69 protein-coding genes are annotated in these 88059 nt (G+C 54.5%); 43 read left to right on the forward strand and 26 right to left on the reverse strand.

Annotated elements, in window-relative coordinates; all coding sequences use genetic code 11:
- Window positions 1-21: 21 nt before the first annotated feature.
- The 7 genes from RBR60_RS06110 to RBR60_RS06140 form a co-directional block, all read right to left on the reverse strand.
- Window positions 22-279, reverse strand: a complete 258-nt coding sequence (locus tag RBR60_RS06110; protein ID WP_320355000.1) for a hypothetical protein — start codon at window positions 277-279, stop codon at window positions 22-24.
- A 279-nt stretch (window positions 280-558) separates the two neighbouring features.
- Window positions 559-1536 carry a PDDEXK nuclease domain-containing protein gene (locus RBR60_RS06115; protein ID WP_320355001.1) on the reverse strand — a complete coding sequence of 326 codons (978 nt, stop codon included), beginning with the start codon at window positions 1534-1536 and terminating at the stop codon, window positions 559-561.
- Window positions 1537-1953: 417 nt separating this feature from the next.
- Entirely contained in the window at window positions 1954-3543 is a 1590-nt protein-coding gene (locus tag RBR60_RS06120; protein WP_320355002.1) for a dipeptide ABC transporter ATP-binding protein, read from the reverse strand.
- A gap of 4 nt (window positions 3544-3547) precedes the next feature.
- Window positions 3548-4567 (reverse strand): ABC transporter permease, encoded by a 1020-nt coding sequence (locus RBR60_RS06125; protein ID WP_320355003.1) that lies wholly within the window; start codon window positions 4565-4567, stop codon window positions 3548-3550.
- On the reverse strand, window positions 4564-5670 hold the full coding sequence (locus RBR60_RS06130; RefSeq protein ID WP_320355004.1) for a microcin C ABC transporter permease YejB: 1107 nt from the start codon (window positions 5668-5670) through the stop codon (window positions 4564-4566). Before RBR60_RS06130 ends, RBR60_RS06125 begins: the two co-directional genes overlap by 4 nt.
- Window positions 5667-7502 carry an extracellular solute-binding protein gene (locus RBR60_RS06135; RefSeq protein ID WP_320355005.1) on the reverse strand — a complete coding sequence of 612 codons (1836 nt, stop codon included), beginning with the start codon at window positions 7500-7502 and terminating at the stop codon, window positions 5667-5669. Before RBR60_RS06135 ends, RBR60_RS06130 begins: the two co-directional genes overlap by 4 nt.
- Window positions 7502-10363 carry a M16 family metallopeptidase gene (locus tag RBR60_RS06140; protein ID WP_320355006.1) on the reverse strand — a complete coding sequence of 954 codons (2862 nt, stop codon included), beginning with the start codon at window positions 10361-10363 and terminating at the stop codon, window positions 7502-7504. Before RBR60_RS06140 ends, RBR60_RS06135 begins: the two co-directional genes overlap by 1 nt.
- A gap of 293 nt (window positions 10364-10656) precedes the next feature.
- On the opposite strand from RBR60_RS06140, the gene RBR60_RS06145 reads away from it, so the two are divergent.
- From RBR60_RS06145 to RBR60_RS06175, 7 genes are all read left to right on the forward strand, one after another.
- On the forward strand, window positions 10657-14013 hold the full coding sequence (locus RBR60_RS06145; RefSeq protein ID WP_320355007.1) for a hypothetical protein: 3357 nt from the start codon (window positions 10657-10659) through the stop codon (window positions 14011-14013).
- 114 nt (window positions 14014-14127) lie between these two features.
- Complete coding sequence (locus tag RBR60_RS06150; protein WP_320355008.1) at window positions 14128-16596, forward strand: hypothetical protein; 2469 nt, start codon at window positions 14128-14130, stop codon at window positions 16594-16596.
- 48 nt (window positions 16597-16644) lie between these two features.
- On the forward strand, window positions 16645-17532 hold the full coding sequence (locus RBR60_RS06155) for an ABC transporter ATP-binding protein (RefSeq protein WP_320355009.1): 888 nt from the start codon (window positions 16645-16647) through the stop codon (window positions 17530-17532).
- Window positions 17533-17562: 30 nt separating this feature from the next.
- Window positions 17563-18234 (forward strand): hypothetical protein, encoded by a 672-nt coding sequence (locus tag RBR60_RS06160; protein ID WP_320355010.1) that lies wholly within the window; start codon window positions 17563-17565, stop codon window positions 18232-18234.
- Window positions 18231-19505, forward strand: coding sequence for a DUF4857 domain-containing protein (locus RBR60_RS06165; protein WP_320355011.1), 1275 nt, complete (start codon window positions 18231-18233; stop codon window positions 19503-19505). Before RBR60_RS06160 ends, RBR60_RS06165 begins: the two co-directional genes overlap by 4 nt.
- The gene (locus RBR60_RS06170; protein ID WP_320355012.1) at window positions 19502-20170 is read left to right on the forward strand and encodes a hypothetical protein; all 669 of its coding nucleotides are present in this window, start codon (window positions 19502-19504) and stop codon (window positions 20168-20170) included. The genes RBR60_RS06165 and RBR60_RS06170 overlap by 4 nt, the downstream gene beginning before the upstream one ends.
- On the forward strand, window positions 20170-21444 hold the full coding sequence (locus RBR60_RS06175) for a DUF4857 domain-containing protein (protein ID WP_320355013.1): 1275 nt from the start codon (window positions 20170-20172) through the stop codon (window positions 21442-21444). The genes RBR60_RS06170 and RBR60_RS06175 overlap by 1 nt, the downstream gene beginning before the upstream one ends.
- Window positions 21445-21709: 265 nt before the next feature.
- On the opposite strand, the gene RBR60_RS06180 is transcribed toward RBR60_RS06175, so the two are convergent.
- The 6 genes from RBR60_RS06180 to RBR60_RS06205 form a co-directional block, all read right to left on the reverse strand.
- Window positions 21710-23560 (reverse strand): YgiQ family radical SAM protein, encoded by a 1851-nt coding sequence (locus RBR60_RS06180; RefSeq protein WP_320355014.1) that lies wholly within the window; start codon window positions 23558-23560, stop codon window positions 21710-21712.
- Window positions 23561-23659: 99 nt separating this feature from the next.
- Window positions 23660-24757 carry a hybrid sensor histidine kinase/response regulator gene (locus RBR60_RS06185; RefSeq protein ID WP_320355015.1) on the reverse strand — a complete coding sequence of 366 codons (1098 nt, stop codon included), beginning with the start codon at window positions 24755-24757 and terminating at the stop codon, window positions 23660-23662.
- Between the two features lie 97 nt (window positions 24758-24854).
- On the reverse strand, window positions 24855-27254 hold the full coding sequence (locus RBR60_RS06190) for an ATP-binding protein (protein ID WP_320355016.1): 2400 nt from the start codon (window positions 27252-27254) through the stop codon (window positions 24855-24857).
- A gap of 55 nt (window positions 27255-27309) precedes the next feature.
- Window positions 27310-28632, reverse strand: a complete 1323-nt coding sequence (gene mtaB / locus RBR60_RS06195; RefSeq protein WP_320355017.1) for a tRNA (N(6)-L-threonylcarbamoyladenosine(37)-C(2))-methylthiotransferase MtaB — start codon at window positions 28630-28632, stop codon at window positions 27310-27312.
- A 69-nt stretch (window positions 28633-28701) separates the two neighbouring features.
- On the reverse strand, window positions 28702-29751 hold the full coding sequence (gene mnmA / locus RBR60_RS06200; protein ID WP_320355018.1) for a tRNA 2-thiouridine(34) synthase MnmA: 1050 nt from the start codon (window positions 29749-29751) through the stop codon (window positions 28702-28704).
- On the reverse strand, window positions 29748-30179 hold the full coding sequence (locus tag RBR60_RS06205) for an NIL domain-containing protein (protein ID WP_320355019.1): 432 nt from the start codon (window positions 30177-30179) through the stop codon (window positions 29748-29750). The genes mnmA and RBR60_RS06205 overlap by 4 nt, the downstream gene beginning before the upstream one ends.
- Window positions 30180-30411: 232 nt before the next feature.
- Between RBR60_RS06205 and RBR60_RS06210 the strand changes: the two genes are divergently transcribed.
- From RBR60_RS06210 to RBR60_RS06220, 3 genes are read left to right on the forward strand one after another with little or no spacing between them, the layout of a single operon-like run.
- Window positions 30412-33027: a diguanylate cyclase domain-containing protein gene (locus RBR60_RS06210; RefSeq protein WP_320355020.1), complete on the forward strand. Its 2616-nt coding sequence runs from the start codon at window positions 30412-30414 to the stop codon at window positions 33025-33027.
- Window positions 33028-33084: 57 nt separating this feature from the next.
- On the forward strand, window positions 33085-33996 hold the full coding sequence (locus tag RBR60_RS06215) for an SDR family oxidoreductase (RefSeq protein ID WP_320355021.1): 912 nt from the start codon (window positions 33085-33087) through the stop codon (window positions 33994-33996).
- A 29-nt stretch (window positions 33997-34025) separates the two neighbouring features.
- Window positions 34026-36251 carry an alpha/beta fold hydrolase gene (locus RBR60_RS06220; protein ID WP_320355022.1) on the forward strand — a complete coding sequence of 742 codons (2226 nt, stop codon included), beginning with the start codon at window positions 34026-34028 and terminating at the stop codon, window positions 36249-36251.
- Here the strand turns inward: RBR60_RS06220 and RBR60_RS06225 are convergent.
- Complete coding sequence (locus tag RBR60_RS06225; protein ID WP_320355023.1) at window positions 36208-37281, reverse strand: EAL domain-containing protein; 1074 nt, start codon at window positions 37279-37281, stop codon at window positions 36208-36210. The genes RBR60_RS06220 and RBR60_RS06225 overlap by 44 nt on opposite strands.
- A gap of 111 nt (window positions 37282-37392) precedes the next feature.
- Here RBR60_RS06225 and RBR60_RS06230 point away from each other — a divergent pair, with 111 nt between their 5' ends.
- Together RBR60_RS06230 and RBR60_RS06235 are read left to right on the forward strand one after the other, a co-directional pair.
- Window positions 37393-38025, forward strand: a complete 633-nt coding sequence (locus RBR60_RS06230) for an IS607 family transposase (protein ID WP_320355024.1) — start codon at window positions 37393-37395, stop codon at window positions 38023-38025.
- Window positions 37937-39010, forward strand: coding sequence for a transposase (locus RBR60_RS06235; RefSeq protein WP_320355025.1), 1074 nt, complete (start codon window positions 37937-37939; stop codon window positions 39008-39010). Before RBR60_RS06230 ends, RBR60_RS06235 begins: the two co-directional genes overlap by 89 nt.
- Before the next feature lie 2 nt (window positions 39011-39012).
- On the opposite strand, the gene RBR60_RS06240 is transcribed toward RBR60_RS06235, so the two are convergent.
- On the reverse strand, window positions 39013-40098 hold the full coding sequence (locus RBR60_RS06240; protein ID WP_320355026.1) for a PTS transporter subunit EIIC: 1086 nt from the start codon (window positions 40096-40098) through the stop codon (window positions 39013-39015).
- A 190-nt stretch (window positions 40099-40288) separates the two neighbouring features.
- Entirely contained in the window at window positions 40289-41266 is a 978-nt protein-coding gene (locus RBR60_RS06245; RefSeq protein WP_320355027.1) for an AraC family transcriptional regulator, read from the reverse strand.
- Between the two features lie 272 nt (window positions 41267-41538).
- Between RBR60_RS06245 and RBR60_RS06250 the strand changes: the two genes are divergently transcribed.
- The 12 genes from RBR60_RS06250 to RBR60_RS06305 all read left to right on the forward strand — a co-directional run bounded on the left by RBR60_RS06250 (window position 41539) and on the right by RBR60_RS06305 (window position 61591).
- Window positions 41539-42048 carry a MarR family winged helix-turn-helix transcriptional regulator gene (locus RBR60_RS06250; RefSeq protein ID WP_320355028.1) on the forward strand — a complete coding sequence of 170 codons (510 nt, stop codon included), beginning with the start codon at window positions 41539-41541 and terminating at the stop codon, window positions 42046-42048.
- A gap of 171 nt (window positions 42049-42219) precedes the next feature.
- On the forward strand, window positions 42220-44889 hold the full coding sequence (locus RBR60_RS06255; RefSeq protein ID WP_320355029.1) for an efflux RND transporter permease subunit: 2670 nt from the start codon (window positions 42220-42222) through the stop codon (window positions 44887-44889).
- 64 nt (window positions 44890-44953) lie between these two features.
- On the forward strand, window positions 44954-45637 hold the full coding sequence (locus tag RBR60_RS06260) for a DUF4405 domain-containing protein (protein ID WP_320355030.1): 684 nt from the start codon (window positions 44954-44956) through the stop codon (window positions 45635-45637).
- Between the two features lie 50 nt (window positions 45638-45687).
- Window positions 45688-47790 carry a TonB-dependent receptor gene (locus RBR60_RS06265; RefSeq protein WP_320355031.1) on the forward strand — a complete coding sequence of 701 codons (2103 nt, stop codon included), beginning with the start codon at window positions 45688-45690 and terminating at the stop codon, window positions 47788-47790.
- A 22-nt stretch (window positions 47791-47812) separates the two neighbouring features.
- Window positions 47813-48646 carry an outer membrane lipoprotein-sorting protein gene (locus tag RBR60_RS06270; RefSeq protein WP_320355032.1) on the forward strand — a complete coding sequence of 278 codons (834 nt, stop codon included), beginning with the start codon at window positions 47813-47815 and terminating at the stop codon, window positions 48644-48646.
- Window positions 48633-49925, forward strand: a complete 1293-nt coding sequence (locus RBR60_RS06275; protein ID WP_320355033.1) for a hypothetical protein — start codon at window positions 48633-48635, stop codon at window positions 49923-49925. The genes RBR60_RS06270 and RBR60_RS06275 overlap by 14 nt, the downstream gene beginning before the upstream one ends.
- Window positions 49926-50308: 383 nt before the next feature.
- Window positions 50309-51193: an ABC transporter ATP-binding protein gene (locus tag RBR60_RS06280; RefSeq protein ID WP_320355034.1), complete on the forward strand. Its 885-nt coding sequence runs from the start codon at window positions 50309-50311 to the stop codon at window positions 51191-51193.
- Window positions 51190-54555: a hypothetical protein gene (locus RBR60_RS06285; protein WP_320355035.1), complete on the forward strand. Its 3366-nt coding sequence runs from the start codon at window positions 51190-51192 to the stop codon at window positions 54553-54555. The genes RBR60_RS06280 and RBR60_RS06285 overlap by 4 nt, the downstream gene beginning before the upstream one ends.
- 113 nt (window positions 54556-54668) lie before the next feature.
- Window positions 54669-56858: a TonB-dependent siderophore receptor gene (locus tag RBR60_RS06290; protein WP_320355036.1), complete on the forward strand. Its 2190-nt coding sequence runs from the start codon at window positions 54669-54671 to the stop codon at window positions 56856-56858.
- Between the two features lie 94 nt (window positions 56859-56952).
- Window positions 56953-58716 (forward strand): ABC transporter ATP-binding protein, encoded by a 1764-nt coding sequence (locus RBR60_RS06295; RefSeq protein WP_320355037.1) that lies wholly within the window; start codon window positions 56953-56955, stop codon window positions 58714-58716.
- A 12-nt stretch (window positions 58717-58728) separates the two neighbouring features.
- A complete protein-coding gene (locus RBR60_RS06300; RefSeq protein ID WP_320355038.1) occupies window positions 58729-60480 on the forward strand; it encodes an ABC transporter ATP-binding protein in 1752 nt (583 codons plus the stop codon).
- Window positions 60481-60556: 76 nt separating this feature from the next.
- Window positions 60557-61591 (forward strand): methyltransferase, encoded by a 1035-nt coding sequence (locus tag RBR60_RS06305; protein WP_320355039.1) that lies wholly within the window; start codon window positions 60557-60559, stop codon window positions 61589-61591.
- 102 nt (window positions 61592-61693) lie between these two features.
- Here the strand turns inward: RBR60_RS06305 and RBR60_RS06310 are convergent, their stop codons facing one another.
- Window positions 61694-62239, reverse strand: a complete 546-nt coding sequence (locus tag RBR60_RS06310; RefSeq protein ID WP_320355040.1) for a class I SAM-dependent methyltransferase — start codon at window positions 62237-62239, stop codon at window positions 61694-61696.
- A gap of 77 nt (window positions 62240-62316) precedes the next feature.
- Window positions 62317-62775 (reverse strand): MarR family winged helix-turn-helix transcriptional regulator, encoded by a 459-nt coding sequence (locus tag RBR60_RS06315; RefSeq protein WP_320355041.1) that lies wholly within the window; start codon window positions 62773-62775, stop codon window positions 62317-62319.
- Between the two features lie 214 nt (window positions 62776-62989).
- Between RBR60_RS06315 and RBR60_RS06320 the strand changes: the two genes are divergently transcribed.
- The 3 genes from RBR60_RS06320 to RBR60_RS06330 all read left to right on the forward strand — a co-directional run bounded on the left by RBR60_RS06320 (window position 62990) and on the right by RBR60_RS06330 (window position 65448).
- Entirely contained in the window at window positions 62990-63721 is a 732-nt protein-coding gene (locus RBR60_RS06320; RefSeq protein ID WP_320355042.1) for a class I SAM-dependent methyltransferase, read from the forward strand.
- Between the two features lie 39 nt (window positions 63722-63760).
- Complete coding sequence (locus tag RBR60_RS06325) at window positions 63761-64264, forward strand: DUF523 domain-containing protein (protein ID WP_320355043.1); 504 nt, start codon at window positions 63761-63763, stop codon at window positions 64262-64264.
- 110 nt (window positions 64265-64374) lie between these two features.
- A complete protein-coding gene (locus RBR60_RS06330; RefSeq protein ID WP_320355044.1) occupies window positions 64375-65448 on the forward strand; it encodes an alkene reductase in 1074 nt (357 codons plus the stop codon).
- 155 nt (window positions 65449-65603) lie between these two features.
- Here RBR60_RS06330 and RBR60_RS06335 read toward each other — a convergent pair whose 3' ends face one another.
- Window positions 65604-66413, reverse strand: a complete 810-nt coding sequence (locus tag RBR60_RS06335; RefSeq protein ID WP_320355045.1) for an EFR1 family ferrodoxin — start codon at window positions 66411-66413, stop codon at window positions 65604-65606.
- 614 nt (window positions 66414-67027) lie between these two features.
- Here RBR60_RS06335 and RBR60_RS06340 point away from each other — a divergent pair.
- Entirely contained in the window at window positions 67028-67789 is a 762-nt protein-coding gene (locus tag RBR60_RS06340; protein ID WP_320355046.1) for a PilZ domain-containing protein, read from the forward strand.
- Here RBR60_RS06340 and RBR60_RS06345 read toward each other — a convergent pair.
- From RBR60_RS06345 to RBR60_RS06370, 6 genes are all read right to left on the reverse strand, one after another.
- Window positions 67786-67920 (reverse strand): hypothetical protein, encoded by a 135-nt coding sequence (locus tag RBR60_RS06345; RefSeq protein ID WP_320355047.1) that lies wholly within the window; start codon window positions 67918-67920, stop codon window positions 67786-67788. The genes RBR60_RS06340 and RBR60_RS06345 overlap by 4 nt on opposite strands.
- A gap of 139 nt (window positions 67921-68059) precedes the next feature.
- Entirely contained in the window at window positions 68060-68674 is a 615-nt protein-coding gene (locus RBR60_RS06350; protein ID WP_320355048.1) for a LysE family translocator, read from the reverse strand.
- A 240-nt stretch (window positions 68675-68914) separates the two neighbouring features.
- Window positions 68915-70648 carry a flotillin family protein gene (locus RBR60_RS06355; RefSeq protein ID WP_320355049.1) on the reverse strand — a complete coding sequence of 578 codons (1734 nt, stop codon included), beginning with the start codon at window positions 70646-70648 and terminating at the stop codon, window positions 68915-68917.
- A 25-nt stretch (window positions 70649-70673) separates the two neighbouring features.
- Entirely contained in the window at window positions 70674-71321 is a 648-nt protein-coding gene (locus tag RBR60_RS06360; RefSeq protein ID WP_320355050.1) for a YqiJ family protein, read from the reverse strand.
- Window positions 71321-71983 carry a PspA/IM30 family protein gene (locus RBR60_RS06365; RefSeq protein ID WP_320355051.1) on the reverse strand — a complete coding sequence of 221 codons (663 nt, stop codon included), beginning with the start codon at window positions 71981-71983 and terminating at the stop codon, window positions 71321-71323. The genes RBR60_RS06360 and RBR60_RS06365 overlap by 1 nt, the downstream gene beginning before the upstream one ends.
- Before the next feature lie 193 nt (window positions 71984-72176).
- On the reverse strand, window positions 72177-72587 hold the full coding sequence (locus tag RBR60_RS06370; protein WP_320355052.1) for a hemerythrin family protein: 411 nt from the start codon (window positions 72585-72587) through the stop codon (window positions 72177-72179).
- A 281-nt stretch (window positions 72588-72868) separates the two neighbouring features.
- On the opposite strand from RBR60_RS06370, the gene RBR60_RS06375 reads away from it, so the two are divergent.
- The 15 genes from RBR60_RS06375 (at window position 72869) to RBR60_RS06445 (ending at window position 86780) form a co-directional block, all read left to right on the forward strand.
- Window positions 72869-73126, forward strand: coding sequence for a DUF4911 domain-containing protein (locus RBR60_RS06375; RefSeq protein WP_320355053.1), 258 nt, complete (start codon window positions 72869-72871; stop codon window positions 73124-73126).
- Between the two features lie 63 nt (window positions 73127-73189).
- Window positions 73190-74539 carry a tRNA (N6-isopentenyl adenosine(37)-C2)-methylthiotransferase MiaB gene (gene miaB / locus RBR60_RS06380; protein ID WP_320355054.1) on the forward strand — a complete coding sequence of 450 codons (1350 nt, stop codon included), beginning with the start codon at window positions 73190-73192 and terminating at the stop codon, window positions 74537-74539.
- A 35-nt stretch (window positions 74540-74574) separates the two neighbouring features.
- A complete protein-coding gene (locus RBR60_RS06385) occupies window positions 74575-75078 on the forward strand; it encodes a bifunctional nuclease family protein (protein WP_320355055.1) in 504 nt (167 codons plus the stop codon).
- A 721-nt stretch (window positions 75079-75799) separates the two neighbouring features.
- Window positions 75800-76330: a type VI secretion system contractile sheath small subunit gene (gene tssB, locus RBR60_RS06390; RefSeq protein WP_320355056.1), complete on the forward strand. Its 531-nt coding sequence runs from the start codon at window positions 75800-75802 to the stop codon at window positions 76328-76330.
- Window positions 76331-76439: 109 nt separating this feature from the next.
- The gene (tssC, locus tag RBR60_RS06395; RefSeq protein ID WP_320355057.1) at window positions 76440-77948 is read left to right on the forward strand and encodes a type VI secretion system contractile sheath large subunit; all 1509 of its coding nucleotides are present in this window, start codon (window positions 76440-76442) and stop codon (window positions 77946-77948) included.
- Between the two features lie 79 nt (window positions 77949-78027).
- Window positions 78028-78603, forward strand: coding sequence for a hypothetical protein (locus RBR60_RS06400; protein WP_320355058.1), 576 nt, complete (start codon window positions 78028-78030; stop codon window positions 78601-78603).
- Between the two features lie 182 nt (window positions 78604-78785).
- The gene (tssK, locus tag RBR60_RS06405) at window positions 78786-80021 is read left to right on the forward strand and encodes a type VI secretion system baseplate subunit TssK (protein WP_320355059.1); all 1236 of its coding nucleotides are present in this window, start codon (window positions 78786-78788) and stop codon (window positions 80019-80021) included.
- Window positions 80022-80033: 12 nt separating this feature from the next.
- Window positions 80034-80420: a type VI secretion system baseplate subunit TssE gene (gene tssE / locus RBR60_RS06410; protein WP_320355060.1), complete on the forward strand. Its 387-nt coding sequence runs from the start codon at window positions 80034-80036 to the stop codon at window positions 80418-80420.
- Window positions 80421-80475: 55 nt separating this feature from the next.
- Window positions 80476-82101 (forward strand): hypothetical protein, encoded by a 1626-nt coding sequence (locus tag RBR60_RS06415; RefSeq protein ID WP_320355061.1) that lies wholly within the window; start codon window positions 80476-80478, stop codon window positions 82099-82101.
- Between the two features lie 72 nt (window positions 82102-82173).
- On the forward strand, window positions 82174-82764 hold the full coding sequence (locus RBR60_RS06420) for a hypothetical protein (protein ID WP_320355062.1): 591 nt from the start codon (window positions 82174-82176) through the stop codon (window positions 82762-82764).
- An 18-nt stretch (window positions 82765-82782) separates the two neighbouring features.
- Window positions 82783-84432: a type VI secretion system baseplate subunit TssF gene (locus tag RBR60_RS06425; RefSeq protein WP_320355063.1), complete on the forward strand. Its 1650-nt coding sequence runs from the start codon at window positions 82783-82785 to the stop codon at window positions 84430-84432.
- Window positions 84429-85112 (forward strand): DotU family type IV/VI secretion system protein, encoded by a 684-nt coding sequence (locus RBR60_RS06430; RefSeq protein ID WP_320355064.1) that lies wholly within the window; start codon window positions 84429-84431, stop codon window positions 85110-85112. The genes RBR60_RS06425 and RBR60_RS06430 overlap by 4 nt, the downstream gene beginning before the upstream one ends.
- Before the next feature lie 55 nt (window positions 85113-85167).
- Window positions 85168-85536: a hypothetical protein gene (locus RBR60_RS06435; protein ID WP_320355065.1), complete on the forward strand. Its 369-nt coding sequence runs from the start codon at window positions 85168-85170 to the stop codon at window positions 85534-85536.
- Window positions 85537-85635: 99 nt separating this feature from the next.
- Complete coding sequence (locus RBR60_RS06440) at window positions 85636-86493, forward strand: hypothetical protein (RefSeq protein WP_320355066.1); 858 nt, start codon at window positions 85636-85638, stop codon at window positions 86491-86493.
- A 59-nt stretch (window positions 86494-86552) separates the two neighbouring features.
- A complete protein-coding gene (locus RBR60_RS06445) occupies window positions 86553-86780 on the forward strand; it encodes a hypothetical protein (RefSeq protein WP_320355067.1) in 228 nt (75 codons plus the stop codon).
- Here the strand turns inward: RBR60_RS06445 and RBR60_RS06450 are convergent.
- Entirely contained in the window at window positions 86760-87923 is a 1164-nt protein-coding gene (locus RBR60_RS06450) for an IS4 family transposase (protein ID WP_320355068.1), read from the reverse strand. The two genes, RBR60_RS06445 and RBR60_RS06450, sit on opposite strands and share 21 nt — an antisense overlap.
- Window positions 87924-88059: the final 136 nt, after the last annotated feature.

The following is an 88059-nucleotide window of genomic DNA, read 5'->3' on the forward strand; positions in this document are numbered from 1 at the left end:
CTCTTCTCCAAAAAGCTATTTTCATATTATAAAGAGCCCTGTCAGGCTTGGGGTTGTGCCGCTACGGGCTGGTTCAACACCGGATGAGATCGTGGTTCGTTCCTCACACGATCTATCCTTATTTGTTGGGGATATTATCATATAATCTATGTTATCAGGGTCATTTATGTATTCTTTCCAATCGTACCCTAGATAAGCAACTGCAATGATTTTTGGATTACATCTTTTTACAGCATCTTTAATATCTGTTGATTTTAATACTACCACTTGGTTTTCCATTTGTTCTTTCTCATGTATAAGCTAAAGTTATTGTGCCGATCTGTACAACCTCATTTTTTTAAAAAATCCGATAAAAACAGAAGCACCTAAAAACAGTTTTTCCAGCCAGAGACTCCGCCATGGATCAGGATAAGCCGAAAACCCCATACCTTCGTTTTCAGCTCCCGTGAGAAAACCTTTTCCAAAAATTTATGGCTCCTGCACACCCGAAAAATGATTCCGTTTTCATAGGACACCCCGTCTTTCATGGCAAATGCTTTTGCCCTATTACTTTTCCTGTCACACCTCACGCCCTCTTTCATGCAGCAGATCCAGTCTTGCCCTGGCTTCGGCCATGGCCTTGTGGAGTTTGGCCTGGAGTAGCTTTTTCGGTGGCAGTTTCAGCCAGTATTCACCGATATGAATGTTGTCCGGCTCCAGATCCATCAGTTCAACGACTTCGGTATCTTTTCCGCTGCACAGGATGATGGCGATGGGGGAGTGTTCGTCTGCTTGCTGCTCGTATTTGGCCAGCCATTTGAGGTACAGCTCGACCTGACCTTTATACTCAGGCTTAAAGTCGCCGAGTTTCAGCTCAATGAGCACCAGCCGCTTGAGTTTGCGGTGGTAGAAGAGGAGGTCGAGGTAATAGTCGTTGCCGCCGATCTGAATGCGTTTCTGGCGGCCCATGAAGGCAAAGTCGCTGCCCAGTTCGAGAAGAAAGCGTTCCAGCTCCATCAGGATGGCATTTTCTGGTTTCTGTTGCAGCTGCGCCAGTTCCTGCTGAATAAGGGCTTCGGGCTGCCTGGAGATAGCCGTGCGTTCAAACAGCATGCCGTCCATGCGCTCTCTCAGGGTACGCACAGACCAGCGGCCATCGGTGGCCATCCGGATGTAAAAGGCCCGCTTGATGGCATCTTCAATCCTGATGATTTCGACAAAATGTGACCAGCTCAATTGTTGCGACAGTGTCGCAACTGTTTCCTGTTCCGGAAAAGCGGAAAAGAATTTTGCCATCCGGGTCAGGCTGGAGTAGCTGAATCCAGTTCCATATTCCTGTGTCAGGCGTGCAGCCAGGTGCTTAAGAACGGCGGTGCCATATTGTGCCCGGCCATCATTGATTACCTCTGTTGTAATCGTCTTGCCTATCTGCCAGTAGGTGAACACCAGCGCCTGATTCACCTGGGTAACGATCTGGGATCTGGCGGATTCAATGAGATGCCGGATATCCTGATAGAGCCTGTCAACCGGAACTGCTGGCGGATCTGCATGTGTCATGCTTTCACCCTTTTTGAATTCTTTGTCATCAGGGCATTCTCTGCGCAGTGTACAGGGTTTTTCAGACTTGGGGAATGTCAGTCAGGTAACACGTGCGAACTCCCGCCAAATATCTCCCTGAAAAATGACTTCATCCTCATAAGTCAGCCTCTCTCTTATGGCAAGATCTTTTGCAGGTCATTGCCCATACTCCGCCCGACCATTTTTTGGCCATGGAAGGCTCGTGTCACCCGGTTTCAGGACCTCAGTTTTATGAGGTTTTGGCAGGGAGGGAAGGGCTGCTTTGTATGGGGGAGAGGGAATTGGCAGGGGCTGGAGAAGGGGGCGGGGCATGGTATTTTTTGCGAATTCAGCCCTCACCCCAACCCTCTCCCCTTGGGAGAGGGTTGGGGTGAGGGCGTCATCAAGGTTTTATTTTCACGCAGCCAGAGCAGCGGCGAGCAGTTCTTTTGTGTAGGGATGCCCAGGCCGGGTAAAGAGCTGCTCCGCAGGCCCGGTTTCCACAATATCCCCGTCCTTCATCACGGCGATGCGATGGCTGATGGCCCGTACCACAGCAAGGTCATGGCTGATGAAAAGATAGCTCAGCCCTCTCTCTTCCTGAAGACGCCGCAGAAGGGCCAGCACCTGAAACTGCACGGAGCGATCCAGCGATGAGGTGGGTTCATCCAGGACGAGGAGATCGGGATTGAGGATCAGGGCCCTTGCAATGGCAATGCGCTGGCGCTGTCCGCCGGAAAACTCGTGGGGGTAGCGGTCCGCCATGGAAGGCTCCATGCCCACGGCTTCAAGGCTCTGGGCAATCTGCCTTTCCCTCTCTTTTCTTTCCATGTTGCCATGCACTTCAAGGCCTTCTCCCACAATTTCGCCCACGGTCATTCTGGGGCTTAAGCTGTCAAAGGGGTCCTGAAAGACCATCTGCATTCTGGGCCGCAGTTTGCGAAATTCCCCGGAAGAAAGCCCGTCAATGCGTTTATCTTCGAGAAAAATCTGCCCTTCTGTGTGAATGAGACGCAAAAGGGCATGGGCAAGGCTGGTTTTGCCGGAGCCGGATTCTCCCACCACCCCCAGGGTTTCTCCCTTACGGATCACAAGATCCGCCCCCCGTACCGCATGGACATGGCCTCTGACCCTCTGAAGGATGCCCTCTTTGATGGGAAAACGCACGGCAAGCTCTTGTGTCTGCAAGAGGGGCGGGGTGTCCGGAAGGGGGCGAAGGGGCGGGGGTTGGGTGGCCCGGATAAGCTCTTTGGTCCAGGGATGGACGGGCTTTGTGAAGAGGGTTTCCGTGGTTGCGGTTTCGAGGATGCGGCCATCTTTCATGACGGCAATGCGGTCTGCCATGCGCCGCACCACGCCGAGATCATGGGTGATAAAAAGCATGGCCATGTTCCGTTCCCTGCGAAGATCTTCCAGCAGGCGCAGTATTTTGTCCTGCACGGTCACATCCAGGGCTGTGGTGGGTTCGTCTGCAATGAGAAGATCCGGATTGTTGGCAATGGCCATGGCAATCATCACCCGCTGGCGCTGCCCTCCGGAAAGCTCATGGGGGTAGGATTTTCTGCGGCGGCTGGCATCGGGAATGCCCACCCGGTCGAGGAGGGCGATCACTTCCTTTTCCGAGCGGTGCAGGGGAAGGCCCTGATGCAGGTACAGGGTTTCCGCAATCTGTTTGCCCACGGGATGCAGGGGGTTCAGGGCGGAAAGGGGTTCCTGAAAAATCATGGCAATGCGACCACCGCGCAGTTTTCTCAGTCTGTTTTCCTCCAGAGTGGCGATGTCCATGCCGTCAAAGAGAAGGCTGCCCTTAATGCGGCACCCCGAAGGAAGGAGCCGCAGGAGGCTTTTGGCGGTAACGGATTTACCGGAGCCGGATTCGCCCACAAGGGCAAGGCATTCTCCGGGATGAATCTGAAAATCAATGCCATGGACCACGGGAGAAAGCTCGCCTCCGGTTTTGGAAAAGGCAATGGAAAGGCGGGATACGGTAACAAGGGGAGTCTGCATGGTGTTACATACCTTCCAGTCTGGGGTCAAAGGCATCCCGCACCGCCTCACCCACAAAGATGAGAAGGGTGAGCATGAGCGAAAGAACACAGAAAGCCGTGATGCCCAGCCATGGGGCATGGAGGTTGGTTTTTCCCTGGGAGAGCAGCTCGCCAAGGGAGGGAGATCCCGGCGGCAGGCCGAATCCCAGAAAATCCAGGGCCGTCAGGGTGGTGATGGCCCCGTTGAGGATAAAGGGAAAAAAGGTGAGGGCCGCCACCATGGCGTTGGGCAGAATATGGCGGAACATGATGCGCGAATCCGGCATCCCCATGACCCGTGCGGCTCTGACATAGCCAAGGTTGCGGCCTTTCAGAAATTCCGCCCGCACCACGCCCACAAGGGACATCCATCCGAAAAGAAGCATGAGCCCGAGAAGCCAGAAAAAGCTGGGTGTCACCACACTGGACAGGATCATGATGAGATAAAGCATGGGAAGCCCGGACCAGATTTCCATGAAACGCTGACCGAGAAGATCCACCTTGCCGCCGTAGTAGCCCTGGGCAGCGCCCACAAGGATGCCGATGATGCTTCCGCCAAAGGCCAGACAGAGACCGAAAAGAACGGAGATTCTGTAGCCGTACAGCACCCGGGCCAGCACATCCCGGCCCTGGTCGTCGGTGCCGAGAAGGTTGTGGCGGTCGGGCCGGGAAGGGGCGGGTTCGGGAAGATCCAGCCGGATGGTGTTGTAGGAAAAGCGGATGGGAGGCCAGATCATGAAACCATGGGCCTGAATGGTTTCCTGAATGAAGGGGTCTCTGTAATCACAGAGGGTGGCGAAATCACCGCCAAAAACCGTTTCATCATAGTCGATGAGCACGGGAAAATAGCTTTTCCCCTGATAGCGGACCATGAGGGGTCTGTCATTGGCGATGAATTCTGCAAAAAGGCTCAGGAAAAAAAGCAGCAGAAAGAGAATGAGGGAAAAAAGCCCCCTGCGGTTGGCAAGGAAGCGTTCCCAACGACGGCGTGTTGCGGCTTTCATGATCCCTCCCTTGTACCGAAGTGAATGCGGGGGTCCACAAATGTGTAGGTGAGATCACTGACAATACTGAGGACAAGTCCCATGAGGGTGAAAATGTAAAGGGTGGCGAACATCACGGGGTAATCCCGGCCCATGGTGGCTTCAAAGCCGAGAAGCCCCAGACCGTCGAGGGAGAAGATCACCTCAATGAGCAGGGAGCCTGTGAAGAACATGGACACAAAGGCCGAAGGAAAGCCAGCAATGACAATGAGCATGGCATTGCGGAACACATGGCCGAAAAGAACCCGTTTTTCATCCGCCCCCTTGGCTCTGGCGGTTTCCACATACTGTTTGTGGATTTCATCGAGAAAACTGTTGCGGGTGAGCATGGTAAGGGAGGCAAAGCCGCCGATGACCATGGCGGTGATGGGAAGGGCAAGGTGGTGAAAGTAATCAAGGATCTTTCCAGCCGTGGAAAGCTGGTCAAAGCCGGGAGATGTGAGGCCCCGCAGGGGAAACCACTGAAAATAGGAGCCCCCCGCAAAAAAAATGACAAGGGCAATGGCAAAGAGAAAAACGGGAATGGCGTGGGCCACACTGATGACGGTGGTGGTCCATCCGTCAAAGCGGGTTCCGTGGTGTACCGCCTTCCGGATACCTAAGGGAATGCACACCACATAAATGATGAGGGTGGACCAGAGACCTAAGGAAATGGACACGGGCATTTTCTGGGCAATGAGGGAAAGAACGGTTTCGTTTTTATAGAAGCTTTCTCCGAAATCCCAGAACAGATAATCCCTGAGGAGCTTTAGGTAGCGTTCATGGATGGGCCGGTCAAAGCCGAACATTTTTTCAAGCTCTTCGATGAAGGCAGGATCCAGACCTTCGGCACCTCTGTAGCGGAGACCGGCCTCGGATTCTATCACATTGTGCTTTTCATGGAGATCGTCTGCGCCGGAACCGGAGATCCTTTCCGTCAGCTCCTCTCCATTGCCGGAAATCCGGGCGATCATCTGTTCCACGGGGCCGCCGGGGGCTGCCTGGATCACAAAAAAATTCACGGTGATAATCCCCAGCAGGGTGGGGAGGATGAGGAGAAGGCGGCGTATCAGATAGGCGGTCATGGTGCACGTTCTCCGGGGGGTTTTCCCATGGAAGCTTGGGGCGTGAGCCTGGCTTCGGCTTCTGTGTCAATCCACCAGGTGTAAATGCCAAGGCCGTGCTCAGGGGAGGTTTCCGGGTGGCGGAGTTTGTCCCAGTAGGCGACGCGGTAGCTCGCGTTGTACCACTGGGGAATGACATAGTGCTGGGCGCGCAGCACCCGGTCCAGGGCCCGGCAGGCGGTGACGAGGGCATCTTCGTCCTCTGCGTTGAGGATGTGCTCCACCAGGGCATCCACCGCAGGATGGGCAATGCCGATGGTGTTGCGGCTTCCCGGTACCGAGGCGGAGGCCGATCCCCAGTAATCCCGCTGTTCCGAGCCTGGCGAGTGACTCTGGCGGAAGTTGCCCACGATCATGTCGTAATTGAAATCCTGGAGCTGACGTACATAGCGGGTGCGGTCCACCACCCGGACAGAGGCCTCAATGCCGATGCGGGCAAGGTTCTGGCGGAAGGGCATGGCAATGCGCTGAAAGGAGGGGGAGGCCAGGAGAATCTCAAAGGCAAGGGGACGGCCCGTTTCTTTGTGGATGCGTTTTCCGTCCTTTAATATCCAGCCCGCCTCCGTGAGAATCCGATCCGCTTCCCGGAGCAGGGGCCGGATATTGCCCGAGCCGTCGGTGACGGGGGGCAGAAGGGCAGGCCCGAAAACCGTTTCCGGCAGCAGGGCGCGGAAGGGCTCCAGAAGGAGGCGTTCTGCTTTCGAAGGCAGGCCCTCTGCCGCCATGGGGGAATTCTGGAAAAAACTGTGGCTGCGCTTGTACTGGCCATAGAAAAGATGGGCGTTGGCCCATTCAAAATCAAAAACGAGGGAAAGGGCATGTCTCACGGAAAGATCCTGAAACACGGGTTTGCGGATATTGAAAACAAAGCCCTGCATCCCCTGGGGACGTTCGTGGGGGAGGCTTTCCTTACGGATGCGGCCATCCCGGAAGGCCGGGCCCTCGTAGAGGGTGGCCCAGGTTTTGGCTGTGTTTTCAAGCCTGTAATCAAAGACCCCAGCCTTGAAGGCCTCAAGGCTCACCGTATCGTCCCGGAAATATTCCCAGGAGAGAAAATCAAAGTTGTAATGGCCCTGATTCACCGGCAGATGCCAGCCCCAGTAGTCCGGGTCCCGCACAAGGGTGAGGCTGCGGCCCGCATCAAAACGGTGGATGCGGTAGGGGCCGGAGCCCACGGGAATGTCGAGGGAAGAACGGGTAAAATCTCTTTCTTCCCACACATGGGCGGGAAGCACGGGAAGCTGCCCCAGGATAAAGGGAATTTCCATGGCAGCTCCGGGCTTGATGGTGAAAACGACCCTGTCTTCGGAAAGGGCCTGGGCCTGGGTGACATCCTCATAGTATTTGCGGTAGTGGGGCGGACCTTCGCGGGTGAGGATGGTGAAGGAAAAGACCACATCCTCCGCCCGCACGGGATGACCGTCATGGAAACGGGCCTCGGGGCGGAGCTGAAAGGTCACTTGCGTTCTGTCTTCTGAAATTGCAATGGACTGGGCAATGAGGCCATAGGCGGAAGAGGGCTCATCCAGAGACGAGGTCATGAGGGTCTCATAGAGAAGCCCGAGACCTGCGGCAGCCGTTCCCCGGATGGTGAAGGGATGAAAACTGTCATAGCTGCCTGTGGCGGCCATGCGCAGATGCCCGCCCTTGGGCGCGTCCGGTCTCGCATAGTCAAAGTGGGTGAAGTCCGGGCCGTACTTGGGTTCTCCCCAGAGGGCAAGGCCGTGCAGGGGGCCTGCCATGGCTGGGGAGAAGAGAAGCAGCAGCAGGAAGAGAATCGGGAAAAAACGCATTACAGTCCCTCTTCTCCTTCGGGCAGCACGGTGATGGCGGATGCCCTGTCCGAATCCAGCCATCTGCGGGCAAGCCGGGTCAGATCCTCTGCACGGATGGCCTGGAGGCCCGTTTCCAGAGTGCGGACCCGCTCCAGCTGGCCTGGGTCCGAAATGGAGCCGTCCAGGACGCCGGTAAGCCAGAAATTGTTGTTCCGGAATCTTTCTCTGAGACTTGTCATCATGGGGTCTCTGGCCCTCTTCAGCTCTTCTTCGGAAACCCCTTCCTTCTTCAGGTTTTCTGCCACAGCCATCAGGGCTTCCCGCACCATAACCGCTTGATCTGGCCTGGCGCCGGTCTGCATGTATAGGGCTCCGAAATTCTCATACACGGTGCTGGCCTGGTGAAAACTTCCCGGAGAATAGGAAAGACCCTGGTTTTCCCGGATTTCCCTGCGGAGCCGGTCGGCCAGCACACGGGAAAGCAGGGTGAGGCCTCGGGAGTCCTCCAGGGGTTCCATACCGCTTGTGGGAAAGCCGATGCGGATCTGGGCCGAGGGAATGCGGGTGGCCACCCAGTAGGTGGCTCTGGCTCCGGTATTGAACGCAAGGGGACGGACATCTTCCCGGATGCGGGCGCTGCGGGGAAGGGCAGCGAAGTAGCGGCCCACTTCCCTGAACACAAATTCCGGATCCACATTGCCCACCACGGAGATTTCAAGGGCGGCTTCTTCAAAGGCGGGTGTAAGCCAGTTTTCTGCGGCAAGGCGCATGTCTTCTGTCATTGCGCTGGCCTTTGGCTTTGAAAAACGGGAATCAAAGGCTGCAAAAAAAGCAGGGCCTTCCTCTTTCATGGTGGCGTCGATGTCGCTGCCCATACGCCTTTCTTCCTGCTCCGCCCATCTGCGGGAAAGGGCAAAGGCTTCGGGTCTGAAGGCCGGGTCCAGAAGACGGTGGCGGAGGAGATTGAGGAGCTGGGAAAACTCTTCGGGGCTGGACGAACCTGTGAAGCGGAAGCTTTCCTGGCCCACGGAAAAATCCGCCTTGAGGGTGGTTCCCGCCAGAACCCGCAAGAGGGCAGGCCGATCCAGGGTTTTTGTGCCGGAAAGATTGAGAAGCCCCGGTGCGATGGCTGAAAGCCCGGGCCAGTTTTCGGGCTCATGGGCCCTTCCCGGTCCAAAGGAAAGGAGTACACGCACGGTGTCTGCCTCAAAATCCGTCCGTTTTACATGAACGGTGGTGTGGTTGGCAAAGCGGGCGGTGTGAAAATCCAGATCTTCGATGTGGCGGATTTCAAGGGGAGCGATGGTCTCAAGGGCTGCGGGAAGGTAGGGAAAGAGGACGGAAGTCTCTTCACCCGGAGCGGATACGGGAATTTTTACGCTTTTTTCCCATGCGGTTTTCATTCTCAAAATGGCTTCTGCGTCTTCAAGGCCGGTGCTGCCTGTAACGGCGATGAGGCGATGATCTTCTCCCCAGGCCTCTCTCAGGGCCTCCAGTACCTCTTTGGGCGTGAGCTTTTCAATGAAATCTCCGAAAAGGGCCCTGTCATCCTCAGCAGAGGTGAAGACCCTCGGCGTGTTCAGAGCTTCAATGATTTCATCGGCAATTTTACGTGCGGGAGTGGTGGGAAAGCCCGCAGCGCGGCGATCCAGATAGGAAAGGATTTCCGCCTTCACCCTCGCCATCTCTTTTTCGGTGAAGCCGTAGGTCAGCGCCTGACGCAGCTCCCTTTCCATCTCAATGAGGCTTTCTTCCCAGTTTTCCGGAGAGGAGACGGCCACGATCCGGGCGTTGAGAATCTGGTTGTGCTGAATGTCCGCCATGGCCACCGCGCGGGTGTAGGGAGTTCCCGGGTCGCTCAGCCTGTCGGAAAGCCGGTGGCGGAGCAGCATGCCCCCGACCTGGAGGGTGATACTTTCCCTGCGACTTGCAAGACTGTCCGCTCTTGGGGGAATCATGCGGGCTGCGGCGATGATGGCGGAAACCTGGCCGGATTCCGGCTCCCCATAGTGGAAGAATTTTTCGCCTTTGTGCTGGAATCGGCCGAGAGCCGGAACCGCCCTTTCCGGGGCGCGGGCTCTGATGGCAGCAAAGCTGCGGGTGATGGCCTCTTCTGCGGTTTCTGCATCCACATCCCCCACCAGCACCACCACCATGCGCTCGGGCCTGTACCAGGTGTTGTAATAGTCGAGCAGTTCTTTCCGGTCTCCTTTTCGGATCACGGATTCCTCGCCGATGGGCGGGCGGGCGTTGGTGCGGAGGCCTGGGAGAAGAAACTCCCTTAAGGCCTTGCCTGTGCGGTACTGCACCGAATCCCTTGCCCTTTTTTCAGCAAGAATAACCCCCTTTTCCTTCTCGATTTCCTCTTCTTCAAAAAGGAGTCCGCCTGCGTAATCGCTGAGAACGCGCAATCCCTTTTCCAGGCTGGAGCCGTCGGACTGGGGCAGGAGGATGTGATAGACGGTCTCCCCGAGGCCTGTGTGGGCGTTGGTATCTCCGCCAAAGCTCATGCCGATTTCCTGAAAATACCGGATCAGGGTTCCCGGAGGGAAATGGGTGGAGCCATTGAAGGCCATGTGCTCCACAAAATGGGCGAGTCCCTGCTGGCTGTCCGTTTCATGGAAGGAGCCGGCCTGCACGTTAAGATGAAGGCTGATCCGGTTTTTGGGAGTGCTGTGGGGGAGGATGGCATAGCGAATCCCGTTTTCAAGCGTACCTGTGACCAGGGCGGGATGGAGGGGGAGGTCGCTTTTTTCGTGAATCCAGCCCCTTGTGTCCGGCATGGCAAGTAGGGTGGATGCAAAGAAGAGAGAGGAAAACAGGGAGGCGAGGACAATACGGAGTCCCCGCTTCATGGGATCAGAAGTGAAAGAAAACATGGAAATTCCTTTCGTGGCTTTCCGTGCCAGATAAAAAAATTAAGATCGCCCACTCGGCAAGAAGCATGGCTCAGCATTCGAGCCCCTTGGGTTGTGGTCATCGGTGACCCTTTGAAAAGGGGCTTGTAGTCGCTTGTTATGGTCGTGTCAATATTTTTTAGCTTCTTCAAATTTTTAAGGATTTAGCCTTATGTTTGTTCTTCATAAAAACTATTGACAAGTGATATGTCAGGGTTGTAGGAAGCAAAATATTTTTTAGGCTGATCTAAAAAAATCCATTGAGTGGAGGTTTTATGAAAGAAAAGCGAGCCGTGCGGCTGCTTGTCGCAGGCATTGGTTCTGTTCTGATCGTTTCCGGTTGCTGGAGTTCATCGTCCAGCCCTTCGGGCGGAGGTTCGGATACGCCTGGGGAAACACCGGGAGTCAGCACCGTGCAGGTGGCAGGGTATGTGGAAGATCCCGGTATCCGGGGAGCCAGGGTGGAACTCTGGAACACTGCCGGAGCCGTAAAGATCTGCGGAAGTGCTGCGGATCAGCTCTGCCGTACCGTATCCGAGGATGACGGATATTTCCGTTTCAATGCCAAAAGCGACGCCCTTTCCGGTTTGCGGGTGGTTTCCGTGGGGGGCAGTGATGGGGAAACGGGATTGCGCCTTGGGGATCTCACCCTGAAAGCTTTGCTGGATGCGGCTTCTTCCCGGAGCAGTGTGGCCGTAACGCCCGTCACCACCCTGGTGGCCCTTGTGGTTGAAGGGGGCAAAAGTCTTGAAGTGGCCCAGGCGGAGGTTCGTCGTTTTCTCGATCTTGCAGAGGATGTGGATCTCACCCTGAGGCCCATGGGACCGGGCGGAGGCGTCATTCTCAAGAAAAGCATGGTGATTACAAAAATTCTCACGGATCTTGTGACCGAGGGAAAAGAAAACGCCATGGAACGCCTGATGGCCTCGCTGGAAGAGGGCCGCAAGCTCATGGAAAACGGATCGCTGGTGGAATCCACCCTGGAAAAGGCCGGACTTTCCGAAGATCGGAGAAAGGAAGCGCTTCTTTTTCATGAGGCTTTGGAAAAAGGAGATGTACTGAATCCCGAGGCCCTTGTACTGGAAGCCAAAAAAGCCCTTCTTACCGATACGCTCATGAAAAGCATGGAGCGCCTTCTGGGGACTGCGGATGCGGATTTTGAGGCCCATCGGGATCTTTACCGGGAAAACGCCGGGGTGCTTGCGGAAAGTCTTCTGACCCATGGGGGAATGCCCGTGCAGGGGCTCTCCGTGGAAAGGGTTTTCCGTTATCTCCTTGCGGCCTATGACCTGGTGCAGATGGAACTGAACACAGAAGGTACGGCCTATGAGGTAAGTGGCAGGCTTGTGAGTGGTCGGCTTGAGCCCGGAGATCTGAAAAAGGGAGATATTCCCCTTTCCCAGGATCCCCGGATCGACGAGTTGGCAAAGGCCGCCTATCTCTATGATGTGGCCGAAGCCCTGCTTCCCACGGAACTGCCTGGCAATGACAATGCCAAGCGTGTGGCCTATTACTACAACTCCAACGTATCCCGTCTGTATATGGCGGAGACCATGCTGGACACGGTTCTGGATGACAACGTGAACGACGCCATCCGGGCAGAGATTGCAAGGGGCAAGGCCAAGGTCGGATTGTTTGAGGATGCAAAGGCCATCATCCGGGAGCAGATGTACCTTGACAATCATAAAGTGACAGCCTGGATGGGGATTGCCAGCGGGTATATTCCCTTTGACATGCATACGGAGGCCACCGAAGCCCTGGATCAGGCCTTTCAGATGCAGAAAAATCTGATCACGAGCAAGGGAGTGGCCAATCTCGCCCATGAGGATACCACGCGTCTTCAGACAATGGTGACGATGTACAGGAATGCGGGCAGGTCGGACAAGGCAGAAGCTGTCATGGACTACATGGCAAAGGACGTGCTGCCGGGCATTGATAACACTTCCCACTATGGTCGTCTTCTTGTGGCCATGCGAAACCAGGCGGACGCTTATCTGGCGTATAAAATGGAGGATACCTCAGGGCAGGATCTCGCCATGGGCAGGGCCATGCTGGAAGGACTCCATCAGTTTGCCAGTGTGTATCCTGAGAATAATTCCAATGGCAGGAAGCACTACAAAGCGCGCGTCTACTACCTGGCGGAAACGGCTCTTCGTTTTGCAGCCCTGGGAGACAGGGGCCGGGTGGAAGCCCTGGTGGAGGAGATTGAAGCCATCCGTGAAAATGACGGCCTGACCTCCTACCCGGATACCAATCCCCAGGAGCTGAATGCAACCAAGGCGGAAACCTGGGTGTATGTTCCCAACATGGTGGAAGCCCTTGCAGAAGCCGGTTCCGAAGAAAAGGCCTGGGCCCTGGTAGCGACCATTCCTGAAGCCCAAGCCACATACCTGGGGTCTTCCTATGCAGCCCTGGCCAGTATCCTTGCCCGCCAGAACAAGCCCGATGAGCTTCTGGAGCTGGTGGACACCCGCGTCGTGGGGGTTACGCCGGAACGCCTTCCGGACAGCACCATGGCCATGCGCATGGCGGCCCTGACCTATGTGAACAACGTGAATCCCAAGGCGGGTGTGATTCTTGCGGAAGCAGGCCATTTTGCGGCTGCGGAGCGCGTGGGGGACCATGCCCTGCGTTATGCGAACGCCCTTTATAACCGGGGGGCAACGGATGCCAATGTGGCCATTCAGAAGGTTCATTATGGGTATGTGCGCACAGCCCGTGTTTTCTACCTTGCAGGGGCTGGAGCCAAGGCCGTGGATGCTCTGGAGAGGGCGGAAACCGTGATCTTTGGAGGAGACCTTGAGGTGGAAAGGGGAGATGGTCGGGGGGGGCTGCTGAAGAATGTCCATGGCGACTATGAAACCGAAGTTGTTTCCTTTGCGGGAATCTCGACGGATGAGCGCAGGCTTTATGCCATCTACTGGGTAAGCCGCATGTGGAGCGAGATCGGAAACCCCTCCCGCGCCCTGAAGCTTCTGGAAAAGGGCAGGGATCATCTGGAGTCCATTGCTGAAACCCAGACCAAGGGCTTTTTGGCTGCGGAATACAACAAGCTCATCCTTTCGGCCCTGGAAAGTCAGGCAAAGGCTTTTGCCGCCTCCCTGCTGGATCAGGCCGAGGCCATTGCTGAAGCGATTCACACAGATGCAACACCGGAAGCTCAGCGGGAAAGCGCCCTGGAAACAGAGGCCGCTCAGCTGCGCGGTCTGGGGGAAAAGGCGTATGAGGCCGGTGAAACGGGCCGGGCCCAGACACTTTTCCGTAAGGCCCTTGAAGCGGCAAAACTTCTGTCCAGCAAAGCCAAACAGGGGGATCAGATGAAAGCGATTGCTCTTTCCGCCGGAAGTGCGGGACTTCTGGAGCTTGCCATGGAAACTGCATTCACCATTCCCGTAATTTCAGACCGCTATGAAACCCTCGGGGAGATTGCCCAGGACGTGGTGCGCCAAGATGACTTTTCAGGTGTCTCCATCGCCTGGGTGGATACGGACAAAGACGGAAAGCCGGACTTCTTCCATCCTTTGGCCACAGCGGAGATGATTGCGGCATCGGGCCTGGTTCTGGATGAGGATTCCAATGGCAATGGCATTCCCGATACAGAGGACCTGCGTCCCCTGTACCGCGGACTGTAGACAGGAAAGCCGCCTCATCCAGAGGTGGCTTTTACCGGAAACCCTGGCGTCGCCCTTCGGGGCGTCGCCTTTTTTTCCGGAAAACGAGGTGGTTTTCCGGTGTATGGACGCAAGATGCATAAATATTTTCAGATACCTGTACTGGTGTCAGGCTTCTTATGGTTCGGGTTGGCTCCGGTGAGCGGGGCGGAGGAAAAGACCCCTCCCGGCGCCTATGTGATGGAGGAAATCCTGGTAAAGGAGACAGCGGAGATCCGGGCGACGGGAAAATCCGTGATTTCCGCCACCGTGCTGGAACATCTTCCCGCAGGTAACGCCACCTTAACGGACATGCTCAAGGTGCTTCCGGGTGTGCAGTTTGATGAGGCCTACGGTTCCGCAGCCACAGGCGGGGAAATCCTTCCCCCTGAGGTTTCCATTTCCGGGGGGCGTTTTTACGAGAACTATTTTTCCGTGGATGGCACGGGTAACAACAGCTATCTGGACCCCACCCAGAAATCCACAAACAGCCTTTTTGAAGTGCCGGGACACTCCATGGAACTGAGTCCTTCCCCGGATGTGCTGGAATCCCTGACCGTTTATGACAGCAATGTGCCTGCCAGTTACGGCGGTTTTACAGGTGGGGTGGTGGATGCAAAAACAAGGAGGCCGACAGATCGTTTCACAGGTTCGGTCTTTTATCGCACCACACGGGATTCCTGGACCCGATTCCATCTCAATGACGAAGAAAAACATCAGATGTACCACTCAAGCTCAGCCTCATGGCAGCCCAGGTTTGAGAAGGAGGTTTACGGGGTACGCCTCAATGTTCCGGTGACCGATGCTTCGGGCCTTCTGATTTCCTTCCGTGAGGATAAATCCACCATTCCCCTGAAAAATCTCGGCGGAACCCAGGATCAGACCCGCACAGCCCAGCACCTTTTTATCAAGGGAAGTGCTTTGGTTTCGGATTCTGATTCCATCGATGTCTCTGTGACCCATGCGCCCTATGAAGGTAAGTATTTCCGGAGTGACGCCATTCGAAGCGGCTATCGCATTGAAGGCGGAGGTACGGCCCTGCGGGCGCGGCATCTCAGGGAAAAGGGCTGGGGCAGTCTTGATACCAGTTTGTCCTGGCGCTACAGTGAAAATAAAAGAATTTCAGACAGATCCGCATGGTATCGCTGGGCGATCACGGATTCCAGGGATTGGGGCAAGGCCAGTGAGGCGGGCGGAAGCAGCATGGAAGGAGGCTATGGGAACCTTGAAAGGGAGCAGGACTCGCTGGAAGCCAACTCCGCCCTCACCCTTTCGCCCTTTTTCTTTGCAGGTATGATGCACAACCTTGAAACCGGGGTATCCCTTTCGAGAATCAAGGGCAGAGAAGAGCGGCCCACGGATGTGATGATTTACACGGCCCCTGTAACGGACAACCCCAATTTCATAGCAGATCCGGACGATCCTTCCCTGGTGCTGGGAGAGCAGTATTTTGCAAGGCGTCAGGTGCTTTCCGCCTACCGCACAGAGGCGGAGATTCAATCCCTTGCCGTTTATCTTTCCGACACCATGACCTGGAAGCGACTCACTCTGAGACCCGGCCTGCGTATCACGCGGGATGATTACCTGGAGAACACGGACCTTGCCCCGCGCTTTTCCGCAGACCTGGATGTTCTGGGCACGGGGGCTACGGTGCTGACAGGCGGGGTGAATCGTTATTATGGTCAGGCCTTTCTCGGCCATAAGCTGAGAGAAGGTCGGGGAACCGGGTCTTTCAATGAATGGCGCACCACCTACAGAAATCAGGTGACGAACTGGCAGGCGGCGGGAGGCAGTGAGACCGCATGGCGGTTTTCTGATCTGGCCACCCCGTACAGTGACGAATGGACTTTGGGTGTGGATCAGCGCCTTTTCGGAGGTCGGCTGACCCTGCGTTATGTGGAGCGGGACAACAAGGATGAATTTGCCCGGCAGAGGGGCAGTTATGAAAGGGACGGTATCCGATACGACACCTTCACCAACAAGGGCAGCAGTGACTACCGATCCATCCGGTTGAGTTTTGGGAGAAAATGGGAGGAAACGGAAATGCTGGCCAATGTGTCCTGGCAGGAAAGCCACACCCATGCCTTGGATTTCAATGCCCTTTTTGAAGATGAGAACAGTACGCGGCGGGTCTGGTACGAAGGCAGGCTCTATTATCTGGATGAGCTGCCCAAGGGCAATTATGCAAGACCCTGGGTGGGCAACCTCACCTTGATCCGCAAACTGCCCTGGAACCTGTCCGCCACGGCCTTTTTGTCCTGGAAGGCGGATTTTGATGAAATTGTGGACTCGGAAAAGACGGCTCCGCTTCCGACCACGGAACTTGAAAGGGATCCGGTCACAGGGACCCTGATCCGGGAAGAGGCTCCCATCTATGAAAAGGTGGTGCGTAAGGCCTTCTGGCAGCTGGATCTCCGTCTGAAAGGGAAAATTCCCATGGGTTCCCGTTTTGCCGCCACCTGGGATCTGGAGGTGAATAACGTCCTGGATGCCGAGATCCGCACCTCCGATGACACGCCCCTCATGGGTCGCCAGTTCTGGGCCGGGGTTTCCCTGGAATTCTGACACCGCAGGCCCTGAAAAAGGCTTTGCACATAGATTGAAGGATGAACCATGTCTTCTGTGATTGAATGCCGGAACCTTTGCCACAGCTACGGCAGAAAAGAGGTACTTCGCAACCTGAACTTTACCGTGGAGCCGGGCCGGATTTTCGGGCTTCTCGGCAAGAACGGGGTGGGCAAGAGCACCACCATCAATATTCTTATGGGCTTTCTCCAGCCAAGCTCCGGAGACTGCCGTATTTTCGGGGAGCCTTCCCACGCCATTCTTCCGGAAACCCGGCGCAGGATCGGTCTCCTCCATGAGGGTCACCTCCAGTACGGGTACATGAGCATTGAAGAGGTGGAAAAATTCTATTCCGCCTTTTACCCCAGATGGAAACGGGAGCTTTACTATAACCTCATGGACAAACTGGGGCTCCCCTATACGCACAGGATCTTCCGTATGAGCTGTGGGCAGCGCTCCCAGGTGACCCTGGGCCTGATTCTGGCCCAGGATGCGGATCTTCTGATCTTAGATGATTATTCCCTGGGGCTGGATGCCAATTACCGCAGGCTCTTCATTGATTTTCTGAAAGACTATGCGGCGGCAAGGGAAAAGACCATCCTTGTGACCTCCCACATTGTCCAGGATCTGGAGCGTTTTGTGGATGACATCATCATCCTCGACCGCTGTGGGGTGATTTGTCAGTCCACCCTGAAGGATTTCATGCAGAGTGTGAAATGCTTCAGATTCCGGGGAGATCAGGCCTTGGGCCGTCTTCGCAGGGAAGGGGCCATCGTGAATTTTGATGTGGTGGGTGAGCGGGTGGATCTTTTCACCTTTGAGGACAGGGAGGCTCTTCTTTCCACGCTGAAGGGTTTGGGGATTCATGCTCCGGATCTGGAGGAAATTCCCATGGGCCTTGAGGACGCCTTCATCGGGGTCACTGGAAAATACTGATCCCACAGGATAGCTGAAACAGGAGATAACATGCTGCGCGCCTTGTTTTATAAGGAATGGATTAAACTCCGCTGGCCCTTTCTCATTCTCGGGATTCTGGGGCTGGCTTCCCTCGTGCAGGCGGGGCTGACCCTCCGCTATCTGGTGGCCATGAAGGAGGTGGGGGAACTCTGGGAGGGGCTCATCATCAAGCAACAGATGCCCTATGCCTCCCATCTTGTTTTTCCCCAGTTCTGCGGTCTGGTTCTGGGGATTTTCCAGTGGTTTCCGGAAACCCACAAACGCAGGCTGAGGCTCATGCTGCACCTGCCCCTGCGGGAAGGTCTGGTGGTGCTGGTGGTGGTGGCTACGGGTCTTTTTCTGACCCTCAGCCTTGCCCTGGCGCATGGCTTTGGCCTCGCCCTTCTTTATGGTCTGCGTTTTCCCGGAGAAATCGTCACCGCGCTGGCCTGGGCCTGGGCGCCTTCCATGCTGGCGGGTCTGGCCCTGTACTGCGGAACCGCCATGGTGCTCATGGAAACGGCCTGGTGGCGGCGCATTGCGGGCGCTCTTCTGGTGGTGGGATTTTACAGAATGCTCACCGCAGGAGGGCCGCCTGCGGCCTATGCGGAAGCCCTTGGATCCTATGGACTGCTGACCCTTTGTCTGGTGATCATGCTCTTTCTTCCCGTCATGCGGGCCAAGCGGGGAGGCAGCCTATGACAACCCTTTCACGGTATGCGGCCATGGCCTTTGCCATTGTGGTTCTTGCGACCTTTCTGCCTCGTTTTTTCTGGCAGGCCATGGATGGTCAGCAAGAGAGGGTGCAGATGGTGTACAGCTCTGTGGCCCAGAGCTTTCTTTTCTGGACCCAGGACCGCTATGGTCGGGATTCCTATCATTTTGAAACAGGAGAAGAGATGGATCGCAGGGCGTATGCCCTGCTTCTACCCTTTCGTTTTGCGCGGGATCTTGTGCGCTGGGGTGAAATGCCCGAGCAGGTGGGGGGAGTGGATGTGAATCCCGAGACCCTGTACAGGGAAGTGCAGGAAATCCGCATGCGGCCAAGGAGCCTTGGTGGTCCGGAAATTCCCCTTTATCATCTTCTGGAAGCCGCATCGGGCTTTGCGGATCTTGAAATGCCAAAGGAAGTGCTGAGGCTTTCCGGAAAGGAAGCGGTTTTTATCCGCTTAAGGGATGGCAGGCCGGATATGGAAAAATCCCAGAGTTTCACCGAAGCTCTGGAAAGGGCGGATTTTCATTTTCCCGCAAAAAAAGCCTGGGGCAATCCCACAACCCGCAAACCCTTTGACTGGGGATTGTTTGTACTGGACGCCAGGGGAGATCTTTTTCATCTCATGCAGGTGCAGGGACGGGCGGTGGTCCGAGCTGCTTTAAAGGACTTTTCTCCGGGCGTTCGCCATGTGCATGTGGAAGAGCATCGGGGCAGGCATGTCTTTGGTATGCTTGTGGATGAAAGGGGCGGGGTTTACCGCATGAATTTTCCGGATTATGCGCTGAAACCGCTGCCCCTGAAAGGCTATGATCCTTCGACCATGCGACTTGTCTGGCGCAGGGATCCTCTGGTCCATCAGTACACCGTGATGGAGGATAACGCCCTGACGCTGACCGTTACGGATCACGGGGATAACATGCTGAAGGAAAAACGGATGGAGCTGGACCCCGTACGAAGTGAAAGCGCCCGGAAAATGGCGAGCTTTCTTTTCCCTTTCCGGATTTTTCAGAGCTTCCCGGACTCGGGTTTTCTGACCCTGAGGGCGGATGTGAGCCGGGATTTTCCCCTGGTTACGGGGCTGGGTCTGTTTTCGGCCCTTTTCGGCCTTTTCCTGTGGCGGCGTTTTCTGGGGATTTCCTGGAAGGCAAGCCCCCTGGACTGGCTGGTTGCGGGGGGCTGCGGATTTTTCGGATTGCTGGCCATTATCTGGGCAGGCCATGTGCCTGCCAGGAGACTCCCGGAAAGGGGGAAAGCATGATACAGGCCCTGATTTTCAAGGAATGGCTGAAACTCCGCTGGGCTCTCTGCGGCCTTCTGCTGGTGGGGCTTGGTATTCTTGGCTTTATGGCCCAGAGCCTTATGGCAGACTTTGCCTCAGGCCCGGCCGTACCCATCTGGCAGAATCTTGTGGAAAGGCAGGTGATGTTTTTTTCAGGGTTTAAGTCTTTTGGTATCCTGACCGGCCTTGTGACGGCTCTGGTGCAGTGGCTGCCGGATACGCCGAACCGGGGCCTGAGACTTCAGTTTCACCTGCCCTTTCCCCAGATGCAGGGCATGGCTGTGATGGTGGGGTGTGGCGCGGGGCTTATTTTTGTGGTGAGTCTTTCCATGCTGGGACTGCTTCTCCTTCTGACCCGATACTATTTTCCCCCCCCCGTGGTGGAGGCTGTGGGGATCACCATGCTGCCCTGGCTCATGGCGGGGCTTCCCGTTTATGCCATGAGCAGTGCCGCCCTGGTGGAACCCCATCCCCTTCGAAAGATCTGTTACGCTGTGATCGGGTGGCAGGTGGCAGCCCTTTATCTTGAAGGCTGCGGGTATGCGGGTTTTAAAGAGGTGCTCTTTTCGTATCTCTTGCTGGGGCTTGGACTTCTCTTCGCCCCTTTTCTGCCCGGAAAACGTTTTAAAGGGGAGGGCCTGTGATGGGAGAGAGAATCTGGATCAGCATATCCCGCTGGGTGCTGTGTCTTGTGGGGGTTCTGGTGCTGGCCGTGGTGCTGCCCCGTATGTTTGACATGGCTTTCAAGAAAAGCTCCCCATCCTCCTTTGTCCTGTACAGCCCTGTGACAGAAGGTTTTCTCTTTTCGGGAAATAGCCCGGAAGGGGAGTTTCGCTACAGGGATGAGGCCGGGAATCTGTATGACCGGAAAACCTATATGAGCCTTACGCCTCTTTTCTGGTACAGGGATCTTTTTGCCTGGAAGATCATGCCCGAAACCCTGGGAGGGGTTCCCATCACCCGCGAGGCGGTGGAGGCGGGCGCACAGTTTTTCCGGTATCGTCCCGGTGATATGCAGAGGGAGGGGATTGCCCTGTGGCCTCTTCTGGAGTCCGCATCGGAATTTTCCGATCTGCGGCTTCCGGAGACCCTGTTCTGGAACAAGGGCCGTCTCATCTTTGAAAACGGTCTGACCCGCAGGCGGGATGCGACCTTCACGGAAGCGGTGGAAACAAGCCTTTCGGATGCAGGTTTTGTCTTTCCCGTGGCTGCCGTTTGGGGAAACCCCACCACGAAAAAGCCCCATGACGATGGCTGGTTTCTTCTGGATGCCGAAGGAAGGCTTTTTCATCTGAAGCAGGAAAAGGGCCTTCCCATTTGTCGTAACACAGGACTTGCCCCTCCCTCCGGCATCCGTCATGTGGCCGTGACCGAGGATGCGCGAAAGGAGTTTTTTGGTTACCTCATCACAGGCGACGGGGGTTTTCATGTGCTCATGCAGGAAAATTATGCCCTGGTCCGCCTGGATCTTGAGGATTTTGATCCAGACACCATGGGACTTCTTTTCATGGCGGATCTGCTGGGCCGCACCCTGGTGTATGGGGATGGGGAAGGTTTTTATGCCCTGCGCCTGGATCGGGAGTATCGTCCTCTGCACAGGTACACGGAAGCCCGTTTCCCGGCTTTTTCCCAAGGGACCGCAGTGGCAAGGGCCATACTCTTTCCCTTTACCCTGAAAACCCGGGCCAGCTACACAAAGGCCGCAGATTTTGCGTTGGTACCTTCGGGCCTGCTGAGTCTTGTGGGGATTCTTTTTGCCTTTTTATCTTTTGTTCTGATCCGGAAAAAAATGGAAAAACCCCTTTGCCCTGGGATTCGGGAAGGGGTTGTACTGCTTTTGGGCGGGCTTTATGGCCTGCTTGTCCTCTGTGTGGAAGATGGCTGGTTCCGTGGGGAGAAAGGGCAGAGCAGGTCTTAGTTTTTTGTAACTTCTGAGTAACTTCACAAGTTATTTTATGACAAAACGCCGTAACACGGCGTGGGTTGCTATTCAGTAAATTTTCCCCTCTCCCTCTGGGCCAGGGGTGAGGGGAGAAAATGGTAAAAAGCACCTTGTTCATTGATTTTTTTCTAAAGATTCTAATGATTTGCCAAAATCAGGAAGCCCATGCTGAATAGTTACAGCTTTTTTTGAATGCAAGGAAGGGGGGCCGGGAAAAATATGGAGGCCCTCCTTTCCCTTGTCAGGCCTGCTTTTGCCCTGAAGAATCTCTGTTTTGCGCCTTCAGCTCAGAAGAGCGTTTGGAAAATCTGGATTTGTGGTTGCGGATTTTCGCCCCTTCTGGCTGAGGAGATTTGCCAGGCTTTTTGCCTTGTCTTTTTTCGCTGGAAGAACCAGGGCTGACGAGGAGGTTTTTCTGCCTCATCTTGCCCTGGATCTCCTTTTCCACAAACAGGGGGGCTCCCGTCCAGGGATCCATTTCCGTCCAGTACATGGCCGCAGACCAGGTGGAGGGCGTGGGAGTGAAAATCTGGACCTGCTCGGGGTTCAGCCTGAGGGTGTTCCGGGCGTAGGCGGCCAGACTTTCCATGTCCTTTTCCGTGCATCCGGGATGGGCGGCGATGAAATAATAGGTGAGAAACTGAGGTTTTCCTGCCTGCCGTGTTTCACTGAAGAAAAGATCCCGGAAGCGGAGGAGACTTTCAGGTCCGGGCTTTCCCATGGCTGCCAGGACATGGGGGCAGATATGTTCCGGTGCCACCTTCATCTGACCGGACACATGGTGGGTGACGAGGTTTTTCAGGTAGGCGGGTCCCTTTTTTGTGTCCGCAAGGAGAAGGTCATAGCGCACGCCTGAGGCAATGAAGACCTTGCGCACGCCATCCAGGGAGCGGATTTTTTTTAAAAGCCTCTCCTGGGCGCTGTGGTCGGGTTTCAGAGCCGGGCAGACTTCAGGGTACAGGCAGCGTTTATCGGAGCAGCTTCCCTTTTCCCGTTTTTTTCTGCACTCAAATCCGTACATATTGGCCGTAGGCCCTCCCAGATCCGGAATAATCCCCTTAAAATCCTTGCGCTGTGTGAGTGTTCTGGCTTCCTCCACCAGGGCATCCAGGCTGCGGGATCGCACGGTACGCCCCTGATGCACGGCAATGGCGCAGAAATTACACTCCCCATAGCATCCGTAATGGGTGGTGATGCTGTGGCGTATGGTTTCCAGGGCGCGCACCGGACCTTTCTGGGCGTCTTCGGGGTGCAATTCCCGGGTAAAGGGCAGGCGATGGATGGTGTCCAGTTCCTGGGTGTCCGTGTAGGGAAAGGGCGGATTCTGGATGAGAAAACGATCGCCATGGGCCTGGGCCAGGCCTTGGGCCGTGAGAGGGTCGTTGTTGGCGTAAAAGGTGTGGAACATGGAAAGAAAGGCTTGTTTGTCCTGGGCCACGGTTTCATAGGAGGGCAGCACAAGAAAATCCTCGGGCACTTGTTTTGCGATGCGGCATAATCCCCGGATGGCGTCCGGGGATTTTTTTTCCGCAAGGCAGTGGGCAAAGGCCAGGATGCTGGATTCCGCCATGCCGTAAAGCAGATAATCCGCCTTGGCGTCAAAGAGGATGGAACGCCGGATTTTGTTGTCCCAGAAATCATAGTGGCTGATGCGGCGCAGACTGGCTTCAATGCCGCCAAGGAGAATGGGAACCTGGCCTTTGAAATAGCGGCGGATCCGGTTGGCGTAAACGATACAGGCCCGGTCCGGCCTGCGCGTATTCAGGCCGCCAGGGGTGTAATCATCGGATTTTCTGCGTTTTTTCAAGGCCGTGTAATTGGCCACCATGGAATCCACGCTGCCTGCGGACACGCCCCAGAAAAGGCGGGGTTCACCGAGACGCGTGAAGTCTTCGGCCTTTTCCGGGTCCGGCTGGGCAATGATACCCACCCGGAAGCCTGCGGCTTCCAGCACCCGGCCGATGAGGGCAATGCCCATGGAAGGGGCGTCAATGCAGGCATCTCCGGTAATGAGAATGACGTCCGGACGATCCCAGCCCCTGCGGGCCATCTCTTCACGGGTGGCGGGAAAAAAATCAGAAGTGCGGAACATGGGTATCCTTTTCTAAGCCTGGGACCCGAAAGAAGAGGTCAAGGGCAGAACCTTTGATGTTTTTTTTGGAAAAAGGGCGACTTGGGGCTTCAGGCCTTTTCAGAATTTCTGAAAACAGGGGGGAGGCGGTGGAAAACAGAGGACAAAGGTGCTGCCCTGGCCGGGTTTGCTGTGAATGGAAAGAATCCCCTGATTTTTTTCGATAAACTCCCGGCAGATCACCATGCCAAGGCCTGTTCCCGTTTCTCCGTCGGTTCCCGGAGCGGAAGTGCTGCAGCATCCGGAAAGAAGGTTATGGAGAACGATGTCTGTCATGCCTCTGCCCGTATCACTGATGCGGATCTCCGGACCTGTGGCCGTCGCTTCCGCAGTGATGGTGATTTTTCCGCCTGGATCGGTGAACTTGATGGCATTGGAGACAATATTTCTCAGGACCGAGGCCATCATGTTGGCGTCTGCAAAAATGTGCAGGGTTTTGGGGATTTTTCCCCGAATTCCGATGTTTTTATTCTCAGCGCTTTCCTTGAAGAGGGAGAGCGTGGACTGGATGAGGGTGGAAAGGTTGAGAATCTCAGGCTGACAATCCTGAAAACCGCCGCCGGATCGGGTCCAGTCGAGAAGTTTTTCCACCATCTGATACAATTTCAGGGTGGATTCATGGGCATGGGTGATGAAACGCCTGCGTTCCTTTTCTGTGTATTCGCCATAGTTTTCCCGCAGAAGGCTGAGAAAGCCGAGAACACTGCTGAAGGGTGCTTTGAGGTCATGGGCGACCACAGACAGGATCTTCTCCTTTTCCCGGTTGATGCGTAAGAGCTGATCCTTTTGCTCCTGAAGCATCATGTGCAGACGGATGCGGGCAAGGATCTCCTCCTGCTGAAAGGGCTTGCAGATGTAATCCACGGCTCCGGCCTGAAAACCCGCCACCTTGTCCGCCGTATCCGTGAGCGCTGTCATGAAGATGACAGGAATGTTACGGGTGTCCGCATCCGCCTTCAGGGCGTGGCAGGTGCTGAAACCATCCATTTCCGGCATGATGATATCCAAGAGGATAAGGTTGGGTTTTGAGATCTTTGCCATCTGGAGGGCGGTTTCGCCATCCTGGGCCACCAGGGTGCGGTAGCCTCCCTGATCCAGGCAGTGAAAGAGGATGCCCAGATTGGCGGGGTTATCGTCTGCAATGAGGATGGTTTTCATAGCCTGTCTGGAAATTCCTTGCGCCATCTGTGTTGGGTAATTCGGAAAATCCGCCTTGGAAAAAGGATGCAGGAGCTGGGCCTGGAAAGAAAGGCTTTCAGCTCTCTTCTTCTGCGGAGGCTCTTTTTTCTGTTTCCAGATGCATCAGCCACTGGTTGAGTTCCCGGATCCGGAATTGGCCCGCCAGTTCCTTCACATATTTTGAAAACTCGGGGTACTCCCGGACCTGCTCCTTATCCGAGCACCAATCCTGAATGGCAGAGATGTCTCCCAGCCTGACGAGTTCATTGAGTTCCATGATCCGGGCAGGTGCGGGAACCCGGAAGCTCTTTTTCAGGGAAGAAGAGGGTTTCGGATTTCCGGAAATCCATACCATGGGAAGGTGGGTGCATAAAACCTCAAAAAGCTGCTGAATGCGCACGGGCTTGGAAATGAAGGCTGCACAGCCCAGGCGCATGCTTTTTTCAATGACATCCGGCGTTGCGCTGGCGGAAACGGCGATGATGGGGGGAAGGGTTCCGGAAAAAAGGGTGGCGATGGCTTCAATGCAGGTAAATCCGTCCATGCCGGGCATGATGAGATCCATGAGAATGATGTCTGGTCGTTTTTTCCTGCACAGGGCGAGAGCCCTTTGTCCGGAGTCCGCCTGTTCCACGATGAAGCCTAAGGGAGAGAAGACATCCACAAGAAAGGTGCGGTTTTCCCTGCCGTCGTCCACCACAAGAATCTCCAGGGGCTCACTCTGATGATCCGTGCGCCTGTAGGCGATGATGTTGTCACAGGGAAAGGAGGGCCTTTCGGATTCGGGTTTGTCCGGAGCCTGGGGCAGGGGAATGGAAAACCAGAAGCGACTGCCCTTTCCGATGCGGCTTTCCACAGAGATCATACCCCCCATCATACGGACGAGATACTGGCTGATGGACAGACCCAGGCCCGTGCCTTCGGGCTTGGGTCCCACATGCTCCACCCTGGAAAAGGGTTTGAAGATAAAGGGCAGATCCTTTTCCATGATGCCGATGCCCGTGTCCGAAACTTCAAATAGAATCAAGCCCTTTTCCTCCATCCGGACATGGAGTTTGATTTCCCCTTTTTCCGTGAACTTGATGGCATTGCCCAGGAGATTGAGCAGAACCTGACGCAGGCGGTGTTCATCGCCTGTGACGGTCACAGGCAGGTTGTCTCCCAGCAGAATTTCCAGGGCAAGGCCCTTTTCCCTGGCGCGGGTGCGGGCCATACCCGCCGTACTCTGCACAAAGGAGGAAAGTCTGAAAGGCTGGGGGATGAGGTCCATCTTACCAGCCTCAATCTTGGAAAGATCGAGGATATCGTTGATCATCCGGAGAAGGTGTTCCCCACACTGGCGGATGACCTGGATGCGTTCCTGATCCTTGGTATTGAGGCGATTTCCGTCCCTGTGCAGAAGCTGGGCATAGCCCAGGATGCCGTTGAGAGGGGTGCGGAGTTCGTGGCTCATGCTGGCCAGAAAGGCGCTTTTGGCGGAACTGGCCTCGTCCGCCCTTTTCTTGGCTTCACGCAGCTCCATGTTGAGGCGGGTCAGCTTGGTGTTGGCCTGGGTGAGGGCCACGGTGCGGTCCAGAACCTGATGCTCCAGGTTCTCACTGTGGCGCAACAGCCTGCGGTCCCGTTTTTCGGCTTCCTGCAAAGCCATGTTCAGGTGGGCGAGTTTGGTATTGGCTGCGGTGAGCGCCATGGTGCGTTCCATTACCTCCCGTTGCAGGGTGGCCTTGTGGTGGGTGAGGGCGGCCTCCCTTTCCTGGATTTCCTGGATCATGTTGTTAAATCCTGAAATCAGCACTCCGATCTGATCACCCTCAAAGACAGGGGCGCGGATGGCGTAGTCTTTTTTTTCTGTGATTTCTTCCACGGTCTGCACCAGGCTGAAGATGGGCCTGAGAAGGATGCGGCGCAGGTGCAGGGAAAGAAAAAAAGCCAGCACGGTGCCTGTGAGGAAGGTGAATAAGGAAAAGGCATAGAGTGTCTTCTTTTGCTGCATATGCTTAGAGAGGTCCATGCGGAGCATGAGAACGGCTGTGGGAAGATCGGGCTCTCGGATTACCAGGCGAAGCTCTCCGCCCCTTGGCATGGGAATAGGATCCTGGGGGAAGGCATCAAAGATCCGGGGAGGTTCCCAGAAAATCGGGCCTTCTTCCGTTTTCCAGGAAGCGAGGAGATGGCCGTTGTCAAGGTAGAGGGCGGCGGCTGTGATGGGGCATTCTTTATCTTCTGAAAAATCCAGCATCTGCTGTGCTGTTTCCGGGTTCTTGGAAAAAAGGGCTGCAAGGGCCCTCGATTTTGCGAGGTCTGTGCTGAGGGCCATGTGGCGCTCCAGATTCTGCTGGAGTAAGGCTTTGTCCCTGAGAAGAAAAAAAAGGATGGAGACCCCGAGGATGAAAACAGCCGTGAGGAAGATGGCGGCCATGAACTTGGCCTGCAGGGGACGTTTGGAAAAAATGCGCTGGACCCAGGAAGAAATCATGGCAAAGCCCTATGTATGGCAGAATGTGTGGCGCTTGAAATGCCGTAAGGTCGTCTCAGATCCAGGGATCTCCCTCCAGCCGGGCATCGTCGTGGGCGGCGGTGACCCGTACCCGCACCTTCTGGCTGAGAAGGGTATCCGGACCTTGGGCGAGAAGGGTCTGATAATTATCCGTAAGGCCTTTGAGTTTTCCGGTTTTTTTATCCCTGTGACGTTCAAAAATCACCTCAAGGGTTTCGCCCGTAAGGCTTCTGGCAAAAGCAAGCTGTTTTTTTTCGCCCATCTCCCGGAGTCTGGAAGAGCGTTTTTTGGCAATATCCTGGGGAACGGGGTCGGGATAGTCGGCTGCTGGTGTTCCCGGTCTTGGGGAGTAGGGGAAGACATGGAAATAGGTAAGGGGAAGGGCCTTGATACGCGCTTCGGCCTTTTCAAACTCCCCATCCGTTTCACCGGGAAAGCCCACGAGGATATCCGCGCCAATGGCGGCTTTGGGCAGGGCTTTGCGCAGGGTGAGGATGCGGTCTGCGTAAAATCCAAAGTCATAGGGACGGCCCATGGCCCTGAGAATGGCATCGGATGCGCTCTGCAGGGGAATGTGGAAATGAGGGGCGATGCGGGCGTCCGAAGCGGCAAGGTGAATGAGGCTGTCGCTCACTTCCACAGGCTCCAGGGAGCCGAGGCGGAGACGGGGACAGTCCGGATCCGCAAGGAGCAGGCGCAGCAGCTGGGTGAGATCCAGACCGGGTTCAAGGTCTGCGCCGTACATTCCCACGTGGATGCCGGTGAGAACCACTTCCCTGTAACCTGCCTGGGTGAGGCTTTTGACCTTTTCCCGCAACGTATCCGGGTTCAGGCTGCGGCTGCGGCCTCTGGCAAGGGGGACAATGCAGTAGGTGCAGAAGGCGTTGCATCCATCCTGGATTTTGAGGAAGGCCCGGGTACGGCCCATGTCTCGTGCAGGGGCGGGAATATCCTGAAACCGGGTTTCCTCACAGGCCTTTTCCCCATGGCAGGCGGGATAGGGCAGGGGATTGCCAGTTTTAAGATGCTCCAGGAGTTCGGGAATCCTATGCTTGTCCGTGTGGGAAACCACATGATCCACGCCTTCCATGGCTGCGATTTCCTTGCCCTCGGTCTGGGCGCAGCAGCCTGTGACCATGAGCAGGGCTTGGGGGTTGTGCCGGACAAGGTTACGGATCTGCTGTCTGGACTGGAGGGCGGCTTTGCCTGTGACCGTGCAGGTGTTGAGGATCAGCACCGCGGCATCCCGGATTTTTGCGGTTTTTTGCCAGCCTGCGGCCTCCAGGCAGGCGGAAATGGCGTCGGATTCCTGCTGGTTGACCTTGCAGCCCAGGGTGGTGATGAAGAAAAAAGCCATGGAACAACTTTCATGGGAAGGAGACAAGGTCGCCTGTCCGGTAATTGGTTTGAATGTTCATTTTATTGGTCAGCGCTTCAGGGGCTCCGCCTGGTCAATGAAGCCGCCGCCCAGAACCCGGTCGTTCTCGTAGAACACCGCACCCTGACCGGGCGTGACTGCGCTCTGAGGGGTTTCAAAGCGGACAAGGGCTGTATCCGGGGTCAGAGGGGTCAATGTTGCGGCCACATCCCGGTGACGGTAGCGGATTTTTACGGTCAGGACAAGGGGTTCCGCAGGCTCTGAAATGAGCCAGTTGATGCGGTGCACCCGACATCCAGAGGCCAAAAGCGCATCTTTGAACCCCACCACCAGACGATTTGCGGAAGTATCCAGGGCCAGGACATGGTAGGGCGCGGGACCGGGGCAGCCAAGGCCCCGGCGCTGTCCGATGGTATAGCGGTGCAGGCCCTGATGCTGACCGATGATTTTCCCGTCCGGGGTGACAATGGGGCCGGGGCGGGTCTGAACATGACCGGAAGCTTCCAGAAAATCGGCATAGCCCCCATCCGGAAGAAAGCAGATATCCTGGCTTTCCTTTCCGGAGAGGGGGGCGATTTGTGCCTGATCCGCCCTTTGCCGTACGGCTTCCTTGGTCCACCCGCCCAGGGGAAAGCGGATGCGATTGAGGCGGGACCGGGGAATCCGGGAAAGAAAGTAGGACTGATCCTTGCCTGCGTCCAGGCCCCGGAAAAGCCCTGGACCGCCATCGTCTGCAGGAAGGATGCGGGCATAGTGGCCTGTGGCCACGGCGGAACACCCCAGATTCGCCGCAGCATCCATGAGCGCGCCGAATTTGATGACAGCGTTGCACACAAGGCAGGGGTTGGGCGTGCGACCCGCCTGATAGGCTCCCACAAAATCACGGATCACTGTGCGATGAAAAAGATCGGATAAATCCAGGATTTCAACGGGGCATCCAAGCCTCTGTGCCAGAATATCCATCTCCTCCCGGATCGAAGGACTCTGATATCCTGTGAGAAAGTGGACCGCGCGGATTTTTTGTCCCTCTTCCTGGAGAAGGCGGGCCGTCACCAGGGAGTCGATGCCGCCGCTGACAGCCACAAGGACAGGACTCATTCAAAGAACTTCTCGGTTTTGGTGGCCTTGATGCACATGGCCCGTGTGGGACAGGTGAGGATGCAGAGTTCGCAGATACTGCATTTTTCCTGGTCAAAGATCACAGACATGTCTGGCCTGTGTACGGAAAGGGCGCCCGTGGGACAAACGGCGGTACAGGCGCCGCAGTGGGTACAGCGGGACTCATCCCGGGTGATTTCCTGGCCCGCATTCTGGACATCAATGCCTTCGCCCTGAAGATAGGCCAGCCCCTGACGGAAGTTTTCCCTGGGGCCGGAAAGCTCCAGGACCATCATCCCTTCCTTTCTGGGAAGGATCTGGGCATGGAGAATATTAAAGGTAAGGGCAAAATTGCGGGCAAGATTGCAGACCAGGGGTTTCTGGCTGGCTTCCGCCGGGAATCGCAGGATCAGAATTTTCGATTGCAAGGGAACCTCCTCCTTTGGGTCAGCATATGAAACCAGAAAATCTATTCGCCCATTGGGTCCTTGTCAAGGAAGGCTTTGAAAAATTTTGAGATTTCTGCTCTTTTTCCTGAGTGCTTCAGGCCTTACTTGACAAGGGCATGGCCCCTCTTTATGCTTTTGCCCACCAAAATCAGCAACAGAGATTTCCCCATGTTTGCATATTCTTATCACGCCAGTGCCCATGGAAAGGCCCATGCTGACTTTTCGAATCCCTCTGAAACCCGCAGCTTTTCTGATCCTGTGGCTTTTTTTCTGCCTGTGGGCGGAGCGCTTGCATGGGGCGGAGTCCCTTTCTGGCACAGAACCTCTCATCGTCGCCCAGGATTATGCCTGGCCGCCCTTTGCCTTTCTGGATGAAAGGGGACAGCCCCAGGGGGTTCTTGTGGATCTGTGGCAGGCGATGGGCCGCCAGATGGGGCGGGATGTGGTTTTTTTTCTTACGGACTGGAAGGGCAGCATCGAAGCGGTTCGGGAGGGAAAGGCCCATGTGCACGGCGGCCTCATCGCTTCTCCCGAACGCTCGGAGTTTTTTGATTTTTCAGCTGATATTCTCCCTGTGCAGGCCTTTATCTTTGTTGCTTCTGCGGGGATGCCTCTTGATCTTTCAGAGCTCCGGGGGCGCAAGGTGGGTGTGACCGAAGGAAGTTATGAGCAGGAATTCATGGAAAAGGAGTATCCGGATGCTCTGCTGATTCCCTTTTCCAACAACGAAAGGATGATCCAGGCGGCTTTGGCGGGAAAGATGGATCTTTTCGTGGCGGACTATCCCGTGGGGCTTTACCTTCTGGACCGCCATGGGTCCCCAGGCGTTTTTCATCCTTTGAAAATGCTTTATTCCCGGAATCTTGCCGCAGGCTTTCCCAGGGGAAACGAGGCTTTGCAGGAGGCCCTTGACGTCTGCCTCGCCACCTTGAGCAAGGAAGAGATCCGCCGCCTTACCCAGCGCTGGATGCGCAGTGAAAAGGTGGAGGTGCTGCCTTTCTGGTTCTGGCCGGGGCTGGGGTTTGGGATTTTTTTCCTCGTTTCTTCAATTCTGGCGGTTTACAGCCTGGCGCTGAGGCGGCAGCGGCGTTGGCTTCTCGGAGAAGTGGAGCGCAAGAATGCGGCGCTCAGACAGAGTGAGGCGGAGTTCCGGCTTCTTTTTGAAAATGCAGCCACAGCACTCATGGTGCATGACCGGGAGACCTGCGCGGTCATCCATGCCAATCGCCGCGCTGTGGAGAGGCACGGACCTGTGGCAGCACCCGGTGGCGTTCATACCCAGATGTGGACGGAAAGTCCCTATACCTTTGAGGATGCCCAGCGCTGGTTTGCCCGCGTGCGGGAAGAGGGGCCCCAGCGCTTTGAGTGGAAATCCCGCACTGTTGCGGGGCCGGAGTGCTGGGAGGATGTGCATCTCCATGAAGTTCGGCTTTCAGGGGTTCTGCGCATTGTTTCCACGGCTGTGGACATCACGGAAAGAAAGAAGATCGAAAAAGACTTTCAGGACGCCAAGCGCGCTCTGGAGGCGGCCAACCTGGCCTTGCAGGAAAGCGAGGTGAGGTTCAGAAGCCTTGCGGATAATACGGCGGCTGGGATCTATGTGCTTCAGGGAAGGCGGTTTAAGGTGGTCAATCCGGCCATGAGCCAGATCCTTGGTTATGAAGAGCAAGAGTTGCTTTCCCGGGACCTTTCTTTTTTTGTGCATCCGGATGACCGGGCTTTGGTGCTTTCCAGGGCAAGGGACAGACAGGCCGGACTCGGGGTTCCTCCCAGATATGAAATGAAAGTGCTTACCCGTGACGGACTTGCCCGATGGGTGGAAGTCAGCGCCGTGTCCTTGCGATATCAGGGCAGACCGGCCATTTTCGGGACTTTCTTTGATATCACGGAGCGCAAGGAGGCAGAGCGTTTGCGTGAGGAAAGCATGGCCCTGTTGCGCAAGGTGTCGGTGAATATTCCCGGCGTGATTTACCAGTTCCGCATGCGGGCGGACGGAAGGTCCTGTTTCCCTTATATCAGCAGCCGGATCCGGGAAATTCTGCCGGTGAGCCCCCAGGATCTGGCCAAGGACGCCGGTCCCCTGCTCAGCCGTATTCATGCCGATGACCTCTCTTCTGTTTACAGCAGCATGCGGGTATCGGCTCACCGTCTTCTTCCCTGGCGTGCTCAGTTTCGCGTACGCTATACCAGTGGCGCTTACCGTTGGTGCGAGGGGCAATCCACCCCTGAAAAGGAAAAGGATGGCAGTGTTGTGTGGTACGGTTATCTTGTGGATATCCAGGACTGGAAGGATGCCCAGGACCGCATGACCCACATGGCCCTGCACGACACCCTCACGGGACTGCCCAATCGCATCCTCTTTGAGGATCGCGCTGGTCAGATTCTGGTGGAGGCGCAGCGGGAGCAAAGGGCCTTTGCCCTTGTTTTCATAGATCTGGATCACTTCAAGCCTATTAACGACACCCTGGGCCATGGGATTGGGGACCAGGTGCTGAAGGAAGCGGCGGTGCGGATCCGTGAGCATATTCGTGCATCGGACACCGCTGCCCGCATTGGGGGGGATGAATTCGTGGTGCTTCTGCGCGGTCTGCATGACCGGGGAGATGCGGAAAAGGTGGCGGAAAAAATCCGACGCGCCCTGAAAAATCCCATTGTCGTGGGAGAGCGGCCTCTTCAGATATCGGCGAGTATCGGAATTGCCCTTTACCCTGAGCATGGTCAGGATCTCATCACCCTGACCACCCATGCGGACAGGGCCATGTACAGCTCCAAGAAAAGGGGAAGGGACGCGATTTCCTTTTATGCGGAAGCTTTGACTGCAAAGTGAAAAAAGCGCATATGACCCGTTTAAAACCCAGTGACAGACTGAATAAGGAGAACAGCCATGGAGGATGCAAGACAGCCCCTTATCCGTTTTGAGGATCAGGTGGTACTCATTACGGGTGCGGGCGGAGGTCTGGGTCGGGCCTATGCCCTGGCCTTTGCCGAGCGTGGTGCCAAGGTGGTGGTCAACGACATTGGCGCAACCCGTGACGGAGCAGGCAGCTCAAGGGGGCCGGCCGAAGCGGTGGCTGCGGAAATCCGCGCCATGGGGGGGGAGGCCATCGCCAACACGGATTCCGTTGCGGACGCCGATGGGGGAGAGGCCATGGTGGCTTCCGCCGTGGCCGCCTTCGGGCGGTTGGATGTGCTGGTGAACAATGCGGGAAACCTGCGGGATACAAGCCTTGCCAAAATGAAGCCTGAAGATTGGAATGCCATTTTGGATGTGCATCTGAAGGGCGCCTTCTGTGTCACGGCTCCCGCCTTCCGGGTGATGAAAAATCAGAACTATGGACGCATTCTCTTTACCACGTCTGCCGCCGGACTGTACGGCAATTTCGGCCAGACCCATTATGCCGCAGCCAAGATGGGGCTTGTGGGGCTGATGCAGGCCCTGGGCATTGAAGGCATGAAAAACAACATACAGACCAATGCCATTGCCCCTCTGGCGGCTTCCCGCATGACAGAGGATCTTCTGCCCGGAGAGGTTCTTGAAAACATGAGCCCCGCCACGGTTGCCCCTCTGGTCCTCTGGCTTGCATCCAGGGAGTGCCGTGAGAGCGGCGGCATTTTCAATATGGGGCTTGGCTGTCTCAACCGGGTGCAGCTGGTGACAGGCCGGGGCTTACGCTTTGATCCCAAAAAAGGCCTTTCTCCGGAATCCATTGCAGGCATGTGGTCGGAGGTTTTGTCCATGGAAGGGGCGAAAGCCTATCCGGATATGAATGCCTTTGTGCTTGGACTGTTTTCCTGATCTCGGGCCTTTTTCATTTTTAAGGACATATGAATCGTTTTGCCTTTCTCTCCACAACCTTTGCCCTGAAAAGACTCTATCGTTTTTCCAATGCGAAAACCGCCATCAGTGGTGCGGAAAATATCCCGGACGGGCCTGTGATTTTCACGGTCAATCATTTTACCCGGATTGAAACTCTGTTTCTTCCCTACCATCTGGAAGAAATCACGGGCAGACCCATCTGGTCGCTGGCCCACCATGCCCTTTTTTCAGGCGCGCTGGGTGGCTTTCTTGAAAAGGCCGGAGCCGTATCCACAGCAGCGCCGGATCGGGATCGTCTCATCCTGAAAAGCCTTCTCACGGGGGAGGCCCACTGGGTGATTTTTCCCGAAGGCAGTATGGTGAAAAGCAAAAAGGTGATGGGAGAAAACGCCTTTCTTGTGGACAACGGGGAGGGGAGAAGCCGTCCCAGAACCGGTGCAGCCAACCTGGCCTTGCGGGCGGAATTTTATCGTCAGCGTATTTTGCATCGCATGGCCTCTGAGGGCAGGGATGCGGCCATGGATATTGGTCGGCTCTTTGACCTGGAAGGTCCGGAAAGGGTTACGGCGCAACCCATCCGCATTGTGCCGGTGAACATCACCTATTACCCCCTTCGGGCCCGGGAAAATGCTCTGAATCGTCTGGCCGCCTTTCTTGTGGATGCCCTGCCCCAGCGCGTAAGTGAAGAGCTGATGACCGAGGGCAGCATGCTGCTCGATGGCGTGGATGTGGACATCCGTTTCGGAAGACCGCTGGAAGTGGCGGGGTATCTGGGAGATCCTGCCATTGGCGCAGACATTGAAAGTCCGGAGGCCTTTGGCACGGATGACCCCATTGCCTCCCTGAACGCCCTGCGCCGTGCGGCCCTTGACCTGATGCAGGACTACATGGCCGCCATTTATGGCATGACCACGGTGAATCCGGATCATCTTTTTGCCACCATTCTCCGGGAAATGCCCGAAGATCTCATTGACATGGAGGACCTGAGGCGCAGGGTCTACCTTGCCGCCACCCTTCGTCTGGACAGCCAGCGCCTTTATCTGCACAAAAGTCTTGCCCAGAGCCAGGTTCATCTTATCACGGATGACCGTTTTGGCCGGTGTGCGGATTTTTTCCGCTACGCCCAGGATACGGGAGCCCTGACCCTGACAGAAGAAGGAAAGCTTCTGCGCAACAACGCCAAGCTGAAGGCCGACTATGATTTCCATGATATCCGCATAAGCAACCCCATTGCGGTGATGGCCAATGAAATTGAACCCCTCACCCTGCTGCGGCCCCACCTTTTCCGCCTGGCTCGGGAAACGGCCTTTCACATTAAAAGGCGTCTGGTGGCCCACCTTCTGGAAAAGGGCATGCGCAGCTTTGATGAAGCCCGCATCCGTTATGGAGGATCTGCGGTTCTCACGGATCGGGAAAGGGGGCGACCCTTTCTTCTGGAAGGGGAGGAAGGAAAGATGGGGATTCTGCTCATCCACGGCTACCTGGGTCTGCCGGATCAAATGCGCACCCTGGGAGAAGCGCTTCAGCGCCAGGGGTTCTGGGTTTATGGCCTCAGGCTTCCCGGTCATGGCACTTCTCCGGAAGAACTTGAGAAAATCCGGATGGATCAGTGGGAGGATGCGGTGATGGAAGGCTATGCCCTGCTCCATGTGCTCTGTGGACATGTGGCTGTGGCGGGGATATCCCTGGGCGGCCTTCTCGCCTGTCTTCTGGCGGTGCGCATCCCCAATCTTGCAGCGCTCTGTCTCATGGCAACCCCTTCCAGAATTCAGGCCTACAGGCTCTGCGATGATCCGGGAAGCGCCCTCTGGGATCGCATCCTCTCCCGCATTCGCGTGGGGAAAAAGGACAAGCTGCGACTTCCCTGCGGGCTTGAAACTTCGGATACAGGCTATGCGGAGCATCCGGAAACGGCCTTTCGGGAGATGGCCTTTGTGGTGGAAAAGGTCCGGGCCCAGTTGTCTTTGATCCGGGTGCCTTGCATGGTACTCCAGAACCGGGAGGATCCCCTGGTAGACCCGGAAGCGGCCTCAGACATTTTTGAGCGCCTGAAAACAGCGCATAAGGAGCTGCATGTCATGGATGGGGGGGTTCACAATCTTTTGTCCGAAGGGACTGCCATTCGGGTTCTGGGAATGATCGGGGATTTTTTCGCGTTGTGGGAAAAAGGTCCGGAGCGCCTTGCAGAAGCTATCCTTCCTGTGGGGCCCGGAGCCTTTCCCCTGTCCAGGTAGATGGTGGGTTGTATGCGGAAACCTGCAGGGCTTCCTTTTTCCGGGTGATGAAAGTGAGGCAGGCCTCCCCAGAAACCGGGCGGCTGAAAAGATAGCCTTGGAAGGTATGACACCCCAGATCCAGAAAGTGGGCCAGTTGCTCCGGCTGCTCCACACCTTCAACAATCACGGTGATCCGGAGAGTCTGGCCGAGCTGCACGATGCTGCGTATGATGTGCGCATGGATACCTCCCTGGGATCGTAGGGTGAGAGAACGGTCAATCTTGATGGTGTCAATCTGAAATTCCCGCAGATAGCGAAGGGAGGTGTGTCCCATGCCAAAATCGTCGATGGCCACGAGGATACCCATTTCCCGGACCTGCTGAAGTGCGGCTACGGTGAGGGCGTTGAGCTCCAGCACGGTGGACTCGGTGAGTTCCAGTTCCAGAAGGCCGGGAGTAAGACCGGATTGGTCCAGGATGTTTTTGATTTTTCTGGGCAGCTGGGGATCCAGAATCTGCTGAGGAGACACATTCACGGACATGGTGAGACTATCGGGAACCTGGCCTTTCCAGGCAGCGCGCTGACCGCATGCCTGTGTGAGGACAAAGAGCGTGAGCCTGTCCATGCACTGGATATCCTCGGCAAGGGCGACGGTAAGGGGCGGTGGGATGAGGCCGTACACGGGGTGACGCCAGCGAAGAAGGGCTTCAACCCCATGCACATGGTTTTCCAAGGCATTCACCTGGGGTTGGTATTCAAGGAAGAGCTGGGTGTTTGTAAAAAGCGCCCTTTCGAGGTCATTGGCGAGGATTTTGGCAAGGCGGCCTTCTTCGCCTGGCCGATCAATGCACCGGTGTCCATTGGGGCTGGAGACGGAGTGGACGCTGGTCTGGAGAAGGGCTTGTAAAACCCGCTGCCCCTGGCGTTCCCGCAGGCGATCGGAAAGCCGTACAAAGGGAAGGTAGACCGCTGTGCCCAGGGCAAGATTCACCGCCTGGAAGAGTGCACCCGCCATGGACCCTGTGGAAGCGAAGCCGCTGACAAACACAGGCGTGGTCCAGCCTGGTTCTGCAATGGTTCGCGGTATGAGGTTGACACATAGTACCCAAAACGCTAATCTTTATTTAAATTTATTCATAAAAATAAACAGAGAGGCGCAATGGAGTTTTTCCCAAGCCGGATTGCTGCAAAGATGCTGGGAGTTCATCCCAACACTTTAAGAAAATGGGCAGACAGCGGCAAAATCCGGTTCATCAAGTCAGAATCAGGCCAGAGGCGTTACGATGTCAGGGGTTTTGTAGGGGAAAGAGAAAAGCATGAAATCATCTGTTACTGCCGGGTCTCCAGCCCGAAACAAAAAGACGATCTGCAAAGACAGGTCGAGTTCATGCAGAAAAAATACCCCGAAGCGGAAATCATCCAAGACATCGGAAGCGGAATCAATTTCAAACGAAAAGGTCTGCGTTCCATTCTGGAACGCGCAATGCGGGGAGATAAGCTCACGGTTGTATCTGCCCACCGTGACCGACTATGCCGATTTGGATTCGATCTCATTGAGTGGATTATCCGTTCGGGCGGCGGTGAGGTCGTGGTTCTTGACGAAACTCAGCTCTCACCCGAACAGGAGCTTACTCAGGATCTCCAAGCCATCCTGCACGTCTTCTCCTGCCGGATGCACGGACTCAGAAAGTACCGAAGCCAGATTGCAGAAGATCCAGCCATCCCCGGAGCAGAAGAAGCTCTTCAAGACCTGGACGGATGCGAGCCGCTATGTCTTCAACAGGACAATTGATTACCTGAAATCCTGCGTGAACTTCACGCCCTCCTGGATGGATGTCAAAAAAGACCTGCTCAAACAGCTACCCGCCTGGTGCGATGCCATTCCTTTTCAGATCAAGGGCATGGCCGTGAAAGAGGCCTGCGGAGCTTTTTGGGCAGCGGATAACCGGGAGCCGAAATTCCGCTCCAGGAAAGCACCGGAACAATCCTGCTTCATCCCGAAATCCGCCCTTTCTGAAAAAGGCATTTACCCAAGAATCTCCGGAAAAGGACTTCGTTTCACAGAACCCCTTCCGGAAAACCCCATGGACTCCCGCCTGATCTGGCGGTTTAACGCCTGGTGGCTTTCGACTCCGCACAAGTGCAGCACAGCGCAATCCGAGAACCAAGGACGCATTGTTGCCTTAGACCCCGGAGTCCGAACCTTCATGGCCTTTTACTCCCCCGATTTCTCCGGAAAGATCGGAGAAGGAGGCCTTGGCAGAATCCAGAGACTGTGTTTTCACCTGGACAAACTGTTCTCAAAACGCAGCCTCTCAAACAACAGTCAGAAGAAGCGCAGCCTGACAAAGGCCATCCGCAGAATGCAGCAGAAAATCAAAAACCTCATTGACGAGCTGCATCACAAAACAGCCCGTTTCCTGACGGACAATTTCGACTGCATCCTTCTCCCGACCTTTGAAACAAAGGACATGGCTTTAAAGGCCAAACGAAAAATCCGCTCCAAAACCGTGCGTTCCATGCTGACCTTTGCCCATTACCGTTTCAAGATGTTTCTGAAATGGAAAGCATCCCAGCGCGGAAAGACGGTTCTGGATGTCACGGAAGAGTACACCAGTAAAACCCACCCCCAGACCGGAGAAGTCCGGAATATCGGTGGCGCAAAACGTATCCCCCTGCTCAACGGGTCTTGGGCAGACCGGGACGTAACAGGCGCTTTCAATGTTCTGTTGAAAGCTTTGACAGATTCGTCCACGCCGGTGACGGTGTGCAGTTAATGTTAGCGAACATTAAGAAAAAAGGATCGGTCCAGAGCCGTTGCGGCGTAGGCGCTTACGGTTTGCAGGATCGGAGCCAGCAGGAAGGGAATGAGATAGATGGGATTCAGAACCAGGGGAATGCCGAAAAGAAGGGGCTCATTTACATTACACAGGGCCGGAAGCAGGGCAAAGGTGCAGAGTCTGCGATCTCCGCTGTTCTGACTGCGATACAGGATGGCGATGATCAGACAGAGTGTGCTGCCCGAGCCTCCCATGCGTGTGAAGGCATCGAAAAACGGTTTGGTGAAGATATGAATCGCAGGGTCTCCCAGAGCAGCTGCGGCGACATTGGCTGCGCTGGCGGGAAGCAGGATGGATTCTTCAACGGAAAACAGGAGGTTGGGTCCGTGCGCGCCAAAAAACCAGAAAAGCTGGGACAGCCCCGAATAGGCGAGCCCCATGGCCAGGCCGTCTTCCCTGAAGGGAGCGAGGATGGCCTGGGGGACCCAGGCCTGCAAATCCGGAAAACCATAGCTGGTGATGAACATGCGGGCCAAGGCGAATGTGAGAATGGTCAGCATGCCTGCGGGCATCACGGTGAGAATATCCCGGATGACGTAATCATTGCCAACGGCTCCCAGGGGTAGCCGAAGCCGCGGGTTCTGTGCAAGGGCGAGATAGAGTGGCGTTGCCGTTGCTGCAAGGCAGAGGGAGAAAAAAAGGCCCCGATCCAGTGCAAGCCTGACGTCATTGGACCCTGTGGCCACAAAATAGCAGGACAGGACCACGACAAGGGCCATGATGGGACTGACGGTTTTGTGCCCCTGACGCTGGTTGTGCAGGCCCGCCATGACAGCCGCATAGGCGCAAAGCACCGCAAGGGAGGCAATGCCAAAGGAGCCAGCGATCAGGTTGTCGCACAGGGCAAGGCCAGGAGACCCGAGGGTGGCGCTCAGCCAGTTCTGGTAGTGGGACAGGGGAAAGTCCCGGATCATGAGGACGAGAGCGCCGAGCATGATCAGGGGCAGGGCGAGGGCGAGACTGCGCTGAATGGCCAGAAAAAAAATCCGGTTGCCTATATTTTCGCTGATATCAAGGAACTTCAACCTGACCCCATCCCCCATGTTGTTTTTTTCCAGCCGGACCCCTTCCCGCTGAAGCCTTTTCTGGGTACGCGGCACGGGCTTTTTAAAAAAGCCCCTTGAATTCAGCAGAAGAATTTTGCCGGATGCCATGCGTTTCAGGATACTTGCACCTTGTGTTGTGGGTGTCAAGCATGGGGAGGGGAAGGGCTTTTTAAAGGGAAGAGGTTTTTTTTTGAAAATCCGAAGGATTGACCCCGAATTCCTTTCTGAAGATCCGCGAGAAATGACTTAAGTTGGCGTAACCCACGCTGAAGGCGGCTTCCGTGACATTGCACTCTCCCTTCCGCATTTTTTCTGCGGCCTTCTGCAGACGGATATGGCTGAGGTATTCATAGGGAGTCTGCCCGTAAACTTCCTTGAATCCCTGGATGACCCGGTTGTGGTTGAGATCCGCAAGATCGGCAAGATCGAAGATGCCGGGCGGGTTCAGCAGATTGTTCTCCATGATTTCGGCCGCATAATGGATTTTTTCCACATAGGATTTCTCTTCCCGTTTTTTCTTTTCCTTTCCTGACTGCCGCTCCATGAGTCCTACCTGATAGGCGATGAGCTCCAGCGCCTTTGCTTCGTAAAAAATTTTTTTGGATGCAGGAACATGGCATCCCTGCATCAGGATTTCTGCCGCAAGCCGCATTTCCTTCGGGGTTTTGGAAGGCTTGCTGCGGTTGGTTTTGAGAGTCAGCCTGAAAAGGGCTTCAGGCTCCATTCCTGTGATTTCCGTGAGGGTGACCGGATCCAGCAGGAGGCTCAGCATTTTATAGGAGGTGTCCTTTTGCATGTGCTGGCGCATATCCAGATCAAATCCTCCTGTGAAGATATCGGAGGTTCCTGGAGTGATGTGGAGGGAGCGTTTTTTGAGAATGATGTGGGAAGAGCCGGAAAGGCAGACATAAAACCAGATTTTGTCCGGGATGGGCCAGCTCCCGGCGGATACGGCGACATTCTCTTTGTAGCAGAAATCATAGGTGCAGAAGGCAAGTCCCTTACGGATGGGGTTCATGCAGGCGGTTCCACGGCCGTAGGCGGGATTCATCTCCAGACTTTTGGGCCTGGAGAGATTGTCAAGAAAATCCATGTCCGAAGGGTCATAGATGTCCGTTATGGTGAGTTTTTTGAAATTGAGACCCATATTTTTGCCTCCCCCTTGGATGGGTAACCCGCCGTTCATGGAAAGAGTAATGCAGGGCTAGCTTTAAGAAAAAAAGTTCATCAAGTCAAAAGAAATTTTCAAGTCAGAATTGTGCCCTCTGCATGGGATTCAGGGATCAGGAAAAATAAAAAACAGTGCTCTGTTTGGGACAAGGGTTTTAATTTTTAAAAAATAAGGAGGAGGCGAAAAGTATAGGGAAAAGGGGATGGGAGGGGAGGGCTGAAAGAACTCAGGTGTGCGAGAAAAGTTTCTTGACAATACAGTTAATCAGCTTTACCGTACGAAGCATGGAAACGAAAGATGAACTTATAAAAGGCACCATACGTCAGTTGCTGAGAGTCAGCAAAAAGTACGCCCGCATTGAAGGGCTTCCCATTCCTGTGCGTGGAGATGTCTCCATTACAACTGCTGAGGCCCATACCATACAGATCGTTGGTGAGGGAGAGCAGGTCCGGGTTCTTGATCTTGCTACGCAGTTTGGCATCAGTAAAAGCGCGGCTTCCCAGATGGTCGCAAGATTGATCAAAAAGGGTTTTGTCGAAAAGCAGCAGTCCATCCATAACAGCAAGGAATTCCCATTGTCCCTGACAGAATTGGGATGGGAGGCCTTCCGTGCCCATGAGCAGTTCCATGGAAAGGATTTTGCCGCACTGGTAAACCGCCTGAGCGCCTTCTCCCTGCCTCAGATCGCCACGCTTTCCGTCATGCTGGAAACCATCGGCAGCGTTATGGACGAAAGGCTCTCGGAAAAGCAGGAATGAGGGACGTATAAAAAGTCTTCGTATGATCAGGGCTCACAGCGGCATCGGGAGCGAGCCCGAAGAATGTCACCCCTTTGTGCATCCGGCGCGGGTATGCCGCGTTTTTGCCTGACCCAGAGGTATTTTTTTTCTTTTGACGGTTAAGTGTATTAACTATTTATGGAGTCCCCCATGGCCAGCCTGAAAAATGTTCTCATTGATTTTGCCATCCGACGCCACAGGTTTGTGGCCATCGGCATCCTGCTGTTCACCCTCTGCACGGGTTCATTTTTTCCATGGATCACCATGGATACTGACCCTGAAAACATGCTTGAAAAAACCGAACCGGTACGTGTCTTCCACAATTGGAGCAAAAAAGAGTTTGACCTGAACGACACCATCGTTGTTGGGGTCATCAAGGAGGAGGATCCGGATGGAGTCTTCAATCCGGAAACACTGGGGCGGGTCCATGAGCTGACTGAATATGCCCGAACCCTCCGGTGGGAGGATCCGATGCGTCCCGGTAAATTTTCCGGAGTCATAGAGGCCAGCATGATTGCACCCTCCATGGTTGACCACTTGAGCCAGCATGAGCCCGGAATCCTCCGGTTCGACTGGCTCATGCCCCGCCCGCCGGAAACAAGGGAAGAGGCCCGGGCAATCCGGGACAAGGCCTTGTCCAATCCTATTCTGAAGGGCCAGATGGTATCGGAAGACGGCAAAGCCCTCTGTCTCTACCTGCCCCTGACAGATAAGATGCTGAGTTACCGGGTATTTGGGAAACTGCAGGAAAAGATCCGGGAGCTCGGCGGTGATGAGACCTACCACATCGCCGGACTTCCCGTTGCCGAAAGTGCCATTGGCGTGGAGATGTTTAAGCAGATGACCTTTGCGGCTCCCCTCACCATGGCGGCGATATGCGGCCTTCTCCTGCTGTTTTTCCGCAAATGGGTCTTGGTTCTTCTTCCCATGATTGTAGCTACCGTAGCTGTTGTCGGAGCCCTTGGGCTCATGATCGCCTTCGGGCACCCTGTGCACATCCTCAGCTCCATGCTGCCCATTTTCCTCATGCCCATTGCCATATGCGACACCGTTCATATTCTCTCGGATTTTTTTGAGTCCTACACCCGGGAAAAGGGCCGCATGCAGACCATCCGGGAAGTGATGCAGGCCCTCTTCGCGCCCATCCTCTTCACATCCCTCACGACGGCTGCGGGCTTTCTCTCCTTTCTGACCACGGCCATTCCGCCTGCCAGGGTTTTCGGGGTTTTTGTGGCCGCAGGAGTGATGATCGCCTGGCTCGCCACCCTGCTGCTCGTGCCCGCCTATGTGATGATGATCCCGGAGCGTACCCTTACACATTTCGGAAAAGCCGCCCTGCGCAAGGGACGGCTCACAGGACTCGAAACCCTGCTGCAGCACACGGGCAGAGTGACGGTGAACCACGCCAGAGCCGTTCTCTGTTTGATTCCGCTGCTGATTCTGATGGCAGCCTGGGGAATATCCCGCATCAACATCAACGACAACTATGCCAAACGGTTCAGCACAGACCATTCCATCCGCAGGGCAGACGATGCAATCAACAGACATTTCGGCGGAACCTACACGGCTTATCTCATTCTTGAAGGCGCGGATGCCACCCCCCTGTCCGTAGAAGATATCCATGAACTGGAAGAAGACCTCGTTCGTCTTGTCGGGGAAACGGAAAGCAGCAGGGGCTCGGCAGCCGTACTTCATTCGGATATTCGGAGCAGGTTTTCGGATTTTGCAAAGGGCCCCGGTACCCGCGAGGCTTTCATGGACAGAGCGCTCCAGTATGTCGAGGAAAAAACACAAGAGGCCACGGATGAGGAGTTTCAGGTGCTTGAGGAGGTGAGGCACTTTTTCGGTACGGAAAGGGAAAGGCTGAAGACCTTCAAGCAGCCCGCGGTGCTGGAATACCTGGCAGGCTTGCAGTCCCATGTGGAAAAGGCCGGTCTCGTGGGCAAGAGTACCTCCGTTGCCGACGTTGTCCGGAAGGTCAATCAGGAACTCATTGACGGAAAAGAGGAAAACTACCGTATTCCGGAGAGATTTCAGGAAGTGTCGGAGTGCTACATGCAGTACCAGCAGAGCCACCGGCCCAAGGATCTCTGGCATCTGGTCACTCCTGACTTCATGCGCGCTGCCCTGTGGATGCAGTTTTCCACAGGCGACAGCACGCAAACGGCCAGGGCCGTCAAAGCTGTTGAAGACTATATGCGGCTCCACAAACCACCCGTTGCCCTGTCCTGTAACTGGGCCGGCCTGCATTACGTCAACCTTGTCTTTCAGGACATCATGTTCTGGCAGATGCTGGCTTCCTTTGGTGGCACCCTGATCATCGTATTCATCATGATGACCTTCCTGTTCCGTTCTGCACTCTGGGCAGCGGCCTCCATGGTTCCCCTCATTCTGACCATCGCTGCCATTTACGGTCTCACGGGTATTGTGGGTAAGGACTATGACATGCCGGTTGCTGTTCTGAGCGCCATCACCATTGGCATTGGCATTGATTTTGCCGTCCACTTCATGCAGCGGAGCCGTCAGATTCACGGGAAGACCCGATCCTGGAGGGCATCCGTTCCCATGGTGTTTGGCGAGCCTGCGGTGGCGATTACACGAAATGTCCTTGTGGTGGCGCTGGGTTTTCTTCCCCTGATGGTGGCCCAGCTGATTCCCTACAGAACCACGGCGATTCTGCTTTTCGGCATCCTTTTTTCCTCCGGTCTCATTACCCTGCTGCTGCTGCCGGCCATGCTCACGGTTGGTGAAAAATGGTTTTTCCGCAGACAGGGTGAAATCCCGCAGACAAAAGAATTTCCCGCAAGAAAAGCCGCATAAAGCCAATCCGAAATAAAGGAGAAAAACCATGGCGACCATAGGCCGCAGTACAAGAAAACCCAGCATGAGATCATTTGTCTCGCTGACCCTGACCCTGTCCGGAATTGCCGTACTCCTCACAAGCCTCGTCCTTCTGATCGGACCACCCACCCATGTGGCCCACTTTTCAGCATGGCAATTTTCAGGCCTGAGCAAATGCCAGTGGAACGCGGTGCATGTCATGACCGGGCTTCTTTTTCTGCTCTTTTCCCTTTTCCACGTCTTCCTGAACTGGCGGCCGGTTCTTGCCTATTTCCGCTTTTCCGGATGGTCGCATGCCCGCTGGGCCACTCCCTTTCTCTTGTCCTGTCTGCTCACCCTGTATGTGGGAGTTGGCGCGCTGACCGGTCTTCCGCCCATGCAGCAGCTTATCTCCTGGTTGCGGGTAAGCAAAACGGAATATGTCAGGATGTATGGCGTACCGCCCTATGGCGTTGCGGAAAACGCATCCCTCCGAAGCATTGCCGGATACATGGGGTGGAACCTTGATGTCTGTCTGGAAAACATGAAAAAAAACGGTGTGTCATTGAACTCGGTACATCAGTCTTTCCGGGAAGTTGCAGAAGAGAACGGCATATCAGCAGAAGCACTCGTGGAGAGCATGAGAAATCCGGAAAGTGGGATGCAGAGGCAGGGCGGAGTCCACCCCGTTTTTTCCGGAGAACATTTCTTGCAGCAGACAGACCTGAGAACTGCGGGGACCCCATGAAAAAAGAAAATGGTCTCAGAGGTATTCCATGGGGACCTGTTGCGATCCTTATGATCATGCTGTTACCCACGCAGGGTGCTATCGCTGATTCGGATGTGGCGGCAATTCATGAAATTGGTGCCCTGACCGTTACCGCTCAGAAAAGGGAGGAAAGCGGGCAGCGTATTCCGGAAAGCCTCACCGTACTCAACGAAATGGGGCTGAGTGACGCAGGAATCACTGATATGTCCGGACTTTCAGCCCATATTCCCAACCTGGAATTTTATAATTTCGGCAGTCGGCGTCACAGCATGACCTTTATGCGCGGCATCAAAAGCCTCCATGTGGGCGAGCCTGCTACGGGGTATTACGTGGATGGGGTCAATTATTCAAAATCCTATATGTTTGATTTCCCTCTTTTTGATGTGGAGCGAATCGAGGTTCTGAGGGGCCCTCAGGGAACGCTCTACGGGCGCAATACCATGGCCGGTGTCATCAGCGTACACACCCGCAAGCCGGATAACGAGACCGGAGCCGCTCTCCACACCATGGTGGGAAGTGAGAATATAAAAGAGATCCGGGGACATGTACGTGCGCCACTGATTCAGGACAGGCTTTTCATCGGCCTTGCCGGTCTTTTTTCGGATCGTGACGGCTACATGGATAACACGGTTCCCGGCAGGGGTGATGATGGCCGTCACATGGAAGGCAGGGCAGGGCGGGCGAAACTCAGGTTTGTACCCACACCGGCTTGGGACATTACCCTTACGATGGAAGCTCAGAACCATGATGAGGGGGCCTTTCCATTTCGAAGGACAGAAAGAAATTCTTTTGTCACAAAAGGAGTCCTCCGCGCAGACAAACCATACCGTTACTCCCATGATTTTGCAGGATCTGCGGAAAACAGTCTCTGGGGTGTCTCCCTTAACGCGGTCTGTGATACGCCGCAGGTCCGCATCACTTCCATCAGCGCTTACTACGATTATGACGACAAAGAACGCATTGATTCGGATTTCAGTCCTTTGGACATGACGCAGATGGCATTGCGCCTGCGTGAGCAGACCTTCTCACAGGAGCTGCGTTTTGCCTCTCAGGAATCTGCGGGTTCCGTGGAATGGGTGGCGGGTGTAAGCGGTTTCAGGCTCAATAACCGGAGAACGACTACCACAGACTATCGACCGGGAATGGCAGGCCATCCCAATAATCCGTTCGGATTGGAAACGGGCTCCAGGCAGCTGGATGCGGATGGGATTGACGAGGGTGCCGCTTTGTTCGGGCAGATCACTTTTCCCCTGCAGAAAAGGATCCGGATGACCCTTGGGCTCCGCTATGAATATGAAAAAGCCGACATGAAGACAGTCCTCCGCGACGCACCCAGAAGCGGGCCAGCCGTGGAAAGCGGTACCGAGATGATGGATAACGATTTCAGTGCCATACTGCCAAAAATCAGCCTTTCCTGTCATCCGGTTCCGGAGCAGACTTTTTATCTCACCGTTTCCAGAGCCCATCGCAGCGGCGGGTTCAACACCTCTGCAACGGGCGGAAATCCCTATGATGAGGAATACAGCTGGGTTTACGAAACGGGTTCCAAGTCCCGTTTCCTTAACGGGCGGATCACCCTGAATCTCGCGGCATTTTATATGGATATCCGGGATGAACAGATCACCCTTTTTGATCCTTCGGAGAACAGGGCATACATCGAAAATGCAGGTCAGTCCCACAGGATGGGGGTTGAGGCGGAAATTCACTGGGAACCGGCCCGCGGCCTGCTGCTGATGGCGGCCGGTTCCGTTCTGGAGGCCCGGTATGACAGATATTCCGATCCTGTGGCCCAAACCGATTACAAGGGAAACAGGGTAATGGGCGTGCCGGATTATACTTTCAGTCTTGCTTCCCAGTACCGTTGTCCGCTCTGGGGGAAATGGGGTTTTTTCGGCAGGGCAGAGCTGGCCGGAACGGGAAACCGCTATTTTGACGATGCCAACACGGTAAAAGCCACACCCCATGCCCTTGTCAATCTACGGCTCGGCATAGAGGGCGATCATCTGGATCTGTATCTCTGGGCCCGAAATGTTTTTGATCGTCATTACATCCTGTTTGAGAATGTGAAAAATGGTGTTGCTGAGGATGGGGAGCCCTTGAGTTTCGGTGTTTCCCTTGCCTGTCGTTTCTGAAAGTAAAAAAAGGAGGTGGCGTATGAAAAGAAGGGGAGTCCTGACATGGGGGATGGCGGCATTGTTTTTCTGCGCAGCCGTCTGCCTGGCCGAATCCGGAGATCTCAGCGCGGAGGATATCGTCCGAAAAGCCAATCACATGAGCCTGTATCAGGGGGACGACTGCCGGGGCAGGGTCACCCTGACCATCACGGACAAGCAGGGAAGGGTCCGGAAAAGGGAGTTCAACATGCTTCGCAAGGATGCTGACGCATCGGACACGGACCAGAAGTATTTTGTGTTTTTCCATGAACCTGCAGATATCCGAAAAATGGTCTTCATTGTTCACAAACAGGTCTTCTCGGGAAAGGATGATGACAGATGGCTCTATATGCCCAATCTGGATCTGGTCAAGCGCATTGCGGCCAGTGACAAAGGGACAAGTTTTGTGGGTTCGGATTTTCTTTATGAAGACATTTCAGGCCGGAGTCCTTCCGAGGATATTCATGAACTGGTGGAGACGACGGAGAGCCATCATGTGCTCAAGAGCAGGCCTATTAAACCGGAAGCTGTTGAATTTGCATATTATGTTTCCCTTATCGACAAAAAGACCTTTCTTCCCTCTGACATTACCTATTTCAGAAGCGACGACAGGCCCTACCGCCGCATCCGGTCCATTCGTGTGGAGAGCGTGGAGGCTGATGAAAAGGGAGTACGGGTAGACTATCCGACGGTTACCCTGTCTTTTGCCGAGGACCTGGATACGGGGGGCAGAACAGAGATGGCATTTTCCCGTGTCCGCTACAATACCGGTCTGACGGAGGATCTTTTCTCGGAACGTTATCTGAGGAGGCCGCCCAAAGATGTTGTACGCTAGAACATGTCTGCGATTCTGGCGCAGGGTTCTGTTTGCGGTCATGCTGTGTTCCGGTCTGGCGCTTCAGGGTGGGGCTCAGGGTTTTTTTCCTGATCCTGAGCTTTTGCCCGGGATCGAGGCCCATGGATTTATCGAATCAAGGGCAGGAGTGCGGACGCAGAAGGATCCCTGTGAAAAGGATATCTCCGTCATGGAAATCCGTCTGCAGGGAGAGTTTTTCATGGACACGGACAGTGTTGAGTTCAAATACAAAGGAGATGTGTGGCATGACGGTGTGAAGGAGCAGAGGGAATATGACACCCGCGAAGCCTGGTTTTTTGCACGGCCTCTTGATTTTCTTGATGTCAAGATCGGTCGCCAGATTCTCACCTGGGGTACCGGAGACCTTGTTTTTCTCAATGACCTTTTCCCAAAGGACTGGCAGTCCTACTTCATCGGAAGGGACAGGGAGTATCTCAAAGCTCCGTCTGATGCGGCTAAAATCAGCCTGTTTTCGGAAATAGTCAATCTGGATCTGGTGTATACTCCAGTCTTTGACCCGGATCGCTACATCACGGGTGCCTATGTTTCCTATTGGAACGAAAGCCTGAAACGCCGGGCGGGTCAGGATGCCCCGGTCATCGCTCACACACCGGATTGCTGGTTTCAGGATGACGAACTTGCCATCCGCCTATACCGGAATATGGGCAGCCATGAGCTGGCTTTCTATGGTTACCGGGGCTTCTGGAAGAGCCCGGGCGGAAAATCCCTCACCGGAACGGCTTCCTTTCCTGAATTGAATGTGTATGGGGCGAGTATCCGGGGGCCGGTGGGGTCTGGTATCGCTAATCTGGAAGCGGCTTTCTATCAGTCTGCAGATGACAAAAAGGGTTCGGATCCCGGAATTCGCAATTCTGAAATGCGCTATCTGGTTGGCTATACCCAGGACATGGCCAGAGACCTCAACTTCAGCCTGCAGTACTACATGGAACAGATGCTGGATTACAGTCGTTACAGGGCAAATCTGTCCGATGGTCCCTTCCGTGACCGCCTGAGGCAGGTGATTACCCTTCAGGTAACGAGTCTTCTGATGGACCAGAAGCTGGAATTGTCTCTGTCTTCCTGTTATTCCCCCGGTGATCAGGACGCTTTTTTTCGATACACCATGCGCCATACCTGCACGGACAGGATCATGCTTGAAGCCGGTACCCATATTTTTGTGGGCGAAAAATCACATACCTTTTTTGGCCAGTTTGAGAAAAACACCAGTATTTATTCCGCCATTCGATACAGCTTTTAATCGGATCACCCGCCTGATTCAACCATAGATTCCTGTGCCCATGGTCTGCCCTTGGATTTAGGCTCTTTGCTGACGGTCAGATCCTGTCGAATATCTTCTCCCATGAAGTCGCAGGGGCAGGCGCAATGCCTGCCCCTGTTGATACTTTGCGGATTCCAATCCGAAGTGCGGAAGGCCAGCCCCCTTTGCGGCGTAATCCACCGTTCATGGAAAAAGTAATGAAGGGCTAGCTTTGATAAAAAAAGTTCACTAAGTCAAAAGAAATTTTAGATTCAAAAGTGTGGCCTTTGAGAGGATTCAGGGATCAGGAAAAATAAAAAAACAAGGCCCTGTTTCGGACAAGGGCTTTAATTTTTTTAAAAAATGAGAGAGAGGCGAAAAATATGGAGCAACAGAGGGGACTGAAGGTCAGGGGACTGAAAAAAACCTACAGCAATGGGGTCAGTGCTTTAAACGGGGTGGATCTGGATGTGGGGCCGGGACTCTACGGACTCTTAGGCCCCAATGGCGCTGGCAAGAGTACCCTCATGCGGACCCTTGCCACCCTGCAGGCACCGGATGGGGGCAGCATAGATCTGGACGGGGTGGATGTACTGGCAAGTCCCCAGCATCTGCGGCAGCGTTTAGGTTATCTGCCCCAGCACATCGGAGCCTACCCCGGAGTAAAGGGCAGGGATCTTCTGGAGCGCTTTGCCTGGCTCAAAGGGCGGACGGACCGGGCCATCCGTAAAAGGGAAGTGGGGCTGCTTCTGGAACGGGTGAATCTCAGCGATGCGGCGGACCGGGCCGTATCCACCTATTCCGGCGGGATGCTGCGCCGTTTTGGTATTGCCATGGCGCTCATCGGATCTCCACGGCTTGTCATTGTGGATGAACCCACCGCCGGACTTGATCCTGCAGAGCGCAATCGCTTCCACAGGGTGCTGGCGGATGTGGCGGCGGATGCGGTGGTTCTGCTCTCCACCCACATTGTGGAGGATGTGGAAAGCCTCTGTGGTCGGCTGGCCATTCTCGCCGAAGGCCGCATTCTGGCCGAAGGACCGCCTGCAGAGCTTCGGGCTTCCATGGAGGGTCGTCTCTGGTCAAAGGTTGTGCCCCGCGGGGAAAGCCAGCCCAGGGCCCTGCACCTTTCGGCCGTGCCCGAAGGTGTTCTGGCTGTGGTGCTGGCGGAAAAGCCGCCGCAGGGGTTTCAGCCCCACAGACCCAGACTTGAGGATGTGTACCATGGGGCCCTTGCCGGAGCCGGGGTAGAGGAGGCCGGAGAATGAGGTTTTTTCTGAAGGAAGCCTGGCAGGAGTTTCGCCATGGGCTGGGAAGCGGGGTTGTGGGGCTGATTTTTCTGGTTCTGGTGGCCTACCTTCTGCTGGTTCTCTGCAACGCCGATTATCTGCGGGACATGGGCGCTGTGGATGTTCCCCGCAATGCGCCCGCACTGGTCTATCTCATGTCTTCGGGCATGTCCTTTTTTTTGTTTTTTGCCTGGGCCTGGGTTTTTGCCCAGCCGGTGCTCCGGGACAGAAGTGTGGGGCTGCATGAAGTGGTGCTGGCCTGTCCCGTTTCCCTGAGACAACTCCTTGCCGCCCGCTTTGTGGGAGCCTTTTTCGTGGCTGTGCTCCTTGGGAGTTCCCAGATTGTGGGCTTTTATGTGGCTCCGGTGCTGGAATGGGTCGGTGCCGTGCCTGCGGGTTCCTTTGCGCCTGCCCCCTGGCTGGCCTTTGGCTGGGGCATGCTGCTTTTCATCATTCCCCTTTCCCTCGGTTCCGGAGCCCTCTATTTCATGGCCGCCATCCGCAGCCGGGGGCTTGGCGGACCCTTTGCCGTGGCCGCCGCCCTCATGGGATTCTGGATGGTTTCCATGATCATCCTGAAGGACGGAAACATGGATCCCTTTTATTTTTCCCTGCTGGATCCTTCGGGCTATGCGGAGACGGAACATCAGGTAATGGATCACTGGACTCCCCATGAAAAAAGCACGGCCCTTCTGGCCCTGACTCCGGCGTTGATCTGGAACCGCATCCTGTGGTGCGGTATTCCGCCCCTGTTTCTGGCCCTTGTCATTCTGCTGGCAAGGCGGGAGTGGCTGGTGCTGGACAGAAGTCCTGAAAAACGGCTTCGGCACAAAGGCCCTTTTTCCGTGGATTCTCCGGGAGCGGAAGTTCCCGGCCCCGTTGATCATCCCTTCTGGCTGCGGGCCGCAGGCAGCGAGGCCTTATGGCAGATGAAAGAGGTGCTGACCCGAAAATGGCTCTGGATTGCCATGATTTTTCTGGTTCTTCTCGGTGTGGCAGGGGCCTTTGTCCATGGTGTCTACCATGATTACGGGCCCATGGCGCCCCGGCCCGAGCTGGTAACCCCTCTTCTTTCCACCATGTTTTATCTGATTATTGTGTTCATGCTGGCCGGTCTCACGGGCCTTGCCGCTAGAAGGGATGCCCAGGCCGGTATGGAGGAGATGCTGGATGCGGCCCCTTCTCCGGGATACGTGCGGTTTTCCGGCCGGATTCTGTCCATGGGTATGCTGACCCTCCTTCTGGCCATGGTGCCAGCCTGCGGAGGTATGCTCACCACCCTTTTCGTGGAACCCGGCAGCCTGAACCTTCTGCTTCCCTTTCTCCATCAGTTTTTCGTCATGGTTCCGGCCCTGCTGGAAATCGGCGCCATGACCCTTCTGCTCCATGCCCTCATTCTCCGGCCGGGGCCTGCCTATGCGGCTTCCATGCTGGCGGCCTTCATCATGATCATCAATCACGAGGCCCACCTTGTGACCTATCCGCCCTTTCAGATTGGTCTGCAGACTCCCATTGCCTTTTCCGGACTCACCGGGCTTGGTCCATGGATGGAAAAGCTTCTGATTTTTGGTTTTTTCAAGCTGTGTGTTGCGGCATTGCTCTTAAGTATGGCGGCCATGGTCCTCAAGCGGGGTACGGATACGGGATTTTTTGTGCGCTGGCTGCGGTTGAAAAAGGGTCTCCGGGCTCGTCCGGGCATGGTGGCCCTTGCCTCTGTTTGTGGTCTTCTGGCCTGCGGCATTCTGATGCATCAACGCTATGTGGTGGACGGAGGCTATGAAACCCTTGCGGAAACACTGGCCGGAGATGCGGCCTGGGAGACAATCTGGCTGGATCAGCAGGCCGCCTTTTCCCTGGAAGGGGGGCATGTGACCCTGAATGTGGACCCGGTGAAACGGGAAGTACATGGATGGTGGCGCATGGAAGGCTTTGTGTCGGAGAGCGGATTTTTGCACGCAGGCCTGCCCCATGGTCTGAATCTGACATCCGCACTGGTGCAGGGCCGGGAAGTGAAGCCCCGGATCCAAGAGGATCATATGGCCCTTGCACTGGAAAACTGCCCGGCTGAGGGATGCGAGGTTCTGCTGGGCTGGTCTGTTTCCCTGAGGGGCTGGGATGCGGATGGCGAGCCTCCCTGGCTTCTGCCCCATGCCTTCTGGCTGCATGGTCCGGATGTCATGCCCCGTCTTGGTTTGGATGCGGATCGTGTGCTGCGTACCCCAAAGGAGCGGGAACGCTTCGGGCTGAAGCCAGAGCCGGAGCTTCCGGCCTATGCGAGTACCTTTGCCAGTGGTGCTGCGGCTTTCGGAGGCCAGTGGAGCTTTGAGGTGAGGGTTGTGGATGGAGAGAGGGAAATCCATGTGGAAAAAGGCCGGATGGAGGGACTTCTGGATTTTGCCCATGTATGGGGACCCGGCCTCCGGGAAAGTCAGCATGGCAACCTGCGCATGTACCACGATGCCAGCCGCAGAGATACGGCCAGCTCCGTTGCCGCCGATGTGTTGGATATGCAGGCCTGTGTGGCCCGCCGAACAGGTCGGAGCCCGGAGATCCGTCACATTGCCCAGTGGCCGAGGAATCTGGGGGAAACCCGTGTGGCGGGCAACTGGCTGATCCTCACCGAAGATCCCCACTGGGATGTGAAGGATAGGGGAACGGGCCGTTGGCTGAGGCGTTCGGCCATTGCAAAGGCCATGGTCCAGCGTGTGCTGCGGGACGGATCGGACCTGAGGGAAGGGGAGGGGGCTTTGTGGCTGGAAGCGGGTCTGCCCGGAGCCATGGGCATATGGTGTGTGGCCGAAACCGATGGCATGGAGGCCTTTTCTGCCCTTCTCTCCCATGGTTCGGATCAGGTGGCCCGCCGCCTTGCGGGCAGTACCGTTCCCGTGACCACCCTGAAGCTGGCCTTGAAGGAGGGTGGCTGGGCGGAAGACTATGCTCCGCTGGCGGCATTGGACTGGACCGGACGACAGACGGCACAAAGCCTTGCTTCTCTGATGGAAGACCTGAAAAAGGATACACCCCTTGCCGTACTGAAAGCCCATGCGGGAGCGGAGATGGCCGCTGCCATGCTGGGAGAGCCCAGATCTGCGGACATACGGGTGACGGGCGGAGAAGAAACCCCGCAGGTGATCGGTGAACACTGGCTCTGGGAAAGGGGCGGCTGGGTGAGTGTGGAAGCCCCTCTCCGTGTGCTGGGCTATGCCATGGAACCGGGCAGGGTGATGGGAGAGAAGGACACGCCGGGTGGCAATCCGGGGAAAACCAGCACTTTTTATCTGGATGCCTGGCCTTCCTACGAAAGGGTGCCTGCGGACAACCTCTGGTCCTTCAGGCCCTGATGCCAGGGGCAAGTGGAAAAGATGACAAAGAAGGGTTGGGCCGGTTTTTTGGACCCGGAATCAGCCTGATGACGAAAAATGTGTTTTACACGCAGTAGGCAAGGAGATTCTTTATGTTTTTTAAGAGATTTACCCGCTTGCGGAATTTTAAGGCGCTTTATCCGGAAAAAGGGGGCGTTTCTGGCCTTGTCCTTTTCGCCTTCCTGCTTACGCCCTTTACTCCCGGAGCTGCACTTGCGGAAGTCCGTTCTCCGGAGGAAGAAAAAAGGGCTGTGTTCATGGAGAGTGTCACCGTAACGGCCAACAAAGTGGAAGAAAATATAACGGATGTGCCCCAGAGTATTTCGGTGATCGATGCCTTCACCATTGAGGAAAGAAGTATGCGGAACATCGGGGATGCCATTTCCCTTATTCCCAACATGAGCGTGAACCCTTCCCATGGCAGGCAGGTGAATATCCGGGGCCTCAATTCCTCCATATTCACCAACAATAACCCTGTGGTGCTCTACATGGATGGCATTCCCCAGACCGGGCGCTACGGTTTTGATGCTTCCCTTGCCAATGTGGAGCGCATCGAGGTGCTGCGGGGACCCCAGGGCACTTTGTATGGAAAGGATGCCATTGGCGGGATCATCAATGTGGTGACCCGGGAGCCGGGGGATACCTGGCAGGGCAGTGTGGGGGCGGAGTACGGAAGCTGGAATTTCATGCAGGCAAGTATGAACGTGAACGGGCCTGTGAAGAAGGATCTTCTGTACATGGGCCTCAATGGTGTTTTCCAGAAGGATGATGGATGGATTAAAAACATCCACCCCGGAATGGAAAAGGAGGCCAATGGCAAAGACAGCCGGAAACTCGGTGCCTATCTCCTGTACAAGCCCACGGATCGTCTCCGCATGCGTCTGACCGTGAATGACGAGGAGGAGAACAAGGATTGGCGGAGCGGTTACGGGCTTCCCAGTGGCTCTCCCTTTTCCGCTGTAAGACGAAAGGATGCGGAACATGTGGATTTTGATGTGAAAAGTTTTGATAATACAGAAAGCCAGTCCCAGGGTCTGAACCTTGCCTATGCCTTTGACCGCATGGAGCTGACCTCCGTCACCACCCGCAGAAAGGTGATCCAGAAAGGTGATTATGACGGGGATTTTGCCAATCAGGCCCTTTATGCGGGGTTGAAGCAGTTCAGCAATATGGAGCATGAAAGCTGGACCCAGGAAATTCGTCTTGCAAGCAGCAACCAGGAAGGCATTCGCTGGGTGGGCGGGATTTACCTGGATCGGGATACGCTGGATTATGGACCCTATGGTCAGCAGTTTCCTAATTTTGATCCGGTGAGCATGCAGTTTCTGGGTAATTTTGAGATGAACGCTGTGTCTGCGACGGATAGCGAGACCCGCGCCATTTTCGGTCAGGTGATGGTGCCTCTGGGAAAAAGAATGGAAATGACCCTGGGCGGCAGATACCAGAGCATTGAGAAAAAGATGGATCTCGACATGTACTATCTTCCCGTGGGGGGCTCGGGTCCGCCCTTTTATGTTCTCCACACGAAAAAAAACTGGGATGTTTTCCTGCCCAAGGCGGCCTTTGCCTATAAAATTAACGAAGACTGGACGGCCTACGCCTCCTGGTCCAGGGGATATATGCCCGGCGGTTTCAACAATTTTGCCATGGGAGGCGAGGAAAAGGACAACCGCTTCGATCCCCAGCAGTCCACCAACTACGAAGTCGGCCTGAAGGCGGCCTTGCAGAAACTGCATTTTTCGGCAGTTCTCTTCCACATGGAGATCGAGGATATCCATGTCTATAAAGGGGTTGGCAATATGTACCTGACCTCCAACGCTAAAAAAGCCCACTCGCAAGGCGCTGAGCTGGAGGCCGTATGGATGCCCACGGACAGCCTGGAGATCAGTACGGCTCTGGGGATTGTGGATGCAGAGTACGATGATTACGACGCGGGAAGTGTGAAGTTTGACGGGAAAAACATTGAGCATACCCCCTCCCACACGGCCCGTCTGGGCGTGGCCTACTATCATCCAGGTGGTTTTTATTCCCGGTTTGATGCCAAAAATCAGGGTGCCATCCACTTTTATGACGATGTGAATAAGGATTTTGTGAAGCAGGATGCCTTCACCCTGGTGGATATGCGCCTGGGTTATCGTTTCAAAAACTGGGATGTGTACGTCTACGGAAAGAACCTGACGGATGAGGAGTATGTGACAAACTTCATGTGCAATTCCCTGGTGTCCCTTGCGGATTTCGGAGACCCGAGAACCTTCGGCATGGGAGTCCGCTACACCTTCTGATGCCCTTCCCGCCGTTTTCTTGGGAAAAGGAAAACGGCGGGAGATCCGGGGCTGGCCGGATGGTGTCTGTGACCAGCTCTCAAGGAAAAAACATATGGAAAATGTCCGTTCCACGGGTTTTTCCCGTCTCATGGAAATCGCAGGAGCCCGCAGGGGACTTCTCATGGTTTCAGGGATTTTTGCCGTGCTGAGTTCCATTCTGGCCCTTGCGCCCTATGGTCTGATCTATCTTGTGATGGTGCGGCTTCTGGAGGAAGGAAGCAGCCGTGCCGCACCTTATGTGTTTGGCCTCGGGCTGTTTGCTCTGGGGGCCGTTTTTCTGCGGTATCTCTTTCTTTTTGTGGCCATCATGTTTTCCCATGTGGCCGCCTTCGGCATTCTCTATGATTTGAGAGCCACCCTGACCCGCCATCTGGGCCGTCTGCCCATGGGCTGCTTCACAGGGGGCGAGACGGGAAAAATCAAAAAGATTCTTTTTGAGGATGTGGAGGAAATCGAGGTCTTTATTGCCCACCACATTCCGGACATGGTGGCTGCCGTGGCTCTTCCTGTCCTGACCCTTGGCTTTCTTTTCACCGTGGACTGGCGTATGGCCCTTGTCTCCCTTATGCCTTTGCCCATCGCCTTTGCCATGCAGCGCAGGGCCTTTGGCGGAGATCAGGCGGCTGTGTGGCGCAGGGACTACCATGACGCTCTGGAAACCATGAACAGCACCATCGTGGAATATGTGAGGGCCATGCCCGTGGTGAAAATCTTCAATCAGTCCGCCCATTCCTTTGCCCGTCTGCGGGAGGCTACCCTGGCTTATACGGATTTTATCCGCAGGATTACCCGTATTCAGGCCCCGCCATGGGCGGCTTTTGTGGTTATCACTTCCTCGTCTCTTTTTTTCATTCTCCCCGCTGGCCTGTGGCTGCACCTTGAAGGCAGACTTTCCCTTTCCGTCTTCTTTCTTTTTCTCATGATGGGGCCGGGCTGCATGACCCCCCTTTTCCGGCTGGCCATGCTGGGGGCCCAGATGGGTCACATTCTGGAAGGGATGAACCGCATGGATGCCATTCTTCTCCAGCCGGAAATCCCTGAACCGCAAAATCCCCTTTTTCCCCGCAGTGCGGCGATCCGTTTTGAGAATGTCACCTTTGCCTATGGACGCCGTCCTGTGCTGCAAGATTTTTCCCTGAGTCTGGAAGCAGGCGGGGTTTATGCCCTTGTGGGGCCCAGTGGAGCGGGAAAAACCACCATCGGCCAGCTCTTGCTCCGCATGTGGGATGTGGATTCCGGCAGAATTCTTCTGGGCGGGGTGGATATCCGGGAAATGCCAAGGGAAGCTCTGATGCGTCATGTGGGCTTTGTTTTTCAGGAGGTGTTCATGTTCAGCGACACCATTTATGAAAATATCCGCATGGGCATGGAAGGAGTCAGTGAGGCGGACATTCAAAGGGCAGCAAGGGCGGCCCAGTGCATGGAGTTCATTGAGCGTCTGCCCAAGGGCTTTGAGACCCGCATCGGAGAAGGGGGCGAGGTGCACCTCAGCGGCGGGGAAAGGCAGCGGATTTCCCTTGCCCGCGTGTTTCTCAAAAACGCGCCCGTCCTTGTGCTGGATGAGGCCACGGCCTACGCGGACGCCCAGAATGAATCGAAAATTCAGGCGGCCTTTTCCGAAATTATGAAGGGAAAGACCGTGATTGTCATTGCTCACAGGCTTTCTTCCATCACGGATGCGGACAGGATTTTTGTGATCCGGGAGGGCAGACTTGCGGAAGCGGGCCTCCATGGAGAGCTTCTGGAAAAAAAGAGCCAGTATCATTCCATGTGGCAGGCCCATATTCAGGCCCAGGGCTGGGCGCTGCGTGCTTAAGGAGGTGGTGTCATGTTTGGTTCCGTTCGGGTGATTGCGGGCAGTTTCAGAAATCTTGGCGCAACGGTGTTGCTGAATGTCCTGCATTTTATACTGAAAGGTTTTCCCTTCGGGATGCTCATCCTTATACTCCATGAACTGCTGCGGCCGGAGGAGGAAATCCGTGGGATGTATCTTTTCTGGCTGGTGTTCATCATCGCTTGGGTGATGCTCATCAATGTGTTCCTTGCCATCCATGTGCATCTGCGGGCCTATGTCACGGCCTACGGTCTGGCCACTGAGGCGAGGCTTCGCCTTGCGGATCATCTGCGCGGGTTGTCTCTGGGATTTTTTAAAAAACGGGATCCCGGCGACATTTCTTCTCTCATGCTGCAGGATATGACCAAGGTGGAAACCCTGTTCAGTCATTTTTTCATGGATGCCATCGCCTGTGTGGTGCTGCCCCTTTTCATGGCCTCCTTCCTTGGGTTTGTGGACGGACGCATGACCCTTTTCATGCTGGTCTTTGTGCTGCTGGCCCTTCCGGCGCTCATGGCCGCGCAGAAGATCATCGGATATTTCGGAAAGCGGCATATGCAGACCCGCAATGCCGTGGCATCCCGCATGCTGGAGTATCTTCAGGGCATCCGGGTTCTCATGGCCTTCAATCAGACGGGAAAGAATTTTCTGCGGCTGGATGCCATGATGCAGCGGTTCCGCAAAGACAGCATCCGGCTGGAAGCCGCAGGCGGCGGGCCGGTGATGGTGTATTGCCTGATTCTGGAGGCAGGCTTTGTGGGGCTTCTGGTCCTGGGGGCCTTTCTCTATGGTGCCGGAGAGTTGGGGTTATCCGTGTTTCTCATCTTCCTTGTCATCGGGTACAAATTCTTTGAACCCTGGATCAACTTCGGCCTTTTTCTCTCGGAAATGCGCTACATGAACATTGCCGCCCGGAGAATTACGGAAGTCATGGACACCCCGCCCCTTCAGCAGCCGGAAAAACCCCTTTTTCCCGAAGGCAGGGACATCGTGTTTGAGAAGGTTGATTTTTCCTACGGGGAAAGAAGGGTGCTGCACGGGGTGAGCGCCCGGTTCGGGGCCGGAGAGGTGACGGCGCTGGTGGGACCATCGGGTGGCGGCAAGACCACGCTCACAAGCCTCATTGCCCGGTTCTGGGATGTGGGCGGAGGCAGGATCACCATTGGCGGTGCGGATATCCGGGACATCCCCGTGGAAAAACTCCATGCCCTTCTCAGTGTGGTATTTCAGGATGTTTACCTTTTTCAGGATACCCTCATGAACAATATTCGTGTGGGAAGGCGTTCGGCCACGGACGAAGAGGTGAGGGATGCGGCCCGTAAAGCCCGGTGTCACGATTTCATCATGGCGCTGGAAGAGGGCTATGACACCCTGGCGGGCGAGGGCGGAGCACGGCTTTCCGGTGGGGAAAGGCAGCGGATTTCCATCGCCAGGGCCCTGCTCAAGGATGCGCCCATCGTGCTGCTGGATGAGGCCACGGCTTCCCTTGACCCTGAAAACGAGCTCTGCATTCAGCAGGCCATTTCTGAGCTGGTGCGTTCCAAAACCCTCATTGTCATTGCCCATCGCCTGAAGACCATCTCCCAGGCGGACAGGATTTATGTGCTGAATAAAGGCCGTATCGTGGAAGAGGGCAGGCATGGGGATCTGCTGGAAGCGGACGGGCTCTATGCGGATCTCTGGAGGGAGCAGCAGCGTTCCGGCGGGTGGAAGCTCAAAGGGGGAAGTCTGGCCCTTGCCGGATAAGGGACTGGCGGCATGGGGCTGCTTCAGGACAGGAAAGGACATAAAAACTCACTCGCCGATTCACAGGAGAAGCGCCATGAAAAAAGCACTGCCCGTGCATGTTGCAGACAACCGTTATTTCAGCCTTCCCTTACTGCCTCTGCGCTGGGAAGTGATGAAAACGGCCCTTTCCCTTCACCTTTTTGATGTTCTTCAAACACCCCGGACCGGAGCAGAGGTGGCGGAGGCTTTGGCTTGCGATGCTGTGAACACGGAACTTCTTCTCAATGCCCTGGTCGCTATGGGACACCTCATGAAAGAAAAAGGAAAATTCCGGAATACGGAGGCCTCGGATCGTTTTTTGGCTGCCGGAAAGGAAACCAGTCTGGGGGAAGCCCTTCTGGGCTTTGATTCCTGGAATCTGGCCGTGTTGAATGGGGGCATGGAAAAGCTTGTGAAGGAAGGCCCTCCTCCCGGAAAGGGCGAAGCCATGGAAGATCCCCTGCTTTGGCAGGAGATGACCCGGAAAACCGTGAATTTTTGTCGCAGCGGCCGGGCCCAGCATATGGCCTCCCTTCTTGCGGGACTGCCCGGTTCCGAACGCTGGCGCAGGGCGCTGGATCTGGGAGCGGGAACCGGCCTTCTGGGGATTGCCCTTGCAGCCATGCATCCGGATCTTGAATGCCTGCTCCTTGACCGTCCTGCCGTGCTGGCGGTGGCAGTGGAAGTGATCCGGGAATACGGGATGGAAGAAAGGGTTGGCACCCTGGCCGCAGACTACATGAAAGACCCCATCGGCGGGGGGTATGACCTGATCATGGCAAGCTATGTCCTGAATTTTGCCGGAGAGGAGCTTGAGGGGGTTTTGAAAAAGTGCAGGGAAGCCCTGAATCCGGGAGGCTGTATGGTTATTTTTTCCGATACCCTGAGAAATGAACGGACGGCTCCCGGAGAAACGGTACTCGGCTGGCTGGCTGCGGCCCTGCAGGGACGGGATTTTGCCATGGAGGAGGATGCATTGCCGGAAGCCTTGCTGAAAGCGGGGTTTGATCGCGTCCGCAGCCGCACCCTGACCCATGTACCCATGGCCTCCCATGGGCCTGTGGATTTTCACCTTGCAAGGAGATGCTGAAAAACATGGGAGGGGGTTGAAGGAATGAATGACCCAAAGGCTTCTGTGGAGGCCTTTGGGTCATTGAGGGACAGGTAAGTACGCCCTGTTGTGGGGATATCTTTAAGTGGGGGCATAAACCCGTGTGCGTCCCATCAGAATTCTGGGACGGGCGACTTCCCTGAATCCTTTTGCAAGAGCAGCTTCGTGCTCCTTAGCGAAAACCTTTGCAGTTACGTGGAAGCAGGGTTCGGAAAGAAAGAAGTGACCGTCCGGTCTGATGAGGCTGCGGATTTCTTCCAGATGCGCATGAATGTCCGGCACTTCATGGAGCATCCAGAATGCATTGATGAAATTGTAGCTGCCGTCAACGCCAATACGGCCTGCCTGGCAGAGATGGGGATGGATGAAATCTGCCACCCCTTCTGCGGTTGCGCGGGAAAACATTCTTTGGAGCATTTCTGGCTGAAGATCGGCCGCGACGACAAGGCCGTTGTTCCCGATGATGCGCGCCATGGGGATGGCGGCGAACCCCCCACCGCAGCCGATATCCAGAACCCGCATGCCGGGGCGGATCCATGGCGCATAGATACGGTCTGGCTGGTGCAGCATGCGTCGGAGAGGGTTTTCCAGGTGAATGGCGTGTTTGTGGGAGCAGATATGGGGCATGGAATTCTCCTGTATTGAGTTTAGTTGCTAAACATAGATGACAAAAAAAACATAACTAGCTGTGGAGACATGAAAATTTAGCGATGACGCTCAGTCATTTCCTTCAGCATGAGGAAAAAGTCCTCAATCACCTGAAATTCGGAATCGCTCATATCTGCCAAGCGGTGGATGAGCGGAGTATCAATTGCTGCGTGGTGTCGTTCGTGTCCCTCAAAAGCCGATTTTCCCGCAGGAGTCAGCCAGATCTGGTATCTCCCGCCATCGGAGAGATCAGCGGTTTTGGTGATCAGTTCTTTGGCTTCAAGCTTTGCCAGTACCTGGGAAACGGCTCCCCGGGTGACAGCTGCCAGGGACGCGAGGGATGCCGGGTGTATGCCGGGGTTCTGTCCGATCCGCATGATCATGTGGATTTCCGAAGGATGGAGTGGAGGACTATCGCCGTAAACCCGCGCTTTGCGTTCGTTACGTTTGATGCCTTCGACCACCTGTAAGAAAAGGTTGATCAGATTGTGTGTACGCTGTATTCGATCATTCATGGCATAGCTGTATAGTAGCTAAACTAATGCTGTCAAGAATAAAATGAAGGTTGGATCCTGCGAGGATTTTCTGCTTCTTGACCGCTATGCTGAGGCCAACGCCTGACCCAGGATAAAAAATCCTTGACTTTAAGCGGCTTGCTTGATTGCATCCGCGACAGGATGATATCGCGGATTGGTTTGGTCGGTGGGGGGGCCTCTGGAGGGAGGTTATATGGCATCGGTCAGTGAACATTACGCAAATCATCTGGGATCTATTTATACATGGATGGCTGGAGGTGTTGAATCTGCTTTTAACCGAGGGGCTGCCGAAACAGAATCCTTTGACCCGCTCTTTCTGAACAAAAGCCTAGCGGTTGACCTTGGAGCAGGATTCGGGATGCATACCATCCCCTTGGCGCGTCGTGGGTTTTCCGTTGTGGCCATTGACACCTGCACCGAATTGCTTGAAGAACTGCGCCAGCATGCGGATACCCTTCCTATCCAGACAATCCCGGATGATTTTCTCGCATTTCGAAGATATGTAAGCACTGAAGCCCAAATTGTCCTGTGCATGGGCGATACTTTAACCCATCTCCCAGACACGGATTCTGTCCTGCAACTCCTGGCAGATGTGGCAGAATCCCTGATCATTGGCGGTCAGTTCATCCTCACTTTCCGTGACTACAGCCAGGCGCTTTCCGGTGATCAGCGTTTCATCTCCGTACGGAGTGATGGCAGCCGTATCCTGACGTGTTTTCTCGAATATGCTGAGGCACATGTCACCGTTCATGATATACTGCACGAACTTGATGCGTCCGGGTGGTGCCTGCGTGTGAGCAGTTACCAGAAGCTTCGCCTTGCACCCGACTGGGTTTGTGCCGCTCTTGAGTCAAGGGGGTTTTCTGTGCGGCGAGAACCTGGAATGGCTGGCATGGTCCGTCTGGTTTCTACACGTGTCAAATAAAGAAAGGAGGCCGCCCTTTTTTGGGACAGAGGTGAACCCGTGAATAAGATACTGATGAGTGCCTGTCTTCTGGGAGAAAAGGTCCGATACAATGGAGAGGCATTGTTTTTTTCGGATTCGATTGTCTCCCGGTGGATTTCTGAAGGGAGGGTGGTTCCCGTATGTCCTGAAGTGGGAGCTGGAATGTGTATTCCCCGAAAGCCTGCTGAAATTTTTGGCGGTGACGGTAGGGCCGTATTACGTGGAGTGGCCGTTGTTATTGAACGGGATGGAACTGACGTGACAGATTTCTTTGTGCGGGGTGCTCATATGGCTTTGAATCTCTGCCAAAAATTGAATATCAGATTCGCAGTTCTCACAGAATCCAGCCCGTCATGCGGAAGTACAACCATCTATGATGGGAGTTTTTCTGGCAAAAAAATCAGAGGGATGGGTGTTGTCGCCGCCTTGTTGACGGAACATGGCATCCAGGTGTTCAGTCAGCATTCGATACCGGATGCTGAGAGGCTCATCAGGAGGCAGATTTCTGAAAGTACCCCATAAAAGTCTCCCCGTCCTTGCGTCTTTTCCTTCCCGCCCTTACCTTCTCACAAGATTTTCAATCTGGCGCATGCGCCTGAATGTCCTTCATCAAAAATCAGGAGGCAGGGCTTATGGATACGGATCTTCTTTTTACCGAAATCACAACAGGCTCCCAGAAGCTGGCCAACCGCGTGGTCATGGCTCCCCTGACACGGAACCGGGCAGGGGCTGGCAATGTTCCCACGGATCTCAATGCCCTGTACTACGGTCAGCGGGCCACGGCGGGGCTGATCATCACGGAGGCTACCCAGATTTCTCCCCAGGGCGTGGGGTATCCGGCCACTCCGGGCATCCACAGTACAGAGCAGGTTCTTGGCTGGAAAAAGGTGACCCGGACGGTACACGAAAAAGGCGGCAGAATTTTTCTTCAGCTCTGGCATGTGGGCAGAATTTCTCATCCCAGTCTTCAGCCCGAAGGGGCCCTGCCCGTAGCGCCCTCCGCCATCCGGCCCGCGGGCGAGGCCTTTACCTACGAGGGGCTCAAACCTTTTGAAACTCCAAGGGCTCTGGAAATCCATGAGATTCAGGGCGTTGTGGACCAGTACGCAAGGGCTGCGGAACATGCCCTGGAAGCTGGTTTTGACGGGGTGGAAATCCATGCGGCCAACGGCTATCTCATCGACCAGTTTCTGCGGGACGGTACCAACAGGCGGCAGGATGCCTATGGCGGAGGACTCCGTCAGCGTCTGCGTTTTCTGGGCGAAGTGACCGAAGCGGTCACCGGTGTTCTGGGCTCCGGAAGGGTGGGAGTGAGGATTTCTCCGGAAAATACCTTCAACGATATTCAAGACAGCGATCCCCGGAAAACCTTCACGGCGGTGGCGGACCTGCTCAGACCCCATGGTCTTGCTTATCTCCATGTGGTGGAAGGCGATTTTGTGACGGGAAAGACCCTGCTCGACTACGGGGAGGTCCGCAGAGCTTTTGGCGGAACCTTTATGGTGAACGGCGGCTATACCCAGGAGAGGGCGGAAGCCGCCATCCGCACGGGAGCTGCGGATCTCGTGGCCTTTGGTTCCCTTTATATCGCAAACCCTGATCTTGTGGAGCGTTTCAGAAAAGGCGCTGCCCTGAACGCGCCGGATCCCGCGACTTATTATGGCGGTGATGCCAGAGGGTATACGGACTATCCCTTTTTAAGCTGATTCAGGCGCATGGATCTTCGTATGGTGATTTTTAAGGCCAGAGAATATTTCTCTGGCTTTTTTGTTGCCGTCTTTAAAAAAAATGGACCTTGTCTGGTCAGATCTTAATCCTACCCGATTCAGGGGGGAGGTCGGCGTGGTGCATCAAGAAAAGCTCACTTCTCGTTGAAAAAGAGCTCTGGTTCTTTCCGGTCTTTACACGATTCACTGAGCCGGATTGCAATATCTTTTATTGTCCCATTTTTCATAGTCCTTGCTTTTTCAGGGCAGATTTTAATGCAGGCGCAGCAGAGGATGCATTTTTCTTTATCGGTTATGGAGTAGGCTTTTAAATCAATTGCACCTGCAGGGCATGCCTTGGCACAGGCCCCACAGCCTGAACAGTGATGGCTGATATTGATAAAATCAACGGAAAGTAGTGGAGCAGGATTTTGTGAAGGAACTTTTCCGGGCACATGAATTTCAGAAGTAAGATCCATATGCGTTGCGGAGAGGAGCATTTCGTTGATTCTGCGGCCAAAAGCCTCAGCGTGTTTTAAGTCTTCCGCATCGGGCCTGGACAGGGCAATGGGTGTGTCGGGCCCTGAAAAAGAGTGCTCTCCGATGTATGCCGCACAGGCAATGGGAATGCCCCCGTTTTGGATCATTTTATCTTTCAGTTCAATCAGCGCATTTTCATAGTCCCGATTGCCGTAAACCACAAGACAGACCGTTGGAGCCTTTCTGGCCTTTATGGCATGCAGCCATTGGTTCAGCAGGGCTGGTACTCTTCCCACGTAAACCGGAACGGCAACGATCAGTAGCTCATCTTCTGCTGCCAGCACGTGCTGCTTCCGGGAATCCGGGTTTGTAATATCTATGAATTCAGAGGTGGTATGCTGAATTCCACGGACGATTGCCTGAACAACAGCCTTGGTGGTTCCGGTAGGAGAAAAAAAGCAGGCTTTTACAGATTGAATTTTCATCTTCTGTTTTCCCATTGGATTTTTGCAGCAGACTTCGCAGTGGTTCGATTCCCATAAGACGTTTTTCCGGTTATGGCAAATGTTTTCCTTTCCTGTGTATCTCCTGCCATCGGATTCAGACTCCAATGCCTTTTGGTTTATTTTTTCAATGGAAATGGGCAGAGTTTGAAAAGGAGCTTGCTGCTTTGCGATCTGGCATTGAACGGTGCTGCCTGGTTATAAAATCGGCTGTTTTTTTGAGTGCTATGGCAGATTGGATATTTCCTTGAAGGGTGCGGATGCGCTAACGGTTCTTATGGGGCCGGAAGGGGTAGATAGCCTGCCGTTCTTTCTACGGGAAATCCGGTGTACCGTGTAAATTGACAGGAAAAACACCATGAAAAAAGAACTGCCTCGTCCATGTTGCAGACAACCGTTATTTCAGCCTTTCCTGGCCCTTGACACATGGTGTATGTAAGCTTAAATTGTCAAATTAAAACCGGATCACCATGCTGTAGAAATATTGCAGTGGGGCTGTTCGCTGCTCATGCCTGATTTTTTCAAGAAACCGTGTTCCGGAAAGGGTTCTGTGATTTTTTTCACAGGATTTTCATACAGAATCCAGGGTGCTTGCCATGCCAGAAAACAAGGACAGATTGTTTGTGCCTGGAGCCACCATTGAGCTTGTATGTGGACTCCACAGCGATTCTCCGGAGATCCGCCCAGCCATCATCCACGACACAAAGCCCGCCGAAGGATTGTTTGGCATTTCCCAGACCCGCCCCCCCCTTTCCATAGCATCCTCACAGGAAGAGCTGCATGTGACAAGGCTGGTTGTTTCGGAAAGAAAGGAAAAGGTGAGAAGGGGGATTGCTGTCCGTGTCCGTGCAATCCAGAGACATGATTATTCCCTGAAGGGTGGTTTCCCGGAAGAGCTGGTGTGGCTTGAGAGTGAAGGGCCGGTTGTGGAAATCAATGTGCGATCTGCCTACCGACTCACGCCAGGCCGACAGTTCCCGGTTTTTGCGCAAATGCGCTGCGGTGATGAGGAATATGTCTGTGGCAGGGATTTTTCCATTCTGGACATTTCCACAAGGGGCATGGGGCTTGTGGCCCTGCCCGAAAAAGGGGAGGGCAGGCCAGCTCTCCTGAACCTTGAAAACGGTGCCTGCCTTGCTTTGGGTATGGCCCTTCATTATCCCAGAGAGCAGAATCTGCCTGCTCGCAAGGTGGTCTGCCTTGGCAAGGTGGTTCGAAAGAAAGACACCTCCAAAGGAAAAACTGGTATCCTGGGGCTCCATTTTACCAAGCTGCTTTCACGGGGTGAGGATGACCTTCATCATTTCATCCACGAGGCCCAGTTGACGGAAATCCGTCAACTCAGCCCTTACCGCTAGCCCAGGCAGAAGCGACAATCCAGGTCCTTGATAAGGATATTTGAGAATGATCTTTGCACCCGCCAGTAAGGTGATGTGAGCCAGCGGCCGCCCCAGGCCTTGGTGTTCTTGAGGACGATTTCCAGATCCATCACTTCCCCCTTCTCCCATGCGCACATGCCTACCCATATACGGCTTTCAGAGAGGCTGTTTTTTTGGGTCAAAGGGTTTTGCCGTCACATCCGATGAGATCGTCGTGGCTTTCTCACAGGATCTGTTCCTGCTTTTTGGTTATTTTTCCGTGAGCGCAAGGCTTGCCCCAAGGCTGGCAAAGGTAGCGGCAAAACCACGACGGAGCCAAGCCTGTACACGCGGAGATTCCATGACAATTTTGCGGAATGCATGTGCGAGAACGCCATAAGCTATGAATATGATGAGCGTCATCACCATGAAAGTAACACTCAGGAGAAAAAGCTGGGAAAGGTGTTTTGACGAATCTGGGCGAATAAATTGCGGCAGGAAGGCCAAAAAGAAGATGGTGAGTTTCGGATTGAGAATGTTGAGAAGGAAGGCCTTTACGATGAGCCCTGTGGCCGCGTTTGTGGAAGGATTTCCGTTAACGGAGAAAGTCGACTTGTCACGCCAGGTAGAATAAGCGACATAGAGCAAGTAGGCGACGCCCGCATATTTTAAGGTCTGGAAGGCAAGTGCGCTTGTGTGCATGATAGCGGCTAGCCCCAGAACGGTCGCCATGAGGTGAGGCAGAATCCCTGCCGTGCATCCGAGCGCGGCAAATACGCTTGCCTTTCGCCCCTGAACAAGACCCGTGGAGACCGTGAAGATGACGCCTGTACCAGGAACAAGAATCACGATGAATGAAGTGATGATGAACTCCATACTGATCATTTGACAGAATCTCCCATAATAAAAAGTGATGCGGGTATCTAAACGACTGCTCAGCGGCGCAGTGTCGGGGGGACCCGCGAAAGGTACCCCCCCCCGGCACAAGACATGAAAGGTTTTGTAAGGACAGGCCTTCTGCCGGATCAGGGATGGTCGGGCAGCTGTAGCGAAGCTCGCACACAGGCCATGGGCAGGGCCACAGAAAGAGAGCAAGGGATGAGGCAGGTGGTCATCCGCATGGCATTATACCGGTCCTGTCTTCTGGGCACCGCCTTTCACAGCTTCGGCAAGTCCGTTGATGTCGCCGGGCCTGATGCCGATTTCGGCCAGCAGAGAATCCAGGATGGGAGCCTGGGCGCGATAGCGGAGCGCACTATTCACCACTTGATCCGCAAGGGAACCTTTACCGCTTTCCTCTTCCCCTGACTGTCCGCCAGCACTGCCCCCAAGGCCGTTTACCTGAAGGATGCGGATATCGCTGATCTGCTCCATGGGTTTCACACTCTGGGCAATGATTTCCGGCAGGTTCTGGATCAGGGCAAGGCGTACTTCCATGGCCACCTGTTCCGGTGAGAGCAGGTTGGCTGCGGTATTGAGGGCCTGCTTGCCTTCGGCTTCCACGGCGTATCTGCGGGCTGCGGCATCGGCCAGCAGGATTTCTGCATCGGCCTTGCCCTTGGCTTCCAGGCGCTCCTTGTCCGCATGACCCTGGGCGGCAAGGCGCAGGGCCTCGGCCTGGTCGATGGCGGCCTTTTTCTGGGCTTCTGCGGTGATGGTGAGCTGGATGGCTTCCTTTTCCGCCTGCTGACGGGCCTGCACCAGCTCCACCTGTTTTTCCCTTTCCGCCTTTTCCGTATCCCTTACGGTGATAACGCTTTCCTCTTCCTTCACCGCCTTGGCCCTGGCACGGTCGGCTTCCGCCTTGGCTTCGGATTCCTCGCGGGATTTTTCCGCAACCGCAATGGCCTTTTCCTGTTCCGCCAGTTCCACGGCCTTGCGCCGTTCAATTTCCGCCTGTTCCACGGCCTTGGATTTGGCGATTTCCATTTCCCGGACAGCCCTCTCCTTCTGGATCTTTTCGTTTTCAATATCCCGTTCGGAAAGGATTTTCTTGAGATCAATTTCCCTCTGGGAGGCGATGCGGGCTTCTTCGGCTTCTCGTTTCTTCTCTGCCTCCTCCCTTGCGATTTCCGCAGACTGGGAAGCCCTGCGGATGGAAACCTCCCTTTCCTGCTCCAGCCTTGCATACTCTTCTTCGCGGGAAATCTGGAATCTTGCCCGTTCGGCCTCAAGGTTCTTCTGGCGGATGGCAAGATCCGTTTCCTGCTCGATGTCGTTGCGTTTTTTGCGGCGGGATTCGATGGCTTCGGTGAGTTTGGTGAGGCCTTCGGCATCAAAGGCGTTCTGGGCGTTGAAGTGGGCAAAGGCGGTCTGATCCAGGCCGGTGAGGGACACGGATTCCAGCTCCAGACCGTTTTTTAAGAGGTCTTCGGACACCACCTGTTGCACCTTCTGAACAAAATCCACCCGCTTTTCGTGCAGCTCTTCCATGGCCATTTCCGCAGCCACAGCCCTTAAGGCATCCACGAATTTACCTTCCACCAGCTCTTTCAGCTCAGAGGGGTTCATGGTTTTAAGGCCTAAGGTCTGGGCGGCATTGGCAATGGATTCGCTGATGGGTTTCACCCGCACATAAAATTCTGCGGTCACATCCACCCGCATGCGATCCCTTGTGATGAGGGCCTGCTCGCCCGCCCTGCGTACCTCAAGGCGCAGGGTGTTCATATTTACAGGGATGATCTCATGCAGTACGGGCAGCACCATGGCGCCACCGTCCATGATGACCTTTTCGCCGCCAAAGCCCGTGCGAACAAAGGAAACTTCCTTGGTGGCTCTCTTGTAAAGACGGGCCAGGATGATGAGAAGGACAAAAATAACGGTGACAAGGACACCTGCAAGAAAAAAGAACTCGGTCATGGATGGGCTCCTTTTAAAGTTGAGGTCAGGGGGAATGGGAAAGCAGGGAGCTGGGGTTGGGAATGGCTCTGTAAAGATGATCATTCAGAGATACAAGCAGTACCGCATCTCCGGTTTGGAAAACATCGGATTCATTGTCCGGCTCCACAAGAAAATAGTGGGTCTGGCCATGTTCATCCCTTGCCTTGGCTTCCGCAGGGTGGCCTTTGCTGGCCGTGCCTAAGGTGACAACGGCCACCTTGCCGATGAGGCTTGTGCGGGAAACGGCCCGTGTTTCATCTTTGGGCAGGATGCGGCGGAGGATACCGCCGAAAAAACGGGTCAGAAAAAGGCTCAGAATCAGGACGGGAAGGCCTGGAAGCCAGGCAGGCAGGTAGTGGCCTGTGAGGGACTTCAGTCCTGCCTGGAAAAAGAGTCCCAGGGTTCCGAAGCAGGCCAGAAAAATCACCAGCAGCATGAGAACGGGCACTTCCCGGATTCTGAGCCAGCCGAGCAGTTTTCCAAGGCCCGTGTCCACATGACCCGCATCCGCATCCGGAAGGAGGCCGTCCAGCACGGAAGAACCACTCATGCCGCCGATAGCCGCAAGGCCTTCCAGGATGCCGATGAAGAGCATCAGGGCAAGGGGGATGGAAAACAGGAGGTTTTCAGTGGCAAGAAGAGGCTCCCACATCAGGATTTTTCCATTTTAAGCGCTATAAGCCTTTCGGCGATGGCGTGTTTGCGACTGAGTTCCTCCAGCTCTGCAAGCTTTGCCGCAGATCCTGTATGCCGGTTCCGTCCGGGAAGACCGGAGGCGTTTTCAAGGATTCTGTCAAAGAGTGTGCCTGCCTTTTCCGCTTTGGCATCCAGGGAGGGGGAATCCGGAGAGGGGACGTTGGGTCCTTCTTCCATCCGTGCCTTGCGGAAAGCCTGGATTTCCGAACGCATTTCCCGTTTTTTGGCCTGAAGGGCCTGGATGAAGCCCTCAAGTTCCTTTTCCTTTTTGCCGCACTCTTCAATGGAAGCCGTCAGAACGGGAATTCTCGCCTCAATGTCCATCTGTTCGGCAATACCCGTTTCCGCAAGATCATCCCTTCCCTGGGATACGGCTACTCCAATCTGCCGGGAAAGGGCCTCATACCGGCTTTTTTCTTCCGTAAGGCGCTTGTCTGCCAGATGCTTCTGGGCCAGTTGGCGGCCGAGCTCGGTTCTGGCCTCTTCCATTACTGCATCCATTTCCCGGATAGCCTCTTCCATGAGGCTTTCCGGTGCTGCGTTTTCAAAGGAAGCGACGAGGGTGTTCATGCTGGCGCTGACAAGGCGTGTGACCCTTTTTCCGATACTTTCACCCATGATTTTTTCCTTTCTCCGGATGTAAGGGAGTTGTGGGTCCGCCACCTGACCTCCGGCGGCGGACTGTGATCAGCTCGATCCCGGCGCGGAAGGCCCCTTGACCGGGAAAAGACCTGAGATAAGGAGTTGCAGGCACTGTGCATCTTTAAAAAAGGATACGGGCGGGCGGGAAAACCTGATTCTAAGGATCGTTTCAGGGATTTTGGGATTGGCTGCGACAAAACTCTCCGATTTTGCAATCTTCTTTGCGTATATGCACCAGCACCCACTGGGTCATGAGAAAATTCAGATCCTTCTTGAGGCTTGTGAGATCCTTACTTTCCTGTATTAGTCTGGAGATGTCTCTGCGGATGGCCGCATGCAGGGCCTGATGGTGCTCCAGTTCGGGATATCCCCATTCCCGCATGCGTTCCTCTTCTGCTTCAAAGTGCACCTGAATATAGTCGAGAAGGGCCTGGATGGCGGCCTTGAGCTCGCCAAAGCCCTGGTGGGGATCCATGATGGTAAGAATTCGGTTAGCAAGGTCAAAGAGCATGCGGTGCTGGGCGTCGATTTCCGGATCACCCATGGCGTAATCAGACTGCCATTCAAAGGGCTGGGACACAGGAGGCCTCCTTCACAGAAGTTAATGTTCACAACCTATACCAGATTCAGGGAATTTTGGGCAATCGATCCGTGTAAAAAAAAGAAAAGAAGGCAGGGGCTGCGTTTTTTATTGAAAAAAGATTGCAATGCTTTTTCAGGGCATTATGATACCCCCCGGTCCGAAGCGGATACCGGATGAAAAATCCGGTCCTGTTTTCTCGAAAGGTCGGCTGGGCTTTGATGGCAGAAAGCGGCTGCCTTGGATGTGTCTGAATGGGGATAGAGAGGAGATCGGAAAGCGTGGAAACGGAAAGCCTGTTTTTCCGGATGGATCGTAAGGAGATCGGATATTTACGTTTTCTGCTGGAAGCCTATGAGGGCATGGCCGCTCTGAGTACCCTGGATCGGGAGCAGGGGGTGGTGATGGTACGGATGGCTCCCGGATGTGCGGCCCTTGTGGAGGAGGTGATTGCTTCCTTTGGGCCGGAGGCGGTTTTTATTCCGCTGAGCAAGGCGGAGGTCACAGACATGGGTTTTTCCACAGAGCTTTGCGCTTAAAGGGTTTGTGCATGCTGCGGGATATGGATCCGCACCATGAAGCCCTGTTTTTTGCGGAGGAAAATGAAGTTTCTTTATGTCTTTACCATAGGCTGTCAGATGAACACCTATGATTCGGATCTTTTTTACCGCCTTCTGGCCCCCATGGGCTATGTTCCGGCGGACAGTCCGGAAACCGCAGATCTTGTCATTGCAAACACCTGCGCCATCCGCGCCAAGGCGGAAGACAAGGCCTTCAGTTTCATCGGCCGTCTTCAGACCATCAAGGCACAAAGGCCGGATTTTCATATCGGCATGGCCGGTTGCGTGGCCCAGCAGGAAGGGGCGAAAATTCTGGCCCGTGCGCCTTATGTGGATTTCATCCTCGGCACCCACGCCATCTGGCGTCTGCCGGAGATTGTGGAAACCGTGGTTCGGGAAGGTCGGCGCGTGGTGGATGTGGACATGAACGAAGCCTTACCCGAGGCCAGGGAGCTTACGGAAAGACCTGCTTCGGGCGTGTCCGACTTTGTGACCATCATGCGGGGGTGCGATAATTTCTGCACCTATTGCGTGGTACCCTATGTGCGGGGACGGGAAATGAGCCGTCCGCCGGAAGCCATTGTGGAAGAGGTGCGGCGTAAGGTGGCCGCCGGTGTGAGGGAAATCACCCTTCTGGGCCAGAACGTCAACAGTTATGGACAGAAGGAAGGGCTGCCGGATTTTCCGGAACTGCTGCGTCGGGTAGCAGATGTGGAAGGGCTTTTGCGTCTGCGTTTTGCCACCTCCCACCCAAAGGATCTTTCCGATGACCTGATCCGGGCTTTTTCGGAAATCCCCCAGCTCTGCCACCATCTGCACCTGCCCGTGCAGTCCGGCTCCACAGCCGTTCTTGCCCGCATGAATCGTAAATACAGCCGGGAACATTACCTGGAGCGTATTGCGAGACTCCGGGAAGTCTGTCCGGACATCCATCTGGGAACGGACATCATTGTGGGCTTTCCCGGAGAAACCCCAAAAGACTTTGAAGAGACCCTTTCTCTTGTGGAGACCATCCGTTATGACGGTGTCTTTGCCTTTGCCTACTCGGATCGCCCCAACGCAAAGGCCGCAGGTTTTTCAGACAAGGTTCCGGAAAAGGAAAAGCGCAGCCGTCTTGCGACTCTGCTTGAACTTCAGAACGGCATCACCCGTGAAAAAAATGAGGCCTGTGTGGGCAGAGTGACGGATGTTCTTGTTGAGGGGAAAAACCCGAGAAGGATGGAAGGTCGGGGGGACACGGCGGGGGGGGATCGTTTTACGGGCCGCACTCAGGGAAATCGGGTGGTGCATGTTCTTCCTGCAAAAGGCAGGGAAATTTCCGTGGGGCTTTGCGTGGAGGTTCGCATTGACAGAGCCCTCGGCCATTCTCTTTTGGCAACGCAGGTGGCCTGAAAAAAGAGCCTGGGATGCATAGGAAGGAGGCATTCGTGTTTCGTGTGGAAATTGTGAGTCTCACCCTGGATCCGGCAAGCCGTGAGCCGGTGATGGTACTGAAAAAATGCGATGGGGACGAAGCCATCCCCCTTGTGATCGGTCATATGGAAGCAGCGGGCATTGCCGCAGCCCTGCGCAAGGATCCGCAGAAGCGGCCCATGGTCCACGATCTTTTTGCGGATTTTATCCGTGAAACGGGTTACCGCATGCTGCGTGCGGAGGTGGTGGATCTGAAAGCAGGGGTTTTTTACGCAAGAATTTATCTGGGCTCGGACATGGAAGACGCCTTTTACATGGATGCCCGCCCCAGTGACGCTGTGGCCATGGCTTTGCGATTTTCCGTTCCCATTTTCGTGGATGTCTCGGTCTGGGAAAAGTGGGAATTTGAAGATGTGATGCCGGATCCGGACGCCGAGGCTGTGGATACCAGTGAAGAAGGCCAGAAATGGTCGGCTATGCTGGAAAAGATGGATCCCGATCGTTTCGGTCATGCCTGACTGAGGGATGCAGCCATTGGCGAGTGGTCATCTAAGCTTCAGGCCGTCCGCTTCCGGTTTTTCACGCATCTGAGTGTTTGCTGTTGCGCTTTTCTGAGCTCCTGACCATAGGGTCCGGGGCTTTTTTTATTGGAATTTTTTACTGGAAAAAAAATTTTTTTTTAGGCATGATATCTGCCAATATATTTAAAAAAATAACTTCCACCCTGATTCAATCCTGTGTTCCTGGGTTTCAGTCTTCCCTCCCTTGATTTGATGCATCTGCATGGGGCTGAAGTGGGTGCAGGATTTACCCCAGCCAATGCGGGCGGTTTTCTTCCTGGTTCAGATCCCCGTGTCCTGAAAACCAGGCTTTCTTTGTTTTTTCAGTTCTGATCGGTTGGTTTTAAAGGATTGGATTCGGTGCCCGTACGTGGGCCCTGGGGCTGCGGTTCGATGCAGGGATAGGGCAAAGGGCCTGTCCTCATGAATCTGAAAAAGGACAGGCGGACTGTCCGCTCCGTATCCCATGGGCCAGGTGAAGGAATATGGCTTGTTGAAAAACCATGTTCAGTTCGCCGTTGCTGGTTTTCTGTGGATCGTTTTTTGCTTTTCTGCCCCAAGGCTTCCGGAAAGATTTCCGGATGAAGTGGAGGAGGGACATGCGCGGCTGTGGCAGGCTCCTGTCATGGGCCGTATTCATCAATAATGAACCCCAAGTCTCAAAACCAAGGAGATGCGTATGGCAATTCAGGATGAAATTCCCAAGTCACGCCTGACACTCAGGTACAGAACGGAAATTAACGGACAACCGGAAGATGTGCAGCTCCCTCTGAGGCTGCTGGTTGCCGGTGATTACTCCCTTGGGACTTCCAAGGATCGCAAGGTGGATCTTGATGAGCGTCAGCTTCGCAGTATGGATGGCAGGAACACGGATGCGATCATGAAGGACATGGGCATCAAACTGAGCTTTGCCGTGCCCAATCGCATTGATCCGGATCGGGAAGAAGACATGCAGGTGGAAATTCCCATTGAGGCCATGAAGGGTTTTTCTCCGGAGCAGGTGGCCCAGAGCATTCCTAAGGTCAAAGGGCTTTTGACCCTGAAAAGGCTTCTCGAAGAGGTCAATTCCAATATTGACAACCGCAAGGAGTTCAGAAGACTGATCAGTGCTCTTGTGAGCAATCCGGATGCCCTCTCAAAAATGCAGGAGGAGCTGAAGGCCTTTGACAGTTTCAAATTGCCCGGCACCCCGTCTGCGGCATCCAGTTAAAAGGGTCTTGCCCTGAGGTGAGAATCTTCACCCATGACCTTACCCTGCATTTTTCCATGCCTTCTTTACTCTACCTTCCCTTTTCCCAGAAAAATAAGGAATACGTGCGATGACGGATGAAACTCTGCAGGCAGTCAAGACTGAAGAGCAGACCGAAGCTTTGGATCTGAAACGGTTTCTTTCGAGCATGCGTCTCAGTACCGAGGTGAGTGAACCTGTACCCATGGTCCAGGATGGTCTTGCCACGGTTAAGGAAAACGTAAGCGATGAAGATCGTTTCATTTCAGGGCTTGCGGCGCTGCTGATGAATGTGGACCCGGCCACAGGCCGTTTTGATAAGGCCATTATCCTGGATCTGATCGGCCATATCGACAGCATGGTGAACAGCCAGCTCAATGAGGTCATTCACCACGAGACCTTCAAAAAGGTGGAATCCAGCTGGCGTTCCCTCAATGATCTGATCCTGAACACCAACTTCAAAGCCAATATCATGATCGACATCCTTGACGTATCGAAGGATGAGCTTTTTGAGGACTTTGAATCCAACGCCGTGGATATTACGGGGAGCTCCCTTTTTAAAAAGGTATATGTCTCCGAATATGACCAGTACGGGGGCAAGCCCTTTGGCAGTATTGTCGGGCTCTATGAGTTCAGCCACACGCCCCAGGATGAATTCTGGCTGAAAACCATGGGCAAAGTTGCCGCGGCCAGCCATGCGCCCTTCATCGGCTCCGTATCTCCCCGTTTCTTCGGATGCGAATCCATTGAGGAGCTGGCAGGTATTAAGGATCTTGAAGGGCTGATGAATCACCCCAAATACGGTTCATGGAACAAGCTCAGGGATTCGGAGGAGGCCGCGTACATCGGGCTTACCCTTCCGCGCTACATTGCCCGCCTTCCCTATGATCCCGTGACCAACCCCACAGGCGACCTTGTTTTTAGCGAAGAAGTCAAAGGAAACGACAACAAGGATTATCTCTGGGGAAGCAGTGCGGCCCTTTTTGCACAGAACATGACCCGATCCTTTGCCCAGTCCGGGTGGTGCCAGTATATCCGTGGCCCCAAGGGGGGCGGGATGGTGTCCGGCCTGCCCGTGCACACCTTCAATGTGCGTGGGGAGAATGAGATCAAGGTGCCTGTGGAGATGGTGATTCCCGATTACAGGGAACTGGAGTTCGCCAATGCAGGTTTCATGCCCCTTGTTTACAGAAAGGGCACGGCGGATGCCACCTTCTTCAGCGCTCAGTCTCTCAAGAAGGCCAAGAAGTTCAAAGACCCGAAGGATTCGGAAAACGCTCAGCTTGTGACAAACCTTTCCTACACCTTTTCCATCACGCGCATCGCCCATTATGTGAAGTGCATCATGCGGGATAACATCGGCAGCAGTGCGGATGCTCCTTACATTAAGCAAACCCTTGAAAGCTGGATTTTTAAGTATGTGACCACGGTTGTGAATCCCGATGACCTGACGCTCCGCTACTATCCCTTTAAGGCGGCTTCGGTGCAGGTAACCCCCAGGGAAGGCATGATCGGGTGGTATGACTGCAGTATCAGCATTCTACCCCATATCCAGTTTGAAGGAATGGATGTGGAGCTGAGACTGGATGCAAGGTTGTAAGGATTTCCGTTTCAGGCTGCGCACGGCGGCCTCAGGGCCGCTTACTCCCATACACAGACAACAGAACAAGGAGGCTGGCATGGCGGTATCATCGTTCAATTGCAGTGTGTATCAGGGTTTCAATTTCCAGAAGGACGGCCAGGATATTGTGGGGCATCTGGTGTCCCTCAAGATCGGTGAAGAAGAGTTGGCCGCGGATATGGATGTAACGAACCCCACTTCGGCGAATATGGCAGAGTATGTCAAGGTGGTGGGCGTGATTTCCCAGATTTACTGGAATGGCGGATACGCGGATCCCATCAACCTTGCCTTTCAGGTGAGTACGGCTGTGAAAAACAAGGTGGCCACCCTGCAGCACCAGAGCCTTTCCAATACGGAAGTGGAGATGAAATTCAACATCTATGACTATGACCCGGACGCCAAGATGTACTACCCCTGTTTCCATACCGATGATGCGGTTGTGAAGGGTCTCATCATGAAGTCCGGAGGAGATCTTCAGATTAATATCGATATGGATCAGTCCATGGAAGTGGTCAGCCCAAAGAACTATGCCATGAGCCTGGGGGTCATGCCCCAGCCGGAGAGCCAGGACATCCATCTGGCCGTCTCCAACTCCGATAAGTTTGTGAAAAAATGGGGGGTCGCAGTCGGGTGATTCTTGATGACGGATGAGTCAGTCCCTTATCCGGCCTCACTGGGCACGGCCTCTTCTTTTTGTGAGGGGGGCGACCCTTTGAGCGCCGGAAAAGTCCTTACCTTTGTACACAGAGGATCGTCCATGGCAGAGTTTTGCCGGGTACGATGCCGTTTTCTGAACACCTTGAAGGTTGAAACACGATGGATAAGCTCGCACGCATACGCTGGGAAATGGGGCAGACACTTCTCCCCGAGCACCTGATGGCCCAGGAGGATTCCCTGGCCGCGGAGTGCGACGCAAGGTTCCGTACCCTGGGGCTGCCCTTCCACGGCCTGGCCAGGCTTCAGATCAGCTCTTCTCTTCTGAGGGAAGGCGTGCTCACGGTGCAGCAACTGAGTGCTGTCATGCCATCGGGGCTTTTTCTGGGTATCCCGGGAAACGCCCGCATTGAATCCCTCAATATGAATACCTTCGGCAAGACGCGTCTTCCCCTTTACCTGCACCTTGTTTCGGGAATGGATGACAGGCCCGAGGGTGGGGGCGACGGAGAGGAGAATATTCCCCGCAGGGTACATCGCCTTGCGCTTTCTCCGGATCAGGCTCGCACAGGGGCCCAGGAGACCATGCGTTTCGGGATTTTTCAGAAGAGTCCCGAAGGAAACTGGTCCCTTGCGGCCGAGGGAATTCCGCCGCTTCTTCAACTGGGTTCCTCTCCTTTTTTCAGGCAGGAGACTGCGGATCTGATGCAGCTTCTTGAGGTTTTTGAACACAAGGTTTCCCAGGACATCGCGGCAAGCTACCTCAGTGGAGACAGCATGTTCAGCGCAAGGGAATGCCTCAAGAGCGCTCTGCGGACTCACCGTTTTCTGGTCAATCTTTCGGGCCAGATACGGCCTCACCCATATTTTCTCTATGAAGTCCTCAAAGATTTTCTGACGGATGTGGCCTTTTACAGAAACCTTGCGCCTGAGCATGTACTGGAACCCTACGACCATGAGGACCTTGCGACCTGTTTTCGGAAAATACTGATGCCGCTTCACGAGCATATCCGCTACTTTCAGCGAAGCTCTCCTTACCTTCCTCTGACGTGCAGGGACGGGCTCTGGCAGCTGGTTTTTCCGGAGGAAGTACGAAAGGCAAAGGAAGTCTATCTTCTGGTGCAGAAAGCCAGAGTGCAGGATCGGGTGGTTCTGGAGAACCTCAAAATGACTGCCAGAAGCCGACTTTCCCTCATCCACAGACTGGCCCTTCAGGGGATTCCCTTTACAAGGATGGAAAGGCCGCCATTCCAGCACATGTTTGGTCCTGAAGTGGATTTTTACCGTCTGCATTCAGGGGATGAGTGGGATCAGGCCCTGAAGGAGCTGTCCCTTGTCTTTTATGATGGGCCTGCATTGCAGGGAGTGCAGTTTTTCCTTTACTGGAGAGAAAACTGAAAAGGGCGCGCCATGGCACTGTTCAAAAAATTTTCCCTGGAACCGGAGAGACTTTCCGAGGACCAGGAGGAAATACGAAGTATTGTTGAACACCTGAATGCCATTCTCAACACAAAAAAGGGGTATGGCTCTCCCATGGGGAATCTTGGGATGGAAGATCTCAGCCATTACCGATCCAGAAATGCCATAGGTCGCGTCATTATCGAGCAGATCCAGTACAACATCGAGAATTTTGAGCCACGCCTTGAGATTATCAGTATAGAGCATCTGGAGAAGGAAACGCCCATGCATCTCTATTTCCGCCTGCGTTGCAGGCTCCTTGGAAAATCCCAGGAAATGGAGGTGGTTTTTGATTCCGCAAGCAGTTTTTTCAGACTGAATCAGGCAGGACGCCAGTAGGTGTCCAGCAGTGATGTATAAGCGGATACTGTTTTTTTATGCCATGTGAGGTGCCATGTTCACTGACGCATTGATGGTGGTTCTGAAACTGGATCTTGCAGGCGAGGCGGTGAGCATTCCTGCGGGAAATGTGAAGTCCTGGAGCCTGGATCTCTACCCCTGGGGTTTCAGCGGCCGTGCTGTCTTCATGGTTTCCCTGGAAAAGGAGAAAGACAAAGTCTTTGATGCCTTTATTGATAAAAAAAAGATCGGCGTGACGTTTTCGGTAAAGCCCCATTTCATCCCCAAGGGAAGCACTGTGGATGCCTTGCAGGTGAAAGGACTTGTGACAAAAAAATCCCTTCTCCGGGAGCAGACCCTGGAACGGGGCCCCCTTGAGGGCAATCCTCTTCTTTACAGGGTCTATTCCATTGACTTTGCCGATCCTGCCCAGGTGCTCTGGCCCTGGCACAGGCCCTGCGATCTCATGGTGAAAAAGAGTGTCAAGGATCTTCTGGAAGCTCACAAAAGTGCGGATGTGAAGCTTACCTATGAGTGGGATCTTCTGGAAACGGTCTCCCCCATGCTTTCCCTGAGTCTTGGTGCAGGGGATGGCAGGGCAAGCTTTTATGATTTCGTATGCTGGTATGTATCCTGTAACAACGGGGTTTTTACCTGCAAGGCAGAAGAGGGATCCTACACCCTTTCTTCGGCAAAAAAAGCCGAAGGAGAGCCCCTTTCCCTGGATGCGGGGGATATTGCCTCGGTGCGTGTGGATTTTCCTGAAACCCAGCGAAGCAAGGTCTCTTTGCTGAATGCCTGCTCTGAAAACCCCCGCACCCAGGATGTCTGCGACAATCCCCATGGGGTCGCAGGCCTTCGCAGGGACATCCTTGAGCGTTATCCCCTGGCTTCGGATTTTACGGCAAGGCAGGAGCTTGAAAAGAGCAGGTTTGTTCTGAAAGAACATGTTCTTTCCATTGAGTTTTCACGTTATCCCATGATGCTCCTTGATGCAGGGACCCTGGTGCGTCTCAAAGGGGCGCTTTGGGAGACCAGGCTTTTCACGGAAGGAAAAACCTACAGGGTCTGTGGCATGCACTTGGATGCCACGGCTCAGGATCCGAATCCCGTTGCCGATCACAGCATGTCTTTTAACCGCTATGAGATGCGCATGGAATGCCGTCTGGAGGGCAAGGAAGACCTTGGGATTTGTCTTCCGGATTTCATTCCTCCTGTGTATCCCTTCCATGTTGAGGGAAAAATTGTGAGTGAAAACGGGGAAGAGGATGAGGAGACCTACCAGATTCATGAGGATGAAAACACCTCGGAGCAGCAGTACAGGGTTCGCATTCCCCTGTGGGAGGATCAGGAGGTAAAAGCGCCTTTCATGCCCTTTGTGCATACCGGACATTTTTATTTTCCGGTGTACAAAAACGCGAGGGTTCTGGTGGCCCTGGATTTTCAGCGTGCGGTCATTGTCTCCTGCCTGGACTGGCGGGCGGAGGCAAAGATTCCTGAGGATACCCAGGGCAACCGGATTCTCATGGGGCTGAAAACGGACAGCCGTACCGCAATCAGTCATACCTATGAAAACAAGCTCCCCGTTTTCACCATGGAGCGGCTTGCCGACAAGGATACAGAATCCATTGTGTTTTCCGATGGCAATCTCTTGATTCAGACCTTTGAGAAAAAGGAGTAGCCGCTGGCGAGGGGCGTTTTTTCTGTGGTTCCGGATTTTTAAAAAGGGCTCATCCGCACCGAAAGGCAGAGTATGGGAACGCTGGTCTGTCGCATTGAGCTTGACAAGAAAAAGGGCATCACCGTCACCGTGGAAAATGAGGATGACGGCATCACCCAGACCCTGGTGATGAACGGGACTTCCATCATCACCACCTGCAAGGGAGAGGAGGAGACCAGCACCATCACCCAGAAGCAGGACAGCATTGCCATTAAATGCAAGACCTTCACCCTGGATGCGGAAGAGATTACCTGTCACTCCACAAAGGATACCTTCCATAAAAGTGACAAGAAGTTTCAGGTGAAAAGCACCGAGGACATGTCTTTCACAACGGATGCCGCCCTGCAGGCCAAGGCCTCGAAAAAAGCCTCTGTCAGTGCAGAGAGTGTGGAGATCAAGGCGGACAACAAGACCTCGGTTTCTGCCAACACCACATCCGTCAAGGGGACGCAGAAGGTGGAGGTGGAAGGGATGCAGGTGAGCATTGCGGGCACCACCAAGGCGGAGATGGAGGGACTTGCCGTGAAGGTCGCTGCGGATGGTGCCCTGAATCTTGAGGGCCAGATGACAACCCTGAAGGGTTCTGTGACCAATGTCCAGGGCAGCCTGGTTAAACTGGGCTGAATTCGGAACGGAGACTCCATGCGCATTGATGAAAGGATGCACAGGGCATTTCAGGAAGAAATGGCAGCCCTTGAGAATTTTCGTATCTCCTATGCCGCCCTGTATCCTTCCACTCCCCTTGAACGCAATGATCCGGATGTGAAAAGACTCATGGAAGCCATGGCTTTTTTCGGAGCAAGATCCCGTCTTGCTGCGGAAAGCCATGTTCTGGCCATGAGACAGCGGCTTTTCCATCAGTTTTTTGATTATCTTCTCTCCCCTGCGCCTGCCATGGCCCTCCTTCAGGCAAAGCCCACCGGCCAGTTTGCCGAAGCCCTGACCATGCCCGCAGGATCGGAGTTTCTTGTATCCGTTCCCGACGGCAGGCAGGCCTTTTTCCGCCTTCTTTGCGATCTCAGGCTTCTGCCCCTTTCCGTCAAGGGTGTGAGTACCCTTCCCGGCCCCGGACTCGGATACCGTGTTCTCCTGCGTATGGCTTCCCCCTTTGTGCAGCGGGGGGATATGGGGCTGCTTCCCGTCCATATCAGCCACATGAATGACTTCCGGGATTCCATGGGGCTTCTTCATACCCTGAAAAGGCATCTGCAGAAGGCTTCCGTGGTGTATGGGGATACGGTGGATGAAGGCAGTCAGGGGCTTGTCTGTTCCGTTCATTTTGGCATGAAGTCTTTTTCCGGGACCGAAGAGAATGGAGAGCCTGTCACCCATCCCATGGAAAGGGAGCGTTTCTGCGTTCATCTTCCCCAGCAGGATCTGTTCATGAATGTGCAGATTCCTCCATCGCCTGAGGGCTGGAAGTCTTTTACCCTCTGTCTCGACATGGATGAGGGCTGGCCACGGAATCTTGTGCTGCATGCGGATATGTTTCAGCTCTTTGTGGCCCCTGTCATGAATCTGAAAAAAGCCTTCGCCCATCCTGTTCATTGTGAAGGGCTGCGGGAACGCTACGCCCTTTTCCATCCTCAGCCGGAGTATGGGTTTGCCTTACACTCGGTCAAGGGGGTGTATGAGATTCAGAAGGAAGGGCTTCGGCCGCTGATGCCGGGTGTCCTTTCCGGTGGCAGCGGTTCCTATGAAATGGATTACGTTCCTGCGGATGCGAAAGGAACAAAGGCGCTTATTCTGAATTTTCCGGAAGCCTTTGATGGCGGCAGACAAATTGCCGTTGAAGGGCTCTGGCATCAGCCATGGATTTCCCGTTTCATGGGGCAGAAGCTGGCCATTATTCCCTTCACCCGCCAGCTTTCCGGAGTTCAGTGGGACTGGGTGGGGCCGGGCAAGGGCTTTTGCGAAAATCCCTTCCTGCAGCAGATGGACGGAGCCTTGCAGCTTGTCACCCTGATGAACAAGACCATGCTGAATGTGGAAGATATCCGGGTACTGCTTGCAGCGACAGGCATGGCCGGAACACCGGAATATGCGGAAGCCATGGTACGCCTTGCCGATGTGCGCTGTGAACATACCCCGTGCAGAACGCCCTCGGGCAGCACCCTTATGAAACAGGTGTATGTTTTGTGTTTTCACGATGCGGTGGGGGGGCTGATTCCCCTTCTTGAAAGTTTTCGGCTTCATGTGGAGCGCATCCTGAATGCCTGGGTGGCGGACACGGTCGTGGAGGTGGAAATGGAGACGGAAGGGGCTTGGGATCAGAAGGGAAGGGCTGTATGAAAGACAGTCACTGGGGCAAAATCCATCGGGTATTCCGAACACGGGACAGGCTTTTTTCTTCCTTCCGAAGCCCTGTGGCCGATGCTTCCGAGGAGGGGGGATTTCCGGGGAGTATCCGGGAGCCCGGTCTTGAAGATCTCGTGCTGGCCAGGGCAGGTATCCGTGAAGCACTGGAAGGCCTCCGGGAGGCTCTTTCAGGAGAAATCGGGGAGAGGGATCTCTATTATATCCTTTTTCCCATTGTGGCCCATCTGGATGAAGGGGTGCAGACCCGGTATATGGGGCCGGATCTTTCCGGTGGCTGGGCGCCTCTGCAACGGGAGCTTTTTGATACGGATGCTGCAGGGGTACTTTTCTATGAAACCCTGGAAGATCTTCTTTTAAAGCCCCAGACCCTGCCCCTTGTTTTTGAGGTGTACTACTTCTGCCTCCACGACGGCTTTTGTGGCCGCATGGTGAGTAATCCTGCAAAAAGGCAGGAATACATGGAAAGGCTGCGCATCCGGATTCCCACGGCTGATCTCACCGAAATTTTCAGCCATGGGGGAAAAACCGTGGGGCCAGCGTCCTCTGAGGATGAAATTTCGCCCCTCTGGCTGTACGGGGGAGCGTTGACCTCCCTGCTGCTTTTTTATTTTTTCCTCAAATTTCTGGGAGCCCACTGGAACCCCGTATTGTAAAGGAGTGGCCAGGATGCAAGGAGCAGACCCGCCTTATAAGGGATTTTCAAATGACATGAAAGATGATGCGGCCCTTTTTTCCCTGGAAAAGCTGAGGCGCTGCTGGTCTTCATCCCCAGAAAAGGGCAGGCACGCCGGGGCGGGGAAAGACAGCGCGATGCCATCGGGAAAGACAATGGCTGGGCTGTTTGCAGATCTTGAAAGGGAGATCCTCCGTCACTTGGCGGACTTTGGAACCGGATCCGCCGTTCTGCAGGCGGAGCTTGCGGCCCTGAAGGCCGAGGCTGGTCTTGATAAAAAGGACGAGGCCCTGTCTGAGGAGAAGAGCATTTCCGACACAGAACTTCTCATGGGGCTTGCACAGTTTGAGGATCTTCTGGAAGCCTTTATTCTTCAGGCAGGCACCGGCAAAGCCAGGATATGAGCGTTTTTTTCCGGGTTTTTCTGATGCCCTGCCTTTCAGGATGACCCGGAGGCCCGCTTGGGTCTGACCTGCGCTTTCTTCTGGAAAAAAGAGAAAAAAATGGCTGATTTTGAGGTGAAATTACGCAAGCGAATCCGGGATTGTGATCCCATTTCCCTGATGCGTCTTCTTTTCCACCAGGGATACGGGAGAGAGCAGATTTTTTTTTGCAGCCACCCGGATATCTGCTCCAGAGAAGCCCTTTTTGAGGAAATCCGTTTTCTGAAAAGACCCTACGCCCATGTTCTCATTTCGGTGAATATGGGGCTTTTATCCGCACAAAGTCCGCTTCCCAGCTATTTTTTTAAAAGAATGGAGTCCGATGTCATTGATACGGCGGCCTTTGTGCAGTTCATTCAGTTTTTTGACCATTTTCTGCTGCTGAACTTTTTCAGAAGCGTTTATCCCGAAACGGATACAAGAATTTACAGGGATTACGAAAAGGAGCAGCGCATAACCCTTCAGATGCTGGCCCTGCGTTCTCCCGTGACCCTGCACTGGATTATGGCAGCGGTTTTTCCCGAACTGCTTGTCCGGGTAGAGAAGGCTTCCCTGAAGCACAACGCCAATCTGAAAATCCGCCCTTTTGTTCTGGGAGAAACGCGTTTTGGCCGCAACGCTGTCCTGGGCGGCAGGATGAGGCAGGCTGCCAGAGGGTTGAAGGTGGAGCTGTGCACGGATTCGGAATCCGCATCCTGCGGAAGCCCCTGGATGCAGGTGATAGAGAAGCGTCTGCGGGAGACGGTTTTTCCTGTGCTGGGAGCCGTGGGCGTGGAGCTTGAGATTGTTCTGGTTCTCTCAGGTCAGAGAAACCGGGTTGTCCTCAGATCCGGTGCTTCCTTAGGCTATGACGTGCTGAAGGGGGGCGAGGCAGGGTACCGTTACCTTCCTGTGTTTTCCGGCACCATTCTCCACTGATCAGGATTGTCAGAAGCTGATTTTCTTTATGTTCTTTCACCAAGCAAAAGGCGGATTCCATGGATATTGCGTATCTGAAAAAGACGGTGGAGCCTTCGGAGAATCCCGGCCTGGATATTACGGATCCAAGGCTTGTGGATATCGCGACCCTTGCGCAGAACGGGGATTATATGGCTGCGGCTTTGGCTGTGGAAGGGACGTTTGAGGAAGGAATCTATGATGTGAGGCTTTTGGGTTTTTTTCTGTACGGACTCAGTGGTGTCCGGTTAGGTTTTTGCTTGTATTAAATTATCCGGCTCTTTTAAAATTTTATTTGATCGGTTGTCTATATCATTATTGCTATTAAAAAGTTCATTTAAAATGATATTTTTTAACTCACGTACTCTTTTTATTGAAACTTCTTCTCCAAATTGTTCCCGGCAATAAATGGCCATCAATAAATAAGTAATCAGCCCTCCAAGTATCTGAACCATAAGACCATGCTTTTCTCTGGCGATTAGATGATATACTTTTAAATGCTTCTTCCACCATTTGAAAAATGACTCTATTGTCCACCTGAGCTTATACACGGTTGCTACCTGTTCTCCTGTCAGATCGGTTCTGTTTGTGGCTACAAAATATTTAATTCCGGCTACTTTGTAACCAACAACCCTGACTGGTTCGACAGTCTGGCTTTGACCAGGATTTCCAAGAAGAACCATTGCATCATAAAAAACATGGCTACCAGAAATTACTTTGTTTTCTTCAAGAGCAGTCATTTTGGTGTTTTTTTTGATGCGACATACAAAGAGCTTTCCTTCTTTTTGAAGCTCATCAAACAAATGGTGGCATTGATAACCTCTGTCCATTACACCAGTTTGGCCATTTGATAAAATCATGCTCACAAAAGGGCGTTCTGGGCCATTGCCGTCAGTTAGAAATATTTTATTCGGGATGCCACGGTTGATATCAAAGCCACAGTGAGTTTTTGCTTTTTTAGAGTTTTTTCTGTAATCAGCCCAATACATTGAAAGAACGGCATCAATAAGGCTTCCATCTATAGATACAAGCTCTCCAAGATCTTCGAATTTTTTTGGAATTATGAATGAAGCTTGTTTGTAAAGTTCTTGAAAAACAAACAGCAGCTGCTCAAGCCCTCTGCTGTTAATAATCTCTGAAAAACTACTTGTGCTAATTCCACCTTCAGGAGCTATATTTTCTTTTGCAAAATTATTCTCTTTTAAATCCTGAATAAGATGACGAGCAGAATCGTGCTCCTGAAGATGAAAATATATGAGTGTTTTTAACTGATTTTCGAAATTCATTTTTAAAGGTCTATGTCCTCTTGACAAAAGATCTGGTACTATTGGCAATATTTTAATAAGCGGTAAGATAAACTTGTTGAAGGTTAGAGAATTAATTTTCTTTTTTTGATCTGTGAGCGCTTCCATATACAACTCCTTGAAATTACAATTAATAATAATTTCAAGGGACAAAGTATTTTCACTGAGTTGTCAAGGTATAAATCATATTTTTTTGATAGCAATCAAAACTTTTTTCATGCAAAAACCTAACCGGACATTACTG

The sequence above is a fragment of the Desulfobotulus sp. genome (genome assembly GCF_034006065.1).
GTDB lineage: Bacteria > Desulfobacterota > Desulfobacteria > Desulfobacterales > ASO4-4 > Desulfobotulus.

What these genes read in the sequence shown, in the direction of transcription:
- RBR60_RS06110 (WP_320355000.1), bottom strand. Translation starts at nt 279, where the DNA reads ATGGAAAACCAAGTGGTAGTATTAAAATCAACAGATATTAAAGATGCT.
- RBR60_RS06115 (WP_320355001.1), bottom strand. Translation starts at nt 1,536, where the DNA reads ATGACACATGCAGATCCGCCAGCAGTTCCGGTTGACAGGCTCTATCAG.
- RBR60_RS06120 (WP_320355002.1), bottom strand. Translation starts at nt 3,543, where the DNA reads ATGCAGACTCCCCTTGTTACCGTATCCCGCCTTTCCATTGCCTTTTCC.
- RBR60_RS06125 (WP_320355003.1), bottom strand. Translation starts at nt 4,567, where the DNA reads ATGAAAGCCGCAACACGCCGTCGTTGGGAACGCTTCCTTGCCAACCGC.
- RBR60_RS06130 (WP_320355004.1), bottom strand. Translation starts at nt 5,670, where the DNA reads ATGACCGCCTATCTGATACGCCGCCTTCTCCTCATCCTCCCCACCCTG.
- RBR60_RS06135 (WP_320355005.1), bottom strand. Translation starts at nt 7,502, where the DNA reads ATGCGTTTTTTCCCGATTCTCTTCCTGCTGCTGCTTCTCTTCTCCCCA.
- RBR60_RS06140 (WP_320355006.1), bottom strand. Translation starts at nt 10,363, where the DNA reads ATGTTTTCTTTCACTTCTGATCCCATGAAGCGGGGACTCCGTATTGTC.
- RBR60_RS06145 (WP_320355007.1), top strand. Translation starts at nt 10,657, where the DNA reads ATGAAAGAAAAGCGAGCCGTGCGGCTGCTTGTCGCAGGCATTGGTTCT.
- RBR60_RS06150 (WP_320355008.1), top strand. Translation starts at nt 14,128, where the DNA reads ATGCATAAATATTTTCAGATACCTGTACTGGTGTCAGGCTTCTTATGG.
- RBR60_RS06155 (WP_320355009.1), top strand. Translation starts at nt 16,645, where the DNA reads ATGTCTTCTGTGATTGAATGCCGGAACCTTTGCCACAGCTACGGCAGA.
- RBR60_RS06160 (WP_320355010.1), top strand. Translation starts at nt 17,563, where the DNA reads ATGCTGCGCGCCTTGTTTTATAAGGAATGGATTAAACTCCGCTGGCCC.
- RBR60_RS06165 (WP_320355011.1), top strand. Translation starts at nt 18,231, where the DNA reads ATGACAACCCTTTCACGGTATGCGGCCATGGCCTTTGCCATTGTGGTT.
- RBR60_RS06170 (WP_320355012.1), top strand. Translation starts at nt 19,502, where the DNA reads ATGATACAGGCCCTGATTTTCAAGGAATGGCTGAAACTCCGCTGGGCT.
- RBR60_RS06175 (WP_320355013.1), top strand. Translation starts at nt 20,170, where the DNA reads ATGGGAGAGAGAATCTGGATCAGCATATCCCGCTGGGTGCTGTGTCTT.
- RBR60_RS06180 (WP_320355014.1), bottom strand. Translation starts at nt 23,560, where the DNA reads ATGTTCCGCACTTCTGATTTTTTTCCCGCCACCCGTGAAGAGATGGCC.
- RBR60_RS06185 (WP_320355015.1), bottom strand. Translation starts at nt 24,757, where the DNA reads ATGAAAACCATCCTCATTGCAGACGATAACCCCGCCAATCTGGGCATC.
- RBR60_RS06190 (WP_320355016.1), bottom strand. Translation starts at nt 27,254, where the DNA reads ATGATTTCTTCCTGGGTCCAGCGCATTTTTTCCAAACGTCCCCTGCAG.
- mtaB (WP_320355017.1), bottom strand. Translation starts at nt 28,632, where the DNA reads ATGGCTTTTTTCTTCATCACCACCCTGGGCTGCAAGGTCAACCAGCAG.
- mnmA (WP_320355018.1), bottom strand. Translation starts at nt 29,751, where the DNA reads ATGAGTCCTGTCCTTGTGGCTGTCAGCGGCGGCATCGACTCCCTGGTG.
- RBR60_RS06210 (WP_320355020.1), top strand. Translation starts at nt 30,412, where the DNA reads ATGCTGACTTTTCGAATCCCTCTGAAACCCGCAGCTTTTCTGATCCTG.
- RBR60_RS06215 (WP_320355021.1), top strand. Translation starts at nt 33,085, where the DNA reads ATGGAGGATGCAAGACAGCCCCTTATCCGTTTTGAGGATCAGGTGGTA.
- RBR60_RS06220 (WP_320355022.1), top strand. Translation starts at nt 34,026, where the DNA reads ATGAATCGTTTTGCCTTTCTCTCCACAACCTTTGCCCTGAAAAGACTC.
- RBR60_RS06230 (WP_320355024.1), top strand. Translation starts at nt 37,393, where the DNA reads ATGGAGTTTTTCCCAAGCCGGATTGCTGCAAAGATGCTGGGAGTTCAT.
- RBR60_RS06245 (WP_320355027.1), bottom strand. Translation starts at nt 41,266, where the DNA reads ATGGGTCTCAATTTCAAAAAACTCACCATAACGGACATCTATGACCCT.
- RBR60_RS06255 (WP_320355029.1), top strand. Translation starts at nt 42,220, where the DNA reads ATGGCCAGCCTGAAAAATGTTCTCATTGATTTTGCCATCCGACGCCAC.
- RBR60_RS06260 (WP_320355030.1), top strand. Translation starts at nt 44,954, where the DNA reads ATGAGATCATTTGTCTCGCTGACCCTGACCCTGTCCGGAATTGCCGTA.
- RBR60_RS06265 (WP_320355031.1), top strand. Translation starts at nt 45,688, where the DNA reads ATGATCATGCTGTTACCCACGCAGGGTGCTATCGCTGATTCGGATGTG.
- RBR60_RS06270 (WP_320355032.1), top strand. Translation starts at nt 47,813, where the DNA reads ATGAAAAGAAGGGGAGTCCTGACATGGGGGATGGCGGCATTGTTTTTC.
- RBR60_RS06275 (WP_320355033.1), top strand. Translation starts at nt 48,633, where the DNA reads ATGTTGTACGCTAGAACATGTCTGCGATTCTGGCGCAGGGTTCTGTTT.
- RBR60_RS06280 (WP_320355034.1), top strand. Translation starts at nt 50,309, where the DNA reads ATGGAGCAACAGAGGGGACTGAAGGTCAGGGGACTGAAAAAAACCTAC.
- RBR60_RS06285 (WP_320355035.1), top strand. Translation starts at nt 51,190, where the DNA reads ATGAGGTTTTTTCTGAAGGAAGCCTGGCAGGAGTTTCGCCATGGGCTG.
- RBR60_RS06290 (WP_320355036.1), top strand. Translation starts at nt 54,669, where the DNA reads ATGTTTTTTAAGAGATTTACCCGCTTGCGGAATTTTAAGGCGCTTTAT.
- RBR60_RS06295 (WP_320355037.1), top strand. Translation starts at nt 56,953, where the DNA reads ATGGAAAATGTCCGTTCCACGGGTTTTTCCCGTCTCATGGAAATCGCA.
- RBR60_RS06300 (WP_320355038.1), top strand. Translation starts at nt 58,729, where the DNA reads ATGTTTGGTTCCGTTCGGGTGATTGCGGGCAGTTTCAGAAATCTTGGC.
- RBR60_RS06305 (WP_320355039.1), top strand. Translation starts at nt 60,557, where the DNA reads ATGAAAAAAGCACTGCCCGTGCATGTTGCAGACAACCGTTATTTCAGC.
- RBR60_RS06310 (WP_320355040.1), bottom strand. Translation starts at nt 62,239, where the DNA reads ATGCCCCATATCTGCTCCCACAAACACGCCATTCACCTGGAAAACCCT.
- RBR60_RS06315 (WP_320355041.1), bottom strand. Translation starts at nt 62,775, where the DNA reads ATGAATGATCGAATACAGCGTACACACAATCTGATCAACCTTTTCTTA.
- RBR60_RS06320 (WP_320355042.1), top strand. Translation starts at nt 62,990, where the DNA reads ATGGCATCGGTCAGTGAACATTACGCAAATCATCTGGGATCTATTTAT.
- RBR60_RS06330 (WP_320355044.1), top strand. Translation starts at nt 64,375, where the DNA reads ATGGATACGGATCTTCTTTTTACCGAAATCACAACAGGCTCCCAGAAG.
- RBR60_RS06335 (WP_320355045.1), bottom strand. Translation starts at nt 66,413, where the DNA reads ATGAAAATTCAATCTGTAAAAGCCTGCTTTTTTTCTCCTACCGGAACC.
- RBR60_RS06340 (WP_320355046.1), top strand. Translation starts at nt 67,028, where the DNA reads ATGCCAGAAAACAAGGACAGATTGTTTGTGCCTGGAGCCACCATTGAG.
- RBR60_RS06345 (WP_320355047.1), bottom strand. Translation starts at nt 67,920, where the DNA reads ATGGATCTGGAAATCGTCCTCAAGAACACCAAGGCCTGGGGCGGCCGC.
- RBR60_RS06350 (WP_320355048.1), bottom strand. Translation starts at nt 68,674, where the DNA reads ATGATCAGTATGGAGTTCATCATCACTTCATTCATCGTGATTCTTGTT.
- RBR60_RS06355 (WP_320355049.1), bottom strand. Translation starts at nt 70,648, where the DNA reads ATGACCGAGTTCTTTTTTCTTGCAGGTGTCCTTGTCACCGTTATTTTT.
- RBR60_RS06360 (WP_320355050.1), bottom strand. Translation starts at nt 71,321, where the DNA reads ATGTGGGAGCCTCTTCTTGCCACTGAAAACCTCCTGTTTTCCATCCCC.
- RBR60_RS06365 (WP_320355051.1), bottom strand. Translation starts at nt 71,983, where the DNA reads ATGGGTGAAAGTATCGGAAAAAGGGTCACACGCCTTGTCAGCGCCAGC.
- miaB (WP_320355054.1), top strand. Translation starts at nt 73,190, where the DNA reads ATGAAGTTTCTTTATGTCTTTACCATAGGCTGTCAGATGAACACCTAT.
- tssB (WP_320355056.1), top strand. Translation starts at nt 75,800, where the DNA reads ATGGCAATTCAGGATGAAATTCCCAAGTCACGCCTGACACTCAGGTAC.
- tssC (WP_320355057.1), top strand. Translation starts at nt 76,440, where the DNA reads ATGACGGATGAAACTCTGCAGGCAGTCAAGACTGAAGAGCAGACCGAA.
- RBR60_RS06400 (WP_320355058.1), top strand. Translation starts at nt 78,028, where the DNA reads ATGGCGGTATCATCGTTCAATTGCAGTGTGTATCAGGGTTTCAATTTC.
- tssK (WP_320355059.1), top strand. Translation starts at nt 78,786, where the DNA reads ATGGATAAGCTCGCACGCATACGCTGGGAAATGGGGCAGACACTTCTC.
- tssE (WP_320355060.1), top strand. Translation starts at nt 80,034, where the DNA reads ATGGCACTGTTCAAAAAATTTTCCCTGGAACCGGAGAGACTTTCCGAG.
- RBR60_RS06415 (WP_320355061.1), top strand. Translation starts at nt 80,476, where the DNA reads ATGTTCACTGACGCATTGATGGTGGTTCTGAAACTGGATCTTGCAGGC.
- RBR60_RS06420 (WP_320355062.1), top strand. Translation starts at nt 82,174, where the DNA reads ATGGGAACGCTGGTCTGTCGCATTGAGCTTGACAAGAAAAAGGGCATC.
- RBR60_RS06425 (WP_320355063.1), top strand. Translation starts at nt 82,783, where the DNA reads ATGCGCATTGATGAAAGGATGCACAGGGCATTTCAGGAAGAAATGGCA.
- RBR60_RS06430 (WP_320355064.1), top strand. Translation starts at nt 84,429, where the DNA reads ATGAAAGACAGTCACTGGGGCAAAATCCATCGGGTATTCCGAACACGG.
- RBR60_RS06435 (WP_320355065.1), top strand. Translation starts at nt 85,168, where the DNA reads ATGAAAGATGATGCGGCCCTTTTTTCCCTGGAAAAGCTGAGGCGCTGC.
- RBR60_RS06440 (WP_320355066.1), top strand. Translation starts at nt 85,636, where the DNA reads ATGGCTGATTTTGAGGTGAAATTACGCAAGCGAATCCGGGATTGTGAT.
- RBR60_RS06445 (WP_320355067.1), top strand. Translation starts at nt 86,553, where the DNA reads ATGGATATTGCGTATCTGAAAAAGACGGTGGAGCCTTCGGAGAATCCC.
- RBR60_RS06450 (WP_320355068.1), bottom strand. Translation starts at nt 87,923, where the DNA reads ATGGAAGCGCTCACAGATCAAAAAAAGAAAATTAATTCTCTAACCTTC.